Below are 111,873 nucleotides of genomic sequence, written 5' to 3' on the forward strand. Positions count from 1 at the left end.
TGCCTTAACCTGACCGGCCCGAAAATCGTGGCTCCGCCGTGTTAACCTGTCGCCTCAGCGGCAGTAACTGCCCGAGCGATAGGATGCCGTATCGAAATGCAGATGGTCCTTGTGGAACCCGTCGGAGCCGGGCCCGAGCACCGTGCCAAACGGACCACAGGCAGATTTGTGCATCTCTTTCAAGGCCTTGCCATCCTTGCCGCGACCCCAGTGATGCAGCACGGAAATCTCCGTGCCATCCTTCAGCCGCACGGCGCTGATGTCGATGGCATTGCCTTTTCCGTGCTCGGAGATCTTCGCGCCGCGTTGGTGGTTCCGCGTCCGGCAGGCATAATGCGCCGCGACCTTGAGTTCGCTCAACCCCCCGCCCCGCTTGCCGATCGCAGGCTTCGCGCCGGTCTCGAGCCAGGACCTAAGTGTCTGAGCTGTCTTGCAATTCAGCGTCGCAGGCTGGCTCAGCGTGACCGAGCCGATGGCCCTCAGGCTCACCGCATCCTCGACCCCGCAGACACCGTTGCCGTCCACCGTGCCGATTCGTTCGCCCACGAGCAGCGGATCGCCACACAATCCACCGCCCTCGAAGCTGGTTTCATCGCCGCCGGCAAAGGCCTGCTTGAGCAGACCGCGGACCCCTAACCCGTTGCCATCCCGCGCCTTTTCACGCCCGCCACCACAGGCAGCCAAAGCCAGACATGCACAGAAAACGAGTCCGAATCCCTTCACCGCTCTACCTTTGCGCGACCAAAATCTGGAGCATCAGTATCCTGACCCGCATCCAGAATACCACGCCGAATGGCCCGGGTGTGGGTGAAATAGGCATGAAGCTGCTCACCATCCCCCGTCCGAATCGCCCGCTGAAGGGCCATCAACTCCTCGGTAAATCGCCCGAGAATCTCGATGGTGGCCTCCTTGTTGGTCAGGAAAACGTCGCGCCACATGGTCGGATCGCTCGCCGCGATACGCGTGAAGTCCCGGAAACCGGCGGCAGAAAACTTGATAACCTCCTGATCTGAAACGCGTCTCAGATCATCCGCCACGCCGACCATCGTATAGGCAATCAGGTGTGGCACGTGACTCACCACGGCGCAGACCAGATCATGGTGCCCGACCTCCATCCGCTCGGTGTTCGCCCCGAGCGCCCGCCAGAACGCCTCCAGACGCTCCACCGCCGCCTCGTCCGAATTCTCGGTCGGCACGATCAGGCACCAGCGGTTGTCGAAGAGCGTCGAAAATCCCGATTCGGGTCCGGAATGCTCCGTCCCCGCCATCGGATGCGCCGGAACGAAGTGCACGCCATCGGGAACATGCGGCGAAACCACCTCGATCACCGTTGCCTTGACGGAGCCGACATCCGTGACGGTCGCGCCCTTTTTCAGATAGGGTTCAATGGCTTGCGCGACCGAACCCATCGCGCCAACCGGCACGGCGAGCACCACAAGATCCGCGTCCCGAACCGCCTCCTCGGCAGAGTCGCAAACCTCGTCACACAGACCGATGCGCCGCGCGGTCTCGCGAGTCTCGCTGCTGCGCGCGTAACCGCTGACCTTGCCGGCCACATTGCCTCGCCGCATCGCCCAGAACATCGACGACGCGATCAGGCCCAGCCCGATCAGCGCGACCTTTTCATACCGCTGCGTCATCGCTCACCTGCCTTGAACAGCCCGATGCAATGCGCGACGCGGCGGCAGGACGGCTCGTCACCGACCGTGATCCGCAGCGCGTTGGGCAGGCCATACCCGGCAACCCGCCGGACGATGATCCCCTGTTTCTGCAGAAATTGGTCGCAAGCCTCGGCTTCCTCGCGCGAGCCGAACCGGGCCAGCACGAAATTCGCCATCGACGTATCGCAGGGCACCCCGTGCTCGCCAAGCGCCTCGGCCAGCCACACACGGAGTCGCGCGTTCTCGCTCCGGCAATGTTCGACGTAGCGCGTATCGCGCACGGCGGCTTCGGCAGCCGCCAGAGCGACGGTCGACAGGTTGAACGGTTGCCGGATGCGGTCCAGGACCGCGATAATCTCCACCGGAGCATATCCCCAGCCGACACGCATCCCGCCAAGCCCGTAAAGCTTTGAAAACGTGCGCGTCATCACGACATTGTCCCGCATCTCGACCAGCTTGGCCCCGCCGTCGTAGCCTTCGACGAACTCGGCATAAGCCCCGTCAAGAACAAGGATCGCGCCGGCAGGAATGCCTTCGGCCAGTCGTTCGATCTCGGACAGGCCGATCATCGTGCTTGTCGGATTGGCTGGATTGGCGATAAAGATCAGCCGCGTGCGGTCCGTGCAGGCAGCCAGGATCGAGTCGACGTCGACCACGCGCTCCTGTTCGGGCACCTGCACCGGCGTTGCGCCAACCGCGTGGGCAAGAATGGGGTACATCGAAAACCCGTGCTCGGTGTAGATCACCTCGTCTCCCGGCCCCGCATAGGCCTGCGCGAGCATCTGCAGGATCTCGTCGGACCCGACCCCGCAAATGATCCGCTCGACCTTGACGCCGTGTACCTCGGCAATCGCGCTTCGCAGCTCGATGTGATCGGTCGAGGGGTAGCGATGGACCTCATGTGCGGCGCGGACGATGGCGTCCTTCACCGCGTCGCTCGGGCCGAACGGGTTCTCGTTCGAACTGAGCTTGATGATGTTGGTCATGCCGTCGATGCGGGATTTGCCCCCGACGTACGGCGAAATTTCCATGATACCCGGCTGCGGTTCGATCTGCGACATGGGGGCCTCCTTGCGGGGAACTGCTTACCCGCGCGCCGCTCCCGTGAAAAGCATGAAACGCAGTCGCGTCAGGGGCCTAGACGATAACCTCTTGGGCACGCTGCGGACCAACGCCGAAGACCCGCTTGTATCGCTCGATCTCATCCTTCGGGCCCATGGCCTTGTTGGGGTTGTCCGAAAGCTTGACGGTGGGGTTGCCATCGGCGCTGACCGCCTTGCAGACCAGCGAGAACGGGGCAAGCCCATCGTCGGGCGCCAATCCGCGGAAATCGTTCGTAAGCAGGGTCCCCCAACCGAAGGAGACACGAACCCGGCCGTGAAACTGTTGATAGAGCTCGAGAATTTTCTTCTCGTCGAGACCATCGGAGAAAATCACCAGCTTTTGTGTCGGGTCCTCGCCGCGCGCCTTCCACCAGCGGATCGCGGTTTCGGCCCCGGTGGCCGGGTCACCGCTGTCTATCCGGATACCGGTCCAGCCGGCCAGCCAGTCCGGAGCCTTCTGTAGGAAGCCTTCGGTCCCGTAGGTGTCGGGCAGGATGATCCGGAGGTTGCCCTCATGTTCCTCGTGCCAGTCAGCCAGAACCTCGTAGGGTGCCCGGGCCAGCGCCGCGTCATCCTCGGCCAGCGCCGCGTAGACCATCGGCAACTCGTGCGCGTTGGTTCCGATAGCCTCCAGATCACGGTTCTTGGCGATCAGGCAGTTCGATGTTCCGACGAAACTGCTGCCGAGCCCTTCGATCATTGCCTGCACACACCAGTCCTGCCACAGGAATGAATGCCTGCGGCGGGTTCCGAAATCGGCGATACGCACCCCCGGCTCGCTACGCAGATGCTCGACCTTTTCCCAGAGCTTCGTCATGGCGCGGGCATACAGCACCTGGATCTCGAACCGGCCCATGGTCTTGAGCACCGCGCGGCCGCGCAACTCCATGAGCACCGCAAGGGCCGGAATCTCCCAGAGCATCACTTCCGGCCACTTGCCTTCGAATGTCAGCTCGTACTGGTCGCCGACCCGCTCCAGATGGTAGGGCGGAAGCGCGAGGTTCTCGAACCATTCCATGAATTCCGGCGTGAACATCTGCCGCTTGCCGTAGAAGGTATTCCCGCGCAGCCAAGTGCTCTCGCCCCGCGTCAAACGAAGGCTGCGGATATGGTCAAGCTGTTCACGCAACTCGCCTTCGTCGATCAACTCGGCCAGTGGCACCTGCGTCGAGCGGTTAATCAGGCTGAAGGTGACCTGCGTGTCTCGACGGTTTCGGAAAACCGACTGGCACATCAACAGCTTGTAGAAATCGGTATCGATCAGCGACCGGACGATCGGATCGATTTTCCATTTGTGGTTCCAGACGCGGGTGGCGATGTCCAAGTGTCAGCCTCATTGTTCGCACGAAGCCGTGATACGCCAGTTTCCCCCTTGGTTGAAAGCGGTTTCTCCCCACGTTCCGCCAGGACGAGAGCCGTGATCAAATCCTTTCTCCGCAAAGGCTTGGTGATGAAGTCGTCCATTCCCGCCTTGGCGCAGGTCTCGCGATCGCTCTCGAAGGCATTGGCGGTCAGGGCCGCAATATGTGGTTGCGGAATTTCGAGGGTCCGGATGATACGGGTCGCCGACACCCCGTCGAGCTCGGGCATCGACATATCCATGAAAATGACGTCCGGACGAAACTCCAGAGTCATTTCCACCGCCTCGCGACCGTTTATCGCCTCAAACAGCTCCACGGGCTGATCCTTCAGACACCGTTTCACGAGCAGCCGGTTGGTGGCGTTGTCCTCGGCCAACAGCACCCGCATCCGCCGGGTCAGCTGCCGTTCGAAGTCCGCCTGTTGCGCCGTCGGGACGATGTCCTCCGGGCCGGGACGCCCGAGCGCGATGCAGACTTCGAAGGCCGATCCCCCGCCCTCGGGCGCGGGCAGCAGGCGGATATGACCGCCCATGCGCTGCGCCAACGACTGCGAAATCGGCAGCCCCAGGCCGGTTCCGCCAAAGCGCCGTGTGGTGGCGGCATCGGCCTGCTGGAACTTCCCGAAGATGTGTTCCGCGCGGTCCGGTGGAACTCCGACCCCGGTGTCCCTGACCTCCACCCGCATGGTCCAGCCGTCGCCGGCCGCCTCGGCAGAGGAGAGCACCGTAACACAGCCAAAATCGGTGAATTTCACCGCGTTTCCAATGAGATTCACGAGAATCTGGCGCATCCGGCTGGAGTCGAACAGCGCGATGTCCGGCAAGGTTCCATCGGTGCGCACGTCCAGCGTCAGCCCCTTGTCCTCTGCCATTGCACGCAACAGCCGCACGGCATCCTCGATCACCTGCGCCGGCGGATGCGGGCGGCGTTCGATCTCGACTTTGTCGGCCTCGAGCCGGGAGTAATCCAGCACGTCGTTGATGATTGTCAGCAGCGAAATGGACGCACTCTGGATGATTCCGACGTATTCATTCTGTTCCGATCCAAGGTCCTCGGCCGCCAGGAGATCCGCCATGCCGACGATCGCGTTGAGCGGCGTGCGCATTTCGTGGCTCATCGTGGCGAGGAAGGCGGATTTCGCGCGCGCACCCTCCTCTGCCTGCATGCGAGCCTGAGCCATTTCCTCCTCATGCCGCACAAGATCGGTCACGTCCCGCTCGATCGAAACCAGCGTTTCGATGGTGCCGCCAGGTCCGAACACCGGAACGCGGTTCACCTCGACCCAGATCTTCTGCCCGTCCTTGGTATAATTGAGCAACCTTGCCTTGAGGACGGGCTGACGAACCAGTGTCTCGATCTCGTCCCTTTGACCCTCGGGAACGCTGTCTGGCCCCTCCAGCACCTCCCAAGGCTTTCGCCCGACCACCTCCTCGCGGCTGAACCCGGTCAGCCGGACAAAGGAGTCATTGACCCAGGAGATGTCGAGGTTGGGCTTGAACAGGATCACGCTGTCGTTCGCATGGCGCGCCACGAACGACAGGTTGCGCATCTCCCTTTCCCGGATTTCAAGCTCCCGGTTCACGGTGCTGAGTTGCTCCGCTCCGTCGATCAGCGCCCGCTCGTTCTCCATCCTGCGTTGAAACGACCGAACCCAGACGCTGACGAAATTCTGCGTAAGATAGGAGAGGAGCGCGACTTCGATCACGTGGGTTACAAGGCGGTGCCCCGTTTCGCCGTCACTGCGCGCCTCGAACAGGACGAAAGCGCAGGCGCAGGCTCCGTAAATCCCCAGCTTGACCTTGCTTGCCGGCGGATGGTGCGTCAGGGCATATCCCGCGTTGACCGCGGCAGCCATGAGGAAACAGAGGGCAACGAGTTCCGCTTCGTGGTTCGGCGCGGTTTCGACGAGCAGGATGACACAGCACGTAATGGTAAGCGCCTGAACCGCTGCCCCGAACGTCGTATAGCCAATGATCGAAGACAGCCCCACACCGCGGCGGCGTGCCGTCTGTGCCACGCGAAGGAGGATCATCTCGAAACCCTCGCCGCAAACCGCCAGAAGTGTCGCCGCAAGCGCAGCGTCCATCGAGACGAAGAAGGCGATGTAGGACGAGCCGATCAGGGTGGCGACCTGGCGCTGCCAGAACGTGCGGATTCGCGCCCGCGCATAGCGGTCGAACAGCGCGGAGCGGCTGTAGCGGGACGCAAAGGTTTCCGCGCTCATCAAAGGCTCGGTCCGGGTTTCGGCGGGCATGGGCGGCTCAAACAGGGTTTACCCATGTCTAGCCCGCCAAAGTTTAGAAATGGCGAATGTGATCCGCTTTTCTCACGCCAGGATGACACCGGCCTTCATCATGCCGTCCCGCGCTGCCGCAAGGCTGCCGTCGAGGTCTATGGCGCGGCAGAGGTCCTGCCTGACAGTCACGGAAAACCCGAGCCTCGCTGCATCAACTGCCGAGAAATTCACGCAAAAATCGGTTGCGAGCCCGACCATGACAAGCTCCGTGATCGCGCGCGTGCGCAAGTACCCCTCGAGTCCCGTGGGCGTCTGGTGATCGTTTTCGAAGAACGCGGAGTAGCTGTCGATTTGCGGCCTGAATCCCTTGCGCAGGATCAGGTCTGCCCGGTCGACCTCCAGCGCCATATGGAAATTCGCACCTGGCGATCCCTGCACGCAATGATCCGGCCAGAGCACTTGTGCTCCGTAGGGCATCTGCGTGACGCTGAAAGGGGTGGCGCCCTCGTGCTGCGAGGCAAAGGAGGAATGCCCGGCGGGGTGCCAGTCCTGTGTCAGGATCACCGCGTCGAACTCCGACATCAGCGCGTTGATCGGTTGCACGATCTCGTCGCCGCCCGACACGGCAAGTGCGCCACCGGGGCAGAAATCGTTCTGGACGTCGATGACAATCAATCCGCGCATGATGGCTCTCCCGATACGGCCCGCCAGGATGGTAGGGCCGAGCCGCGGGGCCTTCAACCGGAATGCGGCAATGCGGCGCTTGGCTGTCCCGGCGCATCGGAGTATGAGGCGGCGCATGTATACGGTCTGCGCCCTCTATCACTTCACCCGCTTTACCGATCACGCAGCACAGCGCGGTCCATTGCTGGACCTGTGCCGTCGCGAGCAGATCACCGGCACGCTCCTGCTGGCGGCCGAGGGACTCAACGGGACGGTTGCCGGACCGAAGTCCGGGATCGAGGCTTTGCTGTCCCATATCAAGACGCTACCCGGTTTCGCCGATCTCGAGTGGAAGCTCTCCACCGCCACCGAGCGACCCTTCGCCCGCATGAAAGTGCGGTTGAAGAAGGAAATCGTGACCATGGGCCAACCGGATGTCGATCCGCTGGCGAAGGTCGGGCACTACGTCGAGCCCGAGGACTGGAACGCGCTCATCCGCTCCCCGGATGTGGCCCTGATCGACACGCGCAACGATTACGAGGTCGCCATCGGCACCTTCGAAGGCGCCATCGACCCGCAGACCGAAACGTTCCGCGACTTTCCCGCCTGGTGGGAGGCCAACAAGGACCGTTTCCACAACAAGCGTGTCGCGATGTTCTGCACCGGCGGCATCCGCTGCGAAAAATCGACGAATTATCTTTTGAGCCAAGGGGTTGAAGAGGTCTATCACCTCAAGGGCGGCATCCTGAAGTACCTGGAGGAGGTGCCACAGGAAGACAGCGCCTGGCAAGGCGAGTGCTTTGTCTTCGACGGTCGGGTTTCCGTGGGGCACGGCCTGGCAGAAGGTCCGCACAGGCTTTGCCACGCGTGCCGCCGCCCGATCCTGCCGCAGGACATGCAGCGCCCGGAGTACGAGCACGGCGTCTCCTGCCACCTGTGCAGGGACGAAACCAGCGACGAGGACAAGGCCCGCTTCCGCGAGCGGCAGAAACAGATCGCCCTGGCGAAGGCCCGTGGCGAGCGGCACCTGCACGCCGATGTCGGTGATTATCCGGCCGAGCTTTAGGCCGGAACCATCTCGCGCCGCGCCCGGTTGCCGCGGGTCAGGATCACCACCATGATCGCGATGTTGAGCCCGTTCCAGACAATGCCGTTGACGAAGGCCCACTGGTAGCTGCCGGTCCAGTCATAGATCGCGCCGGAGAGCCAGCCGCCCAGAGCCATGCCCAGGATCGTCATCATCATGACGAAGCCCACCCGCGCTCCGGCCTCCCGAGCAGGCAGGTACTCGCGCACGATCACCGCATAGCTCGGCACGATGCCGCCCTGGCTGAGCCCGAAGATCAGGCTGACGGTGTACAGGCTGACGAGGCCTCCCGCGGGCAGGTAGAAAAAGAGGGCGATGGCTTGCAGCGTCGAGCCGATCAGCAGCGTGCGGACCCCGCCGAGACGATCCGCAAGCAAACCGGAAATCAGCCGCGACACGACACCGCCAATCAGCATGAGTGAAAGCATTTCCGCCCCCACCGCTGCGCCGAACCCCATGTCGACACAGAGCGCGACGATATGGACCTGCGGCATGGACATGGCCACGCAACAGCCGATGCCGGCAAGGCCGAGCATCCATTGCAACTGGCTTGGGGTGAACCCGGTGGCCGTGGCGCGGCTGCGGCTGACGGCATCGGTCTGGAGCAGAACGTCCTGCGGCACACGGCGGCGCAGCAATTGCGCAAGTGGCAGCATGGCGAGAACCGTGATGATCGCGAGGACGGAGTAGACCCAGCGCCACCCCTCATCCGCGCCGAAGTGGCTGAGCAAGGGCGGCCAGATTGCGCCGGAGACATAGTTTCCCGATGCCGCGATGGCCACGGCAATACCACGCCGCCTCTGGAACCACTGGGAAATATCCGCGATCAACGGCCCAAAACAGGCAGCCGTGCCAAATCCGATCCCGAGTTGCACCAGAGCCAGCACCCAGATCGACGGCGACAACGCCGCAAGAGCATAGCTGGCTGCGATCAGCACGCCCGCCCCGGTCAGGGCCGTGGTCACACCAAAGCGGTCCACGATCTGGCCGATGCCGAAGTTGCCGATCGCAAAACCGATCATCGTGGTGACATAGGGGAGAGAGGCCAGTGCGCGGCTGGCGGCGAATTCCGACTGCACTTCGGGCATCACCACGGTCACCACCCACATGCCGACATTGCCCACAACCGCGATGAGCAAAGTGATCGCGAGGCGGAGCCAGGAGTAGGACGAGTCGAGGACGGATTCGGAATTCATGGCTGGACACTATGCCGCCGCGTGGCGCACTGATAGGTCCAAAAGCGGCAGCGCGGGAGGACCAGATGACGGACGAGATCAGAAGCCATGTCTTGCGGGACGGCGAGACGGAGGTGACGGTCCTGTCGATGGGCTGTGTCCTGCAGGACTGGACGGTGGGCGGCCAGCGGGTGATCCTCGGTTACAGCGACGTCGAGGATTACCGGGAAAACCCGAAGTCCATGGCCATCGTCGTCGGCCGCGTCGCCAACCGAACCGCCAATTGCACCTTCGAGATGGACGGGGAAACCTATACCCTTGCCAGCCGCGGCGGCCCGCATCACCTGCACGGCGGCCCGGGCGGCATCGGCTGGCGCAACTGGAACATGAAGCCGCTTTCCGACAAGGCCGTACGGCTGACCCTGCATTCACCGGATGGCGACCAGGGCTATCCCGGCGCGGTCGACTTCGAAGTCCTGATCTCGCTCGATGGCCCTGCATTGACATGGGAAATGAACGCCCGACCGGACCGCAAGACGCCGATCAACATGGCGCAGCATGTCTATTTCAACCTTGCCGGTGCCGGCACGATCCGCGACCATCGGTTCCGCATAAATGCCTCGCACGTCACGCCGACGGACGAGAACCTGATCCCGACCGGGGAGCTTATGCCCGTGGACGGCACCCGGTTCGACCTGCGCCAGGAGCGCCTGCTGAGCGAAGCCGACCCGGACGCGCAGGGCTACGACTGGAACCACTGCCTCGACGGCGGTGATGAGGCGCAAGTCGAGGTGACCGCGCCGGACGGCATGCGCCTGCAACTCTGGACCAACCGCAAGGGTCTGCAATTCTACACGGGAAGCTTCCTGTCGAGCCACGGCACGCCGCATCCAGGCATCCCGCACGGCCCGTTTGCCGGGTTCTGCATAGAGGCACAGGACTACCCCAACACCCTCAATACACCGGAATTCGGCTCGATCTTCGTGACGCCGGACGCGCCCTATTTCCAGCGCACGACAATCCGCATCGCTCGCGATTGAGCGGTGGTCACCAGGCCGGGGTTTCAACTCCCGGCCCATCCTCCTATGGTGGCGCGCAAACCGACATGACCCGATAGGAGGCCGCCAATGCTCAGGAACGACCAGCTGGACCAATGGGATCGCGAGACGTTCTTCCACCCGTCGACCCACCTTGCCGAGTTCGCCCGGGGCAATGCACCGCAGCGCGTCATCGCCACCGGAAAAGACTGCCACATCACCGACCGGGACGGCGTGAAACTGCTCGATGCCTTTGCCGGTCTGTACTGCGTCAACGTCGGCTATGGCCGCCCCGAGATTGCCGAAGCCATCGCCGAGCAGGCGAAGGAACTGGCGTATTACCACGCCTACGTCGGTCACGGCACCGAAGCGTCCATCACGCTGGCGAAAATGGTGCTCGACCGTGCGCCGGATCACATGTCGAAGGTCTATTTCGGTCTGTCCGGGTCTGACGCGAACGAAACCAATGTCAAATTGATCTGGTATTACAACAACATCCTTGGCCGACCCGAGAAGAAGAAGATCATCTCCCGCTGGCGCGGCTATCACGGCTCCGGCCTGATGACCGGGTCTCTGACCGGGCTCGAGCTGTTTCACAAGAAGTTCGACCTGCCGCTGGCGCAGGTGGTCCATACCGAGGCCCCGTACTATTTCCGCCGCCCCGAACTTTCCATGTCCGAGGCGGACTTCGTCCAGCATTGTGTCGACGCGCTCGAAGCGCTGATCGAACGGGAAGGCGCCGACACCATCGCAGCCTTCATCGGCGAGCCGGTACTGGGCACCGGCGGCATCGTCCCCCCACCCGCGGGATATTGGCCGGCGATCCAGGCGGTTCTCGAAAAGCACGACATCCTGCTGGTGGCTGACGAGGTCGTGACCGGCTTCGGGCGTCTCGGCTCCATGTTCGGCTCGGAACATTACGGGTTGAAGGCGGACCTGATCACCATCGCCAAGGGCCTCACGTCCGCCTATGCGCCGCTGTCCGGGTCCATCGTCTCGGAGAAGATGTGGAAGGTGCTTGAGCAGGGTACGGACGAGAACGGCCCGATCGGCCACGGCTGGACCTATTCCGCCCATCCCATCGGCGCGGCAGCCGGCGTGGCGAACCTCGAACTGATCGACAAGCTGAACCTGGTGCAAAACGCGGGCGAGACCGGCGCATACTTCAATGCCGCGATGCAGGAGGCGCTCGGCGGACACATCCACGTGGGAGACGTCCGGGGCGAAGGCATGCTCTGTGCGGTGGAATTCGTGCGGGACCGGGACGGACGCGCATTCTTTGACGCCTCAGAAAAGGTCGGTCCGCGGATCGCGGCGGCGCTCCTGTCCCGCGGGATCATTGCCCGCGCGATGCCGCAGGGCGACATTCTGGGGTTCGCCCCGCCGTTCTGCCTGACCCGAGAGGAGGCCGGCGAAATCGTGGACAAGACGGCGCAATCCGTTGCCGAAGTGCTCGGCTAGGGGGTGCGGGGCATAGCCCCGCCCTACGTCACGTCGGCGTTCGCGGTGGGACTTGCAATCAAAAGTACCCGCGCACGAGGCTTCCCGCGAGCAGGGCCCATCCATCCGCGATCACGAAGAACGCCAGCTTGAATGGCAAGGACACGATTGCGGGCGGCACCATCATCATGCCCATCGACATCAGCACTGCCGCAACCACGAGGTCGATGATCAGGAACGGCAGGAAAATCAGAAACCCGACCTGGAACGCCCGGGCAACTTCCGAAAGCATGAAGCTCGGGATCAGCACCGACAGGGGCGCATCCGGCGACAGGGTGCTGCCCTGCGCATCCGGCCGCAGGTCCGCCATGGCCCGGTAGGTGTCCGGATCCGCGCGCCCGGCCATGAAGGTCCGGAACGGCTCCAGAGTCAGCGGGATCGCCTCGTCGACCTCGATCTGCTCGTTCAAGAGCGGCTCGACCCCGGCGTCCCAAGCCTGCGTGAAGACAGGCTCCATCACGAAGTAAGTCAGGAACAAGGCAAGACTGACGATCAGCATGTTCGGCGGCGACTGCTGGAGGCCCACCGCCTGCCTCAGGATGCCGAGAACCGTGACCATGAAAGGAAAACAGGTCACCATGATCGCGATGCCCGGCGCGAGGCTGAGCAGCGTGATCAGGGCAATCAGCTGAACGCTGGTGGCGGTGACGGACCCGCCGTCGCCGAGGTCGATCGCCACCGATTGAGCCTGCGCCGCGACGGGCAGCAGAAGCAGAGCGACCGCAATGAAAAGTCTACGCATGGATCAGGACGGCGCCTGAAGATCGACAACCTCGGTCAGGCGCACGGCAAGTTGACTGTGTCCGTCTCCCTCGACAACTTCGAGAACGCCGATACCGATCAGACGTTCGCCGACGTACAGCTCGACCGGGTCTTCCAGCCGCTTGTCGAGCGGCAAAACCGAGCCTTCGCCGAGTTGCAGCAGCTCCCGCACCAGCGGACGCGCCCGACCGACAGAAACCGTGATCTCGATCGGAACAGAGGTGAAAGGCGTGCTCTGCTCGGGTTTGGGGGACACTTGGGCATTATCCATTGGCGAGTTTTCTCCGGTTGTCATGGGCAAACCCTTCTACCGCCTCGGATACCGAGGCGAGCAGGTCACCCAGATCGATCTGTTTTTCCACCTGTCCGAACCGGATGTCAGCCTGCTCGTCAGCCAGCGTGTCATCCTCGACGACGCTGACAGGAAAGCCGAAATCCTGAGACAAGAGATCCGTGATTCCATCGAGATTGGCAGCGGATACGGCAATCTCGACCTCGACCGACCCGATGTCCTTGGCCATCTCGTGCAACTTGTCGACGAGATGCATGCCGATGGTAGCTCGGGCAATACCCGGCAACAGCGCATTGACCATCTCTTTCAGTAGCGGCGAAATGGCGTCCAGCATGTGATTGCTGGCCTCGTGATACGTGAACGACAGGTCCTGCAAGTGTTGGGCAAGCGCACTTGAAATGCGTGTCCGGTCGTCGGATTGCGCTTTGAGCGCATCGTCCCATCCGGCCTTGAAACCATTCTCGAACGCCTCGAGGCGCACGCCTTCAAGATCGACTTCCGCAAGCGCGACTTCCGTTTTGCCGACGGTCTTCTGGGCCTCGCCGAAGTCCTCGAACATCTGCCTCAGCGGATTCATCCGACTTCTTCCTTGTCTTCCTCAAGCCAACTGCGGAGAATTTCCACGGTCTCTGTCTTGCGCTCCTCGATCAGGTTGCGCAGCCGTTCAACCGGATCCTCTTCGGCGGGAGATTCGAAATCGACCATGCCCATGCCGCCAAAGTTACCGCCACCGCTCATGACGGGCAGATCGCCAAAACCGTCGTCCATGTCGATTTCACCGTTCAAAGCGTCTCCCTCCGGAGCGGGAAGGGCATTGACCATGCCGGTTCCGGCATCCGCACGGGACAGGACCGGACGCACCACGAACAACCCGAGGATAAGGGCAACCGCCGCGAGAACTCCGATCTGGATCAAACGCATGGTATCGATCGTCCCGGCAAACAGGCCAGGCTCGATCGGCCCGGTACCAAGACCTTCCGGCCGCTCGAACGGCAAGGACCGAATGGTGATTTCGTCACCGCGATCTGCGTTGAACCCAACGGCCGAAGCCACCAACGCCTGCAATGCCTGCAATTCGTCATCGGCGATCGGGACGAACTGCTGAACACCGTTCGCGTCCGGGGCGTATGTGCCATTGACCAGAACCGCGACAGTCAGACGCTTGATGGCACCCGGCACGCGGGTCACCTCGCGCGTTGTCTCCGACACCTCGTAGTTGACGCGCTCGCGAGTTTCCGCCGTCTTGGCTGTCGAGTTCTGGCCGCCACCGGCCTGTCCGTCGGGCAGGTTGGAGGCCACGCTGACATCGCCGCTGCCCGAATTCTGCGAGCTGTCGTTGCGCTCTTCCGTATCCGTCGAAACAACCACGCGGCCTTCGGGGTCGAATAGTCGCTCACGGATCGATTCGGCCTCGGTTTCGGTATCGACGCTGACTTCGACGACTGCGTTCCCGGTGCCAACCCGCGCCTCCATCAGGCGCTGGACACGCTCGCGCAACTGGCTTGCCTTGTCGTCGGCGGATTGCCCGGTCGGAGTATCGGCCTCGGCGCCGATCAAACCGCCCTTGCCATCAATGACGGCGACACCTTCGGGTTCGAGCCCTGGAACCGCAGATGCCACGAGAAACTTCAGTGCACGCGCCTGCTGAGGAGACAGGATTCCGGCGGTCATCGTCACGGAAATCGAGGCTGAAGGACTGACATCGCGCTGGAACGGGTTCGCACTGCTGTTGGCAATGTGGACGCGGGCCGTTGCGATCTGCGGATTGGAGACGATGGTTCTGGCCAGTTCCCCTTCTTTCGCACGCCAATAGGCCGCATCGAACATTTGCGATGTCGTCCCGAACCCGGACAGGTGATCGAGCAGTTCGTAACCTTGCGAGCTGTTCGCCGGCAGGCCCTCACTGGCCAGCGTGAGCCGCAGGGCATCGCGCTCGGTACTCGGCACGAAAATCGCCCCGCCCCGCACATCATATTGGACGCCACGTGCTTCCAGCGCCTGGACAACCTCCCCCGCGGCCCCGTTTTCCAAGCCGGCGTACAGCAGATCCATGTTTGGCGCCGATGCCATTCGCGCGATGCCAAGCACCGCGAGAATCATCGCAAGCGACGCACCGATCGCAACGATCCTTTGTCGACCGCTCAACGCATTCCAGACTGACAGTTTCTGCTGCAAGGGGAACCTCCGCTCCAAACATTCTGTTCGGTTGGCCCCAAACTGACCCAATCGGCTTAACATTCAGTTAGCCCCTTAGGCTTATAACGCCTTGGAACAGAAAAGAGGTTGAGCATGGCCGAGACGACGGCAGAAGGAGAAGGCATCGAGGAGAAGAAGCCGTCGAAGCTTCCGCTCATTCTCGGTATCGTATTGGCCCTCGCCGGTGGTGGCGGTGGTTTCTTTGCCGTTTCTTCGGGTTTGCTGGGCGGCGGCGGTCAGGCCGATCACGCCGAATCGCTTCCCGAAGAGGATGCGCATATGGTGCCCGTGGAAAACGCCCCATTGGCTGACATCGCCTTCGTCGAAGTACCGAAGATGCTTATTTCACTTGGGCCATCCGCACAGGCGGATCACCTGCAATTCCGTGCCAGCCTTGAGGTTCCAAAACAGTACGCGCCTGAAGTCGAAGGGCTGCTGCCCCGGGTTCAGGACGTGATGAACAGCTATCTGCGCGCGCTGGACCCGGCAATGCTGGAACAGCCCGGCGCCCTGGTCAAATTGCGCGGGCAGATGCTCCGGCGCGTGTCCATGGTCGCTGGCGAGGGCCGCATCCGCGACCTGCTCGTGCTTGAATTCGTATTGAACTGAAAGGGGTGAACATGGACATGATTGCCGACATCTTGCTTGTGGCCGGCGCATTGGGCGCAGGTTTCTATTGCTTTGTCCTTGCGCGGCGGCTGACCCGGTTCACCGATCTCGAAAGTGGAGTTGGCGGTGCCGTGGCCGTGTTGTCGGCGCAAGTCGACGATCTTACGAAGACCCTCGCAGCAGCGCAGTCGACGGCGGGCGAGTCGTCCAAGTCGCTGCAGGATCTGACGGAACGCGCCGAGGACGTGGCAAAGCGTCTCGAATTGATGGTTGCCTCCATGCACGACTTGCCCCGGCAAGGATCGGAACCGCAGCAGCCGCCGCACGCTCCGCAACCAGATACGGTGTTCTTTCGCCATCCGAGAAACTGAGGAAAGCGCATGGGAAAAGCAAAGACCCCAAAACCCGCCGCGACCACCGCCAAGCCCCGCCGGAAAAGGCGCGGAATGCGGGGTGCACTCGCAATTGTCGGCGGACTCCTGATCTCGTCGGCAGTTCTGCGCGCCGCTGTCGGCGCAGGCGAAGCCTTTGCCCGGGAAAGCCCACCGGAAGCCGCCGTTCCAGCCGAACATGCGGCCGCCGCAACGCACGCAGACTCTGGACACGGCATAGAGGACCAGGTGGCCGCCGTCGCGCCCTCCGATCCCCATATGGCCGCGGCATCCGGTGGTGCGCCTGTGATCCAGCGGGTGGCGGACGAGGACATCATGCCGCTCATCGAGGCTCTCAACAAACGGGAGGCCAGGGTCAAGCAGCGCGAACAGGATATAGATGTTCGCATGCAGGCCTTGTCGCTTGCCGAACAGGAAATAGACAGGAAACTCGCGGAGCTCGAGGCCGCTGAGCGGAAACTTCGCGACACGCTGGCCCTTGCGCAGACTGCCGCCGAAGACGATCTGACCCGCCTGACCGACGTCTACGCCAACATGAAGCCGAAACAAGCCGCAGCCCTGTTCGAGGAAATGGACCCCGAGTTCGCCGCCGGTTTTCTTGCCCGCATGCGATCCGATGCTGCCGCCGCCATCATGGCGGGTCTGACCCCCAACGCGGCCTACACCATCAGCGTGGTTCTGGCAGGCCGCAACGCGAACGTGCCCAAGCAGTGACCGACGGTCAGCTGATGCGCCCGGTCTTGCTCGCGAACTCCATGATCTGGGATGCAAGCATGGCGCCGGACTGCCTTGCCTGCTCCCGCCCATCTGAAAAGAGAATCATGGTCGGAATTCCCCGGATGCCATACCGAGAACCAGTATTCTCGTGATCCTGAGTGTTCATTTTGACCATCCGGACCCGTCCCACCATCGTCTTCGCGGCCTTGGAAAACTCGGGAGCCATCATGCGACAGGGTCCACACCAAGGTGCCCAAAAATCGACCAGCAAGGGCAGGCTGTCGGTGCGCGCGGCCTTGGCAAGCACTTCAGGTGTGATGTCCCGGGCCCTGCCATCAACCAGCGGTGCCCCGCATACGCCACACTTGGCACCGGCACCCAGTTTCTCCGCCGGAACTGCGTTGGTTCGGGCACAGTCGAGACACACAAGCTTGAGGCTGGCCATCGACCGACTCCTTCATATATGATAAAAGAAATATGTGTCCTGCACGCCATCGTGACAAGTGTTTCCCGGCCTCGGGATTGATTTCGAAGCCCGTCTGCGCAAAATTTCCTTCACACAAAGACCGGAACGAGTTGCTGCCATGATCACCCGTCGTACTTTCATTGCTGCCGCCGCAGCAACGGCCGCCGTGCCGGCCCACGCCTTCGAGATCGACCCGATCTTCATGCCGCAGCAAGTTGGCATCAAATCGGACCTCGCCCCCGGTCAGATCTTGATTCTCCCCCGTGCGCATTTCCTGTACTTCATCGAGGCCCCGGGTCGCGCAATGCGGTACGGTGTCGGCGTCGGCAAAGCCGGGCTGGAGTTCACCGGCAAGGCGAACATCGGTGCAAAGAAAGAGTGGCCGACGTGGCGCCCGACCGAGGAGATGATTGAGCGCGATCCCGCAGCCTACGGAAAATTCAAGGATAATGAGTATGTTCAGCCGGGCGGTCCGAGCAATCCGCTGGGCGCACGTGCACTCTACCTGTTCCAGAACGGACGAGACACGTTCTTCCGCATTCACGGCACGACCGTGCCGAGTTCGATCGGCCGCTCCGTGTCCAATGGTTGCATTCGCATGATCAACGAACACGTCATGGATCTCTACGAACGCGTTCCGCTCGGCACTCCCGTCACCGTTCTGTGACAGCGACGCCTCCGGCGCCGCGGCGTCAGTTCGACCTGATCGTCATCGGCGCCGGACCGGCGGGGGCAGCGGCGGCAAAGGTTGCGGCCGATTCGGGACTCGCGGTCGCGCTCGTCGACAAACGCCGGTTTCCCAGGCATAAACTGTGTGGCGGCGGCATCACCGGACGTGCCCTCGCGCATTACAAACGGATCTTCGGCAACAGCCTTCCCGACGTCCCTCTCGTACGATGCGACACGATCTCGTTCCAGGCCTTCGGTCAGGACCTGGGCCTGACCCAGAACGTTTCCCCCCTACACCTTGCCATGCGCCTGGCACTGGACCAGCATCTTGTAGACTGCGCCCTGCACAGCGGTGCCCATGATTTCACCGGCCAAGACGGAACAGTAGACCCGGACGCACCAGTCGTCCACCTGCCGGATCGTGAACTGGCCGCGCCCATCATCATAGCCTGTGACGGCGTGAACAGCCCGACGGCAAGGCGCCTGTTCGGGCAACCGTTCGATCGTAACGAAATCGGCTTTGCGCTCGAAGTCGAAAGCCCGCTGGTGGACGACTCGCCGGTGCGTATCGACTTTGGCGCCGCCGATTGGGGGTATGGATGGCGCTTTCCAAAGACCTCCGGCACGACCATCGGCGTCGGCGGCGTCCTGTCGCGCAATGCGGACATGAAGGGCGCGCTGTCGAAGTACCTCGACCGTCTCGGTGCGGACCCAGCCTTGCCGGTCAAAGGGCAGTTCCTGCCGTTCGGCGCGTTTCGGAAGACACCTGGAAAAGGCCGTGTTCTGCTTGCCGGAGACGCCGCCGGCCTCGTGGACCCGATTACCGGGGAGGGAATCGGACACGCGCTGCATAGCGGCGAACTGGCAGCACTGGCCGCAGTCAGGGCGCTCGACGCCAAGACACCGGAGCGTGCATTGGCGGACTATTGCCGCAGCCTCGCCCCCATCCATCGTGGCTTAGGCCAGGCACGCATGCTTCGGATGATCATGTTCCATGGCAGGTTGCGCCCGACCTTCATCAAGTCCTTCCAATCCTCCCGCAGCCTGCGCGGCGAATACTTCCGCATGATGGCCGGCGATATCGAGTATTCGGACCTCATGCGCCACGTGGCGAAGAGAATGCCAGGTTTTGCAATGCGGGCAATGCTGAGAATTTGACGGTAATCGCCATCTCGCAGACAGCTGCGCGCCACTTTCGTGCCGCATTCCGAGATCTTAATCCTTTTTAAGGGAATGACCGTCAGGGTGGGGCAAGGAGGTACGTCATGGCAATCATCGGATTCCTCATCGGCAGCCTGTTCGGCTTCCTTGCCGGAGGGTTCGGCTGGGTCTTTCTGGACATCAGCTTCCTGACTGCAGGCGCGGTCTATCTCGGCTGCGGGGTGGGCCTCGGACTGCTGTTTGCCATTCACGGATGCCTGAAGGCCGGACCGAGCTTGCGTCAGACAGAAGCCGCTTTCAGCTAGGCGGTGATTCGACCCGCTCGATCAACGCCTCGACCATGGGTCCGATCACGTCCACGATTCGCGCAACGCCCTTTCCGTTCGGATGAATACCATCCGGTTGCATGAAATCGCCCAGGTCCGCCGGGTCTTCGCCCTCCCCGATCAGCCCGGCGAAGAAGCTCTCGAGATATAGCGTTCCATACTGCACGGCCAGCTCCGGATAGAGCGCGTCGAAGTCCGCCTTGTAGTCCGCACCGTAATTGCCCGGTGCCTGCATTCCGATCAGCAGCACTTCTAGATCATGCGCCGCGGCGATTTTCAAAATGCCTTCGATGTTCGACCGGGCAACGTCCGGCGCAATGCCGCGCAACAGGTCATTGCCGCCCAGCGTGACGATCATCGCGTCGATGTCAGGGGTCAGCGACCACTCGACGCGCGCGAGGCCCCCTGCCGTCGTATCCCCGGACACTCCGCCATTGATCACGCGGACATCGCGCCCGTGCTCCGCCAGCCAGTTCCGCAGTTGCGGCACGAAGCCCTCCTGCTCGATCAGCCCGTAGCCCTGCGTCAGGCTGTCGCCAAGAGCAAGGATATCCACGTCTGCGGCCTGCACCGGCAGAGCCATCCAGACAAGCAGCGCTGCGAGCCCCTTGCTGCAGCCGCAATGCGACCCATATGTAAAACGTTCGAACAAAAGGACGTCTCCCCGGCATGACAGATCCGATACTCTCCCTGAAAGATGTGACCTTGAGGCTGAAGGGCAATGCCGGGATGGTCGAAATTCTCCACGGCATCTCCCTCGATATCCGCAAGGGTGAGACGATCGGCATGATCGGGCCGTCCGGATCGGGCAAATCGTCCCTTCTGATGGTCATGGGCGGGCTGGAGCGGGCGACCGCCGGCAGCGTGCTGGCCATGGGGCAGGACCTGACCGCGATGAACGAGGACGCATTGGCGCGGTTCAGGCGGGACAACATGGGTGTTGTGTTCCAGTCGTTTCACCTGATTCCCACGATGACCGCGCTGGAGAATGTCGCAACGCCGCTCGAGCTCGCCGGGCATCGGGATGCCTTCGATCGTGCCCGGGCCGAGCTCGACACCGTGGGTCTCGCGCATCGCGCCGACCATTACCCGGCACAGATGTCCGGGGGAGAACAGCAGCGCGTGGCCCTTGCGCGGGCCCTCGCGCCGCGTCCCGGAATCCTGTTGGCTGACGAGCCGACAGGGAACCTCGACGGGGCGAACGGCACCGCGATCATGGATCTTCTCCTTGGCCTTTCGGACAAACATGGTGCCACGCTGGTGATGGTGACTCATGCGCCGGATCTCGCTGCGCAATGCGACCGGGTCGTGCGGTTGCGTGACGGCAGCCTGGACCGCTCGGAAGAAGCCGCCGTACGGGTCCGCGCATGAGCCTTGCCATCGCCGCCCGTCTGGCCCGTCGCGAGTTGCGGGGCGGCCTGCACGGATTCCGCATTTTCCTCGCTTGCCTCGCTCTGGGAGTTGCCGCGATTGCCGGGGTCGGCTCGGTGCGTGCGGCGATTCAGGCCGGGCTGACGGAACAGGGAGCGGTTCTGCTGGGCGGTGACGCGCAGGTCGAGTTCACCTATCGGTTTGCGGAACCCGAGGAGCGCGAGTGGCTTCAAAGCGTTGCAACGGCGGTGTCCGAAGTGACCGATTTCCGTTCCATGGTCGCGGTCGACCGCGATGGCGGCACGGAGCGGGGTCTCACGCAGGTCAAATCCGTCGATGACGCCTATCCGCTGCTCGGGGAAGTCGTGCTCGATCCGGTGATGCCGCTGCATCAGGCGCTGGCGGATCGGGGCGCAGTCATGGCCCCGGTCCTTGCCGACCGGCTTGGCCTTGCTCCGGGGGACACGTTCCGCCTTGGTGAACAGACCTTCACGCTGCGCGCTCGTATCGCGGTGGAGCCGGATGACGCGGGTGACGGCTTTGGCCTCGGTCCGCGCACCATCGTCCGGACGCAGGATCTCGATGGCTCCGGCCTGCTCTCCCCCGGCTCACTTTTCGATACTGAATACCGCCTGATCCTGCCCCCGGGTACCGATCTCGACCAAGCTGCGGCAGAAGCGCAGGAGAGGTTTGGTCACAAGGGCCTGAAATGGCGCGACTCGCGCAACGGGGCGCCCGGGATCGCGCGCTTTGTCGAACGCTTGGGCGATTTCCTTGTCCTGGTCGGGCTGTCCGGCCTCGCCGTGGGGGGCATTGGCGTCTCCGCTGCCGTGCGGGCCTACCTCGCCCGGAAAACCAGCGTGATCGCCACGCTTCGGACTCTCGGGGCCAGCCGGCAGGTGATCTTCCTGACGTATTTCCTCCAGATCGGCGCCCTTGCGCTTGTGGGTATCGTGATCGGCCTGACCCTGGGGGCGCTCGTTCCCATCCTGCTCGGGCCTATGATCAACGCCGCGCTGCCGGTGCCTGCGGTCTTTTCCCTGCACCCAGGCCCGCTAGGCGAAGCCGCGCTCTACGGCACCCTGACTGCGCTCGTCTTCACCCTCTGGCCGCTCTCCCGCGCCGAGGAAGTCCGCGCAGCAACCCTGTTCCGGGACGCTCTGGACGGTGCCCGCGCCCTGCCCGCGCCCCGCTATCTTGTGGCCATTTCGGCGCTGATTGCCCTGCTTGTGGGCACGGCCATGGCCTTTTCCGGCAGGCCGGTCCTGACGCTCTGGGCGGCGGGCGGGATCCTTGCGGCGTTGCTGACGCTGGCGCTTGCCGCGCAGGTCATCCGTTGGCTCGCCCGGCGGGCCACGCCCGCAGCACGCGGCAGGCCGATCCTGCGCTGGGCGCTCTCCGCCATCGGCGGCCCGGGTGAAAGCGCCGGGGCGGTGGTGCTGTCGCTCGGACTTGGCCTGACGGTTCTGGCCGCCATCGGTCAGATCGACGGCAACCTGCGCAGCGCCATTGCCCGGGACCTGCCGGAGGTCGCGCCCTCGTATTTCTTCGTCGACATCCAGAAGGACCAGATGCCCGGCTTCATGGAGCGGCTGGACAACGACCCCGCCGTCTCGCGCGTCGACAGCGCCCCGATGCTGCGCGGCATCGTCACGCAGATCAACGGCAGACCCGCGACGGAGGTGGCCGGGGGCCATTGGGTTGTCCGGGGTGACCGGGGCATCACCTACGCCGCGCAGCCCGACGCCCGGACAACCGTCACCGCCGGGGAATGGTGGCCCGAGGACTACTCCGGTCCGCCGCAGGTCAGTTTCGCCGCCGAAGAGGCGGAAGAGATCGGCCTGAAGCTCGGAGACACGGTCACCGTCAATATCCTCGGCCGCGACATCACCGCGACGATCTCCTCCTTCCGCGACGTGGACTTCTCGACCGCCGGGATCGGCTTCGTGATGACCTTCAACCCTGCCGCGCTTCAGGGTGCACCCCATACGTTCATTTCGACGGTCTACGCCGAGGAAAGCGCCGAAGCGCAGATCCTTCGCGATCTCGCGGGTATGTACCCCAACATCACCGCGATCCGCGTCCGGGACGCCATCGACCGGGTCAGTGAATTGCTGGAAGGTATCGGCGCAGCCATCCGCTGGGGGGCCGCGGCGACCTTGCTCACCGGATTCCTCGTGCTGATCGGCGCCGCCGCCGCCGGGGAAGGGGCGCGGACCTACGAAAGCGCCATTCTGAAAACCCTGGGCGCAGGCCGGACCCGCATCCTGCGCAGCTTTGCCCTGCGCTCTGCGCTGCTTGGCGCGGGGGCCGGGATCGTCGCGCTTGGCGCGGGCATCGCCGGAGGCTGGGGCGTCAGCCATTTCGTCATGGAAACCGACTTCGCGGTGATCTGGAGCAGCGCTTTCGGCGTGATCCTCGGCGGCATCCTCGCCACCCTGCTTGCCGGTCTCGCCTTTGCGCTCAGACCGCTTGCGGCCCGTCCGGCGCGAGTCCTGCGTGCCCGGGAATAGCGTCCGGGCGCAACCTGTCACCTTGAACCCCGGGGCGAAGACTGGCACTCCCTGATGCAACCGCAGCAATGTCCGGACGCCTGAAATGACCGATTCCCTGCCCATGCCGATCACCGCGCCGCTGACCAACGCGCAAAAGACCCAGCTGATCAACCTCGTGCGCCGCGCAGCCAAGGCCGAGATCCTGCCGCGGTTCCGCCAGCTTGGCAGCCACCAGATCGACATGAAGTCCGGCCCGCAGGACCTCGTGACCGAGGCCGACAAGGCCGCCGAGGCGATGATCACCCGTGGCATTCAGGTCATGTTCCCCCATGCGCTGATCGTCGGCGAGGAACACGCCTCGGTCAACCCGAAGATCATCGACCAGATCGCCGATGCGGAGCTGTGCTTCACCATAGACCCGGTGGACGGCACATGGAACTACGCCCACGGCCTCGCCGTCTTCGGCGTGATGGTCTCGATCCTGCGCTTCGGCCAGCCGGTCTTCGGCCTGCTCTACGATCCGATCCTGAACGATTTCATCATCGCCGACACCGAGAGCGATGCCGAACTGGTTCTTCCCCGCCGCATCCGCCGCAAGCTGAGCACCTCCGCAGGCGGTCCGGTCGAGGAACTCAAGGGCTTCTTCCCGCTCAACCTGATCCCCACGGACAAGCAGCAGCAATTCGCCGCGACCATGCCACGCTTCGCCCGCGCCGGAATGCTGCGCTGTGCCTGCCATGAAATGCGCATGGTGGCGCAGGGGCAGATGGATTTCGTTCTGTTTGCCAAGCTGACGCCCTGGGATCAGCCCGCCGGTGTCGTGGCGATCCGCAAGGCGGGCGGCCATGTGGCGCTACTGGATGGCTCCGAGTATCGCGGTGACGTCAGCAAGGGCTATATGCTGGCCGCCTGCAACGCCGAAACCTGGGGCCGGGTGCGCGACGTCTTCGACTTCTTGGTCGACGCGCCGGAGCCAGAGGCCACCGAAGCCCCCGCGAAAAACAGCTTCCCGGGCGAAGAGGCGGTGGACAGCGACGCCTGACGCGGGCGCTCTGACTACAAAATTGCTCGGGCGCATACCCCAAATGGGCGATGAGAGAGGTGTCGACTCTGGCTAGCCTCTTTCTGGACAGTTTCCAGAAAGGGATTTCCCGGAATGAATGTATCCTGCTTTCTCCTTGGCCCGGTCCGCCGGGCCGCGCGGACGGCGCTGCCGCTTGCAATCTCGATCCTGTGCGCAGCCAATGCGACAAACGCGGCGACCCTGACCCTTACGGTCGATACTCTTGCACTCGGGCAGACATACTTGCCTGACGGATTCACGCCCAATCAGGGCGTCCGAGACCAGTCCTATCCCACGCAGGACAGCACCGTCTCTCCGGCCTTGTCCACGAGCGCCGCGGCGGCGGAATCCGGCGATCTTGGCACCGCATCGGGGTATTCCTTTGCCTACGCCAATGCCACGCGCGGAACGCTGGGTCTGTCCAGCACTGTCGCGATGACCGGCTACGCGACCGGCTCCGCCAACGGATCGGCCATCCTCGAAGAACTCTATACCGTCGAAGGCTCCGGAACACTGACAGTCTTCATGTGGGTCGACGGATTCTGGGACACGCAGCCAACGGGAGGCATTTCCTACGACATCTTCGGAGGCGTCTGCATCTATTGCTATACGAACATCGTCGCCGCAGACGGGTTTTCGCTCAGCTACGGCGCCAACGATCCCGCATCCGGCTCGACCTCCGTTCTCGTTTCCGCGTCTCGGGACATCACGACCAACTTCGGCCCCCAAACCGTGGACGTCGGGTTCAGTCTGTATTCGAACCTCTTTGCCCCCGGCACAATCGACTTTTCCAGCACCGGCAAGGCCTGGGTAACGGCCTCCAACGGGCTGACCATCTCCGCCGCCGACCCAAATTTCCTCTCTGACCCGGCGTTCCTCGAGATCAGCGCTGTCCCCCTGCCCGCAGGCATTTTCCTGCTCGGCGGTGGACTGCTCGGACTCGGCTTGCTCGGACGCCGGAAGACGCCTGCTTTCGCGTGAGTGTGCCGGCAGCAGGTGGACAGAGCCCGGATCAATTTTCGATCCGGGCTCCTTCATCCTTGGAAGCGAGCCTTACTCCGCCGCCTCGGCGTAATCCGACATCGGCGGGCAGGTGCAGATCAGGTGCCGGTCGCCGTAGACATTGTCGACGCGGTTGACCGGCGGCCAGTACTTGTCCACCCGGAAGGCCCCCGGCGGGAAGCAGCCCTGTTCGCGCGAATAGGGGCGGTCCCATTCGCGCACGAGGTCTTCCATCGTGTGCGGCGCATTCTTCAAGGGATTGTTTTCCTTGTCGATCTTGCCATCCTCGATGGCCCGGATCTCCTCGCGGATGGCCAGCATCGCATCGCAGAAGCGGTCCAGCTCCGCCTTTGTCTCGCTCTCCGTCGGTTCGACCATCAGCGTGCCCGCCACCGGCCAGCTCATCGTCGGCGCGTGGAAACCGGCGTCCATCAGGCGCTTGGCGATGTCCTCCACCGTCACACCCGCCGATTTCTCGAAGGGCCGGGTATCGAGGATGCATTCATGCGCCACCCGCCCCTTGCCGCCGCGATAGAGCACGTCATAGGCCCCCTCAAGCCGCTTCGCGATGTAGTTGGCGTTGAGGATCGCCACCCGCGTCGCCTGCGTCAGCCCTTCGCCGCCCATCATCAGGATGTAGGCCCAGGAAATAGGTAGGAGCGAGGGCGAGCCGAAGGCCGCCGCCGACACCGGACCAACCGCACCGGGCTTCACCGGGTCGCCCGGCAAGTGTGGCTCCAGATGCGCCTTCACGCCGATCGGACCCATGCCGGGGCCGCCACCGCCGTGCGGAATGCAGAAGGTCTTGTGCAGGTTCAGGTGGCTGACGTCGCCGCCCAGATCGCCGGGACGGGACAGGCCCACCATGGCGTTCATGTTCGCCCCGTCGATGTAGACCTGCCCGCCATGCTCATGGGTGATCGCGCAGACGTCCTTCACCGTCTCCTCGAAGACGCCGTGGGTCGAGGGATAGGTGATCATGCAGGCGGCGAGGTCGTTCGAGTATTTCTCCGCCTTCTGCCGGAAATCCGCGAGGTCGATGGAGCCGAGATCGTCGCATTTCACCGGCACGACCTTCCAGCCGACCATCTGCGCACTCGCCGGGTTGGTGCCATGGGCGTTTACCGGGATCAGGCAGACATTGCGATGCCCTTGCCCGTGGGAAACATGCCAGTCGCGGATGGTCAGCAGGCCGGCGTACTCGCCCTGCGCCCCGGAGTTCGGCTGCATGGAAAAGGCATCGTACCCGGTGATCGTACAAAGTTTCTGCGACAGATCGCCGATCATCTCGGCATAGCCCTTCGCCTGCTCCTTCGGCGCATAGGGGTGCATCGACGAAAACGCGCTCCAGCTGACCGGCATCATCTCTGCCGCCGCGTTGAGCTTCATGGTGCAGGAGCCGAGCGGGATCATGGCCCGGTCGAGCGCGAGGTCCCGGTCCGCGAGGCGGCGCATGTAGCGCATCATCTCGGTCTCGGCACGGTTCATGTGGAACACATCGTGCTGGAGATAAGCCGACTGCCGGATCAGCGCATCCGGAATGCGATACTCCGGGGTGAAATCCTCGTCCTTGCGCAACAGACCAAAGGCCCGCCAGACCGCCTCGATAGTCTCCGGCCGGGTCTTTTCGTCGAGCGTGATGCCAACCTTGCTCTTGCCGACGCGGCGCAGGTTGATCCCCTCGCGCACCGCCGCCTGCAGCACACCACGCTGGAGCAAGCCAACGTCCACCGTCACCGTGTCGAAATAGACCTCGGGCTCGACCTTGAAGCCAGCAGCCTCCAGCCCCTTCACCATGCGCACCGTCTTGCGATGAATGCGCTGCGCAATCGCCCGCAGGCCCTTCGGCCCGTGGAAGACTGCATAGAACCCCGCCATCACCGCCAGCAGAGCCTGCGCGGTACAGACGTTCGACGTGGCCTTTTCGCGGCGGATATGCTGCTCCCGGGTCTGAAGGGACAGCCGGTAGGCGCGGTTTCCGTGGCTGTCGATCGAAATCCCCACGATCCGGCCCGGCATGTTGCGCTTGTACTCATCGCGGCAGGCCATGTAGGCGGCGTGCGGGCCGCCGTAGCCCAGCGGAACGCCGAAACGCTGCGTGCTGCCGACGGCAATATCCGCCCCCATCGCGCCCGGCTCCTTCAGGATGCACAGCGCCATCGGGTCCGCGGCGACGATGCCAATGGCCTTCGCGCCGTGCAGCTTCTCCATATCCTCCGTCAGGTCACGCAGGGTGCCGTATGTGCCGGGATACTGGAAGATCGCGCCAAACACCGCCTCGGGGTCCAGATCGTCCGGCGCTCCGACGATGACCTCTATCCCCAAAGGCTCCGCCCGCGTCTTCATCACCGCGATGTTCTGCGGATGGCAGTTCTCGTCGACGAAGAAGGCCTTGGCTTTCGATTTCGCCACCCGCTGCGCCATCGTCATTGCCTCGGCACAAGCAGTCGCCTCATCGAGCAGCGAGGCATTCGCCACTTCCAGACCGGTCAGGTCGCAGACCATCGTCTGATAGTTCAGCAAGGCTTCGAGCCGCCCCTGCGAAATCTCCGGCTGATAGGGCGTATAGGCCGTGTACCACGCCGGATTCTCGAAGATGTTGCGCTGGATCGCCGGCGGCGTGACCGTGCCATGATAGCCTTGCCCGATCAGGGAGGTCAGCACCTGGTTCTTCGACGCCACCTGCCGCATCCGGAACAGCAGCTCGCTCTCGGACAGGGGTTTGCCGAAATTCAGCGGCTCCTCCTGCCGGATCGCCCCGGGCACCGTCTGCCCGATCAGCTCCGCGAGGTCCGCCACGCCCAGCGCCGCGAACATGTCGGCCATCTCTTCCGGAGACGGTCCGATATGCCGCCGGTTGGCAAAATCGTAAGGCAGGTAGTCGATCGGTTCGTAGCTCATCCCAAAGCCTCCGTCAGACAGGGGCACTGGCACCCTGCTTCTTCTTGGCAAAAATACCCAAATGTCCGCGCAGGCTCGCTCATGCGGCATCCGCCCGCGCAGGTCTGTCGTAGGGCGGGGCTATGCCCCGCACCCGGCGCGGATCATCCGCCGATGAAGTCCTTGTAGGCGGCTTCATCCATGTAATCGTCCAAAGCGCTCAGGTCCTCGACCTTCATCTTGAAAAACCACGCGTCGCCTTCCGGGTCCTCGTTGACCTTGCCCGGGTCCTCGACCAGCGCCTCGTTCACCTCGATGATCTCGCCGTCCAGCGGGGCCAGGATGTCCGACGCAGCCTTGACCGACTCGATCACCACGATCTCGTCATCCTTGCTCACCTCGGTGTCCACATCCGGCAGTTCCACGAACACCACGTCGCCCAGCTGCTCCGCCGCGTGCGCCGTGATCCCCACCGTCACCACGTCGCCGTCCACATCCAGCCACTCGTGCTCTTCGGTATATTTCATGTCCATCTCTCCTGTTGGATCATCGTTTGAAGCCTGCCGGAACGAAGGGCAGCTTGGCAACATGAACCGGCATCCGCTTGCCGCGAACTTCGCCGTAAAGCACCGTTCCGGGCGCCGCCTTGTCGCTCGGGACATAGCCCATCGCCAACGGACCGCTCACCGTCGGGCCGAAACCGCCGGAGGTGATCCGGCCAATTGCCGTGCCTCCCTCCGCTTCTGCGAAGATTTGGACACCTTCCCGCATCGGCGCCCGGCCTTCGGGTTTCAGGCCCACGCGCTTTATTGCAACGCCGCCCTCGATCTCGCCAAGGACGCGCTCTTCTCCCGGAAAGCCGCCCGCACGGTCGCCGCCGATGCGCCGCACCTTCTGGATGGCCCAGGTCAGCGCGGCCTCGACCGGTGAGGTTTCGCTTGTGATGTCATGTCCATACAGGCACAGGCCCGCCTCCAGCCGCAGCGAATCCCGCGCGCCGAGGCCGATGGCCTCAACCCCGTCATCGGCGAGCAGCGCCTTTGCCAACTCCACCGCCGCGCCATTCGGAACGGAAATCTCGTAGCCATCCTCGCCGGTATAGCCCGAGCGCGACACCCAGCATTCCGCGCCGAGGATCGTCACCGTCGCTACATCCATGAAGGCCATTTCCGCCACCGCCGGGCACAGCTCTGCCAGCGCCGCCTCGGCCCCCGGCCCCTGCAACGCCAGCAGGCTGCGGTCCTCGACCAACGCGACCGACACGCCCTTCGGCTCCAGCATCGCCTTCATCCGCGCGACGTCGGCATCCTTGCAGGCGGCGTTGACCACGACAAACAGGTGATCGCCCCGGTTGGCGATCATCAGGTCATCCTCGATCCCGCCGCTCTTGTTGGTAAAGAACCCGTAGCGCTGCCGATTCACCCCGAGGCCGATCACATCAACCGGCACCAGCGTTTCCAGCGCTGCCGCCACGCTCTCGCCGCGCAGGATCACCTGCCCCATGTGCGAGACATCGAACAACCCGGCGTGCTGACGGCAGAACAGGTGCTCCTTGAGGACGCCCAGCGGATATTGCACCGGCATCTCGTACCCGGCAAAGGGCACCATCTTGGCCCCCAGTTCCAGGTGCAGATCGTACAGAACGGTCTTTTTCAGGTCTTCCTCGGCCATGCGCCCTCCGGTCACTCTCTCCCGGTCCGCAGCATGGGCATAGGCTCGGGCATCTCGACGCAGAGCAAGTCCGCGCCATCCATGCCCCCTCTGTCCTTTCGCCTGAGATCGTTATCCCTTCGGCGGGCACCTCGCAGCGCCACTCTCCAGAGTGTTCGGTATCACGACGGTCCTTTGGCCTGAGAGTTTCCGGGGCGGTTGCTCCTTCGGCACCGGCCCTGACGCCGGTTCTCCCATCGCGATGCGATACGCATACGGAAGTTAACCCGCTCTGGCAAGATCCGCCTGCACTCTCGCCGCAGCACAGGGCTGAACAGGCTGCAAAATATGCATGAGCGGCTTGTTATCGCAGATCAGGGCATCGAGACTGATCGGGTCCAACGTGGCATAGAACGCCCCCGCCGCATCGTTGAGCGCCGTCCGCAACCGGCAGGCCTCGGTCAGCGGGCAGGTGTTGTCGACATCGGCAAAGCATTCGGCCAAAGGCACCGGTGCCTCGAGTTCACGAAAAATCTCGCCGATGTGGATCTCCTCCGCCGGGCGACCCAGCTGCAGTCCGCCGTTGCGGCCACGCTGCGTATGCAGATAACCCAGTTGCGCAAGCTGGTTGATGATCTGCGCCAGATGATTTTCCGACGCGTTGCACACCTTGGCAATTTCCGCCTTTGTCACCAGCCGGCCGTTGTTCGCCGCGCAGAACATCAACACGCGCATTGCAATATTGGTTCTCTTGGTTACCCGCATCGGATTGCCTTTTGCTCGAAATGTCCCAAGTGTTCCTACACCCATACCGGCGCGACCGGATTGACCTGAATCAAGCGGGGCCGTTTAATCTTCATGTCGGATGCATATTTTTTCGGTTACGGATCGCTGGTCAACACGCAAACGCACGGGTTCGCCCCGGTCTACAGGGCCAAGGCGACCGGCTGGCGGCGCGGGTGGCGGTACACAGCGGCTCGCAAGGTGGCTTACCTGACAGCGATTCGGGCGCCCGGCGAAAGCATAGACGGGCTGATCGCGGCCGTGCCCGGCGAGGATTGGGCCGCGCTCGACGCACGCGAAGCGGCGTATGACCGTATCCGCGCCAGCCATGAGATCACCCATGCGGCCAACGCCACGGAGATCGCCATCTACGCCATCGCACCGGACCGGCTGCGCATGCCGGACGCGGAGCATCCGGTGCTGCTCTCCTATCTGGAGGTGGTCCTGCAGGGTTACCTGCGGGTTTACGGCGAAGCCGGTGCGCAGGCGTTCATCGACACGACGGACGGATGGGAGGCCCCCTTCCTCGACGACCGCGCCACCCCGGTCTATGCCCGGGCGCAGACGCTCACCGCCGACGAAAAGGCCTTTGTCTTCGACGCGCTCAGGGCCCTCGATTGCCGGGTGCTGGTGCCGTGAGCCTGTCGAAAATCATTCTCATCACCCTGCGGCTGTCGCGCAATCTCGGCGTCAGGGCGCTGTTGATGACGCTGCTGGCACTCTTTGCCGTCTTCGTCGCACCGCTGTTCGACTGGCTGATCCCGGACGAGATGGCCGACCGCTTCGGACAGGATGCGGTGCTGCCGGTGCTGACCATCCTCGCCTCGACGATGCTGACGGTCACCACCTTTTCGCTCGGCGTCATGGTGCAGGCCTTTCAGAGCGCCTCCTCTCTCGCCACCCCCCGCGCCTACCGCATCCTCATGCAGGACGGCACCACGCAGACCGTGCTCGCCACCTTCGTTGGCGCCTTCCTGTTTTCGCTGACCGCCATCGTCATGTTCCGGGCGCATCTCTACGACGATGCCGCTTCCGTGGTGATCTTCTTTTTCACTGTTTTCATCATTGCCGCGATCATCTTCGCCATACTGCGCTGGATCGCCCACCTTTCGCAGCTTGGCAGCATGGATCACACGCTTGATCTGGTCGAAGTGGCCGCGAAGCGGCCGCTGCAGGCGCTGTCCTCCCATCCAGCCCTCGGCGGCGTTCCGGCGTCAGAAGCCGAACGTGCGCCGCCGCAGACTTGGCCGGTAAAGGCCCCGCGCTCCGGCTACCTGCAATTTGTCGACATGGGCGGGCTGAACGATCTGCTGACGGAGCAGAACGCCCGTCTCTGGCTGGCCGCGCCCCCGGGCCGATACGTGATGAAGGGTGACATGATCGCCTTGCTGAACACCGAAGGGGACGATCTGGCAGGCAAAGCGCAACCGAAGTTCACCATCGGCAAGACCCGCTCGCTGGAACAGGACGCCCGCTTCGGCCTGATGGTGCTGGCGGAGATCGCCACGCGGGCGCTGTCGCCCGGTATCAACGATCCCGGAACGGCCATCGACGTGATCCACCGGCAGATGAACCTGCTGATGGGTTGCGAGAGGGCGTCCGGCAAGACGCCGCAGTTCGACCGGATCATCGCGCCGCAGGTGGCGGCGGAAGACCTCGTTCAGGACGCTTTCGACACCATCGCCCGCGACGGCGCGGCGCGGATCGAAGTGGTCTCGCAACTGCACCACGCACTCGACCGCCTGTCGCAAAGCGACTGGCCCGAGATGGCCAAAGCCGCCCAGGCCCATCGGTCCTACCTCATGGAACAGGCGGACGAACATATCCCCGCAGCGCCGGACCGCGAGGATCTGGGTCTTTCCTGATTTTTACCGCGCCAGCGCCTTCGCCGGAACCTTCTCCAGCAGCTGCATCACGTCTGCCATTTCCGGCCCGCGCTCCTGCCCGGTCAGCGCCTTGCGCAGCGGCATGAACAGACCCTTGCCCTTGCGGCCCGTGGCGTCCTTCACCGCACCCGTGAAGCTGCTCCACGTGTCCGCCGCATAGGGCGGCTCCGGCAGCAGGCCCATGGCCTGCACGATGAACTCCCGGTCCTCGTCGGCGATCAGCGGTTCCGCCCCGTCGCGGAACAGCGCCCACCACGGCGCGATGTCTTTCTTCGTTACGATATTCTCGCGCACGACCTTCCAGAACAGCTCCGCCTTCTCCGCGGGCACGCCAATCTCGGCGATCTCATCCTTCACCGCGTCGAATTCCAGCCCGTGCATCTTCTTCGCGGTCAGCGGCTTGAGATCCTCGACGTCGAACTTCGTCGGGGCGGAGCCGAACTGCGACAGCTCGAAGCCCTCCGCGATCTCGTCCAGCGTCATCCGCAGCTCCACCGGCTGGCTCGATCCCAGCCGCGCCATCAGCGACAGCAGCGCCTCCGGCTCGATCCCGGCCTCGCGCAGGTCGCGCAGCGCCAGCGTGCCGAGACGTTTGGACAGCGACTCGCCCTGCGGGCCGGTCAGCAACGAATGATGGGCAAAGGACGGCGGCGTGCCGCCCAGCGCCTCGATGATTTGGATCTGCGTCGCGGTGTTGGTCACATGGTCGTTGCCGCGCACGATATGCGTGACGCCCATGTCGACGTCATCCACCACGGAGGCAAGGGTATAAAGGAACTGGCCATCGGCGCGGATCAGCACCGGATCGGAGACGGAGGCCGCGTCGATCGACACTTCGCCAAGGATGCCGTCCTGCCAGACGATGCGCTCCTGATCGAGCTTGAAGCGCCAGACACCGGCGCCGCGCTCGTCGCGCAGCTTCGCCTTGTCCGCGTCGGACAGGTCAAGCGCAGCGCGGTCATAGACCGGCGGCTTGCCCATGTTCAGCTGCTTCTTGCGCTTGAGGTCCAGTTCCGTCGGCGTCTCCCAGGCCTCGTAGAAGCGACCCATGTCGCGCAGCTGCTGCGCCGCCTCCTCGTAGCGCCCGAGCCGCTCGGACTGGCGCTCCGTGTGGTCCCAGGTCAGGCCGAGCCATTCGAGGTCCTGCTTGATCGCGTCGACATATTCCTGCTTCGAGCGCTCCGGATCGGTGTCGTCGATGCGCAGGATGAATGTCCCGCCGGACTTCCGGGCAATCAGATAGTTGAACAGAGCGGTGCGCAGGTTCCCGACGTGGATGTAGCCGGTCGGCGAGGGCGCGAAGCGAGTGACGGTCATGGCAGTGCCTCCTGATCCGGCGCGTGTTTTCACAAGACCGGCGATTTGTCCAGATTCGGCTTTCCGATCACCGGCCCCATTGCCATGATGACGGTAACAAAGAGGTTTCCATGACGAAAATCCTGACCGTCACCTTCAATCCCGCGCTCGATCTCGCCACCAGCGCCGCCAGCATCGCGCCGAACCGCAAGCTGCGCTGTGCTCCGGAAACGGCAGAGGCAGGCGGCGGCGGAGTCAATGTGGCAAGAGCCATCACACAACTGGGCGGCAAGGCGCAGGCGCTGGTGGCGCTCGGTGGCCCGAATGGCGCCGCTCTGGGCGACATTCTCGATGCCATGGGACTGGACTGGACCCGCGTTGAAGCCCCGGGCAACACCCGTCACAGCTTCTCCGTCACCGATGATACCACCGGCGACCAGTACCGCTTCGTGCTGACCGGCCCGGTCTGGACTCCGGCGCAACTGCACGCGGTGCTGAACCAGATCGCCGAAACGACTGCCGAAGACACGTTCGTCGTGTTCTCCGGCTCCATGCCTCCGGGCGCTCAGGTAGGCTTCCTGTCGGAAGCCATAGCCCGCCTCGCGCCTCGCAGGATCGTCATCGACACCTCCGGCCCGCATCTCGAACACGCCGCTCAGGGCAAACCGCCCGCCCCCCACATTCTGCGGATGGACAGCCACGAGGCCCGCGAGTTGTCCGGTCTGCCGCTGGAGAGCCGCAAGGACAGCGCCGACTTCGCCGAAACCCTGCGTTTGCGCGGTGCGGGGGACATGGTCGTCATCGCCCGCGGTGCCGATGGCTCCGTCATGGCCGAGCCGAACGGCCTCTGGCACGTCACCGCCGCCAATGAGGGCGTGGTCAGTGCCATCGGCGCGGGGGACAGCTTCGTCGGCGGCATGGTGATGGGTCTGGCGCAGGGCGAGACCCCGCAGGAGGCGCTGCGCATGGGCGCCGCCGCCGCCTCCGCTGCGGTGCTGAGCGAAGGCACGCAGCTTTGCCTGCCGCAGGATTACGCCCGCCTTCTGCCGAAAACGGCGCTAAGCCGCCTGTAACCAACTGGAAACACAGCGTCCACTGGCCCTTGTTCCGGTGTTGTGACAGGATTCCCGCCATGCGCCTGTTCATCGCCCTCGACCTGCCCGACGAGCCGCTCGCCGCGCTGAGCGCCGTCATGGACCGCCTCCCCGGCGACATCCGCCGCGTGCCGGAGGAGAACCTGCACCTGACTCTGGCCTTTCTGGGTGAGACCTCCCAGGAGATGACGCAGGCCGCCCATGAGGGGCTGGATACCATCCGCGCCCCGCATTTTGACCTGACCCTGAACGGAGCGACGGTCTACGGCGGGCGGCACGGGCAGGCCGTTGCGCTCGAAGCCGAGGGCGAGGCTCCGCTGCACGAGTTGCACGACCGCATCCGGGCGCGGCTACGTGGCGCGGGTCTCCAACTGGAACGTCGCCGCTTCCGGCCGCATGTCACGCTCGCCCGGTTGCCGGGCCGCGCCGATCCTGGCCCGGCGCTCGCGGCCCTCTGCGCGGTGACCATCCCGCCCTTCCCCGTGCACAGCTTCAGCCTTGTGCAGTCGACCCTCCACGACAACGGACCGCTTTACGACACGCTCGCCCGCTATCCGCTCGGCTGACCCTTCCCGCGACGCCGGAAATCCCCCATATCCACGCCATGGATCAGGACGATTTCCTCCGCGTGGCCGAGGCCGCCATACATGCCTTCCCCGAGCCCTTCCGCAAGGGCGCGGCCACCGTTCTCCTGCGCGTCGAGGAATACCCGGACGCCGAGACCCTGCGCGAGATGGAGATCGACGACCCGCTGGACCTGACCGGACTCTATTCCGGCATACCCATGACGGAGAAAAGCTTCGACAACCCAGCGCCCTGGCCCGATATGGTCACCCTCTACCGCCAGCCGATCCTGGCGGAGTGGCGCGACCGGGGGGATGTGGACCTCGCCGACCTCATCACCCATGTGGTGGTGCACGAATTCGCGCACCACTTCGGCTGGTCCGACGACGACATCGCCACCATCGACCGCTGGTGGGAATAGATCAATCCGCGTCCACCGGAACCGGCGGGTCCGCATCCTGACTGCCGGTCCCGAGGGACGCACCGACCAGCTCCCAGTGATAGCGGAACGAGTAGCGCGCGTCGGTCCCGACGGTCTCACGGATCATCGACAGCGTTCTGGTATCCGACACCGGATCGCCGTTGAATGGCGGCAGCGCCAGCGCATTGCTCTGCAATTCGAGAATGACCGAGCGGTATTCGAACAGGTCATCCCTGTTCGGGTAGAACGCGCTGACGACGACCGCGCCGACCACGATGCCAATGGCCGCGCCGATGGCCGCCCCAACCGGACCGCCGAGGATCGCTCCGTCGATCGCCAGCCCGCCCACCACCTCGAGATAGGCGATCAGCGCGAGGGACCAGGTGGTCTGGAGTTCCGCCGACAGGCTTTGTTGCAGATCCGACATGTAGCCCGAGAACCCGCCCCCGCCGTCGATCTCCGCCATGGTGACATAAACGATGTAAAGGCGCGGGAAGGAGACGCCCGCCAGATCATAGATATGGAAGGGCGGCAGGCCACTCTCATCTTTGCGGGTTCTCTTACGGAACTGCCCCGCGTCGCGGATGTCGAGCCGCAGGGAGCCGGCGGCGGCCGGCAGGAGGGAGGTCGCCGCAGGCCCTTCGAGCGCCAGACCGCTGTAGTGGATTTCGTCCTGACCCACTTCGCCGGTGGTGTCGTGACATTCGATCTCGTCGACCATGAAACGCAGTTCCGTCGGCGGCACGGGCGGCGTTCCGTCGAAATCGTCCGGTGTGCCGGTCTCGTCCTCCTCGGTCGGCTCTCCCGGTTCCATGTCGTCGGGACGGCCGTCGCTATCCGTGGCCAACCGTGGCAGGTCCGGGAAAAACCAGCGCAGCACCCTGTCATTCCACCGGATCGGCCTGCCCATGTCGTCCGGGTCAAGCTTGCCGCCTTCCAGCAGGATGTTTGCCCAGCGCTCCGGCAGTTTGCTGCGCTGGACCATGGGCAGGCCGTCGCCCGCGTAAACCCAGCGCCGCAGGTCTTCCTTCTCCGCCTTCGTCAAAGGCCGGGTCGACAGATCGGCAGTAAGCAACCGCTCCACCAAAGCCTTCCGCGCCGCGTCGTCGGATTTTCCCAGCATCCGCAGGAACGACGCGGCAACATCCGGTTTTTCCGGATCACGGGACCCGGCGTCGCGCCCGGACAGGATCGCTTCGGCAATGACCGCGCGGTAATGCAGCTCCGCGGCGTGAATGATGGTCTGCGCCTGCGGTGCCATGCGGCGCAGCTCGTGTGATTCTGAAACTTGCACTGAAATCCCTCCGTTCAACTGGAGAGAGTGTCGCGCAAGGGGCACGGACGAGCAAAGCAAATAATCTCCGGGATCCCGGACTTTACCTCAGTTCGACCGCGCCCGCTGCATCATCATCTCGTGCACCGCCTGCATGCCGCGTTCCGCCATGGCGGAGACCTCGGCGGCATGGGTGTGCAACGCCTCGACCAGTTCGGGGTCTTCCGAGGTCTGAACCACCACCAGACCTTCGTCCGTCACTTCGACGTCAGAGACGATCCCTTCGCTGCGGGCAAAGAAGATGTCGAGTGTCGGGCTCTGGATGAACACCTTCGGATCGCGCTTCTGCCCGACGCGGTCGATCATGCCGACGGCATGGCTCACCAACACATCCATCAGCTCGGGATCATCGGACCGGGTCACTGTCCGGATGCCGTTCGGCAGGTTTTCCACCGTTCTTTGTATTTTCGGGAAATTCCGAAACATGAAGGCCAGCTCGGCACTTTCCTCAGGCGTGGCATCAAGCCCTTGCAGCCCCGGCATGTTGACCTCGTCATGCCCGGTGCCATCCGCGCCATGCATATGCCCCATCCCGCCGCCGTGCATCATCTGGGCGGAAAGACCCGTGGCCCCGACAAGAAGCGCGAGGGCAATCCCGCCGACCTTGATAGTGAAACGCATTGCTGGTCCTCCGAGTATCCGGCGCAGTCTACGCCGGATTGCTTCGGCACCAAATAACATTCCAGAGATCGAATGTCAGTGTGACACGACGCGTCACCCCTCGTCGCGCCAGCGGTTCACGATGGGATAGCGGCGGTCGAGCCAGAAGGCTTTCCGCGTGAGCCGCGCGCCGGGGGCGGACTGGAAGCGCTTGTATTCGCTGATGTAAAGCAAGTGCTCCACCCGCTTCACATCCGCCCGCGTATAACCCGCCGCGATGCAGTCCGAAACGCTCGCCTCCTCGTCGACCAGCATCGTCAGGATTCCGTCCAGCACCGGGTAATCGGGCAGCGAGTCGCTGTCCTTCTGGTCCGGGCGCAGTTCGGCCGAGGGCGGCTTGGTGATGATCCGCTCGGGGATGACCTCGCCCTCCGGTCCGTTCATCCACGTCCGGTGATTGGCATTGCGCCAGCGACAGGTCTCGAAAACCCGCGTCTTGTAGAGATCCTTGATCGGGTTGTAGCCCCCGGCCATGTCGCCGTAGATCGTGGCATAGCCCACCGCCACCTCCGACTTGTTGCCGGTGGTCAGGAGCATCTCCCCGAACTTGTTCGACAATGCCATCAGCAAGAGCCCGCGCAGGCGGGACTGGATGTTCTCTTCGGTCAGGTCCGCCTTCGTTCCCTCGAACAACGGCGCGAGAGTCGCGGTGATCGCGTCGCGGCCTTGCGAAATCGGCACGAAATCATACCGGACACCCAAGGCCTCCGCACAGGACTTCGCATCTTCCAGCGAATGCTCGGAGGTATACTCCGACGGCAGCATCACGCAGCGCACGTTGTCCGGCCCCAGCGCATCCGCCGCAATCGTCGCCACCAACGCGGAGTCGATGCCCCCGGACATGCCGAGCAGCACCTTGCCGAACCCGGTCTTGCGGCAGTAATCGCGCAGGCTCTCGACCATCACGCGGTAGTCCTGGTCCCATTCGCCGGGATGCTGGACAAACTCACCGTCCCGCGCCCGCCAGCCGTCCGGCGTCCGGTCGAAATCGACATGGGCGATGTCCTCGTCGAAGACCGGCAATTGCAGCGCAGGCCGCCCGTGCGGGTTCAGGACGAAGGACCCGCCGTCGAAGACCTGATCGTCCTGCCCACCCACCATATTCAGGTAGGCCAGCGGCAGGCCCGTCTCGATCACGCGGGACACCATGTGGTTGAGCCGCGTCTCGTACTTGTTGCGGAAGTAGGGCGAGCCGTTGGGCACCACGAACAGCTCCGCGCCGCTCTCTGCCATGGCCTCCGTCACATCCGGATACCACGCGTCCTCGCAGATCGGGATGCCGACACGCACCCCGTTGATGACCACGGGCCCCATCATCCGCGACCGCGAGAACAGGCGCACTTCGTCGAATACGTTGAAATTCGGCAGGAAGAACTTGTGCGTGATCACCTGCACCGCGCCATCGGACAGGATGTAATAGCTGTTGTGCAGCTTGCCATCCTCTCCCGGGCAAGGCCCGCCGATGCCCAGCGCGGGACCGCCAGACAACTCCGCCGCCAGCGCCTCGATCTGCGTCACCGCATCGCGCACGAAGGCCGGCTTCAGGATCAGGTCCTGCGTCTGGTAGCCGGTCGAGAACATCTCCGGCAGGGCCACGAAATGCGCCCCGGCGTCGCGTCCGGCGTCCCAGGCCGCGCGCGCCTTGGCTATGTTGCCCTTGATGTCCCCCACCGTGGGGTTCAACTGAGCCAGCGTCACGCGGAAATGATCGCTCATGGCCTGTCCTTCTCGAAACACTCCCCGCCCAAATAGCAGATGCACGCCCGAGGGAAAGCCCGGCACGGCAAAAGAGATTGCCGACGCCTGACGCCTCCTTTACGTTCCGGGACCAGTAGAGACGACCAGACGACCAACGGGCAGGACGCGCATGAAGCTGGCAGGCATCACTTTCACCCTCGCGGCGGTTCTGGGCGGCATCGCCCTGGCGCAGTCGGATGGCGAGGTCGTCACCAAGCAGTATGACGACGGCGGCGTCTACGAGGGCACCTTTCAGGATGGCCTCCAGCACGGCACAGGCACCTACCGCCTGCCGAATGGCTACGAGTACACCGGCGAATGGGCCGAAGGCGAGATCCGCGGTCAGGGCGTCGCCCGCTTCCCCAACGGCTCGGTCTACGAAGGCCAGTTCGCCAAGGGCAAGCCGGAGGGCATGGGCAAGATCGTCTTCGCCGACGGCGGCACCTACGAGGGCTCCTGGCTCGACGGCAAGATCACCGGGCAGGGTGTCGCTGTCTATGCAAACGGTGTGCGCTACGAGGGTGCCTTCCGCAATGCGCTTCACCATGGCAAGGGCGTGATGACCTCGCCCGGCGGTTACGTCTACGAGGGCGATTGGGTCAACGGGGTCAAGGAAGGCTCGGCCAGGATCACCTACCCCGATGGGTCGGTCTACGAAGGCCGCGTCGCGGATGGTGAGCGCGAAGGCAGCGGCAAGCTGACCATGACCGACGGGCTGATCTACGAGGGCACCTGGCGCGACGGCCAGATCGACGGACAGGGCAAACTGACCCAGCCCAATGGCGATGTCTACGAAGGTGCGCTGGTGGATGGCCGCCGCGAGGGTCAGGGCAAGGTGACCTACGCCAACGGCGACACCTACGAAGGCGAGTTCAACAACGACCAGCGCCACGGAACGGGCACCTTCACCGGGAAGGACGGTTACAGGTACAGCGGAACCTGGGTCACCGGGCAGATCGACGGCCAGGGGCAGGTGACCTATCCCGATGGCTCCGTCTACGTCGGTACGTTCAAGGGCGACCTCGCCAACGGCAAGGGCAAGATCACCTATCCCAATGGCTCCACCTACGAGGGGGACTGGGTCGATGGCGTGATCGAAGGCCAGGGCGTCGCGACCTACGCCACCGGGCTCACCTACGAAGGCGGCTTCAAGAATGCCAAGAACGACGGTTTCGGCGTCATGACCTACCCCGATGGCTACCGCTACGAGGGCGATTGGCAGGGCGGCCAGAGACACGGCACCGGCAAGGCGGTCTATGCCGACGGGACGGTCTATGAAGGCCAGTTCCGCGACGGCCAGCGCCATGGCCTCGGCACCATCGTCATGGCAGGCGGGTTCCGCTACGAAGGCGAATGGGACAAGGGCGAGATCTCTGGCCAGGGCATCGCGACCTACGCGAACGGCGACGTTTACGAGGGCAGCTTCCGCAATGGCAAACGGCAGGGCCAGGGCATCATGCGCTACGCCTCCGGCGAACAGGCGAGCGGCGAATGGATCAACGGAGCGCTGTCCTCCGACGGGGCAACCACGTCCAACGGCGTGACCCCGCAGAACCCGGAGACCCCACAGCCCGCCGCTGACAGCAACTGACGGCTGCCATGGCCCGCATCCTCTTTGCCCTGCCGCGGTTCCATACGAACCTGTGGTTTGCCGCCCGTGCAATGAAAACCGCGGGGCACGAGCTCCAGTTCCTCGTCAACAAGCTCGACCGGGGAGAGGATTACAGCTTCGTGACGCCGCAGGCACTCGGCAAGGACACGAAACAATCGGACGTCACCCAGATCGTCGATGCCTTCAAGCCCGACATCGTCTTTGTCCGCAACGCCTGGTCCCTCTCGCGGCAGGTTGCCTGGGCGGCACGCGGTCGCGCTCCGACGCTGCTCTATAACCTTCAGCCTCTGAACCAGCAGACCTCGCTGCTGCGCCGGGCCGAACTCTTCATCAAGATACTGCCAAGGCATCGCATCACGCCGGTCGCCGGCTGGCCTCAAGGCGGCTCGCCTGACCCCTTTGCCACCTACCTGCCCTGGCCGGTCGCCGCCCTGCCTGCGCCGCAGCCATTCCCGAAACCTGAGGGCAAGCTGCACCTCGTCTGCGTCGGCAAGCTCGGCCTGCCGCGCAAGAACCAGCCGCAGCTGATCGAGGCCATGGCCGCCGCCGGGCTGGACCGGCACTACCATGTCACCCTCGTCGGCTCCGCGCCAAAACCGGATCTACCCGGCCAGAAGGCCCACGCCGCCCGCATCGACGCCATCGCGAAACTGTCCTGGGTGACGCTGCGGTCGGGCATCGCCTACAAGGACATGGCCAACCTCTATACCACGGCAGATGTCTGCGTCCTGCCCAGCTTCGACGAACCGCTCGGCATCTCCCCGGTCGAGGCCATGGCCTACGGAGCAATTCCGGTGATCTCGTCGGACAGCGGCTCGGCGGGCTACATCCGGCAGGGTGAAAACGGCTTCGTCGTCGACATGCACCACCCTGAAACGGCCGCCGACGCCCTGCTCCGGATCGCCGAGGACCCGGAACTGCGCCAAACCCTCTCTGCAGAAGCCAGGCGCACCACCGAAACCGAGCTTTCGGAAGCCACGTTCCTGCAACGCCTCGACGCCATCCTCGCCGACCGCCTCCCCGCCTGAGCCGTACGTCGACCCATGTCTTCTCTGGTCCCGAAATACCGCGGGGTCCGGGGCAGGGCCCCGAACAAGATTTTGTCCCGGCAAAATCTTCGCCCCACTCAGACAACTTCCCCGGCGCTCATGCGGTCCAGAAACCCCTCCGCCTGCGCCAGGATCGCCTCCCGCTTGCCCTGATCCATCCGGTCCCAGGTCCGGTACATGTTGGCCATGCGTGGATTGCCCTCGAACCGCTGCCGATGCCGGTTCAGGAAATGCCAGTACAGCAGGTTGAACGGACAGGCCCCCTCCCCCACCTTCACCTTCACGTCATAGGCACAGCCGCCGCAGTAGTCCGACATCCTGTCGATGTAATTCCCCGACGAGACATAGGGCTTCGACGCAATCACCCCGCCATCGGCGAACTGGCTCATGCCGACCGTGTTCGGCGCCTCGACCCATTCGAACGCGTCGATATACACGCTCAGGTACCATTCATGCACCTCCGCCGGGTTCAGCCCGGCGATCAGCGCGAAATTCCCGGTCACCATCAGCCGCTGGATGTGATGGGCGTAGGCTTCCGTCTTGGTCTGCGCCACTGCCTTCGCCAGACACCGCATCTTCGTCTCACCGCCCCAATAGAGCCACGGCAACCCTCGCTGATGGTTGAGCGCATTCCGGCGCGGATACTGTGGCCCCTCGTGGAAATAGATCCCCCGCACATACTCGCGCCAGCCGATGATCTGCCGGATGAAGCCTTCCACGGCATTGAGCGGCGCCGAACCGTCCCGATACGCTGCCTCCGCCGCCTGGCAGACCTCCAGAGGATCGAGCAGCCCGATGTTCATGTAGGCCGACAGCAGTGAGTGATAGAGAAACCGCTCTCCATCCAGCATCGCGTCCTGAAAATCCCCGAACTTCGGCAAGCCATATCGCACGAAATGCGCCAGCGCCCGCTTCGCCTGCCCCGGCTCCGTCGCATAGGCAAACGGACGCAGATCCCCGAAATTCCCGCCAAACCGAGCCTCCACCAGATCCAGCACCGCCTCGACGGTCTCGTCCGGCGTGAAGGACATCGGCGCGGTGTCCACGGCATCCGGCGCGGGCTTGCGGTTCTCGTGGTCGTAGTTCCACTTGCCGCCTTCCGGGTCATCCCCGTCCATCAGAAGCCCGGTCTTCCGCCGCATGTCGCGGTAGAAATACTCCATCCGCAGCGCCTTGCGCCCCTTTGCCCAGTCCTCGAACTCCTTGTGCGATGCGATGAAACGGTCGTCTTCGAGCAGCGACACGTTCAGCGGCGCATCCTGAAGCGCCTCGATCAGCCGCCATTCCCCCGGCTCCGTCGCAATAACCGCGCTGACGCCGCACTCCTCGGCCCGTCGCAACAACTCGCCGACAATCGTCCCGCTGTTGTTTGTGTCATCGAGCTCGGAATAGCGCACATCCCAGCCATCCGCCCGCAATTGCGCGGCAAACTTGCGCATCGCGGCAAAGATCAGCGCGATCTTCTTCGGATGGTGCGGGACATACTCGGTCTCCCCGGCCACCTCGGCCAAGACCACCACGTCAGACGCCTTGTCCGCCTTACGCAGCGCCGCGATGCCCTCGCTCAGCTGATCGCCCAGCACCAGAACGAGCCGCGTCACCAGACGATTTCCTTGCCTGCGTAGTCATAGAAGCCGCCGGTCTGCGCCGGGGTCAGACCCTTGATGACGCCGATCAACCGCTCCGCCGCCTCTTCTGCCGGGACGGACGGATGCCGCCCGAGATACTTCTCTGTAAACGCCGTCCGCACCGTGCCCGGATGCAGGCAGACGCAGGCCAGTTGGCGGTGCGAACGCGCCAGTTCGATGGCCGCGCCGTGCATCAACTGGTTCAACCCGGCCTTCGCGGCCCGGTAGCTGTACCAGCCGCCAAGCCGGTTGTCCCCGATGCTCCCGACCCGCGCCGACAAGGCGGCAAACACCGCCTGCCGGTCCTTCGGCAGGAGCCGCACCGCATGTTTCAGGACCAGCATCGGCCCGATGGCATTCAGAAGGTACTGATCCGCCATTGCCCGCGCATCCAGCGCAGACAGACTCTTCTCCGGCTCCGCGCCGCCAATCTCCAACGCCCCGGTCGCGACGAAGACAAGGTCGAATACACCGTCCAAAGCCCCAAGATGCGCGGCAACCGACGCCTCATCCGTCACGTCCAGACCGTCACCGCTCCGCGACAGGCCCACAACCGCAACGCCGCGCGCCGACAAGGCCACGTGAAGCGCCGACCCGATCCCGCCGGTCTTTCCGATGATCAAAACCCGTTCCATGCCCGGCAGGTAGCGGGGGCCGACCATGGTTCAAGCGCCGCCGACATCTTCGGGCGCGATTGCCACGGTCTTCAACACCGCATGGCACTCCGCCCCCTCGACGATGCCCAGCGCCGCCGCCGAGCGCCGGGTGATCCGCGCCAGAACCGTCCCCGCCGGTGTGGCCAGCGAGACGATCGCCCCCGGCCCGCCGCCTTCCCGGATGGCCTCCACCGTGCCGGGGATGATGTTGAGCGCCGACAGGCCATCGGGACGCCCGCGCGACAGGATCACCTCCTGCGCCGGAATGCGCACCCGCAGCCGCGTGCCCACCGCCTGCCGTAGCCTTGGCAGGTGCAACCGCACTCCCCCGGCATCAAGCTCGCTCAACCCGTCGTCATGGTGCGCCACGACAACCGCCTGCAACACCGCGCCCGCGCCGCGCACGCCGGTTGGCAGCACGGAGGCATCCCCCAGCACCTCCGCCGCCGGCCCCTGCCGCGCCACGCGCCCGTCCTGCAGGGCCACAACGGACGTTGCCAGCCGCGCCACCTCCGCCGGGGCATGGCTGACATAGAGGATCGGTACGGAAGCCTCATCGCGAAGCCGCTCGAAATACGGCAGGATTTCCGCCTTCCGCGCCTCGTCCAGCGCCGCCAGAGGCTCATCCGCAAGGATCAACTCGGGCCCGGCCAGCAGCGCCCGCCCGATGGCCACCCGCTGCTTTTCTCCCCCCGACAGCGCCCCGGGCCGCCGGTCCAGAAGGTTCTCCAACCCCAGCATGGCAATCACTTGCTCGGGTTTCGCCGTGCCACGCTTCTTGGCGAACCAACGGCCATAGCCAAGGTTCTGCCGGACCGTCAGATGCGGAAACAGCCGCCCCTCCTGAAAGACATAGCCAAGCCGCCGGGCCTGCGGCGGCAGGCACACGCCCTGCGCCGTATCCAGCAGAACCCGACCGCCCACGGCCACCCGCCCCGCATCGGGTTTCAACAAGCCCGCCACCGCGTTCACGATGGTCGTCTTGCCGGACCCAGAGCGGCCAAACAGCACCGTCAGCCCGGCGGGCGCCTCGAAATCGACGTCCAGCGTCAGACCATCGAAGCGGTGCCTGAGACAGACCGACAGAGTCATGCCCCGCCCACCCGACGGGCCGCGCGCCGTGACAGCCATTCGCTCGCCAGCAGCGCCCCCATGGCAATCGCCACTGAAATCGCCACCAACCGGAGCGCCGAGGCCTCCCCTCCCGGCACCTGCAGGAAGGCATAGACTGCCGAGGGCAGCGTCTGGGTCTGGCCCGGAATGTTGCTCACGAAGGTGATCGTCGCGCCGAACTCCCCCATCGCCTTCGCAAACGCCAAAATCGCTCCCGCGATGATCCCCGGCAGGGTCAGCGGCAGGGTGATCGTCACAAACACCCAGAGCCGCGACGCGCCCAGCGTCGCCGCCGCCTGCTCCAGCTTCGGGTCCACCGCTTCCAGCGACAGCCGCATCGCCCGCACCATCAGCGGAAAGGCCATCACCGCCGCCGCCAGCGCCGCGCCGGTCCAGCGGAAGGCGAAGACGATGCCGATCTCCTGCAAGGCCGCCCCCAGAGGCGAACGGGTCCCGAAAGTCAGCAAAAGCAGATACCCCGTCACCACCGGCGGCAGGATCAGCGGCAGATGTACCAGCCCGTTGACCACCTGCTTGCCCCGGAACTCCCACCGCGCCAGCGCATAGGCCACGAACAGCCCCGCCGGCAGCGAGGTCAGCACCGCCCAGAAGGCGACGCGCAGCGACAGCGCCACCGCCTGCCATTCCTGCGGCGAGAGTATCTCCACCTCAGTCCCCCAGCACCGCGAAACCCTGCGCTTCGAACACGGCCCGCGCCGCTTCGCCGCGCAGGAACCACAGGAAGTCGCCTGCCGCCTCGCCGCTCCCGGCGATCTGCGCCATCGGATAGAGGATCGGCGCGTGACTGCCCGAAGGGAACTCCGCCAGCACCGACACCCCCGGTTCCGCCGCCGCATCGGTCGCGTAGACGATTCCCAGGGGCGCCTCGCCCAACGCGACCAGCGCCAGCGCCGCGCGAACGTTGTCCACCTGCGCCACGCGTGTCTCCAGCTGCGGCCACAGCCCGAGGCTGATCAGCGCCTCCTTGCCATAGATCCCCGCCGGAACCGCGTCGACCAGCGCCATCGCCAGCCGCCCGCCGTCCAGACGATCCGGCAGCGTCGCCCAATCCTCCAGCGGCGCACCCTGCCCGACCAGCACAAGCGTATTGCCCAGAAGATCCCGCCGTGTTCCCGGTTCCAGCAGACCCAGTGCGCCGAGATGATCCATCCAGCCGACGTTGGCCGAGATGAAGACATCCGCAGGAGCACCGTGCTCGATCTGCCGCGCGAGGGCGGAGGACCCGGCCAGGGACAGCGCCAGCCTGTGCCCGCTTTCCGCCTCGAACAGCGGCGCGATCTCGTCGAGCGCGGTCTTCAGGCTCGCCGCCGCAAAGACCGTCACGGTGTCGGCCCGCGCCACAGCCGCGCCGCAGAGCGCGGCGCACAGGCAGATCAATCGCAGCAATCCCAAGTCATCGCCCCTTTCCGATACCCCGAAAGACAAGCCACAGCCCTGCCCACGGTGCAAGTCCCACGCAGTATTGCAGAAAAATTCCGGGAATGCCGACGGAGAATGCACGCCCGCCCGTTAGACCAAGGTCCAAACAAAAAAGGCCCTGTCATGTCCCGACTGAACCCTTACTGGCTCTGGGCGCTGCTCGCCCTGCCCCCCGCCTTCTGGAGCTATGAGGCGCTGACTTCCGACAACGCGCGCATCATCCATATCCTCGTGCATCCCACCGGCGAATGGGCCGCGCGTCTGCTGATCCTCACCCTGATGGCGACGCCCCTGGTCATGCTGTTCAAGGGCTGGCGCGGCCCGCAATGGCTGAAGAAGAACCGCCGGTATCTCGGGGTCGCCGCCTTCGGCTATGCCGCGCTGCACACGCTGTTCTACGTCCTCGACAAAGGCAGTGTCGACACCGTCCTCTCCGAGTTCACGCGCTTCTACATCTGGACCGGCTGGGTCGCCTTCGCGATCTTCGTTCCGCTTGCGGTGACTTCCATGGACTATTTCATGCGCCTCATGGGCCCGCGCTGGAAGGCGCTGCAACGCTGGACCTACGCAGCCGCCGTTCTGACGCTGCTGCACTGGGCCGCGCTGCACAACTGGGGCCACCCGCTCGGCGCAATCGTCCATTTCGCGCCACTGGCTGCGCTGGAGGCGTATCGTGTCTGGTACTGGATGAACAAACGCCGGATGCGCCGCACCGTGACCGCCACGCCCTGATCAGTCGCCCTCGCCGTAGGCCGCCTTCAACGCGAGCGCGAGAAACCTCTCGCGCTCGTCGTCGCCGAGCGCCCCGAGGATGTCGATCTGCAACTGGTTCACCGTCGGCCGAAAGTCCGTGAGCAGCGCGGCACCTGCGTCCGTCAGCGTCAGCACCCTGGCCCGCCGGTCCGTTTCGCTGATCTTCCGCGCCACCAGCCCCTTTTGTTGCAGCCGGTCGATGACCCCGCCGATCGTGGCCCGGTCATAGGCGATCAGCGCCGCCACCGTCGCCTGATCCACGCCGGGGTTGGCGCCCACCGCCTCCATAGCCGCGTATTGCACCGGGGTCAGGTCCAGCCCGGCCGCCTTGGCCTCCATCTGAAAATGCTGATGTGCCAGCTGGTGCAGGCGGCGAATCAGATGCCCTGCCATGCGCTGGAATGCCATTGTCGGCCTGACCTCGGACACCGCCGCGCCTCCCTCTCTTCTTCTCTGGCGCAAGAGTACCGAACCGGGCGGCGGGGCGGTAGTATGCATCCTGACAATATGCACGCTTTGCATTCCCGGGCTGGCCTTTTCCGCGACCTTGACTCTAGGGTCGCGCAACCGACTTCCCGTCAAGCAAAGCAAAGGACACCGCGCATGGCTTTCGTGATCGACCCCACCCCCACGCCCTCCGTCGCCGTTCTCGGCAGCGAGGACCGCTTCCCGGTGCGGCGCATCTTCTGCGTCGGACGCAACTACGCCGCCCATGCCCGCGAGATGGGCAAGGACCCGGACCGCGAACCGCCGTTCTTCTTCACCAAGCCTGCGGATGCGGTGGTCGACAGCGGCTCGACCATTCCCTACCCGCCGGAGACCTCGAATTTCCACTACGAGGCGGAGATGATCGTTGCCATCGGCACCGGCGGCCGCAACATCGCCGAAGCGGGCGCCCTCAGCCATGTCTGGGGCTACGGCACCGGCAACGACCTCACCCGCCGCGACCTGCAGCAGGTGGCGAAAGACATGGGCCGCCCCTGGGATTGGGGCAAGGCTTTCGACAACTCCGCCGTCATCGGCCCGCTCAGCCCGGTGTCACAGGTCGGCCATCCGTCTTCCGGCTCGATCAAATTGACGGTGAATGGCGAGACGAAACAGGACGGTGACCTGACCGAGCTAATCTGGAGCATCCCGGAGGTCATCGCGATCCTCTCCCGCTCAATCGCCCTCGCCCCCGGTGACCTGATCATGTCGGGCACGCCCGCAGGGGTGGGCAAGCTGAAACCGGGCGACGTCTGCACCGCCTCGGTCGTTGGCCTTGCCGACTGCACCGTCACCATCGGCGAGCCGCTCTAGACGCAGGCATAGCCCAGAACCGCCCGCACCACCTCCTCGCGCAAGGCTTCCTGGTCCTGATCCCGGAACAGGGCATCGCCGTAGAGCGCGGAGAAGGTCGGGCGGTTCGACACGTTGAAGAAACACAGCGCCGAAATCTGCCAGTGCAGCGCCATTGGGTCCAGATCGGCCCGGAAAACGCCCGCCGCAACGCCCCGCTGCACCAGCGTCTCCAACACTGTGATCGCGGGCGCGTTCACCCCTTGGATCACCTCCGAAGCCCGCAGATGCGCCGCCCCATGCACGTTCTCGATCATCACGAGCCGCACGAAATCGACGTTTTCCCGGTGGTGGTCGAAAGTGAACCGGACCAGCCGCATCAACCCCTGAACCGGCTCCACGCCGTCCAGATCGAGCTCCGCCTCCGCCTCCCGCATCCGGGCATAGGCCGCCTCCAGCGCCGCGCGATACAGCCCCTCCTTGTCGCCGAAATAGTAGTAAATCATACGCTTGGAGGTTTTGGTCCGGGCGACGATCTCCTCGATCCGCCCCCCCTTCAGCCCGTTGGCCGAAAACACGGACACTGCCACGCGCAGAATATCGCCGCGCACGGCCGCCGGGTCCTGCTTCCATGTCTTGCGGGCTGGCTGTTGCATGGCGGCTCCCTCCATCGGACGGCCTAGCACATTTAACCGCACGGTACAAAATCTTTTGACGTGTATTTAACCATCCGGTACAAAGAGCGGAAACCCGGAGAAGCCCATGACCGACCAGCCTGCATCCACCCCGCCCCGCACCATTCAGGTCGGTCTCATCGGGAAGGGCATCCAGCTCTCCCGCACCCCCGCCATGCACGTCGAAGCCGGGCAGGCGCTCGGCCTGGACTACCGCTATGACCTGATCGACCCGGATCAGATGGACAGCGAGCCCCAGTTCACCGACATGCTGGACAGGGCCGAAGCCGCCGGGTTCGCCGGCCTCAACATCACCTTTCCGTACAAGAAGGCGGTCATCCCGCACCTCCACCACCTCTCCGACGCCGCGAAAAACGTCGGCGCGGTGAACACGGTTGTCTTCCGGGACGGTCAGCGCTTCGGCCACAACACCGATTTCTGGGGTTTCGCCGAGGGCATGCGCCAGTATCTCCCCGGCGCCGACATGGCCACCGTCCTGCTGCTCGGCGCGGGCGGTGCAGGCGGCGCGGTGGCGCATGCGCTGAAGGACCTTGGCACGGAAACCCTGTTGATTCATGACATCAACCCCGACGGCGCCGCCAAACTCGCGGCGGAGACCGGCGGCATGCCCGTCACCAACCTCGAAGACGCGGCAGACAAGGCCACCGGCATCGTCAATGCCACGCCCATGGGCATGGCGAAACTCCCAGGCACCGCCATCCCGACGTCCCTGCTCAGACCCGAACAATGGGTCACCGACATCGTCTATTTCCCGATCGAGACCGAACTCCTCCGGGACGCTCGTGCGAAAGGCTGCCGCACCCTGAACGGCGGCGGCATGGCGCTTTATCAGGCCGTCCGCGCCTTTGAACTCTTTACGGGGATAAAACCGGACGCCACCATCATGCGGGCACGCTTCGACGCCTTCGACAGGGGATAAACCATGAAAACCGGCATCGCGACCGTCTCCATCTCCGGCGATTTCCGCACGAAACTCGCCGCCATCGCCGCCGCCGGGTACACGGGTATCGAAATCTTCGAACAGGATTTCATCGCCTACGACGGCTCGCCCAGGGACGTCGGCCAGATGGTCCGCGATCACGGGCTGGAGATCCTGCTGTTCCAGCCATTCCGCGATTTCGAGGGCCTGCCGGAGCCGCTCCGCGCCAAGGCCTTCGACCGCGCCGAGCGCAAGTTCGACCTGATGCAGGCGCTGGGCACCGACCTCGTTCTCGTCTGCTCCACCTGTCACAAATCCGCCCTCGGCGGCATCGACCGCGCCGCCGCCGACTTCCGTGAACTCGGGGAACGCGCCGCGAAGCGCGGCTTGCGGGTTGGCTATGAAGCCCTCGCCTGGGGCAAATACGTCAACGATCACCGCGACGCTTGGGAAATCGTGCGCCGCGCCGATCATCCGAACGTCGGCGTGGTGCTCGACAGCTTCCACACTCTCTCGCGCAAGATCGACCCGGACACCATCCGCCGCATTCCCGGCGACAAGATCTTCTTCATCCAGCTTGCCGATGCGCCGCAGATCGACATGGACCTGCTCTACTGGTCCCGCCACTTCCGCAACATGCCGGGCGAGGGCGATCTGCCAGTCACCGACTTCATGCGCGCGGTCATGGCGACAGGCTACGACGGCCCGATAAGTCTCGAAATCTTCAACGATTATTTCCGCGGCAGCTCCACGCGCGGCGTTGCCCGCGACGGTTACCGCTCGATCATCGCGCTGATGGACGACGTCCGCCGCGCCGAGCCGACCCTTGAGGTCGACCTGCCTCCGGTTCCCGCCCGCGTGAAACCCGAAGGCGTCGCTTTCGTCGAATTCGCGACGCGGGGTGAGGAGGCCACGACGCTCGAAGGCACGCTCCACGCGCTCGGCTTCGAGCAATCCAACAAACACGTCAACAAGGCCGTAACCCTCTGGCAACAGGGCGAGATCCGTATCGTCCTGAATGCCGAAACCACCGGCCACGCCGATCACAGCTGGAATGCCCGGGGCACCGCTGTCTGTGACATCGGCCTTGCCGTGACCTCCGCGCGCGATGCGCTGACCCGCGCCCAAGCCCTTGGCATCGAACCTTTTTCCCAGCCGACAGGTCCGGGCGAGTTGGACATCCCCGCCATGCGCGGCCTCTCCGGCAGCGTGTTGCACCTGCTCGACGACAGCTCCGGCCTCGCCCACGTCTGGGAGACCGAATTCGGCGTGACATCCACGCCCAATGGCGCCGGCCTGACCCGGATCGACCACCTGGCCCAGACCATGAGCTATGAGGACATGCTCAGCTGGACGCTTTTCTATGGCTCTGTTTTCGCAATGAAAAAGAGCCCGATGCATGATGTGATCGACCCGGACGGCCTCGTCCGCAGTCAAGTGCTCGAAACTAAGGACGGCGCACTTCGCATCACGCTCAACGGCGCTGACACCCATCGCACGCTCGCAGGCCGCTTCCTGTCCGAAAGCTTCGGTGCGCCGGTCCAGCACATCGCGCTGGCCACCGACGACATCTTCGGCACGCTCGACGCCCTCGCGCAGCGCGGCTTCGCCCCGTTGCCCATGCCGCAGAACTACTACGACGATCTCGGTGCCCGCTTTGACTTTCCGGCGGGACTGATGGACCGCATGCAGGCACGCAACGTGCTCTACGACCGCGACGATCACGGCGAGTTCTTCCAGGTCTATTCAAGAGCCTTCGCAGGCGGCCTGTTCTTCGAGATCGTGCAGCGCAGCGCTGGCTACAAGGGCTTTGGCGCCCCGAATGCACCTTTCCGTATCGCCGCGCAGAAGCGGCTCAGCCATACACCGGGTGTGCCCGAGAGCTAAGAATTTCCAAGATTTGTGAAATAAAATCCAGCGGTAGCACTGGGCATGCTTGACTCCGCGCTTTAATTCGGTAATTCACGAATTATGGATACTAAAGCGCTCTCCCAGTTTGCTTGCCTCAGCCACCCCCAGCGACTGGCAATCTTCCGGCTGCTCGTGCGCCGCTATCCCGACGAGGTTCCCGCCGGGGAGATCGTCGGCGTGCTCGGCCTCAAGCCTTCCACCGGATCCGTCTATCTCTCGGCGCTCACCGCCGCTGGACTGATCGGCAAGCATCGGATTGGCACCTCCCTACTCTACCGCGCGAACCTCTCCGCCGTGCAGGAGCTCGTGGGATTTCTTGTCGAGGATTGCTGCCAGGGCCGCAGCACGCTCTGCCCGACACCGTCGCCCGTGAAAGCCGATCATCTCAACGTCGTCTTCCTCTGCACCGGCAATTCCGCCCGGTCGCTGATGGCGGAATCGCTCCTGCGTGATGCCAGGGTTCCCGGAATGAAAGTCTGGTCCGCCGGGACAGAACCGCGCCGCACGCCGCACCCGATGGCCATCAAGATTCTGGAAAAACAAGGACATGCGACAAAGAGCCTGCGCTGCAAGCCGCTTGAAGAGTTTGGCGAGGCGCTGCCCCGGGTCGACATCCTGCTGACCGTCTGCGACCGCGCCGCGAATCTCGAAGGCCCGCGTTGGCCCGGCAATCCGCTGATGGCGCATTGGGGCGTGCCAGACCCGGTGCAGGCCGAAGGCGACAAGAAGACCCGCAAGGCCGCGTTTCAGCGAACCTACGACGGGTTGCGTCACCGCATTGATACATTTGCCCGTCTACCCTTGGCGGGGATGGACCGGGCCAGTCTGCAAAAGGCGCTGGATGACATCGCCGCGATGGAGAGACCATGACCACCTACGCACTCAACGGCCTTGGCCGGATGGGCAAACTCGCTCTCAAGCCCCTGCTCGAGTCCGGCGCTCGGATCGCCTGGATCAACGACGCCCATGGCACCCCGGAAATGCATGCGCACCTGCTGGAGTTCGACACGGTCCACGGACGCTGGAACGCTAATTTCACATTTGATGGAAATAGTATCTCAATCAACGGCACCCGCTTGCCAGTCCTTAATTCGAAAAATCTCGAAGAACTGCCGCTCGACGGTGTCGACGTGGTCATCGACTGCACCGGCGCCTTCAAATCCGAAGCCAAACTCGCCCCTTACTTCGCCGCTGGCGTCAAGAAGGTGGTGGTTTCCGCCCCGGTCAAGGACGGCCCCACCGCCAATATCGTGATGGGCGTCAACGATCACGTCTATGATCCCGCGGCGCACACCATCATTACCGCGGCCTCCTGCACCACGAACTGCCTCGCGCCGGTGGTGAAGGTCATTCATGAGGCTTTGTCCATCAGACACGGTTCCATGACCACGATCCATGATGTGACCAACACCCAGACCATCGTGGACCGCCCGGCCAAGGATCTGCGCCGCGCCCGATCGGCCCTGAACTCCCTCATCCCCACGACCACCGGCAGCGCCACGGCGATCACGCTTATCTATCCGGAACTGAAGGGAAAACTGAACGGCCACGCCGTGCGGGTCCCGCTCTTGAACGCCTCGCTCACCGACTGCGTCTTCGAGGTCGAGACTCCGACCACGCCGGAAGAGGTCAACGCGCTCTTCGAAGCCGCCGCCAACGGGCCGCTGAAGGGTATCCTCGGCTACGAGACCCGCCCGCTGGTCTCCGCCGATTACACCAACGACCCCCGCTCCTCGATCGTGGACGCCCTCTCCACCATGGTCATCAATCAGACCCAGGTGAAAATCTACGCCTGGTACGACAACGAATGGGGCTACGCCAACCGCCTTGTCGATGTCGCACTCATGGTAGGAAAATCGCTGTGAAACAGGGGCTTGCGGCCTACATCGCGGTCACTGCCGCCTATTGGGCCTTCATGCTCACCGATGGGGCACTGCGGATGCTGGTGCTGTTGCACTTCCATTCGCTTGGCTTCTCGCCGGTGCAACTCGCCTACCTGTTCGTGCTCTACGAGATCGCCGGAGTGGTCACCAACCTCTCTGCCGGTTGGATCGCGGCACGTTTCGGATTGACGTCGACGCTCTACGCTGGCCTCGGCCTTCAGATCGTCGCCCTTTTGGTGCTGACCCAGCTGGATCTGGGCTGGGCCGTCGCCACCTCCGTGACCTTCGTGATGCTGGTGCAGGGCGCGTCGGGCGTGGCCAAGGACCTCGCCAAGATGTCCTCCAAATCCGCCGTCAAACTCCTCGCCCCCGGCGAGGGCGATGGCCTGTTCCGCTGGGTCGCCCTGCTGACCGGCTCGAAGAACGCCGTCAAGGGGTTCGGCTTCCTGGTCGGTGCGGCCCTGCTCGCCACCTTCGGTTTCAACGCGGCGATCCTTGGTATGGCCGCCGTTCTCGCGCTGATCCTGGCCGCAGTTGCGATGAAAATGCCCTCCGGCCTGCCGGGCGGGCGGAAGGATGCGAAATTCTCGGAAGTCTTCTCGAAGAACCCCAACATCAACTGGCTCAGCCTCGCCCGTGTCTTTCTCTTCGGGGCGCGTGACGTCTGGTTCGTCGTCGGCATCCCGATCTATTTCTACGCGGTGCTCTCCGACGGCACCGAGGCGGGCAACCGCGCCGCCTTCTTCATGATCGGCACGTTCATGGCGGGCTGGATCATCCTTTACGGCATGGTGCAGGCCAGCGCCCCGCGCCTGCTCAGGGCCAGATCCCGCACGGTCGCCGAGGTCACCACCCTCGCCCGCAGCTGGGCCCTCGCGCTCGCGACGGTGCCCGGCACGCTGGCCCTCCTGACATGGTTCTCAGGCGCACCCTCGCCTTGGCTGACCGCCCTATTGGTGCTGGGCCTGCTCCTCTTCGGGGCTCTCTTCGCGGTCAATTCGGCACTGCACAGCTACCTGATCCTCGCCTTCACCACCGGCGAACGGGTCACCATGGACGTCGGTTTCTACTACATGGCCAACGCCGCAGGACGGCTCATGGGAACGCTGCTCTCCGGCCTCAGTTTCCAGGTCGGCGGACTGCCGCTGTGTCTTGGCACTGCGACGGCAATGGTCTTGATCAGTGCGGTTGCAGCCCGCAGACTGACACCTGTCAAAGGCGAAACTGCGCCTGCGTGAATCGTTTTCAACGATACAAACTGACCGCATTCGCGCGAGAACACCCCGCGTTTCACCTGTGGTTAACAGAAAACTAATCCAAGCAATTTCATTGCCTTATATCTCAAATTGCCTTGCTTTGCGGCAGCGCAGAAACGATTTTTGTTGACCGTTAGCGCCTGACCTGTGAATATTTGCTCATGAGCTTAGCAATCGCTCAAACCGGGAGGAAACTCATGAACACCACGATCCGCGCCCTTCTGGGCGCTACTGCGCTTACGGCCACCGCTTTTGCTGTATCCGCAGAAAACCTGACCATCGCGACCGTGAACAACGGCGACATGATCCGCATGCAGGGTCTGACCGATGACTTCACCGAGAAGACCGGCCATACCGTCGAGTGGGTCACGCTCGAGGAGAACGTCCTGCGTCAGCGCGTCACCACCGACATCTCGACCAAGGGCGGCGCCTTCGACATCATGACCATCGGCATGTACGAGACCCCGATCTGGGGGGCGAACGGCTGGCTGGTTCCGCTGGACGACCTCAGCGAAGGCTATGACGTCGCCGACATCCTGCCGGCCATGGCTGGCGGTCTGTCCCACGACGGCACGCTCTACGCGGCACCGTTCTACGGCGAAAGCTCGATGATCATGTACCGCACCGACCTGATGGAAAAGGCCGGTCTGGAGATGCCGGAGTCCCCGACCTGGGATTTCATCCGCGAAGCCGCGGCAGCGATGACCGACCGCGACGCCGACATCAACGGCATCTGCCTGCGTGGCAAGGCCGGTTGGGGTGAGGGCGGCGCCTTCATCACCGCGATGTCCAACTCCTTCGGCGCGCGCTGGTTCGACATGGATTGGAACCCGCAGTTCGACACCGACGCCTGGAAGGAAACGCTGACCTTCTTCAAGGGCATGATGGACGAATCCGGCCCCGCCGGTTACGCCACCAACGGCTTCAACGAGAACCTGTCGCTGTTCCAGCAGGGCAAGTGCGGCATGTGGATCGACGCCACCGTGGCGGCGTCCTTCGTGACCAACCCGAACGAATCCACCGTGGCGGACAGCGTCGGTTTCGCGCTGGCGCCGAACACCGGCAAGGGCAAGAACGCCAACTGGCTCTGGGCCTGGGCCCTCGCCATCCCGGCAGGCACCCAGAAGGAGGCCGCGGCGAAAGAGTTCATCGAATGGGCCACCTCGAAGGACTACATCGAGCTCGTCGCCGCGGAAGAAGGCTGGGCCAACGTGCCCCCGGGCGCACGCACCTCGCTCTATGAGAACCCCAACTACATGGAAGTGCCCTTCGCACAGATGACGCTGGACTCCATCCTCTCGGCTGACCCGAACAACCCGACCGTGGACCCCGTGCCCTATGTCGGCGTCCAGTTCGCGGCCATTCCGGAGTTTGCCGGCATCGCCACCGAAGTGAGCCAGGAGTTCTCCGCTGCCTACGCCGGTCAGCAGACCGTCGAAGAGGCGCTCGAGAAGGCCCAGGCGATCACCAACGACGCCATGGAAGCCGCAGGCTACAAGTAATCTTCCCGTGTCGGGGGACGGCCATCGCGCCGCCCCCCGATATGACCCGGACATTCCGGCGTCTTGCCCACAGACGCGTTAGTTCCTTTTCCAAGATCGACACACCCCGCCGGACGGCGGATCGAAACACCCGCTACCGAGGGAGGATGAAGACATGGCGACGCAACAGTCGCGGTCAGCAGCCCGAATGATGATGGCCCCCGCCGTTGTCCTGCTGCTGGGGTGGATGCTGGTTCCACTCATCATGACGCTGTACTTTTCGTTCAAGAACTATCTGCCGTTGCGTGGCGGCGATCTTGGCTGGGCAGGGTTCGACAATTACATCCGCTTCGTGACATCGAGCAGCTTCTGGCCCTCGGTCCAGACCACGCTGATCATCGTCGGCGGCGTTCTGGTCATCACCATCTGCCTCGGCGTGCTGCTGGCGATCCTGCTGGACCAGCCGATGTGGGGACAGGGCATCGTCCGCATCCTCGTCATCGCGCCATTCTTCGTCATGCCCACCGTCTCGGCGCTGGTCTGGAAGAACATGTTCATGGACCCGATCAACGGCCTGTTCGCCCACCTGTGGAAATTCTTCGGGGCAGAGCCGATCCAATGGCTGTCCCAGGCCTCGCTGCCTTCGCTGATCATGATCGTCAGCTGGCAATGGCTGCCCTTCGCCACGCTGATCCTGCTCACCGCCATCCAGTCGCTCGACAGCGAGCAACTCGAAGCGGCGGAAATGGACGGCGCCCCGGCGCTGAAACGCTTCTACTACATCATCCTGCCCCACCTCAGCCGCGCCATCACCATCGTGGTCCTGATCCAGACGATCTTCCTGCTGGGGATCTTCGCGGAGATCTTCGTCACCACCGGCGGCGCCTTCGGTACCAAGACCCTCTCCTACCTGATCTTCCAGCGCGTGCTGGAGAGCCAGAACATCGGCCTTGGATCGGCGGGCGGTGTCTACGCCATCATCCTCGCCAACATCCTCGCCGCCTTCCTGATGCGCATCGTGGGGAAGAATCTCGATGCCTGATCCCATCTCGCACCCCCGCGCCATCCCTCTCCCCGCCCCCGTCTTCTTTGGTCCCCAAATACCGCGGAGGGGCCTGGGGAGGCAGAGCCTCCCCAGCGGGTCGGATTGCGCAGCAATCCGAAACACCTTGAACGAAAGGACCTGACCCATGGCACGCGCAGTCACACAGCAACGCAAGACCATCAACACGGCCCTCGCCTGGGCGGTCGGGCTCCTGATCTTCTTCCCGATCCTCTGGACCATCCTCACCAGCTTCAAGACCGAGGCGCAGGCCATCAACGACCCGCCCATCTGGTTCTTCTTCGACTGGACGCTGGAGAATTACGCGGTGGTGCAGGAGCGCTCGGATTACATGAAGTTCCTCTGGAACTCGGTCATCATCGCCGGCGGCTCCACCGTTCTCGGCGTGCTGATCGGCATCCCCGCCGCCTGGTCCATGGCCTTCGTGCCGTCGAAGCGGACCAAGGACATCCTTCTGTGGATGCTCTCCACCAAGATGCTCCCCGCGGTCGGCGTGCTTTACCCGATCTACCTGATGTTCATCAAACTCGGCCTTCTCGACAGCCGCTTCGGCCTCGTCATCGTGCTGATGCTCATCAACCTGCCGATCATCATCTGGATGCTCTACACCTACTTCCGCGAAATTCCGGGGGAAATCCTCGAAGCGGCGCGGATGGACGGGGCATCGCTCAAGGAGGAGATCCTCTATGTCCTGACCCCGATGGCGGTCCCGGGCATCGCCTCGACGCTGCTGCTGAACGTGATCCTGGCCTGGAACGAGGCCTTCTGGACGCTGAACCTCACCGCCGCCAACGCGGCGCCGCTGACGGCCTTCATCGCCAGCTACTCCTCGCCCGAGGGCCTGTTCTACGCCAAGCTCTCCGCAGCCTCCGTCATGGCTATTGCCCCGATCCTCATCATGGGCTGGTTCAGCCAGAAACAACTCGTCCGCGGCCTCACCTTCGGCGCAGTGAAATAAGGAATTCGAACTATGGGACGCATTACCCTCGACAAGGTGACCAAGAGCTTCGGTGAAGTGAACGTCATCCCGCCCCTCGACCTGACCATCGAAGACGGTGAGTTCGTCGTCTTCGTCGGCCCCTCGGGCTGCGGCAAGTCCACCCTCCTGCGGCTGATCGCCGGGCTTGAGGATGTCACCTCCGGCCAGATCCGCATCGACGGAAACGACGCCACGGCCCTGCCGCCCGCCAAGCGCAGCCTCGCCATGGTGTTCCAGAGCTACGCCCTCTACCCGCACATGACCGTGCGCAAGAACATCGCCTTCCCGATGAAGATGGCCGGTGTGCCCGAGGACGAGCAGAAGCGCCGGATCGACAGTGCCGCCAAGGCGCTGAACCTGACGGACTATCTCGACCGCCGCCCCGGGCAGCTTTCCGGTGGTCAAAGACAGCGCGTCGCCATCGGTCGCGCCATCGTCCGCGAGCCCGCCGCCTTCCTCTTCGACGAGCCGCTCTCGAACCTCGACGCGGCGCTGCGGGTCGGCATGCGCATGGAGATCTCCGAGCTGCACAAGAAGCTCGACACCACGATGATCTACGTCACCCACGACCAGGTCGAAGCCATGACCATGGCCGACAAGATCGTCGTGCTGCAGGCCGGCGTGATCGAGCAGGTCGGCAGCCCGCTGGAGCTTTACCGTGCCCCGCGCAACCGTTTCGTCGCGGGCTTCATCGGCTCGCCCAAGATGAACATCTTCGAAGGTCCGGAGGCGGCCAAGCATAACGCCCATGCCATCGGGGTCCGTCCGGAGCATCTGCAGGCCTCCAAGGAAAGCGGCCTGTGGCAGGGCACCGTCGGCGTCTCCGAACACCTCGGTTCCGACACCTTCCTGCACGTCCACAACACCGGCCTCGACGAGACGATCACCGTGCGCGTCGGCGGCGAGTTCGACGCCCACCACGGCGACACCGTCTATCTGACTCCCGAAGCGGACAAGATCCACCGCTTCGGCAAGGACGGCCTGCGTATCGAGTGATCTTTCCGGGACAGGGCGACACGCCCTGTCCCCAACCCACCCAATCCCCGGGGAAATCCCATGACCCTCAAACTCTGCAACGCCACCCTGCCCGATCTGCCGGTGACCGTCGGTCATCCAGGCTATGACCGCAGCGCCCTGAGCGCGGGCATTCTGCATTTCGGCGTCGGCAATTTCCACCGCGCCCACCAGGCGACCTACCTCGACAGCCTCATGGCCATGGGCGAGGCGCAGGATTGGGCGCTTGTCGGCGCCGGTGTCTTCGAAGGCGAAAAGCGCGGCCGTGACATCCTCATGGCGCAGGACTGGCTGACCACGCTGGTCGAGCAGGAGGCGAACAAGTCCGAGGCCCGCGTACTCGGCTCCATGATCGACTTCATCGAGCCCGCCAACGCCCCCGCGACCATCGCCCGCATGACCGAGGCGGACATCCGCATCGTCTCCATGACCATCACCGAGGGCGGCTATTTCCTTGACGCCAAGGACAATTTCGACCCCAAGCATCCCTCCATCGCCCATGATGCGGAGAACCCGGACAGCCCGAAAACCGTCTTCGGCATGATCCTCTGCGCGCTCAAGGCCCGCCGCGACGCTGGCCTTGCGCCCTTCACCATCATGTGTTGCGACAACATTCCCCACAATGGCGCGGTCACCCGGCGCACCCTGACCGGCCTTGCGCGGCTCACAGATTCCGCCTTCGCCGACTGGATCGAGTCCAATGTCGCCTTCCCCAATGCCATGGTGGACCGCATCACCCCGGCCACCACGGACCGCGAGCGCGGCATTCTGCGCGAAGAGTTCGGCATCGAGGACGGCTGGCCGGTGTTCTGCGAGGACTTCACGCAATGGGTGCTGGAGGACAACTTCCCGCTCGGCCGTCCGCCGCTGGAAAAGGTCGGCGTGCAGTTCACCCCCGACGTGATCCCCTTCGAGTTGATGAAACTGCGAATCCTCAACGCCGGTCACGCGGTCATCGCCTACCCGGCTGGCCTCATGGACATCCACTTCGTGCATGAGGCGATGGAGCACCCGTTGATCCGCGCCTTCCTGCGCAAGATCGAAACCGAGGAGATCGTCCCGCACGTCCCGCCGGTCCCGAACACCGACACCTCCGCCTATTTCGACAAGATCGAGGAGCGGTTCTCCAACCCCAAGATCGGCGACACCATCCGCCGCCTCTGCCTTGACGGCTCCAACCGCCAGCCGAAATTCGTCATTCCCGCCCTGCGCGACGCACTGGCCGCGGGGGCGAAGTTCGACGGCCTCGCGCTGGAATGCGCGCTCTGGTGCCGCTACTGCGCCGGAACCACCGATTCCGGGGCGGAGATCGCGCCGAACGACCCGAATTGGGACAAACTCGTCCCCATCGCCCGCGAAGCGAAGACCCGCCCGCAAGCATGGCTTGAACAAGACGCGGTTTACGGCGACCTTGCGCAGAACGAGGCCTTCGCCGAGCGATTTGCGCACTGGCTGGAGGCTCTCTGGAAAGACGGAACCAAGGCGGTCCTGACCCGCTACATCGAAAGCAGTTGAGGCATGATGGATGGCGGGATGCAACGGGGCCTTGTGATCTTCGATTGCGACGGTGTGCTCGTGGACAGCGAACCGATTTCCCTCGCGGTCACCCTCGACACCCTCGCCGCCCTCCATTGCCCCATGACCGAGCAGCAGGGCTATGACCAGTTGCTCGGCAAATCGGCCTCCTCCAATGCCAAATGGCTGCGCGACAGCTGCAATCTCGAACTGTCGGACGCGCAGGTCGATCAGATGCGCGAACGGCTCTACGCCCGGTTCCGCGCCGAACTCCAGCCGATCCCGGGCATCGCCGAGGCCATCCGCGCGCTGCCCCTGCCCGCCTGCGTCGCCTCCTCCTCACAGCCAGAGCGCATCCACCTCTCGCTGCGTCTCACCGGCCTCGCGGACCTGCTGGAGCCCTATATCTACAGCGCCACCATGGTCGACAACGGCAAGCCCGCTCCGGACCTGTTCCTCTACGCCGCGAAACAGCGGGGCACCCTGCCGAACCACTGCATTGTCGTCGAGGACAGCCCCGCCGGGGTCGCCGCTGCCAAAGCCGCCGGAATGCGCGTCATCGGCTTCACCGGCGGCAGCCACGCCGGCCCGGCCAACCTGCATGATAAACTTGCAAAACTCGCGCCGGATGCCATCATCGCCGATATGCACGACTTGCCCGACCAAATCGACCTCCTGATCAACGCCCGGTGACTTCATGACATCCCATGTCTGCGCCGTGGACGTCGGAACCCGCAGCGCCCGCGCGGGCATCTTTTCGAAGGCGGGCGCCATGCTCTCGCGCGAAGTTGCGGCCTTTCCCGTACACGAGGAAGACGGCAGCCGGGCCGAATACGCCTCCTCCGACATCTGGCAGGCGGTCTGCACAGCCACCCGCGCCGCGATCGAAGCCTCCGGCGTCGATCCCGCCGACATCCGGGCGATCGGCTTCGACGCCACCTGCTCGCTCGTGCTGCTCGATCAGGCGCATGATCCGCTGCCGCTTGGTCCCGGCAACCGCGACACCATCGCGTGGTTCGACCACCGCGCGGTGCGGGAAGCCCGCGATTGCACCGCCACCGGCGCCGAACTGATCCGCCATCTTGGCCTGACCATGTCACCGGAGATGCAGACACCCAAGCTGCTCTGGCTCAAGCGCAACCGTCCGGACCTGTGGTCCGTGCTCGGATGGGCCGGGGATCTCGCCGATTTCCTCGTGCTCAGATCCACCGGGCGGAACGCGCGGTCCGTCTGCACCACTGCCGCGAAATGGCCCTGTCTGCCCGCCGCCGGAGGCTGGCAGACGGGGTTCCTCGCAGACCTCGCCCTCTCGGACCTGCCGGAGCGGGCCGACCTTCCGGACGAGCTGCTGCCTGTGGGCGCACCCGCCGGGACACTCACGCCCGGCGCCGCCCGGGACCTTGGCCTGACCGCGACCTGCCAGGTCGCCAGCGGCGCCATCGACGCGTTCGCCGGAGCCCTGGGTACGCAGGGTCTTTTCTCACAAGCGCCTGACAAACCTCAACAAACGCTCATCACCGGCACGTCCAACTGCATCATGTCCATCGGCCCGGACCCGCTGTATCGGTCCGGCATCTGGGGGCCTTACCTCGGCGCGGTCCTGCCCGGCAAATGGGTCAGCGAAGGCGGCCAGTCCGCCGCCGGGGCGCTGCTCGACCACATCCTCGACACCTGGCCCGGCACTCCGAAGCCGACCCACGCGCAGATCGTCAGCCGTCTCGACGCGCTCATCGCCCGGCATGGCCCCGGGTTTGGCGGGCACATCCACGTTCTGCCTGACTTCAACGGCAACCGTGCGCCGCTCTCAGACCCGATGGCCAAGGGTGTCATCAGCGGTCTGACCCTCGACCGCAGCCTTGATGGCCTCTGCGCCCTATACTGGCGTGCTGCGCTGGCACTCGCGCTTGGCGTGCGGCAGATCATCGAACACATCGGTGATGCTGGCGCTGCCTCCGCCGATCTGGCGGTGATCGGCGGCATGACCCGCAGCAACCTGCTGACCCAGCTGTTCGCCGATGTCACCGGCCGCCGCGTGCTGCGCCAAAGCGGGCAGGACACCGTGCTGCTCGGCACCGCCACCATGGCCTTCGCCTGCCTCGAGACCGCGCCCGACCTGACCGCCATCGCCCGCGCCATGGCCAATGAGCCGGATGTCTTCACGCCCGATTCCGCCGCGCAAGCGGCCTATGCCCGGGATTACGTGGCCTTCCTGAAGATGCAGGACCACCGCGCCGAACTCATCGCCCTAACCGGCATCAAATAATAGGACCGACTCATGGCTGACCTGCCGAAAAACGCCTTCAAGGCCGCGATCAAGCGGTTCGAGCTGCAACGGGGCCTCTGGTGCACCATGCGTGACCAGCTTGCCGCTGAAATGATGGCCGATTGCGGCTTTGACTGGATGATGTTCGACACCGAGCATTCGCCCATGGATGCCGTCTCGCTCCTGCCGCTGCTTCAGGCGGTCGCGCCATACCCGGTGACGCCCATCGTCCGCCCGAGCCAACTCGACGCGGCGGAGATCAAGAAGCTGCTCGACATCGGCGCACAGACCATCCTTGTGCCCTACGTCCAGTCCGCCGAAGAGGCACGGCAGGCGGTCGCCGCCGTCACCTACCCGCCCAAAGGCATCCGCGGCGTCGCGGGTCTCACCCGTGCCACCCGCTTTGCCACCATCCCCGGCTATCACAAAATGGCCCGGGAGGAGATCTGCCTGCTGCTGCAGGTCGAGACCCGCGCCGCCATGGACCAGATCGAGGAGATCGCCGCCGTGCCCGGCGTCGACGGCATCTTCATCGGCCCCGCCGACCTCGCGGCGTCGCTCGGCTATCCCGGCGAGCCGAACCATCCGGAGGTAACAAAGGCCGTTCTGGACAGTATCCGCCGCATCCGCGCCGCCGGACTGCCGCCGGGCATCCTGACGCTATCGCCTGAGGTGCGGGAGCAGGCCATCGAGGCAGGCGCCGTCTTCGTCGCCGCGCACCTCGACCTCGCCGCGCTTCGCAAGGGCCTCACCGGCTGAGGCGCCCGGAAATTTCGGAAAATTTCCGATCCGAAGTCTTTGGAAGACTTCGGCACGCTTCAGGTGTGCGAATATTATTTTCCATTGGCACCCAATGCATTAACGCCGCTTTGAGACCAAGAGTTTTCGGCAATGCGCGGCTATTTTTTCGTCGCGCTCGAAGCCGTGCAATGGACCAATTTCGCCGCCGACATGTACCCTTCGAAGACGATGTCTGGCCGGTGATCCAAGCCTCATCGAGCCCGATGGCAACAAGCATACCTCGACGACGAAGGAAGAGTGGGAGGCGGAGCAGATCGATCCCGCCGACACGCCCGGTGCCGTTCGCAAATATCTCGCAACCCTGGATGAGGTGGCGTTCGGCACGGCCAGCGAGATTCAGCCCAGGTTCCCGTCCCAGTCCGACCCGGCCAGTCAGTGGACGGCAGCCCGCAAGGGCCCGGCAGTCTTCAGCTATTCCGACAACGATCTGCGAGACACGGACCATGGCTTCATTATGGATGTCGAAGCCACCAGATCCATCCCGCAGGCCGAAGTCGGTTCGACCAAGACCATGCCGGACCGCGTGAAGACCAGCTTCGGCCTGCACCCAGAGCACCCGATCGCGGATACTGCCTATGGCACCGCTTCAATGCCGGGCTGGCTGGTCGCCCGCGAGATCGCCAAGACACACCCGTACGTGATTTCAATGTACCTGCGAAAGAAGGTCGAAATGCTCTTTGCCCACCTCAAACGGACCCTCGGCCTCAACCGGCTGCGATTACGCGGACCGTGCTGCGCAAGCGAAGAATTCCTCCTCTCCCCAACCGCCCAGAACCTCCGCAAGCTGGCCAAGAAACGTCCTGCACCGCAGCACCCGCGAAACGCCATGTGGGAATAGCACTCGAACCCTCTTCAACGATCGTTTTTCTGCGCTGGCGAACGGGTGTTGTTCAACGAAGCCGGCGGAAAGTGTGAGATCGCGGCATCCGGAGGTTCGAGTTCCCACGTCTGAAAAAGCGGACCTTCCCAGCCAGTGATGCGTCCTCGGTTGAACTGCGTGCGCCATGCCCATCTCGCACAAAAGTTTCGCATTGACAGCGACGTGACTTGTCAAGCGAAGCGACTTGGCTCAACGCTGAGCACATGATGACGCGGTTCATACATGCCTTGGTGACGGCGCTGACCTGCCTGGTGCTTGCGATTTCTCCGGTCGCGGGTATGGCTGACAGCGAACGCGCAGCCTGCGCCGAGCAGGTTGTCCTAGGCCCCGCCCACCATCACGTCGGGCACGAGGCGATGGCACCTGAGCCCGACACCGGAAAAAATCCGTTTTTCATATGCTGTGACCACGGCTGTCTTTTTGATGTGACGGTGGCGGGTTTGGCGCGTCGGGCAGCGTTTGATGTCATCTCGGTGCCCAACAACTGGGATGCGTCCGGTTACTCTGATCTGACCGATCCCTTGGGTCTCAGGCGACCTCCGCGCGTCTGATCTTTGCTTCGTGGGCTGCGTCGCAAACGCGCCCGGACCAAAGATCTAAACCGGAGTCTTTCTATGACATTTCGTTTCGCGGCAGTCCTGCCGCTGCTGCTTGCGGGCTGCACCCAGCCCGCGGCGCTTCCCGAATCCGGGCTTCTGACCCGGGCCGCGGCCCCTTATTCCGCGCCACCTGCACCCACTGGCCCCACTGTGGCATACACGCCGCGTCCCATCACCGAACCGGGTGATTGGCGCCAGTTGAATGACGCGCAGGCGCCAGGAGGGTCGTTATGAGCGTGCGGTCCATATCCCTGCTGTTGATCTCGGGCATGGTGTTGGCGGCCTGTGCCGACCAAGCGGTGATTGCGACTGCGTCCGACAGGCAGGCGGGCTTTGCCTTCGTCTCGGATGGTGCGCGGCGCGCCACCGGCGCAAAAACCGTCTGGGCGCAATCCGCAAAAGAGATAGCGGCAACCGAGGCGCGCGTTCATGCGCTGGTCCATGGCAAGACGATAGGGCCCGACACCGCCGTGCAGGTCGCGCTGATGAACAATCGCGGGCTGCAGGCGGCCTATGCCGATCTGGGCCTTTCCGCGACGGAGTTGTGGGAGGTGGCTATCGGCCCGAACCCAAATCTTGGACTGTCGCTCAGCGGGATCGGCGAGGGCGGCCTTGCCCGGACGTTCGAGGGGGTCATCACCGCCGCAGTCCTTGAACTGGCGACGCAGAAACAGCGCACTGCGCTGGCCGAAACGCGCTTTCGTCAGGCTCAGCTGAGGGCCTTGGGCCAGACCGTCGCGCTGGCCTCCGAGACGCGCATGGCATGGATCGACGCGGTTGCGGCCTTTGAAGCCTCCGCCTTGATCGGTCGGGCACAGGGCACCGCCGACGCGGCTTCGGAACTGGCAGCTGAATTGGGCCGGACCGGGGCGATGAACCGTGCGGATCAGGCGCGTGAACATATCTTTACGGCGGAACTGGCGGGCGAACGCGCCAATGCCAAGCTCGAAGCGCAATTGGCCAAGGAAAAGTTGACCCGGCTGATGGGGCTCTGGGGGGCCGAGACGGCATATTACGTCCCCGACCGCCTGCCCGGCCTGCCGCGTCACCAACCGGGACGCAGCGACATCGAAAGGTTGGCGCTGACGCACCGTACCGACCTTGCCATCGGCAAGCTGGAGCTGGAGGCCATCGCGCAGGACTATCGCCTGACCGGGCAAACGCTGCCCTCGAGCGAGGCCGAGATTGTCGCTGGCGTGGAGGCCGAGCGGGATGAAGAGGCCGCGCCGATCCTGGATGCCAGCCTGCAAATCCCGATCTACGACACCGGCAAGCTGACCGTGCGCAAGGGCGAGCTGGCCTATTTGCGCGCCGCCCATCTGCTGTCGGAGCAAGCGGTCAATGCAAGGTCCGAGGCCCGGTCTGCCCATGCAGCCGTCACCGGCAAATACCGCATAGCGCGGCATTGGCGCGACACGGTGCTGCCGCTGCGCCGCACCGTCGATGAAGAGGCTTTGAAGAGCTACAACGGCATGCTGACCTCAACCTTTGACCTGATCGCCGATGCACGCGAAGGGCTGGAGGCCGAACTGTCCACCGCAGAGGCCAAGGCCGACTACTGGCGGGCCGAGGCCGCCCTGACCGCCGTGATCTGGGGCGGGACCCCGAAAGGAGACGCAGAATGAACCGCAGACAATTGCTTGCCGGTGGTGCCGGGGCTGTGCTGGCCTCGGCTGCCGCCGCCGAAACCCGGTTCCGCGACCTGCCCGAGGCCGCCGCCACTGACAGCCCCTACACGCAGGTGCCCGACCGTCCCGGCAGCGGCCCGGATTACAACCCGGTCGTCACCCTGAACGGCTGGTCCCTGCCGTGGCGGATGAACGGCACCGTCAAGGAATTCCACCTTGTCGCGGAACCCGTCGAACGGATCATGGCCGATGGCATGGTGGCGCGGCTTTGGGGCTATAACGGCCAGTCCACCGGCCCCACCATCGAGGCGGTCGAGGGCGAGCGCGTGCGCATCTATGTCACTAACCGCCTGCCGGAACACACAAGTGTGCATTGGCACGGGCTGATCCTGCCGTCGGGCATGGATGGCGTCGGCGGCCTCAGCCATCCCGCGGTCCCGCCGGGCAAGACCTTTGTGTATGAGTTCGACCTGACCAAGTCCGGCACCTTCATGTACCACCCGCATGCGGATGAGATGGTGCAGATGGCGATGGGCATGATGGGCCTGTTCATCGTGCATCCGCGCGACCCGGCCTTTATGCCGGTGGATCGCGACTTTGCCTTTCTGCTGGCCGCCTATGACATCGACCCCGGCACCTACATCCCGAAGGTGGCCGAGATGACGAACTTCAACATGTGGACGTGGAACAGCCGGATCTTCCCGGACATCGACCCGCTGGTCGTGAACAAGGGCGACCGGGTGCGGGTGCGTTGCGGCAACCTGACGATGACCAACCATCCGATCCACATGCACGGCTATGACTTCGAGGTCACCTGCACCGATGGCGGTTGGGTGCCGAAATCTGCCCGATGGCCCGAAGTGAGCATCGACATTCCCGTCGGCGCCATGCGCGCCTATGAATTCGACGCCATCCACGAAGGCGACTGGGCGATCCATTGCCACAAGTCGCATCACACGATGAACGCGATGGGCCACGACCTGCCGACCTTCATCGGCACGGACAAGCGAAGGCTGACCCAGATGATCCGCCGCCAGCAGCCGGGCTACATGCCGATGGGCACCGCCGGCATGGCGGATATGGGCGAGATGTCGATGGAGCTGCCAGACAACACCATCCCGATGATGACCGGCTGGGGGCCTTACGGCCCGCTGGAAATGGGCGGCATGTTCAGCGTCGTAAAGGTGCGCGAGGGCATTGAACCTGACGATTACTCGGACCCCGGCTGGTACGTGAATCCGCCCGGGACACAGGCGTGGGAATGGACGGGCGAACTGCCCGAAGAGGCCCGCAACGACAGCCCCGAAACCCGTCTGACCCCGCGCAGCCACCTGTCGCGTGGCTGAATCCCCTTGCCGTTCCGTGCGGCGTTTACCATTGAAAGGACCCTGACATGAAAACCCTTATGACTCTCGCCGTTGCCCTGTTCACCGCAGGTGCGGCTTTCGCCCAAGACTCCATGCCCGCGAGCCAAGGCACGATCACCAAGATCGACATGAAATGGAAAAAGATCACCATCGACCACGGCCCGCTGGTGAACCTCGACATGCCCGCGATGAAGATGGTGTTCGATATGGCCGACCCGACCCTGCTGGAAACCCTCAGCGAAGGTCAGGCCGTGACCTTTGTCGCCGACCGGGTGAACGGCAAACTGACCGTAACCGAGATCACGGTCGAGTGATCGCCATGGGGGCCGTTTGACGAGACGGCCCCCGATTTCTTGCCTTGGATCAATGCGGTCGCGGTTGGTGCGGTACAGGCTGGTGTCATGGAAACGCACCACGGAGGTCGCCATGAAACGTCTTGCCCTTGTGACCGCATTGTTCGCCCAACCCGCCTTGGCGCAGCGCGCCGAGGGGTATGGCTACATGATGGATGGCTACGGGATCGGGATGATGTTTGGCCCTGTGCTGTGGCTGATCGTGATCGGTCTGATCGTTGCCGGGGTGATCTGGATGGTCCGGCGGGGCGACATCACCGCGCCCAGGGCCAAGACCACCAGTGCGCTGGATGAGTTGGACATGCGTCTGGCCCGCGGCGAGATCGACGCCGAGGATTACGCAGCCCGCAAGAAACTGCTGTCGTCATGATTGATGGGGCGGCCAGCGCGACCCCATGATCACTTGCGATAGACGGAATGGCAGGCCTTGCAGGTCGCGCCCAGTTCCCCCAACGCGGGGCCAAGATCGGCCTCAGCCATCACCGTGCCGGCCAGACGTTCCGCTGTGGCTTCGGTTTCGCGGGCGCGGGCGGTGAACGTGTCGAACTGCTCCCAGATCGCGGGCAGCGCTTCTGATTTCGGGTCGTCCGCGCGGGTTTCGAACATCGACGGAATTTGCGCCGATTGCGCGGCGATCTCGATCAGCGCCGATTGCGCCACCGCCGGGGCGAACTGCACCTCGCCCTTGGCCATCGTGCCGATCAGCTTCATCTGGTCGCCGATCGTCTTCATGACCTCCATCCGGGCCATCACGTCCTTGTTCCCGACGCCGCCATGGGCCAGCGCAGCGGTGCCGAAAGCAATAAGCGTCAGCGCAATCGTGGTTTTCTTCACAGATTTGCTCCCTCGTTCTTCGTTGTTCGCAAGCCTCTCTCAGGCGACGTTGATCCAGGTCGTCATGCCGCTGGCGGCATGGGCCAGCATGTGGCAGTGAAACAGCCATTTGCCGGGATTGTCGGCGGTAAAGGCGATCTCGAGCGGTTCGTTCGGGATGCTGAGGATGGTGTCGCGCAGCGGGCCGAATGTGCCATCGGCGCGGACCTGACGGAAATGCATGCCGTGCAGGTGCATCCCATGCGGAAAGGCTGTGCGGTTGGTCAGCTTGACGCGCAGCACGTCGCCCCGTGAAAGGTCGGCAAAGGGCGTGTCCGAGCGGCCAGCCTGGCCGGACAGAGCCCAGAACTGGCCGCGGTCGATCAGCGCCCGGAAATCCAGCTGTTCCCCCTGATAGGTCGCGCTGTCCATCCCGGCCATCGCGCCGCCCTCCATCACCAACTCGAGGCTGCGGGCCTGCGACAGGTCGGGCAGATCCATCGCCTGATTGGGCGGTAGCGCGGCGGGCGCGGGCCGGGTTGTGCGGGCGGATCGCCCCGACACAGCGACCTCGACCAAGGCCTGCCAGCTGTCATCCTGCATCCACATCAGCAGCCCCGCGGGGGCACCTTCATCCGCCGTGATGTCAACGATCAGATCGACGCGCTGTGCGGGGGCAAGGGTGATCTCACTATCCACGGCCTCGGGTGCATGCAGCGGCATTCCATCCAGCGCGACGGTCCACGCATCCATTCCTTGAAGGCGCAGAGAGAATATCCGCGCGTTTGCGGCGTTGATCAGCCGCAGGCGCAAGCGGTCCCCCTTTTGCGCCGTCAGGCGGAAGTCATACCGTCCGTTCACGCCGACCAGATTGCCGGTTCGGCCCCCGTGGCTCATCATCATCGGATGGGCGAACGGCTCGGCAAAATCGCCGGTTTCCGGATCCAGCAGCCAATCGTCCAGCACCAGCACCTCGTCGCGGTCTACGTCCAAGGGGGCGGGCTCCTCGACGATCAACGCCCCGGACAGGCCGCGCGCCACCTGCTCCATTGAGTTGGTATGGGCATGATACCAATAGGTTCCGGCATCGGGCAGGACGAAATCATAGTCGAATGTCCCGCCCGGCGGCACTGCCTCTTGCGTCAGGCCCGCGACGCCGTCCATGGCGTTGTCGATGCGGATGCCGTGCCAGTGGACCGAGGTCGGCACATCGAGCTGATTGACCAGTTTTTGGGTCAGGCGGTCCCCCTGCCGATAGCGCAGCACCGGGCCGGGGATCGTGCCGTCATAAGACCAGACCTGCGTGGCGCCATAGCCATCGGGCGCCAGTTGGACGCTGGCTTTCTGTGCGGTCAGCGGGTCGGCGTTGGCCCAAGCGGGCCGTGCCACGGAAGCCGCCACCAGCCCCGCGCAAAAGCCCCGTCGTGTGATGGAAAGTCCGGTCATGTCAGTTGATCCCGTTGGCGCGTTGCAGTTCACGCACATAGGCAACGATGCCCATGACATCGGCGCGTGTCAGCCCCTTTTGCGCGAGCATGTTGCCAAAGGGCCAGTGATGCGCCTGAACACTGAGGCCATTTCTGTCAGCATCACCAAACGCGAAAAACTACGGGCGAACTGCGCAGCGCTTTGCGAAAACGCAGCGCTGCGCGCACTCCTGCAATAGCTCAGAAATCGAGGTTGGCGACGCTCAGCGCATTGTCCTGAATGAACTCCCGGCGCGGTTCCACCACGTCACCCATGAGCTTGGTAAACAGGTCATCCGCCTCGGCCATGTCGTCGATGGTTACGCGCAGCAAGGTCCGCGCATCCGGGTCCAGCGTGGTCTCCCACAGCTGGCTCGGATTCATCTCACCGAGACCTTTATAGCGTTGAAGCGTAAGGCCTTTTTCGCCCTCTTCCAGGATCGCCTTGAGCAGTTCCAACGGCCCGTGGATGAGCTGCCGGCGCTCCTTGCGCTCCAGCGTGGCGGGGGTGTTGTAGATCGCCTGCAATGCCTTGGTGAAGCTGCCGGTCTTGCGGGCCTCACCCGAACGCAGCATCGGCCCGTCCAGCGTGCGCACTTCTTCGACGCCGCGCAGAATCCGCGCCAGCCGGATCCCCTTGTCCTGCGTGATCCGCCCCAGCCAACCCCGTTCATATTCCAATGCCACAAGGTCAAGCCGCGCCGCTACGGTGTCCGCGACACCCTGCAGATCGGCGTCCACGGCACCGGGAACGAAGGCCCCGGCAATGGCCGCCTGTTCGAGGATATGGCGCGGATAATGCGTTGGGAACGCGTCCAGAATCCGCTTGAGCTGCCGCGCCTCCTCGACCACGCGCACAAGGTCCTGACCGACGATCACTTCGCCGGTGCCAAGTTTCAGCTGCGCCCCTTCTATGCCCTGCTGGATCAGGTAATCGTCCAAAGCGGTCTGGTCCTTGAGATACACCTCGGATTTGCCCCGCGCGACCTTGTAGAGCGGCGGTTGAGCGATATAGAGGTGCCCGTGTTCCAGCAGCTGCGGCATCTGGCGGTAGAAGAACGTGAGCAGCAGCGTCCGGATGTGCGCCCCGTCCACGTCGGCGTCCGTCATGATGACGATCTTGTGGTACCGCAGCTTGTCGATGTTGAACTCGTCGCGCCCGATCCCGGTGCCCAAGGCCATGACAAGATTGCCGATTTCCTGAGACCCGAGCATCCGGTCGAACCGTGCCCGCTCGACGTTGAGGATCTTGCCCCGCAGCGGCAGGATCGCCTGCGTCCGACGATCCCGACCGGTCTGCGCGGACCCACCGGCGGAGTCGCCCTCCACGAGGAACAGCTCGGTCTTGGACGCATCCTTCTCCGAGCAATCCTTGAGCTTTGCCGCATTGAAGCTCACATCCATCGCCGTCTTGCGCCGTGTCAATTCCCGCGCCTTCCGCGCGGCCTCCCGTGCCAGCGCCGCCTCGACAATCTTGCCGACGATCTGCTTCGCCTCGTTCGGGTGCTCCTCGAACCATTCCTGCAGCTTTTCGTTCATCAGGCTTTCGACTGCCGGACGAACCTCGGACGAGACCAGCTTGTCCTTGGTCTGGCTGGAGAATTTCGGGTCCGGCACCTTGACGGAAAGCACAGCCGTCAGCCCCTCGCGCGCATCGTCGCCGGTGAAGTTGACCTTCTCCTTCTTGGCGATGCCGCTCTCCTGCGCGTATTTCTGAATGGTGCGGGTCAGCGCCCCCCGGAACCCGGCCAGGTGCGTGCCGCCGTCGCGCTGCGGAATGTTGTTCGTGAACGGGAGTACGTTCTCGTGGTAGCTGTCGTTCCACCACATGGCGATTTCCACGCCGATATCGTCGCGCTCGCCGGTCATGTAGACCGGCTCGGGCATCACCGGCTGCTTCGAACGATCCAGGTATTTGACGAATTCCTTGACACCGCCTTCGTAGAACAGCTCTGTCCGCAAGGGCTCAGCCGGGCGCTCGTCCTCCAGGATGATGCGCACCCCGGAATTCAGGAAGGCCAGTTCCCGCAGCCGCTTCTCCAGCGTCTCGAAACTGTAATCGAGGTTGCTGAACGTGTTGGTCGAGGCAAGGAACCGAACCTCCGTGCCGGTTTCGCCCACTGCTTCCCCGGTGACCCGCAGATGCTCCACCGTATCGCCATTTTCGAAGCGTGCGAAATGCTCCTTGCCGTTGCGCCAGATCCGCAGTTCCAGCCAGACGGACAGCGCGTTGACGACGGACACACCCACACCGTGCAGACCACCGGAGACCTTGTAGGAATTCTGGTCGAACTTCCCGCCGGCGTGCAGCTGGGTCATGATGACTTCGGCGGCCGAAACGCCTTCTTCCGGGTGCAGGTCGACCGGAATCCCTCGGCCGTTATCCCGCACGGACACCGAGGAATCCGCATGGATTTTCACGTGCACGTAGTCCGCGTACTTGGCCAGCGCCTCGTCGATACCGTTGTCGACGACTTCGTAGACCATGTGATGCAGGCCGGAGCCGTCATCGGTGTCGCCGATGTACATGCCCGGGCGCTTGCGAACCGCCTCCAAACCCTTGAGAACCTTGATGGAATTGGCGCCGTATTCTTCGGGTGCGCCAGCAGCGTCAGACATGCCGTCTTCCTTCGTCATTTCGTGCCGTTTTATAGCCTGAAACCGGGGGGTTGTCACGCAATGGACACAATATTTAGTGGGGATTCGCCGCAGTCACGACAAGCGACTCCGCCCCCTCCGCGCCCACCTGCAGACGCTGGGCGCGCGGCCCCAATTCCGCAAAGAATTCCGGCTCGGTGCCGGTCATCCAGGCCTGTGCCCCGAGGGCGCAGATCTCGTCATAGAGTGTCGCCCGCCGGCCCGCGTCGAGATGCGCCGCGACCTCGTCCAGAAGCACGATGGGCGGCGCACCGATGTCCTGAGCCAACGCGCGGGCATTGGCGAGGATGAGTGAAATCAGCAAAGCCTTCTGCTCGCCCGTCGAGCAATCGGACGCGGGAACGCCTTTCGCGGCGAAGACTCCGTAGAGGTCCGCCCGATGCGGGCCGATCAGGGTTCGCCCGGCTGCGAGATCGCGAAAGCGGCTCTCGGCCAAGGCCTCGCGCAGATCGGCTTCGGTTTCGGGCATGGCACCCTCGGATTGGGTGAGCTCCAGCGCTGCCACGGGGAACTGCGTCTCTGCCTGTTCCTGAGCCCGCGCCAGACGCATGACCGTCGCCTGGCGCTTGGCGTGCACTTCGGCCCCTGCACGCGCCATCTGCGCCTCCAGAGCGCCGTACCAATGCGGGTCCCGGATTTGCTCCTTGAGCAGCCGGTTTCGCTCGCGCATGGCCTTCTCGTAGTCGAGAACGGCCTGCGCATGATCTGGAAAGAAGGACAGCACCGCGCGGTCCAGGAACCTGCGGCGCCCTTCGGCCCCCTCAATCCAGAGCCTGTCCATGGCTGGAATGAGCCAGACGACCCGGCAAAGTCGTCCCAGCGCCACCTGCGATGCGCTCTTGTCGTCGATAGTGACCTGCCGCGCCGCGCCGCCCTCGGACGTGAACGCGATCTCGTGCCGGGCCTCCGCGCTTTCGACGGTTCCGGAAATCTTCCACCCCAGCGCCTCCGGACGCCGCGCCATCTCCGCCGCCGACGCCCGCCTGAGCCCGCGCCCGGGGGAGAACAGGGATACTGCCTCGATCAGGTTGGTCTTGCCCGCACCGTTGGGACCAAACACCACGACGGGCTTCGCATCGACGTCCAGACGCACGTGCTTGTGGGATCGGAAATGCGACAAGACGAGCGACGTCAGATGCATCGGCCCGCCTCCCGTTTCGTCTTTGCAAAAATAACTCCGCCGGAGGCAGAGAAGATTTTTAGCCTAAAAATCTTCTCACCTCAGACCCGCATCGGCATGACGACATAGACGGCGCTTGTGTCGTTGCCTTCGCGCATTAGGGTCGGATCGCCGGAAGAGTTGAACAGGAACACTGCGTTTTCCCGGTCAACCTGGCTGGCAATCTCCAGCAGGTACTTCGCATTGAAGCCAATTTCGAGGTGCTCGTCGCCATAGGCCACGGCCAGCTCTTCTTCGGCGGCGCCGCTGTCCGGCGCATTCACCGAGAGGATCAGCCGATCCTCGTCCAGCTGCAGCTTTACCGCTCGCGACCGCTCGGACGACACCGTTGCCACGCGGTCCACCGCCTTGGCGAACTCGGAGGCGTCCACCTCCAGTTTGCGGGTGTTTCCCTGCGGAATGACGCGGGTGTAATCCGGGAAGGTCCCGTCGATCACCTTCGACGTCAGGGTGATATCCGGCGTGGCAAAGCGGACCTTGGTCTCGGAGACAGACACAGCGATGTCCATGTCATCCTCGTCCAGCAACTTGCGCAACTCGCCCACGGTCTTGCGCGGCACGATCACGCCCGGCAGGTCGGCAGCACCCTCCGGGAGCGGCGCGTCGATCCGCGCCAGCCGGTGCCCGTCTGTCGCCACGCAGCGCAGTACGCGTCCATCCTCGCCGTCCGCAACATGCATGTAGACACCGTTCAGGTAGTACCGCGTCTCTTCCGTGGAAATCGCGAATTTCGACTTGTCGAACAGGCGGCGCAACGCGGCCGCCTTGGCGCTGAAGTTCGATTGATATTCCGACGAAGCCATGACCGGGAAGTCGTCCTTGGGCAGGGTCGCGAGAGAGAAGTTCGACCGCCCCGCCGCCACCGTCAGACGCCCGGTGCCGGACTCCTCTGTCAGCGAGACCAGCGCCCCGTCCGGCAGCTTGCGCACGATCTCGTGCAACGTCACCGCCGACACTGTCGTGCCGCCGGGGCGTTCGACCATGGCCGGGGCCTTGTCCAGCACTTCGATATCGAGGTCCGTGGCCCGGAAGGTCACCGTGTTGCCTTCGGCTTCGATCAACACGTTGGCGAGGATCGGAATGGTGTTCCGACGCTCCACGACCGATTGCGCCTGCGCCACGGCGCGCAGCAGAGTCGCGCGTTCGATGCTGATCTTCATTGCCCTACCCTCTCGTGCAGCCGGAGGCGTACCCTAGCCTGTGGATACGCAGTCTCCAAGCCCGTTTTCACGTTTTGTCTAGCGCTTGTCAAAGCCCGTCAAGACAAAGGGGCGATCTGGCGACCGCCCCGGGCTTTGCTGTTGTTCCGCGGACTCAAAATCCGGGTTTACGCCTCAAGTGCGCGGCGCAGCATCTCGATATCCTCGTCGATCTGCCCGTCCTGTTGGCGCAGTTCTTCGATGCGGCGCACCCCGTGCATGACCGTCGTGTGATCCCGCCCGCCAAACCGGCGGCCAATCTCCGGCAGGGACCGGCTCGTCAACTGCTTGCAAAGGTACATCGCCACCTGACGCGGCCGCGCAAACGTGCGCACCCGTTTCGGCCCGACGATATCCGACAGGCGGATGTTATAGTGATCTGCCACCTTGCGCTGGATTTCGTCTATGGAAATCTTGCGCTCCGACGCGCGCAGCACGTCCGCAAGGCTGTCGTGCACCAGGTCCATGTTGATCGGCTTGCCCACCAGCGAGGCAAACGCGAACAGACGGGTCAACGCGCCTTCGAGCACGCGCACGTTGGTGCTGATCCGCTGGGCGAGGAACTCAAGGACGCCGGAGTCGATTTGCAGACCCGGATAATGCTGCCGATACATTTCCACCTTGGTCTGCAGGATGCCGAGGCGCAGCTCGTAATCCGTTGGATGCAGGTCCACGACAAGGCCGGACTGCAAGCGCGAGCGAATGCGGTTTTCCAGGTCCTTGATCTCGTCCGGAGCGCGGTCCGCCGAAATGATGATCTGCTTGTTCTGGTCCACAAGCGCATTGAACGTGTGAAAGAACTCTTCCTGCGTGGAATCCTTGCCGGCGATGAACTGGACGTCATCGACCATCAGGATATCGACACTGCGGAACATCTCCTTGAAGTCCATCATGCGGCGTTCGCGCAGGGCCTGCACGAAACGGTACATGAACTGCTCGGCGGAGAGATACAGCACCACGAGTTGCGGATTGCGGGCGCGCAACTCATGGGCAATCGCATGCATCAGGTGGGTCTTGCCGAGACCGACTCCCCCGTAAAGGAACAACGGGTTGAACGTCACCGGCCCGCCTTCGGCCACGCGCTTGGCGGCAGCATGGGCCAGCTCGTTGGGCTTGCCGACGACGAAACTGTCGAACGTGAAGCGCGCATCGAGCGGCGCACCGGGCAGATCGTCCCTTGAGGGCTGCAAGACGGGGTCAGGCTTTTCAACTCTTTCGCGCTTCGGGGATTCCACGGAATTGGCGGCATCGGCCACAGAAAAAGCAAGTCGCCGAATTGTCGGATTCACGGACGAGATTTGAGAAATAATCAGATCGCCGAAATTCTGATCCACGTAATTTCCGATGAAATTGGTCGGCGCATTGAAACGCGCGACGCCATCGTTCAATCCGCAGTATTCGAGTGGTTCAATCCACGTCTTGTAATTGTTGTCGCCGATAGTCCTGCAGATGTTTCCCTGCAAAACGCCCCACTGTTCATCAGTCATTTGTCCCCGTTCCGTGTCTCTGTACTGCCGTTGCCCGCGCCGAAGTCCCTGTTTTCGACGACGGTCACACCACTTTGGACAAAACACACACGCCCCATGCGAGCAGCGCATGAGTTTGGCATGAAGCCAGACGTGCAATCAGACCTCTCCGGCGGCAGCAGGAGCATATGGTCAAATCGACCCGTGTTTTATCATTGGACACGGCCGGGGATTCCCCCGATACTGATACCGCTTTGACAGCGGCGTGAAGCAGTCAGATCCTTGGCCGTTAATATCGCTGGCCCGAATCTGGCGACCTGTCCCCCCCGCGATGTGACTCGCCTGAGGAAACTACCAACTCCGGCTACATCCCGGCAACTGATCTTCGTATCTTGACTCGGATTTTGGGGGAAAAGAATCTCTCGCTGGGCAAATATGTTGCTGAATCAACAAACGGCGCCACATATCGTGACGCCGCCTATTAAAACCACAATATTTAGGGGTCTAATTAGCCGAGTGCTTTCACGCGGGACGCCAGGCGCGACATCTTGCGCGACGCGGTATTCTTGTGGAAAACCCCCTTCGTCACACCGCGCATCAGCTCCGGCTGAGCGGCCTGCAGGGCAGCTGCGGCGGCATCCTTGTCGCCGGACGCGATGGCTTCTTCGACCTTGCGCAGGTAAGTGCGGATGCGCGAGCGGCGGGCTTTGTTGACGGCGAAACGCTTGTCACTCTGACGGGCGCGCTTCTTAGACTGGGGCGTGTTTGCCATGATGAATTGTCCTGTGTTCTTCGGGTCTTGGTAACTGGAAATGCAAACGCAATACCATCCTGACCCGAACCACTTTGTCGGACCGATTCTTGCCAGGCGGGCATCACGCGCATGTATGACGGCTGCCTATAGACGATCTTGCGGCGGATGCAAAGCATAAAGGCCGCCTCGCGACTCACTGGTCAGCGCAACTGCGCCATGTTACCCTCGATCGCGTCGGAACCGCCCGGGCAAGGGCGGGCGACTGAACTTGGGAGGAAGACGATGCTTGACGCAACGCAAGCTTCGGAGATGGCCCGATCCCTCTACCGCGTACGGGGCGCCCGGGCAGAGGATGACGTACAGCGACGCATCGAAGCGCTGGAGAAAGCCGGAGAAACCGCAGAGGCCGAGAGTTGGCGCATGATCCAATCGGTCATCGCCAAGATGTCGGGGCACTGAAGAGAGTCGCGCCGAAACGCGCAGCCTTGGCAATCCACGACCGCCTCAGCGGTCCCGGAATTGCGATGCGCGTTTTTCCGTGAAGGCTGCCATGCCCTCTTTCTGATCTTCTGTCGAAAACAGCGAGTGGAACAGCCGCCGCTCGAACAGCAGCCCCTCGGACAGCGTGGTCTCGTAGGCGCGATTGACCGCTTCCTTGACCGCGATGGTGGTCAGCATCGACTTTTCAGCGATCTTGTCCGCCGCGGCGCGGGCCTCTTCCATCAATTGCTTGGCAGGCACGACGCGGCTCACGAGACCCGAGCGTTCCGCCTCTTCGGCGTCCATGAAACGTCCCGTCAGGTTCATTTCCATGGCCTTGGACTTGCCCACGAAACGGGTCAGCCGCTGCGTTCCGCCGATGCCCGGAATGACGCCCAGGTTGATTTCAGGCTGGCCGAACTTGGCGTTGTCGCCCGCGATGATGAAATCGCACATCATGGCCAGCTCGCAACCACCGCCGAGGGCATATCCCGCCACGGCGGCGATGACCGGCTTGCGGGTCCGGGCAACCGTCTCGCTCTCGCGCCCGAAATAGTCGGACAGGAACATGTCGACGTAGCTCTTTTCGGACATCTCCTTGATGTCTGCCCCGGCCGCAAAGGCCTTTTGTGAGCCCGTCACGATGATGCAGCGCACCTTGTCGTTCTTGTCCGCCTCGGTCAGCGCCTCACCCAATTCACCCAGAAGATGGGAATTCAGGGCGTTCAGCGCATCGGGGCGGTTCAGCTTGATCGTACAGACGTGGTCTTCGACTTCGACGATGATCGTCTCATAGGCCATGTGGCTCGGCTCCGGTCCATTTCCGTCAGTCGCCAACGCTTATCATTCTGAACGAACGGTTCAAGCTATCTTTGACAGGACGGACAGTAGAACGACGATCGGCCCGATTGCACGATCCGAGCGATTCTCGTCTCGCAACCGGGGGTCTTGCACATCGCGCCCTCGCGTCCGTAGACGTCGAAACTGTGTTGAAAATATCCAAGCTCGCCATCGGCTTGTCGGAAATCCCGGAGCGAGGAACCGCCCGCCGCGATGGCTTCTTCAAGGACTTTCCGCACGATTGGAACCAGTCCCGCGAGACGCCGCTCCGCGATGCGGTTCACCCGGCGGGCTGGGTGAATTCCGCCACGGTAAAGCGTTTCACAAACATAGATGTTTCCGAGCCCCGCAACGATTTTCTGATCCAGAAGCGCACTCTTGATCGGCATGGACCGTCCCTTCAGCGCGGCGACGAGGTGGGATTCGCTGAAACCGTTGCCCAGCGGCTCCGGCCCGATGCTGGCCAGAAGGGGGTGCGCCTCGGCGGTACTGGTCGGCATGAGGTCCATGGCTCCGAACCGCCGGGGATCGTTGAAGGTAATACGCGCGCCGTTCTCCATGTCGAGCACGACGTGGTCGTGCTTCTCTGCCGCCGGATGGTCATGGACGAATTGCCCGAGAGGATCGCCGGAAACCAGCATCCGCCCGCTCATGCCGAGATGAATCAGCAGGCTTTCCCCCCTGTCGAGGTCCGCGAGGATGTACTTCGAGCGCCGCCGCAGACCGACAACCCGCGCTCCTGTCAGCCTGTCGGCCATCCGCTCGGGAAACGGCCAGCGCAGGTCCGGCCGGTTGACCTGCGCCCGCACGATCCGCTGTCCCTCCATCGCCGGAGCAAGCCCCCTGCGGACGGTTTCGACCTCTGGCAGTTCCGGCATGTCGTCTTCCGTTCGTTGCGAGCGCTTGGCCCAGCCCGTCCTTCAACACCGCAAGGCCATCGTCGAACGCCGTCACATATGTCTGCGCACCAACCGTGAAATCAAGAGTGCAATGCCCCGGCCGGTGAGTCGGCACCTTCTCGGGATGTCAGGTCAGGAGCGGACAGCCTGCCTGAACGACCCTTGCGACGGAGCACGTCGCGGTGGACGGCGACCCGCGAGTTCCGCGCGCATTCGTGGAACACGCGCAGCAAAACCGTAAGACAACAGACAGCCTAGCGCCCGTTGATCTCCAGCGCCCGGATCATGATGTCTTTCAACGCGGCGTGACCCGTCACGTACTTGAGAATGAAAGTCGACCGCCCGTCCTCGAATTGAAGCCGGTAGTTGCCGCTCTTGTCCTCTTCCGCATGCGTCAGATCCGCCAGGTCGTATATCTGATGCCGGAACAACCAATCGCGCTTGTGAAGCATGTTGCCATCCAGAACGATCCGCGTCCGGTGGGTCAACGCCACCATGTAGATGCCGCCAAGAATAAAGATCAGCGCGTGCAGCCCAACCCAAAGGCTCGCGATCCCCTCGTCCCGGATCAGCAGAAAGACGATCAACACCATCAGCGCGGGCGGCAGGTATTTGACACCGACGGTCGCCTCGAACAGCGCCAGATCGCCGAACTGCTTCGGGCGCCGGCTGCCTGCGCCGTAGATGATGCGCGCGGAGTGTTCCTCCGAGCTCAACGTGACCTTGGCGCCTCGCCGGATATCGCGGAATCCCATCAGGAACCGCGCGGGCTGCAACCGCATGAGAGGCAGCGCGATGAGCGTCGCAATCAGAGCAAACTGAACAATCGTTATGAAACCCAAACCGACCCCCCGTGTGACTTTGCGCGGATTTGACCGTTTGTCCTTTGACTTCCGTGAGTTTAAGGACAAATGCGACCCAACGAAGGCCGGATCGGATCCATTGCATGACTGACGAGCAGCACAAGACCACGCATTTCGGGTTTCAGGACGTGCCGGAAGGCGAAAAGGCGGGACGCGTTCAGGGCGTGTTCCAATCCGTGGCGTCGAAGTACGACATCATGAACGATGCCATGTCGATGGGCATTCACCGCATTTGGAAGGATGCCATGATGGATTGGCTTGCGCCCCGTCCAGGACAGCGATTGCTGGACGTTGCTGGCGGCACTGGGGACATTTCGTTCCGGTTTCTCAAACGCGCAGGTCACGGCCACGCCACCGTCTGCGACCTGACCGAGCCCATGCTGGTCGAAGGGCGCAAGCGGGCCGAAGCGGACGCCATGGCCGAGATGCTTGACTGGGTGGTCGGCGACGCAATGAAATTGCCTTTTCCGGACAACACCTTCGATGTCTACACGATCTCCTTCGGCATCCGGAATGTCACCCGTCCGCAAGAGGCTCTGAACGAGGCGTTTCGCGTCCTGAAACCGGGTGGACGCCTGATGGTCCTCGAATTTTCGCAGATTCCCAACGAGTTGATGCAGAAGGTTTACGACCTGTATTCCTTCAACATCATCCCACGCATGGGCCAGATGATCGCCGGGGACCGTGACAGCTACCAATACCTTGTCGAATCCATCCGCAAGTTCCCGGACCAGGAAACCTTCCTCGGCATGGTTCGCGCCGCCGGTTTCGAGAATGCCAAGTATCGCAACCTGACGATGGGCATCGCCTGCCTGCATTCGGGCTGGAAGATCTGACCATGCGCGGCCCGCACAACATCTGGCGATTGATCCAGACCGGCGCCACGCTGGAGCGCACCGGCGCGATGAAGGCTGTTCTGGATGCCATGGACGCACCGGCGCCTCTGCGCATCGCAGCCAGGCTGGTCTGGCCGTTCCGGTGGCTCGGTGAAAAGGGCGATCCGTCGATGCCGCCACCGTCGCGCGCGCTTTCGGCGCTGGGTCCGGCCTACATCAAGTTCGGCCAGATCCTCTCGACCCGCCCGGATGTGGTCGGTGATGCGATGGCGCAGGAACTCCGCATTCTGCAGGACAAGCTACCGCCTTTCTCCATCGCGGAGGCGAAGAAGGCCGTTGCGGCGGAACTTGGTCGTCCGGTGGAAGACATCTTCTCCGAGTTCTCGGAACCCGTCGCTGCCGCGTCCATCGCCCAGGTCCACAAGGCGCGCCTGTCAGAAACCGGCGAGGTTGTGGCTGTCAAAGTCCTCCGCCCCGGTATCGAGCGCCGGTTCCGGCGGGATATCGACGCTTTCTACTTCTCGGCGTCCGTGATCGAGTTCCTCTCCCCGGCCTCGCGCCGTCTGCGTCCGACAGACGTCATCGAACATTTCGAAGGCGTGGTCATGGGCGAGTTGGACCTGCGCCTGGAAAGCGCCGCCGCAAGCGAGTTCGCGGCCAACACCGCCGGGGATGAGGGCTTTCAACTCCCTGAAATAAAATGGAATTATTCTGGCCGACGTGTCATGACGCTCGGCTGGGCCGACGGAGTCCCGCTCGGGGACAACGACGCGCTCGACGCTGCGGGCCATGATCGTGTCCTCCTTTCGGAACGCGTGTTGCAGCTGTTTCTGAGCCATGCCCTGCGCGATGGTTTTTTTCATGCGGATATGCATCAGGGGAACCTGAAAGTCGCGGCGAACGGGGACATCATCGCCTATGATTTCGGCATCATGGGACACATCGACGAATACACGCGCCGCGTGTACGCCGAAATTCTTTATGGCTTCATTCGCCGCGACTACCAGCGCGTGGCAGAAGTGCACTTCGAGGCGGGCTATGTTCCGGCGGACCGCGACGTCGATGAATTCGCGCGGGCCTTACGTGCCGTCGGCGAGCCGATATTCGGCATGGATGCCAGCGGCATCTCGATGGGCAAGCTCCTCGCCTACCTGTTCGAGGTCACTGAACGGTTCGGCATGGAAACTCGGACGGAGTTGATCCTGCTGCAGCGTACGATGGTCGTTGTCGAAGGGGTTGCCCGATCCCTCAATCCTCACATGAACATCTGGACCGTCGCAAAGCCGGTGGTTGAGGACTACATCAAGAAAAGCATTGGTCCGCGTGCCGTTGCCAGCGACCTCGGCAAGACACTGCGCGTCCTGTCCCGGTTTGGTCCGCGCCTGCCCGGACTTGTCGAGGCCGCGCTGATCCGGCAGGCAACGCCGCCGGCGAGCCGCTCTCGGTCTTTATGGCCGGGCAGGTTGGCGGCGCTGCTTCTGGGTCTCCTTCTCGGGGCCGGGTTCGTCCTGCTGGCCGAACTGCTGCCGTGACCGTCCCGGATTGTCAGTAAGGTGATCGCAGGCCGGTGATCATGCTCGGCGGCACCTCCGTTCCGTCAGACAGGCGAATCAAGACGTCGTCACCGTCAGCGCGCACCTCAGTGATGCGGCTGTAGGCCTCCGGCGTCGTGACTTCGATCATCTGGTCTCCGACGTAGTGCTGGATCTGGAAGCTGTAGATATCCACCGGCAGCAAGTTTCCTTCCGAATCGGCGCCGGTCCAGATGATGTCTTCCGGAAGGTCGTCGAGTTCGAAAGTCTGCACCGTCTCGCCCGCCGAATTGGTGACGAGCAACGTCGCCCGCGTTGCATTGTCGGCATACTCGGGACGGATCGCGATCGGGCTGTCGACAAACATGACCGGCGACCGTGTCAGGGCTTCCTTCCCGATCCAGCCGCCCGCTTGCTGCAGCGCGTTCCCGGCCATTTTCATACCAAGATCCTTGAGCAGATCGTTTGTCAGAATCTGCTGCTCGACGGACGAGAATGTCGCCAACTGCGAAGCGTAGTCGCTGGAGTCGATCGGATTGAGAGGATCCTGATTCTGGACCTGGACCGTCAGCATCTTCACGAAGGTATCGAAGTCCGAAGACAGGGCCGCACGGCTGTTCTCTGTCTTTGTCGTTGCGGCGCCAGCGCTGCTGGTTGCCGCCTTGGTCGAGGTTACGGCATCTACCATTCTTGGTTCCTCATATCCTGATGTCCAGACCGTCCATGGACGCGGTCAGGCTGTGGGTGATTGAAACATTCGCGTCCGCTCCGTTCGGGGCACTCTGCGAAATCGTCGGCATGGAGGGTTCGCTAGGCTGGCCGCCACCGGGGCGACTGTCCGATTCGCCGCCTCCGAAGGTGAAGTTCGACGTTTCGAACCCGGCGTCCGCGAGATCACGGGCCAACTGGTCCACGTGCCGCCGGAGCAGGTCCAGCGTCTCCGGACGATCCGCCTGGATGTGGACCGTCATGCCATGGTCACTCGGGGTCATGTGCATGCGAACCCGGCCGAGTTCTTCCGGACTGAGCCGCACCTCGAGAGCGCCATCCGCCAACTTGGGTACCCGCTCCATGATCTGGCGAAGTACCGCACCGGCGGTGTCGCGGCCATGCGCCGAACCCGAAGCGCTACCCGCGGACTGCGCAAACGTCGTTCGAGGTGCATCCGGACCGCTGCTGGCAAGAAGGTCCGCCTCATCCTCTTCAGCTTTTCCAACAACGCTGCCGTCGACCGGAGACACCCGACCCGCCGCCGGGATCGGGAGGGAAGTTGGGGAAGCAGCCGCATTCGGCGCCTGAACGGTCTGTCGCGCCTGGATTTCAGTCTTCTGAGAGGTTTGCGTCTGAACTTGGATGTCCGGATCGCCCTCGCGATCCAGCCGCAGAGCACGCGGAGAAGGTTGAGCCGGTGGCTGCAGAACCCCGACAAGAGACGTCACCGCCGGTTCATTCCGCATCGGATTGAGCGCCGCGCCGGCGACGCGTTCGGGTCGATGCGGTTCTGCCACAGTCATGCGACTGAGGTCCTCGACATCTTGTCCGCCAGCCAGATCGCCGGAAAATCCGGGAACGGCATCGCGGGTCCGGGTTGTAGTGACGGTGGGATTGACGACCGATGCGGTGCTCTCAGGGAGGAACCGTCCAGAAGGTCTCGAATCGGGTTCGAGTATCTGGATCGAGTCGCCGATCGGCAAGGCGCGTCCGCCCGTTCCCCCGACAGGCAGGAGCGTCTCACCGCCCAACTGCTGGCCTTGGTCGATGGATCGGGCGGAAGCGTTCGTCGCTGCGAGCGGCTCAATGTCCAGCGGCATCTTGCGCGCGGCAAAAATCCGGGGCGACTTGTCCGTCTCCACCAGACTGGAATCCCTTTGGGCAGTCATCTCACTTCCATTACGCGGCGTGGCGGCGTTCCAGGAGATATCAGTCTTAAGGCCAAGCTTATCCGGGAACCCACCCTGCGGAGCCGATTGGTCTGCGATACGGTAGTCCGCCGGCCGGTTCGATGTGCCGGGGGCTACGGCACCGTCCGAATGAACGGCCTGACCCGGCACCGGCCGATTTACCGTCGCCACATCAGATGCACCTGTCTCGCTGCCTGTCCGTCTCACGGCTGAAGCCATTGCGGCAGAATACCCAGTCGGCGCTTCTGGTTGTTTCGAGGCATCCGTCGTTGGAACCGATGAACCGTTGATCTGGTCTTCCGGCACAGTGAATCCGCCGCGTCCGGTGCTCGTAACCGTCACGCTCATCGGAGAACGTCCCGCGATCAGAGACGACTGCGATCCGACGGGGTCAGCCCTCTTTTCACCGATTCGGGCCGCCAGGGCCTGCCTCATCAAGACGGAGTCCGTCGACGCGATACGCACTCGATTGACTGGGGCGCGATTCGCGTCGCTGTCGTTCGAGACTTCGGTCGCACGCGCGGTACCCTGGTTCAGTACTGAATTCTCGATTCCCGCGATGTCCGGTGCATTTGTCCCGGACTTCATCGCGGAACCCGTATCCGATGCCCTCGGCGCTACGGAAGGAACGGCCTTGTCGATGGGCGCACCCGGTACCGGAGTCGAACTCTTCGAAATCGCGCCACGTGGAGACGCAGAGTTGACGGCGGCCGTGGCGATTTTCAGGTCGTCTGCGGGGAGTTGGTCAGCACTCCCCGTCTTGGGAACAGCGGACTGTGCAGACCGAGATGTGTCGTCCGCTTGTGGGTCGCTAGGCGCTGCTGGCCGTTCAACTTGGCCTGAGCGCGACGCTGCCTTTTCCGCGAAAGCCTGCGCGGCGAAAGCAGTGTTGCGCCCTTCACCCACCCGTCCGGATAGCCCGTCGCTCGTGTTGGTTCCAGCCGAAACACCTGACGCAGCCGCCGCCGGAATGCTGCCTTCCGCCAAGCGGCTCGCAGGGGCATGAGCAGCGCCGACGCCCATGACGACCCCAGTCTGACCGCTGGCCTGCGCAGCGATACCTCGTTCAACGGTGTTGAGGACATCCGCGTTCGAGCGCTGGTTCTCACCGGCCAATTGCACCGTCGCGAACCTCAAATCTGCTTTTGCCGCTGAACTAGCGCTATCAAGCCGAGATCGTTGTTCTGCACGATCAACCACCATCGGAATGTCGACAAAAGTCTTTGGAGTCGCGGACGGCATCTCCTCGGATTTCATGCCGGGACCGCTGACGCGCCTCGAGGAGGTTCGCTCGACTTCGGGGGCAGCAAACGTGGACTGCCTCGGCAAACCGTCCGCGTTGAAAACCATGGCCGTGGATACGGTCTTCTTCCGATCTGTGGTCTCCTGCTCAATCTCGACGGGACCAGGGACAACAGAATCGGGAACGTCCGGTTCGGGGTCGTCCACAATCACTGGTTCAGGCGGGTCCGACGGCAAGGTTTCCCCGAAGGTTTCCTCATCGACAACCGGCAAATCAGCGTCGTCCACAAGATCCAGCCCGCCCGGCGCTTCTGGCTCTTTCACGACGACGTCCGTTTCGTCGTCCACTGCATCCTTCACGAATGTTTCCACGGTAGATCCAGCACGACCATCGGGCGAACGATCAGAGAGTTGTTCGAAAATCGCCGTGAAATCGGGCCGCTCACCCTTTCGCAAAGGTATGTCGGCACTTTGGATCTTGGGTGCCAGCCCAAGCAGGGCCGTGAGTTGAGTAAACATCGGCATGTCTCCGGATTTCTTCCGTCGCCTTTTCTTAAATCCAACATCCTTACAGCTTCTTTACCGCCTTCGAAGAAAACTGACCGAAGTGAGTCGAATTGGAGACAAGCAATGGACATCCCCCCTCTTACATCCAAACTCCCGCAACAGAGGGACAAGGCTCTGATGCAGGCGGCACGGGAACTCGAGGCCAGCTTCCTCGCCGAAATGCTGCGTGCATCCGGAGTCGGCAAGACCCCCGAAAGCTTTGGCGGCGGAGCGGGCGAAGACCAGTTCTCCTCGTTTCTCGTTCAGGAGCAGGCCCGCGCCATGGCGGCGAAGGGCGGTATCGGCCTCGCCGATTCTCTCTATCAATCCATGAAGGACAAAATGCATGACCAATGATGACACCTTGGATCGGTTGAAGATCCTGATCGAAACCGAGCGGAAAGCCCTGATGGACGGCGACTTCGAAAAGATTGCCGAACTCCTCGACGAAAAGGAGCGCTTCGTCGGCGAGTTGAATGGACGGGAGAAGGACGAGACCGTTCTCGAACCGCTGCGGGACGGGCTGCGGCGGAATCAGGAGCTGTACGATCACGCCCTCGCCGGCTTGCGCAACGTCGCCAATCGCATCAGCCAGGCCAACCGGGCCCGCAAAAGCCTTGAAACCTATGATGAAAACGGACGTCGTACCAGTCTTGGCGCGCCCGCAGTGCGGACGCTGGAGCGCCGGGCGTGACGATTCTCATCAAATTGTTGGCAATGTCGTTGATGCAATTAGCGCAGTGTTAGGATTCCGAACGCATGGTGGCGCTGCACTCGAATGGGTGGCGCGGATCGGGAAAATCCCTGACTGCACACGTCAGAAAGACGTCAGAGATGCCGTTATCGGCAAATGAAACCGGCGCAAAAGCGCCTAACCAAGCAAGGACAAAATCATGTCTAGCATCCTGACGAACAATGGCGCCATGGTGGCGCTGCAGACCCTGAAATCCATCAACTCGGGTCTCGCAACGACCCAGCAGGAAATTTCCACCGGCAAGCGCGTTTCGAACGCCAAGGACAACTCTGCCGTCTGGGCAATTTCCAAGGTTATGGAAGCCGACGTCAAAGGCTTCAAGGGTATCTCCGACAGCCTCAACCTGGGTCAGTCCACGGTGGCTGTTGCCCGTCAAGCCGCGGAAACCACGACCGAGCTTCTGACCGACATCAAAGGCAAGATCGTTGCGGCTCAGGAAGAGAACGTTGACCGGGAGAAGATCCAAACGGATATCAACGCCCTGCGTGACCAGATCTCGGCTGTCGTGGGCGCCGCACAATTCAACGGCCTCAACCTGCTTTCCAACACCAGCACGACCGCCGGTTCGGGCAGCATCAACGTTCTGGCGTCGCTCGACCGCTCCGGCACCGGCGTGACCGCTTCCGATATCAACGTGGCCAAACAGGACCTCGGAACCACGGCCAGCTCGATCAACGTCGCAACCGCAGCCTACAACGCGGCCGGTACAGGCACCAGCGGAGCAGCAAGCACCGGTGCCGTTGCCCTGGCCGCCGCAGCATCGCCCGCCTCGACCTTGGCAGTCGTCGGTTCCGCAGCTGGTGCAGGATCTACCGCAGTAACGGCTGGCACCGGTTACATCATCGAAATCACCGCCAGTGGCGGCGCTTTCGCAAGCATGAACACGACGGCCACCGCCGGAAACCAGGAAATCACCTACGTTGCGCGCGACGGTGATACCGAGGCGGATGTGGCTGCCGGGCTCGTGGAAGCCTTTAACAAGTATGTCGCTGAAGACAGTGCTGCATCCGCAGCCGGCATTTCGGCGGCAGTCAATGGAAGCAGCGGCAACCAGATCGATTTCACTGGCGGCGATCTCAGCCAAGGTGCCGGTACGGTCTCCCTGCAAATCCGGACCGCGTCTGCGGCGAACACCACCATCGGTGGCCGTCTCGAGGCTCTCAACGACATCGACGTGACCACTCAGGCAGGCGCGGATTCTGCTCTCGAAGAGATCGAAGGCCTGATCCAGACTGCAATCGACTCCGCCTCCGCGTTCGGTTCGGCACAAGGTCGTATCGAAACGCAAACCGATTTCATTACCGGTCTGACCGACGCGCTGAAGTCCGGTATCGGGACGTTGGTTGACGCCGACATGGAGGAGGCCTCGGCACGACTCCAGGCTCTGCAGGTGCAGCAACAGCTTGGCGTTCAGGCTCTCTCGATCGCCAACCAGGCGCCGCAGCAGCTGCTGTCGCTGTTCCGCTAAGGCACATGGTCGGAGGCCGGAAAACCGGCCTCCGATTTCCTCAATCTCTTCAGCCAACTGACAACCAGAAGGTTCTGCAGTGAACGCCCAAAACCTTGCCCAGCGCGCCTATTCTCAAACCGGTCGGACCACCAAGACCGCCCGCGGCACCGAATACGAGCTCATCGCACGCACGACGCACCGTATCAAGGCTGCGGCCGAAGCCGGTCCTCTTTCATATCCGAAATTGGTCGAAGCCTTGTCCGACAATCAAAAGCTCTGGACTCTGCTTGCCGCAGACGTCGCCGACAAGGACAATGCACTGCCGCAGGAACTACGCGCCCGCATATTTTACCTTGCAGAATTCGTGCAACAGCACACCAACAAGGTCTTGATGAAAAAAGGTCGTATCACGCCCCTTCTGGAAATAAACGCTGCCATCCTGCGCGGACTGAGCGGCAGAAGGAGCGCACAATGAGTGGTTTGGTACTGAAACTGGGTCCGCGCGAGCGCGTACTCATCAATGGTGCGGTAATCGAGAATGGTGATCGCCGCAGCCGCTTGTCCATCGTAACGCCAAATGCAAACGTTCTTCGGCTTCGTGACGCCATCCACCCCGATGAAGCTCAGACACCAGTAAGACGTCTGTGCTACACGGCACAACTTGTCTTGACCGGCGACGCCGACCCCGTATCGGCGCGGAATCAGCTGATTCCCAGGATCGAAGAATTGAGCCAAATACTCGTCGATCACGACAGTCGACGGCTCTTGTCACAGGCTAGTAGCGCCCTGCTTTCCGAACAGTACTACCAGTGCCTAAAGTCGCTACGCGCCTTGATCCCAAGAGAGGACCGGCTTCTTGCCGCGCCGAAGCAATGACGTTCCAACCTGTCATTGTCGGTACGGGACTTGTAGGTTGGCAGTTTCTGAAAGCCACCGAGAACACCCAGAAGTCCGTGTTCAACAAATCCTCGGATCTTGTGCGTGACACCGACTACTTCAAGGAAAAAATCGGCTCGATCAAGACAGCAGAAGACCTGGTCGCGGATCGGAGACTGTTGCGTGTCGCCTTGGGGGCTTTTGGTCTCCAGGACGACATAAACAACAAGTTCTTTATCAAGAAAATCCTCGAAGAAGGCGGAGTTGCGCCGGACGCCTTGGCCGTCAAGCTTTCAGACGAACGGTACAAGAGCTTCGCGTCGGCATTTGCCTTCGACTCTCCTGTTGGATCACGCACTCAACTGAGCTTTTTCGGCGACGAAATCGTCACGCGGTTTCGCGAGCAGTCGTTCGAGGTCGCAGTTGGCGACCAGGATAACGATTTGCGTCTCGCACTGAATTTCAGCCGCGCATTGCCTGAGATCACAGAAAGCGGATCATCCGATTCTACGATGTGGTTTCGTGTCATGGGGACGACAGCTTTGCGCCAAGTATTCGAGACTGCACTCGGGCTTCCAAGCAGTTTTGCACAAATCGACCTCGATCAGCAATTGGAAGTCCTTCGTGACAAGGCGCAACGGCGTTTCGGCGTTTCCAAAATCAGCGAACTTTCCGAGCCAGAAGTCCTGGACAAGGTCGTCCAGACGTTCCTGCTGCAGTCTCAGGTGAAACAGTCAAACGCTTCTTCGGGAGCGACCGTTGCCTTGTCGCTGCTCCAGGCAATGCCGAGGCGATCGCTCCTTTGATATCACGAACCGGGCTCTGATTTCCGGAGCCCGGCAGCGGTTTCATCAGGGCTTGACCGAAGGCCTTCCTCCATTGCCACCCAATGCGGCCTGACCGCCGGTCCGTCCACCATTGTTTCTGAGGGTCGGTTTCGATCCTGATCCCGCGCGCCTCAGCAAGAGCTGCAGTTTCTTGAATGCCGCGACTGGTCCACTCGGCGAGCGTTCAGCCAAGAAGGCGTCAAGATCGCTCCAGACGGTAATGGCTTGATCAAGGATGGGGTCTTCTCCGCTCCGGTAGAGACCTGCTCGAACCATGGTTTCCGAGCGAGAGTAGGCGCCCAACAAACGCCGCACGCCCGAGATGATGTCATTCTCTTCGGCACTCGCCGCCTCCGGCAAACTGCGCGAAACAGAGCGCAGGAGATCGATTGCAGGAAACCGGCCCCTTTCCGCGATCTGCCGGTCCATGACTACATGACCGTCGAGAACCCCGCGCAGAATGTCTGCCACGGGTTCGTCCATGTCGGACCCTGCAACCAAGACGCTGAAGACGGCCGTGATGTCACCCGCGCAATTCAATCCGCCGGGACCTGCGCGCTCGGCGAGGCGCATGATCTGGTGCGCAACCGATGGCGGATGACCGCGCAGAGCCGGCAACTCACCCGACGCAATCGCGACCTCGCGATGCGCCTCGGCAAACCGCGTGATCGAATCCGCCAAGTAAAGCACGTGTTTGCCCTGATCCCGAAAATGCTCGGCAATGGTCATCGCCGCAAGCGGGCATCGGCGGCGCTCCATGGGTGAGCGGTCAGAGGTCGCGGCGACAACGACGCTGCGCGCCATGCCCTCCGGACCGAGCACGGTGCGCACGAAATCCTGCACTTCACGTCCCCGTTCACCCACAAGCGCAAGCACAACGACGTCCGCCTGCATGCCTTGGGCGAGCTGAGCCAGCAGGCGGGACTTGCCCACACCAGATCCCGCGAACAATCCGATCCGTTGCCCCTGTACGATGGGAAGCAGCGTGTCAAAGACCGCGAGGCCGGTGCTCAACCGCGCACCAAGCCCGCGACGGGCAGCGGCGGGCGGCGGGCTGGCGCGAAAGGGTCTGCGATTGGGTCCCGGTCCCAGCGGCATTCCATCCAGAGGCCGCCCGTATGGATCGATGACACGTCCGATCCACGAATCGCAAGGCGCCAGGACCGGAGCGCCGAGAACTGCCACACGGTCGCCCTGGCTCACCCCGTCCGCTGCCTCATCGGGAAGCATCGCAACCAATTCGTCTCGAATTCGAAGCACTTCACCCTCGATCGTTCCGGTGGGGTGAAAGAGTCTCAACCGATCTCCGATACACGCTGTATGCGCCAAACCGGTGATCCAGATAGTGGTTCCGTCCACGGACCGCACCCTCCCGACGCTGCGCACCGATTGCATCTGCGCGATTCGCTTGGTCAGGCCAGCAATGACATTCTTGTCCATCGTGCGCTCCCTAAAGGTTTCCGCAAACCGTTTCTAAAGGAATCACAGTTAAGTTTTGGCTTAAGCAATCGAGGGAGAAGCCCCGATGTTCCAAAATTTGGACGTCTTCAGAACGGCGATGGCCATGGCCCGGCATGCGGGCGAGCAGCAGGCGCTGAGCGCGCAGAATATCGCGAATGCCGATACCCCCGGGTATCGCGCGAAGGACCTGCCGGCATTCGAGGACACGCTGCGCGGCAGCCTGATCGGGCAGAAGGCAACCCGGGACAAGCATCTCAATGGCTCCACTGAACGCTCCGTTCAGGTTTTGGAGAGACAAGAAGAGATGGACCCCAACGGCAACACCGTTTCGCTGGAACTGGAAATGGTCAACGCCGTGGACGCCAAACGCGAACACGACCGCGCCCTCGCCATCTACCGCAACAGCCTGTCCGTCATTCGGGCAAGCCTCGGCCGCACTTGAAGGACCTGAATCATGAGTGCCTTTTCCGATGCTCTCAGCGTCACCGCCGCCGGACTGAAGGCCCAGGCCACCCGCCTGCGCCTCGTTTCGGAGAATATCGCCAACATGGACACCCCCGGTTTTCGCCGCAAGTCCGCTCCCTTCGCCGTCGATCGCAGCGATAGCGGCCTCGACATGGTCAAGACCGGGCGCGTGCAGCTGGATCGTTCGGATCTCGAACGGGTCTATGACCCGTCGCATCCGCTTGCGGACGAGACCGGCTATTATGAGGGGTCAAACGTCGACCTGGTGATCGAAATGGCGGACGCCCGCGAGGCGCAGCGCAGCTACGAAGCCAATCTCAAGATGTTCGACCAGACCCGCCAGATGTCATCGAGCCTGATGGAACTGCTCAGACGCTGACCCAATCCAACCCAAATCAACCGTGACAGGAGACCAGAATGGACATCCGATCGCTTTATGCTGCCCAAAGCTACGCAGCATCCCGCCCCGCAACCGAGCCCGACGAAATCGCCAGATCGGGTATTCAAGAGAAATTCTCTGCCGCCGCGAAGGACTTTATCGGCACCCTGCGCCAGGCTGAGCACACAGCGCAGGCCAGTATGACCGGCGGCGCAGACCCGCATGCGCTGGTCGAGGCGCTGGCCCAATCCGAACTGGCCGTCGAGACGGTTGTCGCCGTGCGAAACAAGGTCGTCGAGGCCTACCAGGAAATCCTGCGGATGCCGGTCTGACGCCATGATGAACGAAGCCATCTTCTTCGACACCCTGCGGCAGGGGCTCTGGATCGCCACGATCACCTCGGTGCCGATCCTGACCGCCGCGCTCGTGGCAGGTGTCGGCGTGGGCCTGTTCCAGGCACTCACCTCGATCCAGGAAATGACCCTGACCTTCGTCCCGAAGCTCATGGCGATCATCGTCGTGTTCTGGATGTCGATGAGCTTCATGACCCGCACCCTGGTGGAATTTTTCCAGGGCCAGATCATTCCCATCATTACCGGAGGCTGACATGGAAGCCGCAGGATACGCCGCCCTCTCCCGACTTTCGGGTCTCAAGAACGAGATGCGGGTCATTGCCAACAACATCGCCAATGCCAACACAACGGGTTTCCGGCAGGAGGGGATCATCTTCTCCGAATACGTGCAGCGGGCAGATGAAGGCGCCGCGGTCGCGATGTCGGCGGCGCGGGTGCGCAACACGTCGTTTGAACAGGGCGCGCTGCAGCAGACAAACGGCACCTTCGACCTCGCCATCGAGGGCGACGGCTTCTTCCTGATCAACACGCCCAACGGCGAGCGGCTGACCCGCGCAGGATCGTTCACACCCTCCGCCGCCGGCACATTGGTCACGATGGACGGCTACGACGTTCTGGGGGACGGCGGCGCTCCGGTCTTCGTGCCGCCCGATGCGACAGACCTGTCCTTCGCCGCCGACGGCACCATGAGCGCGGGCGGCGTTCCCTTGGGCCGGATCGGCGTCGTGCGCCCGATAGACCCCCTGAAAATGGTTCGTGAGGGCGGCGTGATGTTCCGCACCGATGGCGGCTTCGAGCAACTCGAAGAACCGCGCATCATTCAGGGCTTCATCGAATCCTCCAACGTCAATCCGATCCTCCAGATCTCGCGCATGGTCGAAGTCCAGCGCGCCTACGAGATGGGCCAGAGCTTTCTGGAGAAAGAGGACGAACGCATCCGCAGCGCCATGAAGGCAATGATAAAGTAATCGGGAGAAAACACATGCGAGCTCTACAGATCGCCGCAACCGGCATGGCCGCACAACAGACGCGGGTCGAGGTGATTTCCAACAACCTCTCCAACATGAGCACCACCGGCTACAACACCCGCCGGGCGGAGTTCGCCGACCTGCATTACCAGCAAGCCACGCGGCCCGGCACCATCAACGCCTCGGACGGGACTGTTCTGCCAACCGGCGTGCAACTGGGTCTCGGCGTTCGACCATCCAGCGTTTCGGTGATGCTGGCGCAAGGCGCACTGGCCGCGACCGGCGGCGATCTCGATGTCGCCATCGAAGGCGCCGGATACCTTGAGGTCACGCTGCCCAATGGCCAGTCCGCCTATACCCGCGACGGGGCTCTGAAACGCACCGGCGAAGGGCTCATCGTCACCTCCGAAGGGTTTGCGGTCGCGCCGGAAATCACCATTCCGGAGGATGCGGTCAGCGTGTCGATCAACGCCGACGGAGAGGTTTATGCCTACTTCCAGGACTCCGCCGAAGCCCAGTTGCTTGGCCAGTTCAACCTCGTCGGTTTCACCAACGCCAAGGGACTCGAGGCCATCGGTGACAACCTGTTTACCGAGACCGAAGCCTCCGGCGCCCCGCTCCAGACCACGCCTGGACAGGACGGCCTCGGCACCCTGCGGCAGGGCTATCTCGAACAGAGTTCGGTCGATCCCGTCCGCGAGATCACCAACCTGATCGAAGCGCAACGCGGGTACGAGCTGAATTCCAAGGTCATCTCTGCCGCCGACCAGATGCTCGCCGCCACGAGCCAGGTGCGCTGATGTTTCGTCTCGCGGTTCTGATCGCCCTTGTCGCCGCACCCGGGTTCGCCGAGTCGGTGATTGCCACGCGGACGATCCGGCCGCAGGAAATCATCATGCCCGAGGACGTGCGCCTCGATCAGGCCGAGATCCCCGGCGCATACCGGGATGTCTACGAGGTCGTCGGTCAGGAGGCGCGTTTCGCGCTTTACCCGGGGCGTGCGGTCATGCGCGGCGCGATCGGTGAACCGGCGCTGGTGGACCGCAACCAGATGGTCGAACTGGTCTACGAATACGGCGGCCTGCGCATCGTCGCAGAAGGACGCTCCTTGGGCCGCGGCGGCGTCGGCGAACGAATCCGCGTGATGAACACCGGCTCCCGCACCGTCCTCTTCGGCAAAATCTCCGAAGACGGCACCATCATCGTTTCGAAATGAGGAATGACATGCTTCGAAATCTGTGCCTTATCGGTCTGATCCTCACGACGGTTGCCTGCGGGCGCGTCAAGCACATCGGCCGCGAGCCGTCCTTCACGCCGCAGACGCAGAGTCCCGAACGTGTGGCGATGATCGCCGAAGGACTGCCCGAAGCGCCAGCGCCGCTGCGGGTCACCGATCGTGCCTCGCTCTGGAGCAGCCGTCAGGGATCGCTGCTGGGCGACAGTCGCGCGATGAAGCGGGGGGACATTCTCACCGTGGTGATCGACATCAAGGAACAGGCGGCGATCAACAACAGCACGTCGCGGTCCCGGTCCGGCTCGGAATCGCTCGGCATTCCCGATCTGTTCGGTATTCCTGAACGCATCAACCAGAACATCACGGATGGCGCGAGCCTCGACAGTGCCGTCGGGATCAACAGTTCCAGCAATTCGAGCGGCAACGGATCCGTGAAACGCAGCGAACAGCTTACCCTGCGCGTCGCCGCGACCATCACGGACGTCTTGCCGAACGGCATTCTCTCGATCGAAGGCAGCCAGGAGGTACGCGTCAACTTCGAATTGCGCGAGCTTCTCGTGACCGGCTTTGTCCGCCCCGCCGACATCTCCCGCCAGAACGAGATCACATACGACAAGATCGCGTCGGCCCGGATTTCCTATGGCGGGCGCGGCCAGATCACCGACGTCCAGCAACCTCGGATCGGCCAGCAGGTGCTGGATGTGATCCTGCCTTTCTGAGGAGGAACCGATGCGAAAACTTTTGCCCATCCTCCTGGCTCTGATCGGAACCGGGGCCGGCGTCGGCGCGGGGTTCTTCCTGATGCCGGCGGCTCCGGAGGAGCATGCCGCCGAGGGTGCCGTGGATTGTGCGCCACCCGCGGACCATGCTGCGGCGGAAACCCCGCCAGAGGCGGAGGCCGCTCCGGCCACCCGGGAATATGTCAAGTTGAACAACCAGTTCGTGATTCCCATCATGTCCGAGGATCGCGTCAGCGCTCTGGTTGTTGCGGCCCTCAGCGTGGAAGTGACCATCGGCTCGACGGAAATGGTGTATTCCCGCGAGCCGAAACTGCGGGATGTCTTTTTGCAGGTGCTGTTCGACCATGCCAACGTCGGCGGTTTCCAGGGGAACTTTACGAACGGCAACCGCATGGAGGACCTCCGCCGTGGTCTGCTCGAAGCCGCAAAACCCGTGCTCGGTGACGTGGTCAGCGACGTCCTGATCACCGAGATCGCCCGCCAGGATTCATGATCACCGGAACCACGCGTCCCAGCCTTCGAGATAGTATCCCACGAGGGCGTGGCTCTGGATATCGTTGATTTCGGCGTCCATGTCCCCCGTATCGACGGAAAAAACCTGTGCCCCGCGCCAAACTTCGGGCGTCAGATACTTCAACCCGTCCGGAAGTTTCGGTTCCCGGTCGGCAAGGCCTGCGAAGCTGGCCATGACGAATCCCCATTCGCCGAAACTCGGCACGTGGACATGCGAGGGAATGACCGACAGCCCTTCGCCGGGGGCGTAAGGGTTGCCTGTCGCTGCCAGTGTATGCGCCACGGACCAGAACGCCTGCCGCGCGAAAAGTGGCGAGCCGGCCTGGGTGACCAGGAGACCGTTCGCCGAAAGCCTTTGGACCAGGAGACCATAGAACTCGCGCGAGTAGAGCTTTGACAACGCTATGTTTTTCGGATCAGGCAGATCGAGGATGATGACGTCGAACGACTCTTGGGTGGCCTCCACGAATTGCCATGCATCCTGATTGACGAGCGTCAGGCGCGGATCGCTCAGGGAGCCGCCATTCAACGCCGCCAGGTCCGGATGATCCCGAAACAACTCCGTCACGCGCGGGTCAAGGTCGACGAGGGTGATCCGCTCGACACCGTCATGCCGCAGCACTTCCCGCGCGGCCATTCCATCGCCGCCACCGAGAATCAGGACAGAATTGACGCGCGGCGCAAGGCCCATGACCGGATGCACCAGCATTTCGTGGTAGCGGTATTCATCCATCGTATCGAATTGAATCGAATAGTCGAGAAACAGCCGGACCCGGTCCCGGAACCGCGTGACGGTGATCTGCTGATATGGCGTGGCCTCGGTCAGCACCACGTCGTCCTCGAAGAGCTGCTGCTCGGTCACCGACACCAGCCGTTCGCTCTGCACCAGCGCACCGAAGGTCAGCGCCATCGCGGTGGCCCAGACCACCCATTGCAGCCGGGACGCCACTTCCCGAAAAAGGTACAGGGACAGCCCCGCGACGATCAGGTTCAATCCACCGAAAACAAGACTGGCGGACATGAGACCCAGATGCGGGATCACCAGCAGCGGGAAGGCCAGCGAGGCCACGAGAGCGCCGACGTAATCCACGGTCAGCACGTTCTCGAACCGGAATTCCGGTGCGCCGATGTCCTTCAACACCCGGGCAATCAAGGGAATTTCCATGCCCGACAGGACCCCGACGGCGATCAGCATGCCGTAGAGCGGAATCCCGACTTCGCTGACCCATGCGTAAGCGAGGAACAGCGTCGGGGCCATGAAGCCGCCGATGATGCCCAGGAATATCTGTGCCCAGGCGAAGCCTCGCATCGCCTCGCCGACGTAGCGGGATGCCCAGGCGCCGAGACCCATGGAGGAGAGGAAGACGCCGATCACGATGCTGAACTGGCGCACGGAATCGCCGAGCAGGTAGCTCGACACCGTCGCCGCGATCAACTCGTAGATCAGCCCGGCCACCGCGATCAGGAAGGTCGCCGCGAGCAGCCATGTCTCGCGCAGACGCGCGTCGGTCACGACAGGATCACGGCCGCGATGATGATGGCGAGGGCGACGAAGACCGATCCGATCAGGATGGCGAGCGAGATATTCTGGTCTTCCTCGATCTCCTTGATCACGGAGAACGGGGTCATGATGTTGATGATCCACCAGAAAATCGACATCAGGACGACACCGAGGACGGTGTAGAAGATGGTGCTGACCACTTCGGTCACTTGAATTGCTGCAAACAGATCCATGAGGGTCCCCCTGTTATTTCACCCGGCCGACAACGCCGACGACGCGCCCCGCCGATCCTGTCCGGACCGATTGATCCAGATCCGTGCTTTCGCCGCCCGCACCGTAATAGGACACGTAACTTGTCCCCGCGATGGCGAGGGTGGCAAGGACTACGAAAGCCGTGCGGAACAGGGTCATCAGTCGTCATCCCAATCGCTGTGCGACCAGCGCCGCGCCCTGTGCAGGTGCTTGCGCCCGTAGGTCACTGCCGCCAATACCGCGAAACCGGCGGCCAGGAAATACATCCAGAAGCCGGTCGACAGGCCTTCCCTGACCGAAACCGTGACAGCCGTCGCATTGCGCCCGCCGCCCCAGGTGTCCGCCTCCGGCTGGTCTATGGTCAATGTATAGGTCCCGGCTTCGGGCGGGCGGAAGGTGATGCGCGACGAGCGGTTGCCCTCGCTCCAGCTCTCACCATTCTCGACGCCGTAGTAGTACTCCACGGTCCGCCCCGCCTCGAACACCGGAACGTCATCAGGGTCGGTCAGGTCCATCTCGAAATAGGACCACGCGTTCGAGACGTTTGCCGCGATGCGGATCGTCGCCAGCCTGCTGGTGTCATTGAGGTCAAAGGTCAGCTCGTAGGGCAGCGCCCGGATGCTGATTTCCTGCTGCGGCAGCACCTCGAACCCGGGCAGTGAACTGAGCGTAATCGCGATGATCAGACTGCACGCCGCGGCAAGCCCGCTGGCATAGGCAAGGAACGCGCTGTTTTCGCCGGCCTTGTACGGCTGCAGGGCATGAACGCCCCGCGCCACCAGATCGCCGGGCTTGATGCCGAAACTCTTCTTGACCTCCGCCTGCGGCAGATACTCCGAGCGGTAGATTTCCCGCTCCGTCCCGGTTTCGGAAAAATCCAGCATGGCCGTGGGCGACATCGCGGAAATCGTTGTCGTCGCTTCTCCCACGGTCGGAGCCCAGGTGAATTCACCCTCGACGAAGGTCAGGCGGCTTTTGGTGGTTTCCAGGTAGCGAAAACTCTCGCCATCGTGGTGAACGGTTGGCAGATTTTCCGCATTTTCGACCCAGTATTCGCTCATCCACAGCGATTGCGGCGCACCCCGGAGGCGCCGCGAATAGATCAGGTGCCCATCCTCGACCGTCAGCCAGACGTAGCCATGGGTTGGCGAATACAGCTGATGCTCGACCCACTCCCAGATCTCCGTGCCCCAGGCTTCGCGATGGCCAAGCGTGCCGATCACCGTCCATGTGACACCCTTGATCGTGCCTGTCATGCCGAGCTTGAACGGCGTGTCGGGGCGCGGCATGTCGGAAAACTGGCGCAGGGCGCGGTAGCCGTGCAGAGCGTCCAACTCGGTGCCGCAATATCCGCAGACATGCGTGGTCACCCGCCCGCCACCGAGAATATCCAGCCCCGCGCCGCACGCCGTGCAGTTAATGGATTCGAGACAGGCGGCGCGGGTCACGATAGCGCCTCGACGGTGATATCAAACGGATCGTGCCAGAACCCGAGGAACCAGGACTTCCCGCCCGGCCAGAATTCCCCGGACATCAGCGCTCCGCTTTCGGACTGCAGGTTCAGGAAACGATAGGTCTCGCCCACGGTCAGTTGCTCGCCGAAAGAGCCACGCAGCGCAACGCATTCCGCCTTGTCCGCTTCGATCACGCGCCATGTCTCATTGCGATGTTCGAAGGCCATTCCAACCGCGGCCGACGCCGGGACTGCGGGCCACCATTCCTCGCGGACGGGATATTGCAGCACCACGTCGCCTTCGTCGACGGAGACCCAGACGCCACGTTGCTCCTCGTCGAGACCCCAATATTCGTCCCACCAGCCCCGGCCATAGGAATACCGGGCATGACCCAGGATCTGTACCGGAACCTGTCCGAGGATCACTGTGTCACCGACACCGAAAAGCTGAGGCCCGTCATGCATTTCACCGGACTTGCCCGCATTCTTCAACTGCGCGCCGTCGAGGTAAAGCGTTGTGCTGCAGGACGGGCAGGTGACCATGGTCACATATCTAATCTGCGCCGGAACCGCGTCACCGCAATTGGGACAAGTCAAATCGGACATGGCGCAAAATGGGCCGATCCCGGGCATGAATGCAACGGGAAATTGCGGGCGACTGACAGCGTGCTCACAGCGTTTTCAGGGCATGAAGGACAACCTGCCGCGTTTGCGCGCCCTCCCAGTCCGGTCCGAGCAGGGCTTCGGCCAACGGCGACTGGCGCAGGACCGTGCGCCGCCAGTGATGCAGGATGACCAACCGCAGGGCCTTGCGGTGCGCCTCGCTGTCCGGAACCCGTTCCAGCGCCTCGATCACCGCGCGGCGCAGCGCTGTGAACTCGTCACGCAGCGACCTTGGCGCGAGCACGTCCCGCACCCAGCCCGGCAGGGCCTGTGTATCCACCGGCGTGCGAAGGAAGTCGACGTCCGGCAGATCACCCGAGACCAGCGCAGACCGCGCCGACAGGACGGCTGAGCGCCGCTCCGGCAACCGCTGCGCAAGCGGCTCGGCGAGGTTCGGCGGCGCGACGACCAGGGAAACGGGCCCGATGTCCGGAGAGGAGGCGTCATAGATCAGGCCGCGCACCGCTTCGGTTTCGCGTCGTGCCCGTTCGGTGAGAAAGTGCTTCGACTCCCGACCTTCGCGGCGGCTTTCGATCCAGCCGTCCTTCTTCAGCCGGTGCACGGCCACCCGCAGCGCCTGATCGCTGATACCCAATGCGCCAACCAGCGCCGCCAGTTCCTTGCCGCTGATCCCCTGCCCCGGCGTGCGCAGAAGATCGCCCATCACCGTCACCACCACGGACCATGTCCTCAGCGGTCCGATCTGGGCGAACAGGGCAATGTCTTCAATCACATAGGGGCTTGTTTGGGGCATGCCCCAACCTACGCGCGGCGGCACGGCGTCTCAAGTGGCGTTCATCGTCAGAAGCTCGTATTCGGCAACCCGTTCTTCGTTCTGGTTGAGCAGCCTGACGTGCCAGCGCACCTCGCCGTACTCGGCATTGCGCGGCGTCTTCGCCTTGACCGTCAATCGAACGTGGATCGCCTCCCCCGCGCTCACCGGCTTCATGAAACGTAGGGAATCGAGCCCGGTGTTGGCGAGCACGGGCCCTTCGTTCGGCTCCACGAACAGACCTGCTGCAAAGCTGAGCAGCAGATAGCCATGGGCCACGCGCCCCGGAAAGAACGGATTTCGCTCCGCCGCAGCGTCATCCATGTGCGCATAGAAGGTGTCTCCGGTAAACTGCGCAAAATGCTCGATGTCGTCGAGCGTGATGGTCCTCGGCGCTGTCACGATGGTCTCGCCGATCGCCAGCTCTCCGAACCGCCTTGTGAACGGATGTGCACCGCCGTCCACCTCCGGTGCGCCCGGGATCCAGCGCCCGCCGATCGCGCTCAGCATCCGGGGCGAGCCCTGTACGGCGGTCCGCTGCATGTAGTGCTTGACCGCACGCACGCCGCCCAACTCCTCGCCACCGCCTGCGCGCCCCGGGCCGCCATGGATCATGTGCGGCATCGGCGCACCGTGGCCGGTGCTCTCCTTCATGCTGTCGCGGTCATTGAGGTACACACGGCCATTCCACGCGGCAACGCCCATCACCGCTTGTGTTGCGACATCGGGATCGTGCGTGATCACGGAGGTCACCAGCGAACCGCCACCGCGATTGGCCAAGGTGATGGCATGGTCGAGATCGCGGTAGGGCAGCAGCGTGCTGACCGGCCCGAATGCCTCGGTGTCGTGCACGCGTTGCGCGGCATCGGGATTGCTGCACCGCAGCAGAATCGGCGGAAGGAATGCTCCGGCCCTGTCCAAAAGTCCGTCCGGATCGCCGCAGACGATATCGGCTTCGCCGCGCAGCACGGCAATCTTTTCCAGCACATCCTTGCGCTGGCTCTGGCTGACCACCGCTCCCATGCGAGTCGTCTCATCGCGCGGATCACCTACGACGACCTTCGACAACCGTGCCGACAAAGCATCCTGCAAGGCGTCCATACGCGCCTCCGGCACAAGGATGCGACGGATCGCGGTGCATTTCTGTCCCGCCTTCACCGTCATTTCCCGACTGACTTCCTTGACGAACAGATCGAACTCGGGTGTGCCCGGCTCGGCGTCAGGACCGAGAATGGAAGCGTTGAGGCTGTCCTGCTCCGCCACGAAGCGCACGCCCTGCGACAGGACGGTCTTGTTGGATCGCAGCAGACCGGCCGTCGCCGCGGAGCCCGTGAAACTCACCACATCCTGGCATGTCAGACGGTCCAGCATATCGCCGAGGCCGCCGGTCACCAGTTGCAGGGCGCCTTCCGGCAAGATCCCGGAGTCCAGCATGACTCTAACCGCGAATTCAGTGACATAGCAGGTGTCCGTCGCCGGCTTTACGATCGCCGGAACCCCGGCAAGCAAGGTCGGAGCCAGCTTCTCCAGCATGCCCCAGAGCGGGAAGTTGAAGGCATTGATATGGACCGCCACACCCAACACCGGCGTGCAGATGTGCTGGCCCAGGAAGGTTCCTTGCCGGCCGAACTGCTCCGGTGTGCCGTCGAGATAGACTTTGGAGTCCGGCATCTCCCGCCGTCCCTTCGAGGCGAAGACAAACATCGTCCCGATTCCGCCGTCGATGTCGAAGGCATGATCGGACTTCGTTGCGCCGGTCATGTAGCTCAGATCGTACAGGGCGTCTTTTTGCTCCTGCAATGCCAGCGCAAGCGCCTTCAACATCCGTGCCCGGTCATGGAACGTCAGAGTCCGCAGCGCGTGCCCCCCGACAGTCCTGGCGTGATCCAGCGCCTCTTCCGTGGACCAGTCTCCATCGCCGGCCCGCGCGATGAGCCGCCCGTCATAGGCGCAGGCAATATCCCGCGCGTTCGGCCCCGGCTGGATCCAGCGTCCGGCCACAAAACTCTGCACATTCTGAAGTCCCACGGCGATCCTCCTTCGTCGGATACGTTATTTATTGACCAACCGTTCGGTTTATGCAACCTCGGTGTCAGGGAGGACAGAGCAATGAGCGATACCGTTCTGGTCGCAGACCACGGGCCTTGGGTGGAAATCACCCTCAACCGGCCGGACCGCCTGAATAGTTTTACAGAAGAGATGCACGGCGCTTTGCGCACTGCGCTGGAAAGTGCCCGCGACACCGGCAAGCGCTGCGTCCTGTTCACAGGCGCCGGGCGCGGGTTCTGCGCCGGGCAGGACCTGGCGGATCGGGACCCGTCGAAAATGGACGGCCCGCCGGATTTGTCGAAGACTGTCCGCACTTTTTACGCGCCGCTTGTGCGCCTGATCCGCTCGCTCGACGCGCCGGTGATCTGCGCCGTCAATGGTGTCGCCGCCGGGGCGGGAGCCAATCTTGCACTGGCCTGCGACATCGTTCTGGCGGCGCAATCCGCAAAGTTCATCCAGTCTTTCTCAAAGGTTGGCCTGATCCCAGACACAGGCGGCTCATGGCACCTCCCGCGCCTGCTCGGCGAGGCTCGCGCCAAGGGACTGGCACTCACCGCCGATCCCCTGTCCGCCGAAAAGGCTGCCGATTGGGGGCTGATCTGGAAAGCCCTGCCCGATGAAGATCTCATGACCGAAGCCCGCGGCATGGCGGAACGCTTCGCTTGTGGCCCCACCCTCGGCTACGCGTTGACCAAGCAGGCCATCCAGGCGGCCGCCACGGACACCCTGCACGACCATCTCGAGCTGGAGGCGGATTTGATGAAGCGGTGCGGCGAAAGTGCCGACTACGCCGAAGGCGTCAGCGCCTTCCTGAACAAGCGCAAACCGGATTTCAAAGGCCAATGACACCGCAAGATCGCGCAACCCGCTCCGCCGAAGCCATGTGGGAAAATGACAAGGCAAGCCAATGGCTTGGCCTCAGGATCGCGGAGGTTGGCGCGGGCACAGCCACGCTGACGCTCACCGTCGAGCCGCACCACTGCAATGGCCACGCGATCTGCCATGGCGGCTTCATCTTCACGCTCGCGGACAGCGCCTTTGCTTTCGCCTGCAACAGCCGCAACGCCGTCACCGTCGCGCAGCACAATACCATCAGCTTCATTGCCCCCGGCAAACTTGGCGACACGCTGACCGCGACCGCCCGCGAAGTGTCCCTCCGCGGCCGTAGCGGGCTTTATGATGTGACCGTCACCAACCAGACCGGCGCGACCATCGCCGAATTCCGGGGCGCATCGCGCGCCATACAGGGCCAACTCTTCCCCGAAGAGGATTAAGACATGATTGACCTTACTCCCGACCGCAGCACCCTCGATCCCATCGAAATCGCCTCGCGCGACGAAATCGGTGCGCTTCAGCTGGACCGCCTCAAGTGGTCGCTCAAACACGCCTATGACAATGTCCCGATGTACCGCCAGCGCTTCGACGATGCGGGCGTGCACCCCGATGACCTGCAAACCCTTGCGGATCTTGCGAAATTTCCGTTCACCTACAAGGCCGACCTGCGCGACAACTACCCCTTCGGCATGTTCGCGGTTCCGCGTGAGCAGATATCCCGCGTGCACGCCTCTTCCGGGACAACCGGCAAACCCACCGTCGTCGGCTACACCAAGAATGATATCGACAATTGGGCCAATCTCGTTGCGCGTTCCATGCGTGCCAGCGGCACCCGCCCCGGCGACATCGTCCATATCGCCTACGGCTACGGCCTGTTCACTGGCGGTCTTGGCGCACATTACGGCGCGGAACGTCTCGGCTGCACCGTTGTCCCTGTCTCCGGCGGCATGACGGAACGGCAGGTCACGCTGATTCAGGATTTCAAGCCGACAACCATCATGGTCACCCCGTCTTACATGCTCAACATCCTGGAAGCCTGTCACAAGATGGGCATAGACCCGCGTGAGACGTCGTTGCAGGTCGGCATTTTCGGCGCCGAGCCCTGGACGGATTCCATGCGTTCGGAGGTTGAGCAGGCCTTCGACATGCACGCGGTCGACATCTACGGTCTGAGTGAGATCATGGGTCCAGGCGTGGCCAACGAATGTGTCGAGACCAAGGACGGCCCGGTGATCTGGGAGGACCATTTCTATCCCGAGATCATCGACCCCGAAACCGGAGCGGTTCTCCCGGATGGCGAAATGGGAGAGTTGGTGTTTACCACGCTGACCAAGGAAGGCCTGCCCATGGTCCGCTATCGCACGCGCGATCTGACCCGCCTCCTGCCCGGCACCGCCCGCAGCATGCGCCGCATGGCAAAGATCACCGGACGCAGCGACGACATGATGATCCTGCGCGGTGTCAACGTCTTTCCAAGCCAGATCGAAGAGCAGGTGATGGCTACCGGCGGCCTTGCCGCGCATTACCAGATCGAGCTCTACAAGTCCGGGCGCATGGACGCGATGCGGGTCATGGTCGAAGCGACGACCACCGCCGCCGACGAGGCCTCGCGCAGCGCCGCCGCGCGGATGCTGGCCAAGCGGATCAAGGACATCGTCGGTGTTTCCACCGAAATCCTCGTCGGCGACCCGGGCAGCGTCGAGCGCAGTCAGGGCAAGGCCCGCCGCGTCATCGACAACCGGGGCGAGGGCTGATGGCCCGCACGATTGCCAAGGACTACGAGGAAAAACGCGGGCAGATCCTGAAATCGGCGGCGAAGGTCTTTGCGACCGAAGGGTTTGACCGTGCCTCCATGGCCACGCTTGCCCGGGAGTGTGGCATCTCGAAAGCCAACATCTACCACTACTACGAATCGAAGGACGCAATCCTCTTCGACATTCTGGATAACTACCTGTCAGGATTGAAGAAACGCATCTGCACGCTTCCCTTGGATGGTCTGGATCCGGAAACGCGCCTGCGCCGCGTTGTGAGTGCGATCCTCATGGCCTACGAGGGTCAGGACGACGAGCACAAGGTTCAGATGAACGCGTTGGGCGCCTTGCCGGACGCGCAGCAGGACCTCCTGCGCAGTTACCAGCGCGAGCTTGTGCGGTTTACTTCCGACGTCATCGCCGCCTGTGCCCCGGCCCTGTCCGAAGATCGGCACAAGCGCCGGGGTGTGACCATGTCGGTTTTCGGGATGCTCAACTGGTTCCACATGTGGAACACACGGGCGACCAAGCAGGAACGGGAGGCCTACGCGGCACTTGTCTGTGACCTGACCTTGAAGGGCCTCGACGGTCTGTAGGGCGGGGCTATGCCCCGCTCCCCTCACTGGTCGTAATCGACCACGACCTTGTCCGTCAGCGGATAACTCTGACAGGACAAGACATAGCCCTTCTCGACCTCGTAGTCTTCGAGCGCATTGTTGGCGAGCATCTCGACTTCGCCTTCAATCACCCGGCAGCGGCAGGTGGAGCACACCCCCGCCTTGCACGAATAAGGCGCATCCAGCTTGTTCGCCAAAGCCGCCTCCAGGATCGACGTGTCACGGTCCATCTCGAAATTCTGGGTCGCACCGTCCAGCGTCACCCGCGCTTTTAGCATGTGCCCCTTGACTGCGCCGTCCTTGGAAACAACCTGCCGTTTCGCCCGCCCCTGCTGGCCATTGGCGAACAACTCGTACTTGATCTGCTCGTCCGTCAGCCCATGCGCCTTCAACGCCTTGACGATACCGAGCATCATCGGCTCCGGTCCACAGATGAACGCCAGATCGACCGAGGCGATGTCGACCCAACCCGACCGGAACAGCGCGGCGCATTTTTCTTCCGTCACCAATCCGGTAAAGAGATCAATGTCTTGCGCGTCGGTTTCCAGAATGTGGATCACGTTGAACCGTCCCATGTAGCGGTTCTTGAGGTCCTCCAGTTCCTCACGGAACATGATCGTGCTCACCGCCTTGTTGGCATAGACCAGCGTGAAGGCGCTGCGCGGTTCCCGAGCGAGAACCGTCCGGATGATCGACAGCACCGGCGTGATCCCTGACCCGCCGGCAAAGCCGAGATAATGCCGCGCATTGTCCGGATCGAGCGCCGCGTGGAAGCGCCCCATCGGAGGCATGGCCTCCAGCACGTCTCCAACCTTCAACTCCTCGTTGGCATAGGTCGAGAACGCGCCACCTTCGACCCGCTTGATCCCGACCTGAAGCGTGTTGTCATCCAGCCCCGCGCAGATCGAATAGGACCGGCGCAACTCCTCGCCGTCGAACATCCGCCGGAAGGTAAGGTACTGACCTTGTACAAAAGTGAATGCCTCCGGCTCCGTTGGGCGCAGAGTCACCTCGACAGCGTCGCGGATCGTCTTGCGCAGACCAGTCACTTCCAGCTGATGAAATCGCGCCATGCGCCTGCTCCTCTCAGATGCACTTGAAATAGTCGAAAGGCTCGAGGCAGTCCGTGCACCGCCATTGCGCCTTGCAGGGGGTCGAGCCGAATTGACTCAATTTTTCAACATTCTGCCCCCCGCAATGGGGGCACTTGTCCGGTCCCCCGGCGGGCTGCGGCGGGGCGATGCCGTATTCCTCCAACCGCTTTCGCCCTTTATCCGACAACCAATCGGTGGTCCAGGCCGGGCTGAGTTGCCGTTTCAGGGCGATCTTTTCAACCCCGTGGCCACGCAGCGCCGTCTCGATGTCGAGATTGATGATCGAGGTCGCCGGGCAGCCGGAATAGGTCGGCGTGACAGTCACTTCCAGGGTATCGTCCTGCCACGCCACATCCCGGATTATCCCGAGATCGACGAGGCTGATCACCGGAATCTCCGGGTCGGGCACCGCGTCCAGCCAGTCCCAAACCTGCTCGACCGACGCCACCATGGCGCTTACCACTTTGCCCCGGGATAGGCGCGCTGCAACCATTGCATGGTGCAGAGGATATGGCCCAGATGCTCCGTATGCATCCGCCCATCGCGCCCGCCGGTGTGGTGGAAGTCGCCTTCCGGCACACTCAATGTCGCCTCGCCGAGCGCTGCCAGGACAATCGCGTCATAGTCCGCCCTGAGCCCCTTGGGATCAGGCGCGATCCCGGCGGCTTCCATGGCGTCGTCCACATGATCGGACGCAAACATTTCCCCGACATAGGGCCACAGCCGCTCCAGCGCCCTTTGCATCCGCTGATGGCTCTCCTCGGTCCCGTCGCCGAGCCCGATCACCGTCCCGCGCGAGCGATCGAGGTGATAGGCCACTTCCTTCGAGGCCTTCTCGGCGATCTCAGCCACGCGCACGTCCGCAGATGCCTTCAGCCACCCAAGCATGACCACCTGCCAGGCGTCGAAAAGAAACTGCCGCATCAGTGTCTGCCCGAAATCGCCGTTCGGCAGTTCGACCATCAGCACGTTGCGGAAATCCCAGGCGTCGCGCAGGAATGCCAGATCGTCGGCCGTCCGCCCCTTGCCCTCGACCTCCGCTGCATACCCCAGCCAAAGCTGCGTCTGGCCGATCAGGTCCAGCGCCGTGTTGGCGAGGGCGATGTCTTCTTCCAGAACCGGCGCATGGCCGCACCATTCCGAAACTCGGTGCCCGAGGATCAGGGTATTGTCCCCCATCCGGCACAGAAACTCGAAAAGCGCCGTCTTATCAATCACCTCGGCCATCACATATGGCCCACTTCTTCGGGAATGTCGAAGAAGGTCGGGTGGCGGTAGACCTTGGATTCGGACGGCTCATAGAGCGGCCCCTTTTCCGACGGCGAACTTGCCGTGATCTGCGCCGCCTCGACCACCCAGATCGACACACCCTCGTTCCGCCGTGTGTACACGTCGCGCGCATTGCGGATCGCGGTTTCCGCGTCCGGCGCGTGCAGCGAGCCAACGTGGCGATGGCTCATGCCATGCTGACCACGGATGAAAATCTCCCACAGGGGCCATTCCCTCGACATTGTCTCGCTCCCTTATTCCGCCGCGACCTTGGCCGCGCGTTTCCTCTCCGCATGGGCCAGCAAGCCATCTCGCACCCATGCGCCCTCGTCCCACGCCGTGTTCCGCGCTTCCATGCGCTCGACATTGCACGGGCCGTTGCCCTTCAACACGTTGAAGAATTCTGTCCAGTCCGGCTCGGAGAAGTCGTAACCGCCCTTCTCCTCGTTCCATGTCAGATGTTCGTCGGGGATCGTCAGCCCGAGGTATTCCGCCTGCGGAACCGTCTGATCGACAAACTTCTGGCGCAGGCCGTCGTTGCTGTCGATCTTGATCCTCCACTTCATGCTCTGCGCCGAATGCACGCTCTCGGCATCGGACGGGCCGAACATCATCAGCGACGGATACCAGAAGCGATTCAGCGCATCCTGCGCCATCCGTTTCTGCGCCTCGGTCCCCTGCGCCATCTTCATCATGATGTCGTAGCCTTGGCGCTGGTGGAACGACTCCTCCTTGCAGATCCGGATCATGGCGCGTGCATAGGGGCCGAAGGAGGTCCGTTGCAGCGGTACCTGGTTCATGATCGCCGCGCCATCGACCAGCCAGCCGACCGCTCCGATATCGGCCCAGGTCAGCGTCGGATAGTTGAAGATCGACGAGTATTTCATGCGCCCGTCGAGCAACATTTCCGTCAGCTCGTCACGCGACACACCCAACGTTTCCGCCGCGCAGTAGAGGTACAGACCATGGCCCGCCTCATCCTGCACCTTGGCCAGCAGGATCTGCTTGCGCTCTAGCGTCGGGGCCCGGGTGATCCAGTTGCCTTCCGGCAGTTGCCCGACGATTTCGGAATGCGCATGCTGGCCGATCTGCCGGATCAGAGTCTTGCGATAGCCCTGCGGCATCCAGTCCTTGGGCTC

The 111,873-nt window shown here is 63.3% G+C and carries 115 protein-coding genes, 2 pseudogenes and 1 riboswitch (1 of these 118 running past the window's edge); of the genes and pseudogenes, 63 read left to right on the plus strand and 54 right to left on the minus strand.

The genetic code is table 11. The features are described 5' to 3' along the window. Window positions 1-54: 54 nt before the first annotated feature. The 6 genes from ACP159_RS00300 to pncA all read right to left on the minus strand — a co-directional run bounded on the left by ACP159_RS00300 (window position 55) and on the right by pncA (window position 7,045). The gene (locus ACP159_RS00300) at window positions 55-684 is read right to left on the minus strand and encodes an extensin family protein (RefSeq protein ID WP_425097609.1); all 630 of its coding nucleotides are present in this window, start codon (window positions 682-684) and stop codon (window positions 55-57) included. Window positions 685-719: 35 nt separating this feature from the next. Then, the gene (locus tag ACP159_RS00305; RefSeq protein WP_425097610.1) at window positions 720-1,640 is read right to left on the minus strand and encodes a prephenate/arogenate dehydrogenase family protein; all 921 of its coding nucleotides are present in this window, start codon (window positions 1,638-1,640) and stop codon (window positions 720-722) included. Continuing rightward, on the minus strand, window positions 1,637-2,722 hold the full coding sequence (hisC, locus tag ACP159_RS00310) for a histidinol-phosphate transaminase (protein WP_425097611.1): 1,086 nt from the start codon (window positions 2,720-2,722) through the stop codon (window positions 1,637-1,639). Before hisC ends, ACP159_RS00305 begins: the two co-directional genes overlap by 4 nt. Window positions 2,723-2,798: 76 nt before the next feature. Further along, window positions 2,799-4,088: a nicotinate phosphoribosyltransferase gene (gene pncB, locus ACP159_RS00315; RefSeq protein ID WP_425097612.1), complete on the minus strand. Its 1,290-nt coding sequence runs from the start codon at window positions 4,086-4,088 to the stop codon at window positions 2,799-2,801. Then, window positions 4,025-6,379: a response regulator gene (locus tag ACP159_RS00320; RefSeq protein ID WP_425097613.1), complete on the minus strand. Its 2,355-nt coding sequence runs from the start codon at window positions 6,377-6,379 to the stop codon at window positions 4,025-4,027. Before ACP159_RS00320 ends, pncB begins: the two co-directional genes overlap by 64 nt. A gap of 72 nt (window positions 6,380-6,451) precedes the next feature. Next, window positions 6,452-7,045 (minus strand): bifunctional nicotinamidase/pyrazinamidase, encoded by a 594-nt coding sequence (pncA, locus tag ACP159_RS00325; RefSeq protein WP_425097614.1) that lies wholly within the window; start codon window positions 7,043-7,045, stop codon window positions 6,452-6,454. Window positions 7,046-7,160: 115 nt separating this feature from the next. Here pncA and ACP159_RS00330 point away from each other — a divergent pair, with 115 nt between their 5' ends. Continuing rightward, window positions 7,161-8,090, plus strand: coding sequence for a rhodanese-related sulfurtransferase (locus tag ACP159_RS00330; RefSeq protein WP_425097615.1), 930 nt, complete (start codon window positions 7,161-7,163; stop codon window positions 8,088-8,090). Here ACP159_RS00330 and ACP159_RS00335 read toward each other — a convergent pair. Then, on the minus strand, window positions 8,087-9,307 hold the full coding sequence (locus ACP159_RS00335) for an MFS transporter (RefSeq protein ID WP_425097616.1): 1,221 nt from the start codon (window positions 9,305-9,307) through the stop codon (window positions 8,087-8,089). The two genes, ACP159_RS00330 and ACP159_RS00335, sit on opposite strands and share 4 nt — an antisense overlap. Before the next feature lie 65 nt (window positions 9,308-9,372). Here ACP159_RS00335 and ACP159_RS00340 point away from each other — a divergent pair, with 65 nt between their 5' ends. After that, entirely contained in the window at window positions 9,373-10,326 is a 954-nt protein-coding gene (locus tag ACP159_RS00340; RefSeq protein ID WP_425097617.1) for an aldose epimerase family protein, read from the plus strand. Window positions 10,327-10,413: 87 nt separating this feature from the next. Further along, the gene (locus ACP159_RS00345) at window positions 10,414-11,784 is read left to right on the plus strand and encodes an aspartate aminotransferase family protein (protein WP_425097618.1); all 1,371 of its coding nucleotides are present in this window, start codon (window positions 10,414-10,416) and stop codon (window positions 11,782-11,784) included. 58 nt (window positions 11,785-11,842) lie between these two features. On the opposite strand, the gene fliP is transcribed toward ACP159_RS00345, so the two are convergent. From fliP to fliF, 4 genes are read right to left on the minus strand one after another with little or no spacing between them, the layout of a single operon-like run. Further along, window positions 11,843-12,565 (minus strand): flagellar type III secretion system pore protein FliP, encoded by a 723-nt coding sequence (gene fliP, locus ACP159_RS00350; protein WP_425097619.1) that lies wholly within the window; start codon window positions 12,563-12,565, stop codon window positions 11,843-11,845. A gap of 3 nt (window positions 12,566-12,568) precedes the next feature. Continuing rightward, a complete protein-coding gene (locus tag ACP159_RS00355) occupies window positions 12,569-12,856 on the minus strand; it encodes a FliM/FliN family flagellar motor switch protein (RefSeq protein ID WP_425097620.1) in 288 nt (95 codons plus the stop codon). Then, window positions 12,849-13,454, minus strand: a complete 606-nt coding sequence (locus ACP159_RS00360; protein WP_425097621.1) for an ABC transporter ATP-binding protein — start codon at window positions 13,452-13,454, stop codon at window positions 12,849-12,851. Before ACP159_RS00360 ends, ACP159_RS00355 begins: the two co-directional genes overlap by 8 nt. After that, window positions 13,451-15,052, minus strand: coding sequence for a flagellar basal-body MS-ring/collar protein FliF (gene fliF / locus ACP159_RS00365; RefSeq protein WP_425097622.1), 1,602 nt, complete (start codon window positions 15,050-15,052; stop codon window positions 13,451-13,453). Before fliF ends, ACP159_RS00360 begins: the two co-directional genes overlap by 4 nt. A gap of 114 nt (window positions 15,053-15,166) precedes the next feature. Between fliF and ACP159_RS00370 the strand changes: the two genes are divergently transcribed. From ACP159_RS00370 to ACP159_RS00380, 3 genes are all read left to right on the plus strand, one after another. Further along, window positions 15,167-15,682, plus strand: coding sequence for a flagellar basal body-associated FliL family protein (locus tag ACP159_RS00370; protein ID WP_425097623.1), 516 nt, complete (start codon window positions 15,167-15,169; stop codon window positions 15,680-15,682). 11 nt (window positions 15,683-15,693) lie between these two features. Further along, complete coding sequence (locus ACP159_RS00375) at window positions 15,694-16,053, plus strand: hypothetical protein (RefSeq protein ID WP_425097624.1); 360 nt, start codon at window positions 15,694-15,696, stop codon at window positions 16,051-16,053. Between the two features lie 75 nt (window positions 16,054-16,128). Next, complete coding sequence (locus tag ACP159_RS00380; RefSeq protein ID WP_425097625.1) at window positions 16,129-16,788, plus strand: MotE family protein; 660 nt, start codon at window positions 16,129-16,131, stop codon at window positions 16,786-16,788. Between the two features lie 7 nt (window positions 16,789-16,795). Here the strand turns inward: ACP159_RS00380 and trxA are convergent, their stop codons facing one another. Beyond that, window positions 16,796-17,236 (minus strand): thioredoxin, encoded by a 441-nt coding sequence (gene trxA / locus ACP159_RS00385; protein WP_425097626.1) that lies wholly within the window; start codon window positions 17,234-17,236, stop codon window positions 16,796-16,798. A gap of 139 nt (window positions 17,237-17,375) precedes the next feature. Between trxA and ACP159_RS00390 the strand changes: the two genes are divergently transcribed. The 3 genes from ACP159_RS00390 to ACP159_RS00400 all read left to right on the plus strand — a co-directional run bounded on the left by ACP159_RS00390 (window position 17,376) and on the right by ACP159_RS00400 (window position 19,392). Continuing rightward, entirely contained in the window at window positions 17,376-17,924 is a 549-nt protein-coding gene (locus ACP159_RS00390) for a L,D-transpeptidase (RefSeq protein ID WP_425097627.1), read from the plus strand. Then, window positions 17,921-19,084, plus strand: a complete 1,164-nt coding sequence (locus ACP159_RS00395; RefSeq protein WP_425097628.1) for a geranylgeranyl reductase family protein — start codon at window positions 17,921-17,923, stop codon at window positions 19,082-19,084. Before ACP159_RS00390 ends, ACP159_RS00395 begins: the two co-directional genes overlap by 4 nt. Before the next feature lie 107 nt (window positions 19,085-19,191). Beyond that, a complete protein-coding gene (locus ACP159_RS00400; protein WP_425097629.1) occupies window positions 19,192-19,392 on the plus strand; it encodes a hypothetical protein in 201 nt (66 codons plus the stop codon). On the opposite strand, the gene ACP159_RS00405 is transcribed toward ACP159_RS00400, so the two are convergent. Beyond that, a complete protein-coding gene (locus ACP159_RS00405) occupies window positions 19,385-20,065 on the minus strand; it encodes an arylesterase (protein ID WP_425097630.1) in 681 nt (226 codons plus the stop codon). The genes ACP159_RS00400 and ACP159_RS00405 overlap by 8 nt on opposite strands. Window positions 20,066-20,082: 17 nt before the next feature. Between ACP159_RS00405 and ACP159_RS00410 the strand changes: the two genes are divergently transcribed. The 4 genes from ACP159_RS00410 to ACP159_RS00425 all read left to right on the plus strand — a co-directional run bounded on the left by ACP159_RS00410 (window position 20,083) and on the right by ACP159_RS00425 (window position 25,323). Continuing rightward, window positions 20,083-20,784: an ABC transporter ATP-binding protein gene (locus ACP159_RS00410; protein ID WP_425097631.1), complete on the plus strand. Its 702-nt coding sequence runs from the start codon at window positions 20,083-20,085 to the stop codon at window positions 20,782-20,784. Further along, window positions 20,781-23,297, plus strand: coding sequence for an ABC transporter permease (locus tag ACP159_RS00415; RefSeq protein ID WP_425097632.1), 2,517 nt, complete (start codon window positions 20,781-20,783; stop codon window positions 23,295-23,297). Before ACP159_RS00410 ends, ACP159_RS00415 begins: the two co-directional genes overlap by 4 nt. Window positions 23,298-23,382: 85 nt before the next feature. After that, window positions 23,383-24,321, plus strand: a complete 939-nt coding sequence (locus tag ACP159_RS00420; protein ID WP_425097634.1) for an inositol monophosphatase family protein — start codon at window positions 23,383-23,385, stop codon at window positions 24,319-24,321. Between the two features lie 114 nt (window positions 24,322-24,435). Next, window positions 24,436-25,323, plus strand: a complete 888-nt coding sequence (locus ACP159_RS00425; protein ID WP_425097635.1) for a VPLPA-CTERM sorting domain-containing protein — start codon at window positions 24,436-24,438, stop codon at window positions 25,321-25,323. A gap of 72 nt (window positions 25,324-25,395) precedes the next feature. Here the strand turns inward: ACP159_RS00425 and gcvP are convergent, their stop codons facing one another. The 4 genes from gcvP to ACP159_RS00445 all read right to left on the minus strand — a co-directional run bounded on the left by gcvP (window position 25,396) and on the right by ACP159_RS00445 (window position 30,639). Further along, window positions 25,396-28,245 (minus strand): aminomethyl-transferring glycine dehydrogenase, encoded by a 2,850-nt coding sequence (gene gcvP, locus ACP159_RS00430; RefSeq protein ID WP_425097636.1) that lies wholly within the window; start codon window positions 28,243-28,245, stop codon window positions 25,396-25,398. 143 nt (window positions 28,246-28,388) lie between these two features. Next, the gene (gene gcvH, locus ACP159_RS00435) at window positions 28,389-28,751 is read right to left on the minus strand and encodes a glycine cleavage system protein GcvH (RefSeq protein WP_425097637.1); all 363 of its coding nucleotides are present in this window, start codon (window positions 28,749-28,751) and stop codon (window positions 28,389-28,391) included. Between the two features lie 19 nt (window positions 28,752-28,770). Beyond that, the gene (gene gcvT / locus ACP159_RS00440) at window positions 28,771-29,895 is read right to left on the minus strand and encodes a glycine cleavage system aminomethyltransferase GcvT (RefSeq protein WP_425097638.1); all 1,125 of its coding nucleotides are present in this window, start codon (window positions 29,893-29,895) and stop codon (window positions 28,771-28,773) included. A gap of 157 nt (window positions 29,896-30,052) precedes the next feature. Next, window positions 30,053-30,141, minus strand: a riboswitch (glycine riboswitch). Window positions 30,142-30,156: 15 nt separating this feature from the next. Further along, a complete protein-coding gene (locus ACP159_RS00445) occupies window positions 30,157-30,639 on the minus strand; it encodes an RrF2 family transcriptional regulator (protein ID WP_425097639.1) in 483 nt (160 codons plus the stop codon). A 93-nt stretch (window positions 30,640-30,732) separates the two neighbouring features. Between ACP159_RS00445 and ACP159_RS00450 the strand changes: the two genes are divergently transcribed. Further along, window positions 30,733-31,296, plus strand: a complete 564-nt coding sequence (locus ACP159_RS00450) for a gamma-glutamylcyclotransferase family protein (RefSeq protein ID WP_425097640.1) — start codon at window positions 30,733-30,735, stop codon at window positions 31,294-31,296. Further along, a complete protein-coding gene (locus tag ACP159_RS00455) occupies window positions 31,293-32,522 on the plus strand; it encodes a DUF2254 domain-containing protein (protein WP_425097641.1) in 1,230 nt (409 codons plus the stop codon). Before ACP159_RS00450 ends, ACP159_RS00455 begins: the two co-directional genes overlap by 4 nt. A 3-nt stretch (window positions 32,523-32,525) precedes the next feature. Here the strand turns inward: ACP159_RS00455 and gltX are convergent, their stop codons facing one another. After that, window positions 32,526-33,860, minus strand: a complete 1,335-nt coding sequence (gene gltX, locus ACP159_RS00460) for a glutamate--tRNA ligase (RefSeq protein WP_425097642.1) — start codon at window positions 33,858-33,860, stop codon at window positions 32,526-32,528. A 110-nt stretch (window positions 33,861-33,970) separates the two neighbouring features. Between gltX and ACP159_RS00465 the strand changes: the two genes are divergently transcribed. Genes ACP159_RS00465 through ACP159_RS00475 form a run of 3 tightly spaced genes read left to right on the plus strand, consistent with a single transcriptional unit; the run spans window position 33,971 to window position 35,918 of the window. Next, window positions 33,971-34,912, plus strand: coding sequence for a 1-phosphofructokinase family hexose kinase (locus tag ACP159_RS00465; protein ID WP_425097643.1), 942 nt, complete (start codon window positions 33,971-33,973; stop codon window positions 34,910-34,912). Window positions 34,913-34,971: 59 nt separating this feature from the next. Continuing rightward, window positions 34,972-35,499, plus strand: a complete 528-nt coding sequence (gene thpR, locus ACP159_RS00470; protein WP_425097644.1) for an RNA 2',3'-cyclic phosphodiesterase — start codon at window positions 34,972-34,974, stop codon at window positions 35,497-35,499. A 38-nt stretch (window positions 35,500-35,537) separates the two neighbouring features. After that, entirely contained in the window at window positions 35,538-35,918 is a 381-nt protein-coding gene (locus ACP159_RS00475) for a metallopeptidase family protein (protein ID WP_425097645.1), read from the plus strand. Window position 35,919: 1 nt separating this feature from the next. Here the strand turns inward: ACP159_RS00475 and ACP159_RS00480 are convergent, their stop codons facing one another. From ACP159_RS00480 to ACP159_RS00490, 3 genes are all read right to left on the minus strand, one after another. Continuing rightward, window positions 35,920-37,179, minus strand: coding sequence for a hypothetical protein (locus tag ACP159_RS00480; protein ID WP_425097646.1), 1,260 nt, complete (start codon window positions 37,177-37,179; stop codon window positions 35,920-35,922). A gap of 120 nt (window positions 37,180-37,299) precedes the next feature. Beyond that, window positions 37,300-37,872 carry a hypothetical protein gene (locus tag ACP159_RS00485; protein WP_425097647.1) on the minus strand — a complete coding sequence of 191 codons (573 nt, stop codon included), beginning with the start codon at window positions 37,870-37,872 and terminating at the stop codon, window positions 37,300-37,302. A 93-nt stretch (window positions 37,873-37,965) separates the two neighbouring features. Continuing rightward, window positions 37,966-39,627 (minus strand): NAD+ synthase, encoded by a 1,662-nt coding sequence (locus tag ACP159_RS00490; RefSeq protein ID WP_425097648.1) that lies wholly within the window; start codon window positions 39,625-39,627, stop codon window positions 37,966-37,968. 151 nt (window positions 39,628-39,778) lie between these two features. On the opposite strand from ACP159_RS00490, the gene ACP159_RS00495 reads away from it, so the two are divergent. Together ACP159_RS00495 and ACP159_RS00500 are read left to right on the plus strand one after the other, a co-directional pair. Beyond that, complete coding sequence (locus tag ACP159_RS00495; RefSeq protein ID WP_425097649.1) at window positions 39,779-41,239, plus strand: MORN repeat-containing protein; 1,461 nt, start codon at window positions 39,779-39,781, stop codon at window positions 41,237-41,239. An 8-nt stretch (window positions 41,240-41,247) separates the two neighbouring features. Beyond that, entirely contained in the window at window positions 41,248-42,288 is a 1,041-nt protein-coding gene (locus ACP159_RS00500; protein WP_425097650.1) for a glycosyltransferase family 4 protein, read from the plus strand. Window positions 42,289-42,386: 98 nt separating this feature from the next. On the opposite strand, the gene ACP159_RS00505 is transcribed toward ACP159_RS00500, so the two are convergent. The 5 genes from ACP159_RS00505 to modA are packed head-to-tail and all read right to left on the minus strand — an operon-like array spanning window position 42,387 to window position 47,110. Beyond that, on the minus strand, window positions 42,387-43,910 hold the full coding sequence (locus ACP159_RS00505; RefSeq protein ID WP_425097651.1) for a cryptochrome/photolyase family protein: 1,524 nt from the start codon (window positions 43,908-43,910) through the stop codon (window positions 42,387-42,389). Then, window positions 43,907-44,572, minus strand: a complete 666-nt coding sequence (locus tag ACP159_RS00510) for an SDR family NAD(P)-dependent oxidoreductase (protein ID WP_425097652.1) — start codon at window positions 44,570-44,572, stop codon at window positions 43,907-43,909. The genes ACP159_RS00505 and ACP159_RS00510 overlap by 4 nt, the downstream gene beginning before the upstream one ends. Before the next feature lie 30 nt (window positions 44,573-44,602). Beyond that, window positions 44,603-45,685 (minus strand): molybdenum ABC transporter ATP-binding protein, encoded by a 1,083-nt coding sequence (modC, locus tag ACP159_RS00515; RefSeq protein WP_425097653.1) that lies wholly within the window; start codon window positions 45,683-45,685, stop codon window positions 44,603-44,605. Further along, a complete protein-coding gene (gene modB / locus ACP159_RS00520) occupies window positions 45,682-46,374 on the minus strand; it encodes a molybdate ABC transporter permease subunit (protein ID WP_425097654.1) in 693 nt (230 codons plus the stop codon). Before modB ends, modC begins: the two co-directional genes overlap by 4 nt. 1 nt (window position 46,375) lies before the next feature. Beyond that, a complete protein-coding gene (gene modA, locus ACP159_RS00525; protein WP_425098183.1) occupies window positions 46,376-47,110 on the minus strand; it encodes a molybdate ABC transporter substrate-binding protein in 735 nt (244 codons plus the stop codon). A gap of 159 nt (window positions 47,111-47,269) precedes the next feature. On the opposite strand from modA, the gene ACP159_RS00530 reads away from it, so the two are divergent. Then, window positions 47,270-47,878, plus strand: coding sequence for a sulfite oxidase heme-binding subunit YedZ (locus ACP159_RS00530; RefSeq protein WP_425097655.1), 609 nt, complete (start codon window positions 47,270-47,272; stop codon window positions 47,876-47,878). Here ACP159_RS00530 and ACP159_RS00535 read toward each other — a convergent pair whose 3' ends face one another. Beyond that, window positions 47,879-48,292 (minus strand): MarR family winged helix-turn-helix transcriptional regulator, encoded by a 414-nt coding sequence (locus ACP159_RS00535; protein WP_425097656.1) that lies wholly within the window; start codon window positions 48,290-48,292, stop codon window positions 47,879-47,881. 210 nt (window positions 48,293-48,502) lie between these two features. On the opposite strand from ACP159_RS00535, the gene ACP159_RS00540 reads away from it, so the two are divergent. Then, entirely contained in the window at window positions 48,503-49,198 is a 696-nt protein-coding gene (locus ACP159_RS00540) for a fumarylacetoacetate hydrolase family protein (protein ID WP_425097657.1), read from the plus strand. On the opposite strand, the gene ACP159_RS00545 is transcribed toward ACP159_RS00540, so the two are convergent. Beyond that, a complete protein-coding gene (locus tag ACP159_RS00545; RefSeq protein WP_425097658.1) occupies window positions 49,195-49,833 on the minus strand; it encodes a TetR/AcrR family transcriptional regulator in 639 nt (212 codons plus the stop codon). The genes ACP159_RS00540 and ACP159_RS00545 overlap by 4 nt on opposite strands. Window positions 49,834-49,939: 106 nt before the next feature. Between ACP159_RS00545 and ACP159_RS00550 the strand changes: the two genes are divergently transcribed. The 19 genes and pseudogenes from ACP159_RS00550 to ACP159_RS00640 all read left to right on the plus strand — a co-directional run bounded on the left by ACP159_RS00550 (window position 49,940) and on the right by ACP159_RS00640 (window position 70,154). Continuing rightward, window positions 49,940-50,791, plus strand: coding sequence for a shikimate dehydrogenase (locus ACP159_RS00550; protein WP_425097659.1), 852 nt, complete (start codon window positions 49,940-49,942; stop codon window positions 50,789-50,791). A gap of 3 nt (window positions 50,792-50,794) precedes the next feature. Then, window positions 50,795-52,678: a bifunctional sugar phosphate isomerase/epimerase/4-hydroxyphenylpyruvate dioxygenase family protein gene (locus ACP159_RS00555; protein WP_425097660.1), complete on the plus strand. Its 1,884-nt coding sequence runs from the start codon at window positions 50,795-50,797 to the stop codon at window positions 52,676-52,678. 84 nt (window positions 52,679-52,762) lie between these two features. Next, window positions 52,763-53,572, plus strand: coding sequence for an ArsR family transcriptional regulator (locus ACP159_RS00560; RefSeq protein ID WP_425097661.1), 810 nt, complete (start codon window positions 52,763-52,765; stop codon window positions 53,570-53,572). Next, window positions 53,569-54,567 (plus strand): ArsJ-associated glyceraldehyde-3-phosphate dehydrogenase, encoded by a 999-nt coding sequence (locus ACP159_RS00565; RefSeq protein WP_425097662.1) that lies wholly within the window; start codon window positions 53,569-53,571, stop codon window positions 54,565-54,567. Before ACP159_RS00560 ends, ACP159_RS00565 begins: the two co-directional genes overlap by 4 nt. Then, window positions 54,510-55,823, plus strand: coding sequence for an organoarsenical effux MFS transporter ArsJ (gene arsJ, locus ACP159_RS00570; protein ID WP_425097663.1), 1,314 nt, complete (start codon window positions 54,510-54,512; stop codon window positions 55,821-55,823). The genes ACP159_RS00565 and arsJ overlap by 58 nt, the downstream gene beginning before the upstream one ends. Window positions 55,824-56,038: 215 nt before the next feature. Continuing rightward, window positions 56,039-57,343 (plus strand): ABC transporter substrate-binding protein, encoded by a 1,305-nt coding sequence (locus tag ACP159_RS00575; protein WP_425097664.1) that lies wholly within the window; start codon window positions 56,039-56,041, stop codon window positions 57,341-57,343. Between the two features lie 154 nt (window positions 57,344-57,497). Further along, the gene (locus tag ACP159_RS00580; protein WP_425097665.1) at window positions 57,498-58,364 is read left to right on the plus strand and encodes a carbohydrate ABC transporter permease; all 867 of its coding nucleotides are present in this window, start codon (window positions 57,498-57,500) and stop codon (window positions 58,362-58,364) included. A 148-nt stretch (window positions 58,365-58,512) separates the two neighbouring features. Then, window positions 58,513-59,343, plus strand: a complete 831-nt coding sequence (locus ACP159_RS00585; RefSeq protein ID WP_425097666.1) for a carbohydrate ABC transporter permease — start codon at window positions 58,513-58,515, stop codon at window positions 59,341-59,343. 12 nt (window positions 59,344-59,355) lie between these two features. After that, a complete protein-coding gene (locus tag ACP159_RS00590; protein WP_425097667.1) occupies window positions 59,356-60,360 on the plus strand; it encodes an ABC transporter ATP-binding protein in 1,005 nt (334 codons plus the stop codon). 60 nt (window positions 60,361-60,420) lie between these two features. Next, window positions 60,421-61,893 (plus strand): mannitol dehydrogenase family protein, encoded by a 1,473-nt coding sequence (locus ACP159_RS00595; protein ID WP_425097668.1) that lies wholly within the window; start codon window positions 60,421-60,423, stop codon window positions 61,891-61,893. 18 nt (window positions 61,894-61,911) lie between these two features. Next, the gene (locus tag ACP159_RS00600) at window positions 61,912-62,586 is read left to right on the plus strand and encodes an HAD family hydrolase (protein ID WP_425097669.1); all 675 of its coding nucleotides are present in this window, start codon (window positions 61,912-61,914) and stop codon (window positions 62,584-62,586) included. 4 nt (window positions 62,587-62,590) lie between these two features. Next, window positions 62,591-64,156 carry an FGGY-family carbohydrate kinase gene (locus ACP159_RS00605; protein ID WP_425097670.1) on the plus strand — a complete coding sequence of 522 codons (1,566 nt, stop codon included), beginning with the start codon at window positions 62,591-62,593 and terminating at the stop codon, window positions 64,154-64,156. Between the two features lie 12 nt (window positions 64,157-64,168). Next, window positions 64,169-64,915 carry an HpcH/HpaI aldolase family protein gene (locus tag ACP159_RS00610; RefSeq protein ID WP_425097671.1) on the plus strand — a complete coding sequence of 249 codons (747 nt, stop codon included), beginning with the start codon at window positions 64,169-64,171 and terminating at the stop codon, window positions 64,913-64,915. Window positions 64,916-65,129: 214 nt separating this feature from the next. After that, a pseudogene (locus ACP159_RS00615) lies at window positions 65,130-65,795 on the plus strand (IS5/IS1182 family transposase); the annotation flags it as partial. Window positions 65,796-66,040: 245 nt separating this feature from the next. Next, window positions 66,041-66,388 carry a hypothetical protein gene (locus tag ACP159_RS00620; protein ID WP_425097672.1) on the plus strand — a complete coding sequence of 116 codons (348 nt, stop codon included), beginning with the start codon at window positions 66,041-66,043 and terminating at the stop codon, window positions 66,386-66,388. A gap of 278 nt (window positions 66,389-66,666) precedes the next feature. Further along, window positions 66,667-68,061, plus strand: coding sequence for a TolC family protein (locus ACP159_RS00625; protein ID WP_425097673.1), 1,395 nt, complete (start codon window positions 66,667-66,669; stop codon window positions 68,059-68,061). Next, window positions 68,058-69,410, plus strand: coding sequence for a multicopper oxidase family protein (locus tag ACP159_RS00630; RefSeq protein WP_425097674.1), 1,353 nt, complete (start codon window positions 68,058-68,060; stop codon window positions 69,408-69,410). Before ACP159_RS00625 ends, ACP159_RS00630 begins: the two co-directional genes overlap by 4 nt. Window positions 69,411-69,457: 47 nt before the next feature. Beyond that, window positions 69,458-69,745 (plus strand): copper-binding protein, encoded by a 288-nt coding sequence (locus tag ACP159_RS00635; protein WP_425097675.1) that lies wholly within the window; start codon window positions 69,458-69,460, stop codon window positions 69,743-69,745. A gap of 112 nt (window positions 69,746-69,857) precedes the next feature. After that, window positions 69,858-70,154 (plus strand): SHOCT domain-containing protein, encoded by a 297-nt coding sequence (locus tag ACP159_RS00640; RefSeq protein ID WP_425097676.1) that lies wholly within the window; start codon window positions 69,858-69,860, stop codon window positions 70,152-70,154. A gap of 29 nt (window positions 70,155-70,183) precedes the next feature. On the opposite strand, the gene ACP159_RS00645 is transcribed toward ACP159_RS00640, so the two are convergent. From ACP159_RS00645 to rpsT, 8 genes and pseudogenes are all read right to left on the minus strand, one after another. Next, window positions 70,184-70,618, minus strand: coding sequence for a c-type cytochrome (locus tag ACP159_RS00645; protein WP_425097677.1), 435 nt, complete (start codon window positions 70,616-70,618; stop codon window positions 70,184-70,186). Between the two features lie 39 nt (window positions 70,619-70,657). After that, entirely contained in the window at window positions 70,658-72,043 is a 1,386-nt protein-coding gene (locus tag ACP159_RS00650) for a multicopper oxidase family protein (protein WP_425097678.1), read from the minus strand. 1 nt (window position 72,044) lies between these two features. Continuing rightward, window positions 72,045-72,197: pseudogene (locus ACP159_RS00655) on the minus strand (c-type cytochrome); the annotation flags it as partial. Between the two features lie 67 nt (window positions 72,198-72,264). Beyond that, entirely contained in the window at window positions 72,265-74,682 is a 2,418-nt protein-coding gene (gyrB, locus tag ACP159_RS00660) for a DNA topoisomerase (ATP-hydrolyzing) subunit B (RefSeq protein WP_425097679.1), read from the minus strand. A 73-nt stretch (window positions 74,683-74,755) separates the two neighbouring features. Then, on the minus strand, window positions 74,756-75,862 hold the full coding sequence (gene recF, locus ACP159_RS00665) for a DNA replication/repair protein RecF (protein WP_425097680.1): 1,107 nt from the start codon (window positions 75,860-75,862) through the stop codon (window positions 74,756-74,758). A gap of 80 nt (window positions 75,863-75,942) precedes the next feature. After that, window positions 75,943-77,061, minus strand: coding sequence for a DNA polymerase III subunit beta (gene dnaN, locus ACP159_RS00670; protein ID WP_425097681.1), 1,119 nt, complete (start codon window positions 77,059-77,061; stop codon window positions 75,943-75,945). Window positions 77,062-77,228: 167 nt separating this feature from the next. After that, window positions 77,229-78,587 carry a chromosomal replication initiator protein DnaA gene (gene dnaA, locus ACP159_RS00675; RefSeq protein ID WP_425098184.1) on the minus strand — a complete coding sequence of 453 codons (1,359 nt, stop codon included), beginning with the start codon at window positions 78,585-78,587 and terminating at the stop codon, window positions 77,229-77,231. A 487-nt stretch (window positions 78,588-79,074) separates the two neighbouring features. Further along, complete coding sequence (gene rpsT, locus ACP159_RS00680; RefSeq protein ID WP_425097682.1) at window positions 79,075-79,338, minus strand: 30S ribosomal protein S20; 264 nt, start codon at window positions 79,336-79,338, stop codon at window positions 79,075-79,077. A 264-nt stretch (window positions 79,339-79,602) separates the two neighbouring features. Between rpsT and ACP159_RS00685 the strand changes: the two genes are divergently transcribed. Further along, window positions 79,603-79,779 (plus strand): hypothetical protein, encoded by a 177-nt coding sequence (locus ACP159_RS00685; protein WP_425097683.1) that lies wholly within the window; start codon window positions 79,603-79,605, stop codon window positions 79,777-79,779. 45 nt (window positions 79,780-79,824) lie between these two features. Here ACP159_RS00685 and ACP159_RS00690 read toward each other — a convergent pair whose 3' ends face one another. From ACP159_RS00690 to ACP159_RS00700, 3 genes are all read right to left on the minus strand, one after another. Continuing rightward, window positions 79,825-80,601: an enoyl-CoA hydratase gene (locus tag ACP159_RS00690; protein WP_425097684.1), complete on the minus strand. Its 777-nt coding sequence runs from the start codon at window positions 80,599-80,601 to the stop codon at window positions 79,825-79,827. 65 nt (window positions 80,602-80,666) lie between these two features. Beyond that, a complete protein-coding gene (gene mutM / locus ACP159_RS00695; RefSeq protein ID WP_425097685.1) occupies window positions 80,667-81,518 on the minus strand; it encodes a bifunctional DNA-formamidopyrimidine glycosylase/DNA-(apurinic or apyrimidinic site) lyase in 852 nt (283 codons plus the stop codon). Between the two features lie 275 nt (window positions 81,519-81,793). After that, window positions 81,794-82,321 carry a hypothetical protein gene (locus tag ACP159_RS00700; protein ID WP_425097686.1) on the minus strand — a complete coding sequence of 176 codons (528 nt, stop codon included), beginning with the start codon at window positions 82,319-82,321 and terminating at the stop codon, window positions 81,794-81,796. A gap of 164 nt (window positions 82,322-82,485) precedes the next feature. On the opposite strand from ACP159_RS00700, the gene ubiE reads away from it, so the two are divergent. Next, entirely contained in the window at window positions 82,486-83,238 is a 753-nt protein-coding gene (gene ubiE / locus ACP159_RS00705) for a bifunctional demethylmenaquinone methyltransferase/2-methoxy-6-polyprenyl-1,4-benzoquinol methylase UbiE (RefSeq protein ID WP_425097687.1), read from the plus strand. A 2-nt stretch (window positions 83,239-83,240) separates the two neighbouring features. Continuing rightward, the gene (gene ubiB / locus ACP159_RS00710; protein ID WP_425097688.1) at window positions 83,241-84,770 is read left to right on the plus strand and encodes a 2-polyprenylphenol 6-hydroxylase; all 1,530 of its coding nucleotides are present in this window, start codon (window positions 83,241-83,243) and stop codon (window positions 84,768-84,770) included. Between the two features lie 13 nt (window positions 84,771-84,783). Here ubiB and ACP159_RS00715 read toward each other — a convergent pair whose 3' ends face one another. Beyond that, window positions 84,784-85,458 (minus strand): flagellar hook capping FlgD N-terminal domain-containing protein, encoded by a 675-nt coding sequence (locus tag ACP159_RS00715; protein WP_425097689.1) that lies wholly within the window; start codon window positions 85,456-85,458, stop codon window positions 84,784-84,786. Window positions 85,459-85,468: 10 nt separating this feature from the next. Beyond that, window positions 85,469-88,432 carry a flagellar hook-length control protein FliK gene (locus ACP159_RS00720; protein WP_425097690.1) on the minus strand — a complete coding sequence of 988 codons (2,964 nt, stop codon included), beginning with the start codon at window positions 88,430-88,432 and terminating at the stop codon, window positions 85,469-85,471. A 111-nt stretch (window positions 88,433-88,543) separates the two neighbouring features. Between ACP159_RS00720 and ACP159_RS00725 the strand changes: the two genes are divergently transcribed. The 6 genes from ACP159_RS00725 (at window position 88,544) to ACP159_RS00750 (ending at window position 92,345) form a co-directional block, all read left to right on the plus strand. Continuing rightward, window positions 88,544-88,816, plus strand: coding sequence for a rod-binding protein (locus tag ACP159_RS00725; protein WP_425097691.1), 273 nt, complete (start codon window positions 88,544-88,546; stop codon window positions 88,814-88,816). After that, window positions 88,806-89,153, plus strand: a complete 348-nt coding sequence (locus tag ACP159_RS00730; protein ID WP_425097692.1) for a hypothetical protein — start codon at window positions 88,806-88,808, stop codon at window positions 89,151-89,153. The genes ACP159_RS00725 and ACP159_RS00730 overlap by 11 nt, the downstream gene beginning before the upstream one ends. Window positions 89,154-89,352: 199 nt before the next feature. Further along, window positions 89,353-90,681, plus strand: a complete 1,329-nt coding sequence (locus tag ACP159_RS00735) for a flagellin (RefSeq protein ID WP_425097693.1) — start codon at window positions 89,353-89,355, stop codon at window positions 90,679-90,681. 79 nt (window positions 90,682-90,760) lie between these two features. After that, on the plus strand, window positions 90,761-91,138 hold the full coding sequence (flaF, locus tag ACP159_RS00740) for a flagellar biosynthesis regulator FlaF (RefSeq protein WP_425097694.1): 378 nt from the start codon (window positions 90,761-90,763) through the stop codon (window positions 91,136-91,138). Then, window positions 91,135-91,539 carry a flagellar biosynthesis repressor FlbT gene (flbT, locus tag ACP159_RS00745; protein ID WP_425097695.1) on the plus strand — a complete coding sequence of 135 codons (405 nt, stop codon included), beginning with the start codon at window positions 91,135-91,137 and terminating at the stop codon, window positions 91,537-91,539. Before flaF ends, flbT begins: the two co-directional genes overlap by 4 nt. Beyond that, window positions 91,536-92,345 (plus strand): DUF1217 domain-containing protein, encoded by an 810-nt coding sequence (locus tag ACP159_RS00750; RefSeq protein WP_425097696.1) that lies wholly within the window; start codon window positions 91,536-91,538, stop codon window positions 92,343-92,345. The genes flbT and ACP159_RS00750 overlap by 4 nt, the downstream gene beginning before the upstream one ends. A gap of 45 nt (window positions 92,346-92,390) precedes the next feature. On the opposite strand, the gene ACP159_RS00755 is transcribed toward ACP159_RS00750, so the two are convergent. Further along, a complete protein-coding gene (locus tag ACP159_RS00755) occupies window positions 92,391-93,806 on the minus strand; it encodes a FliI/YscN family ATPase (RefSeq protein WP_425097697.1) in 1,416 nt (471 codons plus the stop codon). Window positions 93,807-93,891: 85 nt separating this feature from the next. Between ACP159_RS00755 and ACP159_RS00760 the strand changes: the two genes are divergently transcribed. The 9 genes from ACP159_RS00760 to ACP159_RS00800 are packed head-to-tail and all read left to right on the plus strand — an operon-like array spanning window position 93,892 to window position 98,459. Then, the gene (locus tag ACP159_RS00760) at window positions 93,892-94,269 is read left to right on the plus strand and encodes a FlgB family protein (RefSeq protein WP_425097698.1); all 378 of its coding nucleotides are present in this window, start codon (window positions 93,892-93,894) and stop codon (window positions 94,267-94,269) included. A 12-nt stretch (window positions 94,270-94,281) separates the two neighbouring features. Next, the gene (flgC, locus tag ACP159_RS00765) at window positions 94,282-94,671 is read left to right on the plus strand and encodes a flagellar basal body rod protein FlgC (protein ID WP_425097699.1); all 390 of its coding nucleotides are present in this window, start codon (window positions 94,282-94,284) and stop codon (window positions 94,669-94,671) included. Window positions 94,672-94,709: 38 nt separating this feature from the next. Next, a complete protein-coding gene (gene fliE, locus ACP159_RS00770) occupies window positions 94,710-95,003 on the plus strand; it encodes a flagellar hook-basal body complex protein FliE (RefSeq protein WP_425097700.1) in 294 nt (97 codons plus the stop codon). Window positions 95,004-95,007: 4 nt separating this feature from the next. Further along, complete coding sequence (locus ACP159_RS00775; protein ID WP_425097701.1) at window positions 95,008-95,277, plus strand: flagellar biosynthetic protein FliQ; 270 nt, start codon at window positions 95,008-95,010, stop codon at window positions 95,275-95,277. Window position 95,278: 1 nt separating this feature from the next. After that, window positions 95,279-95,992 (plus strand): flagellar hook-basal body complex protein, encoded by a 714-nt coding sequence (locus tag ACP159_RS00780; RefSeq protein ID WP_425097702.1) that lies wholly within the window; start codon window positions 95,279-95,281, stop codon window positions 95,990-95,992. Between the two features lie 14 nt (window positions 95,993-96,006). Then, window positions 96,007-96,792, plus strand: a complete 786-nt coding sequence (gene flgG, locus ACP159_RS00785) for a flagellar basal-body rod protein FlgG (protein ID WP_425097703.1) — start codon at window positions 96,007-96,009, stop codon at window positions 96,790-96,792. After that, window positions 96,792-97,208: a flagellar basal body P-ring formation chaperone FlgA gene (flgA, locus tag ACP159_RS00790; protein ID WP_425097704.1), complete on the plus strand. Its 417-nt coding sequence runs from the start codon at window positions 96,792-96,794 to the stop codon at window positions 97,206-97,208. Before flgG ends, flgA begins: the two co-directional genes overlap by 1 nt. An 8-nt stretch (window positions 97,209-97,216) precedes the next feature. Next, window positions 97,217-97,945, plus strand: a complete 729-nt coding sequence (gene flgH / locus ACP159_RS00795; RefSeq protein WP_425097705.1) for a flagellar basal body L-ring protein FlgH — start codon at window positions 97,217-97,219, stop codon at window positions 97,943-97,945. 10 nt (window positions 97,946-97,955) lie between these two features. Further along, window positions 97,956-98,459 (plus strand): flagellar basal body-associated FliL family protein, encoded by a 504-nt coding sequence (locus tag ACP159_RS00800; protein WP_425097707.1) that lies wholly within the window; start codon window positions 97,956-97,958, stop codon window positions 98,457-98,459. On the opposite strand, the gene ACP159_RS00805 is transcribed toward ACP159_RS00800, so the two are convergent. The 7 genes from ACP159_RS00805 to paaZ form a co-directional block, all read right to left on the minus strand. After that, the gene (locus ACP159_RS00805) at window positions 98,460-99,992 is read right to left on the minus strand and encodes a polyamine aminopropyltransferase (RefSeq protein WP_425097708.1); all 1,533 of its coding nucleotides are present in this window, start codon (window positions 99,990-99,992) and stop codon (window positions 98,460-98,462) included. It abuts the gene before it with no gap. Then, on the minus strand, window positions 99,989-100,213 hold the full coding sequence (locus ACP159_RS00810; protein ID WP_425097709.1) for a DUF350 domain-containing protein: 225 nt from the start codon (window positions 100,211-100,213) through the stop codon (window positions 99,989-99,991). Before ACP159_RS00810 ends, ACP159_RS00805 begins: the two co-directional genes overlap by 4 nt. Window positions 100,214-100,226: 13 nt before the next feature. Further along, complete coding sequence (locus ACP159_RS00815; RefSeq protein ID WP_425097710.1) at window positions 100,227-100,391, minus strand: hypothetical protein; 165 nt, start codon at window positions 100,389-100,391, stop codon at window positions 100,227-100,229. Then, window positions 100,391-101,680, minus strand: a complete 1,290-nt coding sequence (locus tag ACP159_RS00820; RefSeq protein ID WP_425097711.1) for a DUF4178 domain-containing protein — start codon at window positions 101,678-101,680, stop codon at window positions 100,391-100,393. The genes ACP159_RS00815 and ACP159_RS00820 overlap by 1 nt, the downstream gene beginning before the upstream one ends. Further along, window positions 101,677-102,291, minus strand: coding sequence for a DUF4178 domain-containing protein (locus ACP159_RS00825; protein ID WP_425097712.1), 615 nt, complete (start codon window positions 102,289-102,291; stop codon window positions 101,677-101,679). Before ACP159_RS00825 ends, ACP159_RS00820 begins: the two co-directional genes overlap by 4 nt. A 64-nt stretch (window positions 102,292-102,355) precedes the next feature. After that, complete coding sequence (locus tag ACP159_RS00830; RefSeq protein WP_425097713.1) at window positions 102,356-103,102, minus strand: PaaX family transcriptional regulator C-terminal domain-containing protein; 747 nt, start codon at window positions 103,100-103,102, stop codon at window positions 102,356-102,358. Window positions 103,103-103,132: 30 nt separating this feature from the next. Then, on the minus strand, window positions 103,133-105,148 hold the full coding sequence (gene paaZ / locus ACP159_RS00835) for a phenylacetic acid degradation bifunctional protein PaaZ (RefSeq protein ID WP_425097714.1): 2,016 nt from the start codon (window positions 105,146-105,148) through the stop codon (window positions 103,133-103,135). Between the two features lie 81 nt (window positions 105,149-105,229). Here paaZ and paaG point away from each other — a divergent pair, with 81 nt between their 5' ends. The 4 genes from paaG to ACP159_RS00855 are packed head-to-tail and all read left to right on the plus strand — an operon-like array spanning window position 105,230 to window position 108,350. After that, a complete protein-coding gene (paaG, locus tag ACP159_RS00840) occupies window positions 105,230-106,015 on the plus strand; it encodes a 2-(1,2-epoxy-1,2-dihydrophenyl)acetyl-CoA isomerase PaaG (protein WP_425097715.1) in 786 nt (261 codons plus the stop codon). Then, on the plus strand, window positions 106,012-106,443 hold the full coding sequence (gene paaI, locus ACP159_RS00845; RefSeq protein WP_425097716.1) for a hydroxyphenylacetyl-CoA thioesterase PaaI: 432 nt from the start codon (window positions 106,012-106,014) through the stop codon (window positions 106,441-106,443). Before paaG ends, paaI begins: the two co-directional genes overlap by 4 nt. Window positions 106,444-106,446: 3 nt before the next feature. Continuing rightward, entirely contained in the window at window positions 106,447-107,757 is a 1,311-nt protein-coding gene (paaK, locus tag ACP159_RS00850; RefSeq protein ID WP_425097717.1) for a phenylacetate--CoA ligase PaaK, read from the plus strand. Next, window positions 107,757-108,350, plus strand: a complete 594-nt coding sequence (locus tag ACP159_RS00855) for a TetR/AcrR family transcriptional regulator (RefSeq protein WP_425097718.1) — start codon at window positions 107,757-107,759, stop codon at window positions 108,348-108,350. The genes paaK and ACP159_RS00855 overlap by 1 nt, the downstream gene beginning before the upstream one ends. A 23-nt stretch (window positions 108,351-108,373) precedes the next feature. Here ACP159_RS00855 and ACP159_RS00860 read toward each other — a convergent pair whose 3' ends face one another. The 5 genes in view from ACP159_RS00860 to paaA are tightly spaced (at most 13 nt apart) and all read right to left on the minus strand, a layout consistent with a single transcriptional unit that may run on beyond the window. Further along, window positions 108,374-109,444 (minus strand): 2Fe-2S iron-sulfur cluster-binding protein, encoded by a 1,071-nt coding sequence (locus ACP159_RS00860; RefSeq protein ID WP_425097719.1) that lies wholly within the window; start codon window positions 109,442-109,444, stop codon window positions 108,374-108,376. Between the two features lie 13 nt (window positions 109,445-109,457). Continuing rightward, the gene (paaD, locus tag ACP159_RS00865; RefSeq protein WP_425098185.1) at window positions 109,458-109,916 is read right to left on the minus strand and encodes a 1,2-phenylacetyl-CoA epoxidase subunit PaaD; all 459 of its coding nucleotides are present in this window, start codon (window positions 109,914-109,916) and stop codon (window positions 109,458-109,460) included. A 5-nt stretch (window positions 109,917-109,921) separates the two neighbouring features. Beyond that, complete coding sequence (gene paaC / locus ACP159_RS00870; protein WP_425097720.1) at window positions 109,922-110,692, minus strand: 1,2-phenylacetyl-CoA epoxidase subunit PaaC; 771 nt, start codon at window positions 110,690-110,692, stop codon at window positions 109,922-109,924. After that, a complete protein-coding gene (paaB, locus tag ACP159_RS00875; protein ID WP_425097721.1) occupies window positions 110,692-110,976 on the minus strand; it encodes a 1,2-phenylacetyl-CoA epoxidase subunit PaaB in 285 nt (94 codons plus the stop codon). Before paaB ends, paaC begins: the two co-directional genes overlap by 1 nt. Window positions 110,977-110,988: 12 nt before the next feature. Next, window positions 110,989-111,873, minus strand: the 3' portion of a protein-coding gene (gene paaA / locus ACP159_RS00880; protein WP_425097722.1) for a 1,2-phenylacetyl-CoA epoxidase subunit PaaA. Its footprint extends 93 nt past the window's final position; 885 of the gene's 978 nt are visible here — the last part of the coding sequence; the start codon falls outside the window, past its right edge; it ends in the stop codon at window positions 110,989-110,991.

Origin of the sequence: Tropicibacter sp. S64 (genome assembly GCF_049803835.1) — a bacterium.
GTDB lineage: Bacteria > Pseudomonadota > Alphaproteobacteria > Rhodobacterales > Rhodobacteraceae > Pacificoceanicola.

Excerpts from the sequence above, each read along its gene's own strand:
- ubiE (WP_425097687.1), top strand. The coding sequence starts at position 82,486 with ATGACTGACGAGCAGCACAAGACCACGCATTTCGGGTTTCAGGACGTG.
- ACP159_RS00580 (WP_425097665.1), top strand. The coding sequence starts at position 57,498 with ATGGCGACGCAACAGTCGCGGTCAGCAGCCCGAATGATGATGGCCCCC.
- ACP159_RS00750 (WP_425097696.1), top strand. The coding sequence starts at position 91,536 with ATGACGTTCCAACCTGTCATTGTCGGTACGGGACTTGTAGGTTGGCAG.
- dnaN (WP_425097681.1), bottom strand. The coding sequence starts at position 77,061 with ATGAAGATCAGCATCGAACGCGCGACTCTGCTGCGCGCCGTGGCGCAG.
- ACP159_RS00475 (WP_425097645.1), top strand. The coding sequence starts at position 35,538 with ATGGATCAGGACGATTTCCTCCGCGTGGCCGAGGCCGCCATACATGCC.
- ACP159_RS00335 (WP_425097616.1), bottom strand. The coding sequence starts at position 9,307 with ATGAATTCCGAATCCGTCCTCGACTCGTCCTACTCCTGGCTCCGCCTC.
- ACP159_RS00320 (WP_425097613.1), bottom strand. The coding sequence starts at position 6,379 with ATGCCCGCCGAAACCCGGACCGAGCCTTTGATGAGCGCGGAAACCTTT.
- ACP159_RS00530 (WP_425097655.1), top strand. The coding sequence starts at position 47,270 with ATGTCCCGACTGAACCCTTACTGGCTCTGGGCGCTGCTCGCCCTGCCC.
- ACP159_RS00830 (WP_425097713.1), bottom strand. The coding sequence starts at position 103,102 with ATGCCCCAAACAAGCCCCTATGTGATTGAAGACATTGCCCTGTTCGCC.
- ACP159_RS00480 (WP_425097646.1), bottom strand. The coding sequence starts at position 37,179 with ATGGCACCGCAGGCGCAGACCATCATTCACGCCGCGGAGCTGCATTAC.
- ACP159_RS00690 (WP_425097684.1), bottom strand. The coding sequence starts at position 80,601 with ATGGCCTATGAGACGATCATCGTCGAAGTCGAAGACCACGTCTGTACG.
- ACP159_RS00780 (WP_425097702.1), top strand. The coding sequence starts at position 95,279 with ATGGAAGCCGCAGGATACGCCGCCCTCTCCCGACTTTCGGGTCTCAAG.
- ACP159_RS00360 (WP_425097621.1), bottom strand. The coding sequence starts at position 13,454 with ATGAATCCGCTGAGGCAGATGTTCGAGGACTTCGGCGAGGCCCAGAAG.
- flgH (WP_425097705.1), top strand. The coding sequence starts at position 97,217 with ATGCTTCGAAATCTGTGCCTTATCGGTCTGATCCTCACGACGGTTGCC.
- flgG (WP_425097703.1), top strand. The coding sequence starts at position 96,007 with ATGCGAGCTCTACAGATCGCCGCAACCGGCATGGCCGCACAACAGACG.
- ACP159_RS00635 (WP_425097675.1), top strand. The coding sequence starts at position 69,458 with ATGAAAACCCTTATGACTCTCGCCGTTGCCCTGTTCACCGCAGGTGCG.
- pncA (WP_425097614.1), bottom strand. The coding sequence starts at position 7,045 with ATGCGCGGATTGATTGTCATCGACGTCCAGAACGATTTCTGCCCCGGT.
- fliP (WP_425097619.1), bottom strand. The coding sequence starts at position 12,565 with ATGCGTAGACTTTTCATTGCGGTCGCTCTGCTTCTGCTGCCCGTCGCG.
- ACP159_RS00810 (WP_425097709.1), bottom strand. The coding sequence starts at position 100,213 with ATGGATCTGTTTGCAGCAATTCAAGTGACCGAAGTGGTCAGCACCATC.
- ACP159_RS00630 (WP_425097674.1), top strand. The coding sequence starts at position 68,058 with ATGAACCGCAGACAATTGCTTGCCGGTGGTGCCGGGGCTGTGCTGGCC.
- paaB (WP_425097721.1), bottom strand. The coding sequence starts at position 110,976 with ATGTCGAGGGAATGGCCCCTGTGGGAGATTTTCATCCGTGGTCAGCAT.
- hisC (WP_425097611.1), bottom strand. The coding sequence starts at position 2,722 with ATGTCGCAGATCGAACCGCAGCCGGGTATCATGGAAATTTCGCCGTAC.
- ACP159_RS00755 (WP_425097697.1), bottom strand. The coding sequence starts at position 93,806 with ATGGACAAGAATGTCATTGCTGGCCTGACCAAGCGAATCGCGCAGATG.
- gcvT (WP_425097638.1), bottom strand. The coding sequence starts at position 29,895 with ATGGCCGAGGAAGACCTGAAAAAGACCGTTCTGTACGATCTGCACCTG.
- ACP159_RS00485 (WP_425097647.1), bottom strand. The coding sequence starts at position 37,872 with ATGCGTTTCACTATCAAGGTCGGCGGGATTGCCCTCGCGCTTCTTGTC.
- ACP159_RS00550 (WP_425097659.1), top strand. The coding sequence starts at position 49,940 with ATGACCGACCAGCCTGCATCCACCCCGCCCCGCACCATTCAGGTCGGT.
- ACP159_RS00555 (WP_425097660.1), top strand. The coding sequence starts at position 50,795 with ATGAAAACCGGCATCGCGACCGTCTCCATCTCCGGCGATTTCCGCACG.
- ACP159_RS00345 (WP_425097618.1), top strand. The coding sequence starts at position 10,414 with ATGCTCAGGAACGACCAGCTGGACCAATGGGATCGCGAGACGTTCTTC.
- ubiB (WP_425097688.1), top strand. The coding sequence starts at position 83,241 with ATGCGCGGCCCGCACAACATCTGGCGATTGATCCAGACCGGCGCCACG.
- gyrB (WP_425097679.1), bottom strand. The coding sequence starts at position 74,682 with ATGTCTGACGCTGCTGGCGCACCCGAAGAATACGGCGCCAATTCCATC.
- ACP159_RS00565 (WP_425097662.1), top strand. The coding sequence starts at position 53,569 with ATGACCACCTACGCACTCAACGGCCTTGGCCGGATGGGCAAACTCGCT.
- ACP159_RS00450 (WP_425097640.1), top strand. The coding sequence starts at position 30,733 with ATGTCGGATGCATATTTTTTCGGTTACGGATCGCTGGTCAACACGCAA.
- ACP159_RS00760 (WP_425097698.1), top strand. The coding sequence starts at position 93,892 with ATGTTCCAAAATTTGGACGTCTTCAGAACGGCGATGGCCATGGCCCGG.
- trxA (WP_425097626.1), bottom strand. The coding sequence starts at position 17,236 with ATGGCCAGCCTCAAGCTTGTGTGTCTCGACTGTGCCCGAACCAACGCA.
- paaI (WP_425097716.1), top strand. The coding sequence starts at position 106,012 with ATGACACCGCAAGATCGCGCAACCCGCTCCGCCGAAGCCATGTGGGAA.
- ACP159_RS00330 (WP_425097615.1), top strand. The coding sequence starts at position 7,161 with ATGTATACGGTCTGCGCCCTCTATCACTTCACCCGCTTTACCGATCAC.
- ACP159_RS00715 (WP_425097689.1), bottom strand. The coding sequence starts at position 85,458 with ATGGTAGATGCCGTAACCTCGACCAAGGCGGCAACCAGCAGCGCTGGC.
- recF (WP_425097680.1), bottom strand. The coding sequence starts at position 75,862 with ATGCATCTGACGTCGCTCGTCTTGTCGCATTTCCGATCCCACAAGCAC.
- ACP159_RS00620 (WP_425097672.1), top strand. The coding sequence starts at position 66,041 with ATGATGACGCGGTTCATACATGCCTTGGTGACGGCGCTGACCTGCCTG.
- ACP159_RS00425 (WP_425097635.1), top strand. The coding sequence starts at position 24,436 with ATGAATGTATCCTGCTTTCTCCTTGGCCCGGTCCGCCGGGCCGCGCGG.
- ACP159_RS00495 (WP_425097649.1), top strand. The coding sequence starts at position 39,779 with ATGAAGCTGGCAGGCATCACTTTCACCCTCGCGGCGGTTCTGGGCGGC.
- ACP159_RS00800 (WP_425097707.1), top strand. The coding sequence starts at position 97,956 with ATGCGAAAACTTTTGCCCATCCTCCTGGCTCTGATCGGAACCGGGGCC.
- ACP159_RS00860 (WP_425097719.1), bottom strand. The coding sequence starts at position 109,444 with ATGGCGCGATTTCATCAGCTGGAAGTGACTGGTCTGCGCAAGACGATC.
- ACP159_RS00825 (WP_425097712.1), bottom strand. The coding sequence starts at position 102,291 with ATGTCCGATTTGACTTGTCCCAATTGCGGTGACGCGGTTCCGGCGCAG.
- ACP159_RS00600 (WP_425097669.1), top strand. The coding sequence starts at position 61,912 with ATGCAACGGGGCCTTGTGATCTTCGATTGCGACGGTGTGCTCGTGGAC.
- ACP159_RS00490 (WP_425097648.1), bottom strand. The coding sequence starts at position 39,627 with ATGAGCGATCATTTCCGCGTGACGCTGGCTCAGTTGAACCCCACGGTG.
- fliE (WP_425097700.1), top strand. The coding sequence starts at position 94,710 with ATGGACATCCGATCGCTTTATGCTGCCCAAAGCTACGCAGCATCCCGC.
- ACP159_RS00375 (WP_425097624.1), top strand. The coding sequence starts at position 15,694 with ATGGACATGATTGCCGACATCTTGCTTGTGGCCGGCGCATTGGGCGCA.
- ACP159_RS00735 (WP_425097693.1), top strand. The coding sequence starts at position 89,353 with ATGTCTAGCATCCTGACGAACAATGGCGCCATGGTGGCGCTGCAGACC.
- ACP159_RS00380 (WP_425097625.1), top strand. The coding sequence starts at position 16,129 with ATGCGGGGTGCACTCGCAATTGTCGGCGGACTCCTGATCTCGTCGGCA.
- paaC (WP_425097720.1), bottom strand. The coding sequence starts at position 110,692 with ATGGCCGAGGTGATTGATAAGACGGCGCTTTTCGAGTTTCTGTGCCGG.
- ACP159_RS00305 (WP_425097610.1), bottom strand. The coding sequence starts at position 1,640 with ATGACGCAGCGGTATGAAAAGGTCGCGCTGATCGGGCTGGGCCTGATC.
- ACP159_RS00720 (WP_425097690.1), bottom strand. The coding sequence starts at position 88,432 with ATGTTTACTCAACTCACGGCCCTGCTTGGGCTGGCACCCAAGATCCAA.
- ACP159_RS00730 (WP_425097692.1), top strand. The coding sequence starts at position 88,806 with ATGACCAATGATGACACCTTGGATCGGTTGAAGATCCTGATCGAAACC.
- ACP159_RS00535 (WP_425097656.1), bottom strand. The coding sequence starts at position 48,292 with ATGGCAGGGCATCTGATTCGCCGCCTGCACCAGCTGGCACATCAGCAT.
- ACP159_RS00625 (WP_425097673.1), top strand. The coding sequence starts at position 66,667 with ATGAGCGTGCGGTCCATATCCCTGCTGTTGATCTCGGGCATGGTGTTG.
- ACP159_RS00685 (WP_425097683.1), top strand. The coding sequence starts at position 79,603 with ATGCTTGACGCAACGCAAGCTTCGGAGATGGCCCGATCCCTCTACCGC.
- ACP159_RS00700 (WP_425097686.1), bottom strand. The coding sequence starts at position 82,321 with ATGCGGTTGCAGCCCGCGCGGTTCCTGATGGGATTCCGCGATATCCGG.
- ACP159_RS00775 (WP_425097701.1), top strand. The coding sequence starts at position 95,008 with ATGATGAACGAAGCCATCTTCTTCGACACCCTGCGGCAGGGGCTCTGG.
- ACP159_RS00575 (WP_425097664.1), top strand. The coding sequence starts at position 56,039 with ATGAACACCACGATCCGCGCCCTTCTGGGCGCTACTGCGCTTACGGCC.
- gcvH (WP_425097637.1), bottom strand. The coding sequence starts at position 28,751 with ATGAAATATACCGAAGAGCACGAGTGGCTGGATGTGGACGGCGACGTG.
- modC (WP_425097653.1), bottom strand. The coding sequence starts at position 45,685 with ATGACTCTGTCGGTCTGTCTCAGGCACCGCTTCGATGGTCTGACGCTG.
- ACP159_RS00340 (WP_425097617.1), top strand. The coding sequence starts at position 9,373 with ATGACGGACGAGATCAGAAGCCATGTCTTGCGGGACGGCGAGACGGAG.
- flgC (WP_425097699.1), top strand. The coding sequence starts at position 94,282 with ATGAGTGCCTTTTCCGATGCTCTCAGCGTCACCGCCGCCGGACTGAAG.
- ACP159_RS00415 (WP_425097632.1), top strand. The coding sequence starts at position 20,781 with ATGAGCCTTGCCATCGCCGCCCGTCTGGCCCGTCGCGAGTTGCGGGGC.
- ACP159_RS00420 (WP_425097634.1), top strand. The coding sequence starts at position 23,383 with ATGACCGATTCCCTGCCCATGCCGATCACCGCGCCGCTGACCAACGCG.
- ACP159_RS00650 (WP_425097678.1), bottom strand. The coding sequence starts at position 72,043 with ATGACCGGACTTTCCATCACACGACGGGGCTTTTGCGCGGGGCTGGTG.
- flbT (WP_425097695.1), top strand. The coding sequence starts at position 91,135 with ATGAGTGGTTTGGTACTGAAACTGGGTCCGCGCGAGCGCGTACTCATC.
- ACP159_RS00500 (WP_425097650.1), top strand. The coding sequence starts at position 41,248 with ATGGCCCGCATCCTCTTTGCCCTGCCGCGGTTCCATACGAACCTGTGG.
- mutM (WP_425097685.1), bottom strand. The coding sequence starts at position 81,518 with ATGCCGGAACTGCCAGAGGTCGAAACCGTCCGCAGGGGGCTTGCTCCG.
- gcvP (WP_425097636.1), bottom strand. The coding sequence starts at position 28,245 with ATGAGCTACGAACCGATCGACTACCTGCCTTACGATTTTGCCAACCGG.
- ACP159_RS00400 (WP_425097629.1), top strand. The coding sequence starts at position 19,192 with ATGGCAATCATCGGATTCCTCATCGGCAGCCTGTTCGGCTTCCTTGCC.
- ACP159_RS00605 (WP_425097670.1), top strand. The coding sequence starts at position 62,591 with ATGACATCCCATGTCTGCGCCGTGGACGTCGGAACCCGCAGCGCCCGC.
- ACP159_RS00855 (WP_425097718.1), top strand. The coding sequence starts at position 107,757 with ATGGCCCGCACGATTGCCAAGGACTACGAGGAAAAACGCGGGCAGATC.
- ACP159_RS00560 (WP_425097661.1), top strand. The coding sequence starts at position 52,763 with ATGGATACTAAAGCGCTCTCCCAGTTTGCTTGCCTCAGCCACCCCCAG.
- ACP159_RS00410 (WP_425097631.1), top strand. The coding sequence starts at position 20,083 with ATGACAGATCCGATACTCTCCCTGAAAGATGTGACCTTGAGGCTGAAG.
- ACP159_RS00595 (WP_425097668.1), top strand. The coding sequence starts at position 60,421 with ATGACCCTCAAACTCTGCAACGCCACCCTGCCCGATCTGCCGGTGACC.
- rpsT (WP_425097682.1), bottom strand. The coding sequence starts at position 79,338 with ATGGCAAACACGCCCCAGTCTAAGAAGCGCGCCCGTCAGAGTGACAAG.
- ACP159_RS00590 (WP_425097667.1), top strand. The coding sequence starts at position 59,356 with ATGGGACGCATTACCCTCGACAAGGTGACCAAGAGCTTCGGTGAAGTG.
- ACP159_RS00725 (WP_425097691.1), top strand. The coding sequence starts at position 88,544 with ATGGACATCCCCCCTCTTACATCCAAACTCCCGCAACAGAGGGACAAG.
- thpR (WP_425097644.1), top strand. The coding sequence starts at position 34,972 with ATGCGCCTGTTCATCGCCCTCGACCTGCCCGACGAGCCGCTCGCCGCG.
- ACP159_RS00370 (WP_425097623.1), top strand. The coding sequence starts at position 15,167 with ATGGCCGAGACGACGGCAGAAGGAGAAGGCATCGAGGAGAAGAAGCCG.
- paaK (WP_425097717.1), top strand. The coding sequence starts at position 106,447 with ATGATTGACCTTACTCCCGACCGCAGCACCCTCGATCCCATCGAAATC.
- ACP159_RS00815 (WP_425097710.1), bottom strand. The coding sequence starts at position 100,391 with ATGACCCTGTTCCGCACGGCTTTCGTAGTCCTTGCCACCCTCGCCATC.
- ACP159_RS00540 (WP_425097657.1), top strand. The coding sequence starts at position 48,503 with ATGGCTTTCGTGATCGACCCCACCCCCACGCCCTCCGTCGCCGTTCTC.
- ACP159_RS00445 (WP_425097639.1), bottom strand. The coding sequence starts at position 30,639 with ATGCGGGTAACCAAGAGAACCAATATTGCAATGCGCGTGTTGATGTTC.
- ACP159_RS00355 (WP_425097620.1), bottom strand. The coding sequence starts at position 12,856 with ATGGATAATGCCCAAGTGTCCCCCAAACCCGAGCAGAGCACGCCTTTC.
- gltX (WP_425097642.1), bottom strand. The coding sequence starts at position 33,860 with ATGACCGTCACTCGCTTCGCGCCCTCGCCGACCGGCTACATCCACGTC.
- ACP159_RS00610 (WP_425097671.1), top strand. The coding sequence starts at position 64,169 with ATGGCTGACCTGCCGAAAAACGCCTTCAAGGCCGCGATCAAGCGGTTC.
- ACP159_RS00465 (WP_425097643.1), top strand. The coding sequence starts at position 33,971 with ATGACGAAAATCCTGACCGTCACCTTCAATCCCGCGCTCGATCTCGCC.
- paaG (WP_425097715.1), top strand. The coding sequence starts at position 105,230 with ATGAGCGATACCGTTCTGGTCGCAGACCACGGGCCTTGGGTGGAAATC.
- ACP159_RS00585 (WP_425097666.1), top strand. The coding sequence starts at position 58,513 with ATGGCACGCGCAGTCACACAGCAACGCAAGACCATCAACACGGCCCTC.
- arsJ (WP_425097663.1), top strand. The coding sequence starts at position 54,510 with ATGGGGCTACGCCAACCGCCTTGTCGATGTCGCACTCATGGTAGGAAA.
- dnaA (WP_425098184.1), bottom strand. The coding sequence starts at position 78,587 with ATGACTGATGAACAGTGGGGCGTTTTGCAGGGAAACATCTGCAGGACT.
- flgA (WP_425097704.1), top strand. The coding sequence starts at position 96,792 with ATGTTTCGTCTCGCGGTTCTGATCGCCCTTGTCGCCGCACCCGGGTTC.
- ACP159_RS00390 (WP_425097627.1), top strand. The coding sequence starts at position 17,376 with ATGATCACCCGTCGTACTTTCATTGCTGCCGCCGCAGCAACGGCCGCC.
- ACP159_RS00545 (WP_425097658.1), bottom strand. The coding sequence starts at position 49,833 with ATGCAACAGCCAGCCCGCAAGACATGGAAGCAGGACCCGGCGGCCGTG.
- ACP159_RS00640 (WP_425097676.1), top strand. The coding sequence starts at position 69,858 with ATGAAACGTCTTGCCCTTGTGACCGCATTGTTCGCCCAACCCGCCTTG.
- ACP159_RS00510 (WP_425097652.1), bottom strand. The coding sequence starts at position 44,572 with ATGGAACGGGTTTTGATCATCGGAAAGACCGGCGGGATCGGGTCGGCG.
- paaD (WP_425098185.1), bottom strand. The coding sequence starts at position 109,916 with ATGGTGGCGTCGGTCGAGCAGGTTTGGGACTGGCTGGACGCGGTGCCC.